General features: G+C 62.3%; 101 protein-coding genes and 1 tRNA gene (1 of these 102 only partly in view). 44 read left to right on the forward strand and 58 right to left on the reverse strand.

What is annotated here, in order from left to right:
- Window positions 1-182: 182 nt before the first annotated feature.
- A tRNA-Asp gene (locus ACILSQ_RS27890) sits at window positions 183-259 on the reverse strand.
- A 76-nt stretch (window positions 260-335) separates the two neighbouring features.
- Window positions 336-1,259: a hypothetical protein gene (locus ACILSQ_RS27895; protein ID WP_395746980.1), complete on the reverse strand. Its 924-nt coding sequence runs from the start codon at window positions 1,257-1,259 to the stop codon at window positions 336-338.
- A 164-nt stretch (window positions 1,260-1,423) separates the two neighbouring features.
- Between ACILSQ_RS27895 and ACILSQ_RS27900 the strand changes: the two genes are divergently transcribed.
- The 7 genes from ACILSQ_RS27900 to ACILSQ_RS27930 all read left to right on the forward strand — a co-directional run bounded on the left by ACILSQ_RS27900 (window position 1,424) and on the right by ACILSQ_RS27930 (window position 5,896).
- Window positions 1,424-2,179, forward strand: a complete 756-nt coding sequence (locus ACILSQ_RS27900) for a pyridoxine 5'-phosphate synthase (protein WP_395746981.1) — start codon at window positions 1,424-1,426, stop codon at window positions 2,177-2,179.
- A gap of 11 nt (window positions 2,180-2,190) precedes the next feature.
- Window positions 2,191-2,562 (forward strand): holo-ACP synthase, encoded by a 372-nt coding sequence (gene acpS / locus ACILSQ_RS27905; protein ID WP_395746982.1) that lies wholly within the window; start codon window positions 2,191-2,193, stop codon window positions 2,560-2,562.
- Window positions 2,563-2,613: 51 nt separating this feature from the next.
- Entirely contained in the window at window positions 2,614-3,096 is a 483-nt protein-coding gene (coaD, locus tag ACILSQ_RS27910; protein WP_395746983.1) for a pantetheine-phosphate adenylyltransferase, read from the forward strand.
- A 63-nt stretch (window positions 3,097-3,159) separates the two neighbouring features.
- Window positions 3,160-3,639: a YceD family protein gene (locus ACILSQ_RS27915; protein ID WP_395746984.1), complete on the forward strand. Its 480-nt coding sequence runs from the start codon at window positions 3,160-3,162 to the stop codon at window positions 3,637-3,639.
- Between the two features lie 29 nt (window positions 3,640-3,668).
- Window positions 3,669-3,857: a 50S ribosomal protein L32 gene (rpmF, locus tag ACILSQ_RS27920; RefSeq protein ID WP_322278095.1), complete on the forward strand. Its 189-nt coding sequence runs from the start codon at window positions 3,669-3,671 to the stop codon at window positions 3,855-3,857.
- Window positions 3,858-4,266: 409 nt separating this feature from the next.
- The gene (gene eno, locus ACILSQ_RS27925; RefSeq protein WP_395746985.1) at window positions 4,267-5,553 is read left to right on the forward strand and encodes a phosphopyruvate hydratase; all 1,287 of its coding nucleotides are present in this window, start codon (window positions 4,267-4,269) and stop codon (window positions 5,551-5,553) included.
- A gap of 19 nt (window positions 5,554-5,572) precedes the next feature.
- On the forward strand, window positions 5,573-5,896 hold the full coding sequence (locus ACILSQ_RS27930) for a septum formation initiator family protein (protein WP_395746986.1): 324 nt from the start codon (window positions 5,573-5,575) through the stop codon (window positions 5,894-5,896).
- Window positions 5,897-6,140: 244 nt separating this feature from the next.
- On the opposite strand, the gene ACILSQ_RS27935 is transcribed toward ACILSQ_RS27930, so the two are convergent.
- Both ACILSQ_RS27935 and ACILSQ_RS27940 read right to left on the reverse strand, forming a co-directional pair.
- Entirely contained in the window at window positions 6,141-6,380 is a 240-nt protein-coding gene (locus ACILSQ_RS27935; RefSeq protein ID WP_184337899.1) for an acyl carrier protein, read from the reverse strand.
- Window positions 6,381-6,474: 94 nt separating this feature from the next.
- Window positions 6,475-7,215: a hypothetical protein gene (locus tag ACILSQ_RS27940; protein WP_395746987.1), complete on the reverse strand. Its 741-nt coding sequence runs from the start codon at window positions 7,213-7,215 to the stop codon at window positions 6,475-6,477.
- A gap of 150 nt (window positions 7,216-7,365) precedes the next feature.
- Here ACILSQ_RS27940 and ACILSQ_RS27945 point away from each other — a divergent pair, with 150 nt between their 5' ends.
- The gene (locus ACILSQ_RS27945) at window positions 7,366-8,058 is read left to right on the forward strand and encodes a zinc metallopeptidase (RefSeq protein ID WP_395746988.1); all 693 of its coding nucleotides are present in this window, start codon (window positions 7,366-7,368) and stop codon (window positions 8,056-8,058) included.
- Between the two features lie 159 nt (window positions 8,059-8,217).
- Window positions 8,218-9,297 (forward strand): alpha/beta hydrolase family protein, encoded by a 1,080-nt coding sequence (locus ACILSQ_RS27950; protein ID WP_395746989.1) that lies wholly within the window; start codon window positions 8,218-8,220, stop codon window positions 9,295-9,297.
- Here the strand turns inward: ACILSQ_RS27950 and ACILSQ_RS27955 are convergent.
- The 33 genes from ACILSQ_RS27955 to ACILSQ_RS28115 form a co-directional block, all read right to left on the reverse strand.
- A complete protein-coding gene (locus ACILSQ_RS27955) occupies window positions 9,291-10,508 on the reverse strand; it encodes a glycosyltransferase family 4 protein (protein ID WP_395746990.1) in 1,218 nt (405 codons plus the stop codon). The two genes, ACILSQ_RS27950 and ACILSQ_RS27955, sit on opposite strands and share 7 nt — an antisense overlap.
- Window positions 10,509-10,596: 88 nt before the next feature.
- Window positions 10,597-12,111, reverse strand: a complete 1,515-nt coding sequence (locus ACILSQ_RS27960; RefSeq protein ID WP_395746991.1) for a hypothetical protein — start codon at window positions 12,109-12,111, stop codon at window positions 10,597-10,599.
- Between the two features lie 105 nt (window positions 12,112-12,216).
- Window positions 12,217-13,446 (reverse strand): glycosyltransferase family 4 protein, encoded by a 1,230-nt coding sequence (locus ACILSQ_RS27965; RefSeq protein ID WP_395746992.1) that lies wholly within the window; start codon window positions 13,444-13,446, stop codon window positions 12,217-12,219.
- Window positions 13,403-14,230, reverse strand: coding sequence for a glycosyltransferase family 2 protein (locus ACILSQ_RS27970; RefSeq protein ID WP_395746993.1), 828 nt, complete (start codon window positions 14,228-14,230; stop codon window positions 13,403-13,405). Before ACILSQ_RS27970 ends, ACILSQ_RS27965 begins: the two co-directional genes overlap by 44 nt.
- 11 nt (window positions 14,231-14,241) lie before the next feature.
- Window positions 14,242-15,102 (reverse strand): FkbM family methyltransferase, encoded by an 861-nt coding sequence (locus ACILSQ_RS27975; RefSeq protein ID WP_395746994.1) that lies wholly within the window; start codon window positions 15,100-15,102, stop codon window positions 14,242-14,244.
- 26 nt (window positions 15,103-15,128) lie between these two features.
- A complete protein-coding gene (locus tag ACILSQ_RS27980; protein ID WP_395746995.1) occupies window positions 15,129-16,253 on the reverse strand; it encodes a polyprenol monophosphomannose synthase in 1,125 nt (374 codons plus the stop codon).
- Window positions 16,250-17,521, reverse strand: a complete 1,272-nt coding sequence (locus ACILSQ_RS27985; protein ID WP_395746996.1) for a hypothetical protein — start codon at window positions 17,519-17,521, stop codon at window positions 16,250-16,252. The genes ACILSQ_RS27980 and ACILSQ_RS27985 overlap by 4 nt, the downstream gene beginning before the upstream one ends.
- Window positions 17,518-18,747: a glycosyltransferase gene (locus tag ACILSQ_RS27990; RefSeq protein WP_395746997.1), complete on the reverse strand. Its 1,230-nt coding sequence runs from the start codon at window positions 18,745-18,747 to the stop codon at window positions 17,518-17,520. Before ACILSQ_RS27990 ends, ACILSQ_RS27985 begins: the two co-directional genes overlap by 4 nt.
- A gap of 27 nt (window positions 18,748-18,774) precedes the next feature.
- Complete coding sequence (gene asnB, locus ACILSQ_RS27995; RefSeq protein WP_395746998.1) at window positions 18,775-20,562, reverse strand: asparagine synthase (glutamine-hydrolyzing); 1,788 nt, start codon at window positions 20,560-20,562, stop codon at window positions 18,775-18,777.
- 34 nt (window positions 20,563-20,596) lie between these two features.
- Window positions 20,597-21,676, reverse strand: a complete 1,080-nt coding sequence (locus ACILSQ_RS28000) for a glycosyltransferase (RefSeq protein ID WP_395746999.1) — start codon at window positions 21,674-21,676, stop codon at window positions 20,597-20,599.
- Between the two features lie 31 nt (window positions 21,677-21,707).
- The gene (locus ACILSQ_RS28005) at window positions 21,708-22,556 is read right to left on the reverse strand and encodes a glycosyltransferase family 2 protein (protein WP_395747000.1); all 849 of its coding nucleotides are present in this window, start codon (window positions 22,554-22,556) and stop codon (window positions 21,708-21,710) included.
- A 33-nt stretch (window positions 22,557-22,589) separates the two neighbouring features.
- Window positions 22,590-23,798 (reverse strand): glycosyltransferase family 4 protein, encoded by a 1,209-nt coding sequence (locus ACILSQ_RS28010; RefSeq protein ID WP_395747001.1) that lies wholly within the window; start codon window positions 23,796-23,798, stop codon window positions 22,590-22,592.
- 12 nt (window positions 23,799-23,810) lie between these two features.
- Window positions 23,811-24,497 (reverse strand): hypothetical protein, encoded by a 687-nt coding sequence (locus tag ACILSQ_RS28015; protein ID WP_395747002.1) that lies wholly within the window; start codon window positions 24,495-24,497, stop codon window positions 23,811-23,813.
- A gap of 47 nt (window positions 24,498-24,544) precedes the next feature.
- The gene (locus ACILSQ_RS28020) at window positions 24,545-26,743 is read right to left on the reverse strand and encodes a glycosyltransferase (protein WP_395747003.1); all 2,199 of its coding nucleotides are present in this window, start codon (window positions 26,741-26,743) and stop codon (window positions 24,545-24,547) included.
- Window positions 26,744-26,765: 22 nt separating this feature from the next.
- Window positions 26,766-27,335 (reverse strand): class I SAM-dependent methyltransferase, encoded by a 570-nt coding sequence (locus ACILSQ_RS28025; RefSeq protein ID WP_395747004.1) that lies wholly within the window; start codon window positions 27,333-27,335, stop codon window positions 26,766-26,768.
- A gap of 133 nt (window positions 27,336-27,468) precedes the next feature.
- Window positions 27,469-28,578 (reverse strand): glycosyltransferase family 4 protein, encoded by a 1,110-nt coding sequence (locus tag ACILSQ_RS28030; RefSeq protein WP_395747005.1) that lies wholly within the window; start codon window positions 28,576-28,578, stop codon window positions 27,469-27,471.
- Window positions 28,579-28,616: 38 nt separating this feature from the next.
- Complete coding sequence (locus tag ACILSQ_RS28035; RefSeq protein ID WP_395747006.1) at window positions 28,617-29,744, reverse strand: glycosyltransferase family 4 protein; 1,128 nt, start codon at window positions 29,742-29,744, stop codon at window positions 28,617-28,619.
- 18 nt (window positions 29,745-29,762) lie between these two features.
- On the reverse strand, window positions 29,763-30,920 hold the full coding sequence (locus ACILSQ_RS28040; protein ID WP_395747007.1) for an acyltransferase family protein: 1,158 nt from the start codon (window positions 30,918-30,920) through the stop codon (window positions 29,763-29,765).
- 133 nt (window positions 30,921-31,053) lie between these two features.
- Window positions 31,054-31,869 carry a class I SAM-dependent methyltransferase gene (locus ACILSQ_RS28045; protein ID WP_395747008.1) on the reverse strand — a complete coding sequence of 272 codons (816 nt, stop codon included), beginning with the start codon at window positions 31,867-31,869 and terminating at the stop codon, window positions 31,054-31,056.
- Window positions 31,870-31,880: 11 nt separating this feature from the next.
- Complete coding sequence (locus ACILSQ_RS28050; protein ID WP_395747009.1) at window positions 31,881-33,140, reverse strand: glycosyltransferase; 1,260 nt, start codon at window positions 33,138-33,140, stop codon at window positions 31,881-31,883.
- A 26-nt stretch (window positions 33,141-33,166) separates the two neighbouring features.
- Window positions 33,167-34,258, reverse strand: a complete 1,092-nt coding sequence (locus tag ACILSQ_RS28055) for a glycosyltransferase (RefSeq protein WP_395747010.1) — start codon at window positions 34,256-34,258, stop codon at window positions 33,167-33,169.
- A gap of 4 nt (window positions 34,259-34,262) precedes the next feature.
- The gene (locus ACILSQ_RS28060; protein WP_395747011.1) at window positions 34,263-35,087 is read right to left on the reverse strand and encodes a methyltransferase, TIGR04325 family; all 825 of its coding nucleotides are present in this window, start codon (window positions 35,085-35,087) and stop codon (window positions 34,263-34,265) included.
- A 38-nt stretch (window positions 35,088-35,125) separates the two neighbouring features.
- Window positions 35,126-36,259, reverse strand: coding sequence for a DegT/DnrJ/EryC1/StrS family aminotransferase (locus ACILSQ_RS28065; RefSeq protein ID WP_395747012.1), 1,134 nt, complete (start codon window positions 36,257-36,259; stop codon window positions 35,126-35,128).
- A 128-nt stretch (window positions 36,260-36,387) separates the two neighbouring features.
- The gene (locus ACILSQ_RS28070) at window positions 36,388-37,653 is read right to left on the reverse strand and encodes a polysaccharide ABC transporter ATP-binding protein (RefSeq protein WP_395747013.1); all 1,266 of its coding nucleotides are present in this window, start codon (window positions 37,651-37,653) and stop codon (window positions 36,388-36,390) included.
- Complete coding sequence (locus ACILSQ_RS28075) at window positions 37,643-38,470, reverse strand: ABC transporter permease (RefSeq protein WP_395747014.1); 828 nt, start codon at window positions 38,468-38,470, stop codon at window positions 37,643-37,645. The genes ACILSQ_RS28070 and ACILSQ_RS28075 overlap by 11 nt, the downstream gene beginning before the upstream one ends.
- Before the next feature lie 16 nt (window positions 38,471-38,486).
- Window positions 38,487-40,019 carry an oligosaccharide flippase family protein gene (locus ACILSQ_RS28080; protein WP_395747015.1) on the reverse strand — a complete coding sequence of 511 codons (1,533 nt, stop codon included), beginning with the start codon at window positions 40,017-40,019 and terminating at the stop codon, window positions 38,487-38,489.
- Window positions 40,016-40,906, reverse strand: a complete 891-nt coding sequence (locus tag ACILSQ_RS28085; RefSeq protein WP_395747016.1) for an FkbM family methyltransferase — start codon at window positions 40,904-40,906, stop codon at window positions 40,016-40,018. The genes ACILSQ_RS28080 and ACILSQ_RS28085 overlap by 4 nt, the downstream gene beginning before the upstream one ends.
- On the reverse strand, window positions 40,903-42,063 hold the full coding sequence (locus ACILSQ_RS28090; RefSeq protein ID WP_395747017.1) for a glycosyltransferase family 4 protein: 1,161 nt from the start codon (window positions 42,061-42,063) through the stop codon (window positions 40,903-40,905). The genes ACILSQ_RS28085 and ACILSQ_RS28090 overlap by 4 nt, the downstream gene beginning before the upstream one ends.
- A 51-nt stretch (window positions 42,064-42,114) precedes the next feature.
- Complete coding sequence (rfbB, locus tag ACILSQ_RS28095; protein WP_395747093.1) at window positions 42,115-43,152, reverse strand: dTDP-glucose 4,6-dehydratase; 1,038 nt, start codon at window positions 43,150-43,152, stop codon at window positions 42,115-42,117.
- Between the two features lie 2 nt (window positions 43,153-43,154).
- A complete protein-coding gene (locus tag ACILSQ_RS28100) occupies window positions 43,155-43,886 on the reverse strand; it encodes a class I SAM-dependent methyltransferase (RefSeq protein WP_395747018.1) in 732 nt (243 codons plus the stop codon).
- Between the two features lie 27 nt (window positions 43,887-43,913).
- Window positions 43,914-44,801, reverse strand: coding sequence for a glucose-1-phosphate thymidylyltransferase RfbA (rfbA, locus tag ACILSQ_RS28105; RefSeq protein ID WP_395747019.1), 888 nt, complete (start codon window positions 44,799-44,801; stop codon window positions 43,914-43,916).
- Window positions 44,798-45,127 carry a hypothetical protein gene (locus ACILSQ_RS28110; protein WP_395747020.1) on the reverse strand — a complete coding sequence of 110 codons (330 nt, stop codon included), beginning with the start codon at window positions 45,125-45,127 and terminating at the stop codon, window positions 44,798-44,800. The genes rfbA and ACILSQ_RS28110 overlap by 4 nt, the downstream gene beginning before the upstream one ends.
- A 2-nt stretch (window positions 45,128-45,129) precedes the next feature.
- Window positions 45,130-46,881, reverse strand: a complete 1,752-nt coding sequence (locus ACILSQ_RS28115) for a carbamoyltransferase (protein WP_395747021.1) — start codon at window positions 46,879-46,881, stop codon at window positions 45,130-45,132.
- A 287-nt stretch (window positions 46,882-47,168) separates the two neighbouring features.
- Between ACILSQ_RS28115 and ACILSQ_RS28120 the strand changes: the two genes are divergently transcribed.
- From ACILSQ_RS28120 to ACILSQ_RS28130, 3 genes are all read left to right on the forward strand, one after another.
- Window positions 47,169-48,848: a formylglycine-generating enzyme family protein gene (locus ACILSQ_RS28120; RefSeq protein WP_395747022.1), complete on the forward strand. Its 1,680-nt coding sequence runs from the start codon at window positions 47,169-47,171 to the stop codon at window positions 48,846-48,848.
- Window positions 48,849-48,862: 14 nt separating this feature from the next.
- Window positions 48,863-50,641, forward strand: a complete 1,779-nt coding sequence (locus ACILSQ_RS28125) for a hypothetical protein (protein WP_395747023.1) — start codon at window positions 48,863-48,865, stop codon at window positions 50,639-50,641.
- Window positions 50,642-50,789: 148 nt separating this feature from the next.
- Complete coding sequence (locus ACILSQ_RS28130) at window positions 50,790-54,068, forward strand: protein kinase domain-containing protein (protein ID WP_395747024.1); 3,279 nt, start codon at window positions 50,790-50,792, stop codon at window positions 54,066-54,068.
- Window positions 54,069-54,770: 702 nt separating this feature from the next.
- Here ACILSQ_RS28130 and ACILSQ_RS28135 read toward each other — a convergent pair.
- A complete protein-coding gene (locus tag ACILSQ_RS28135; RefSeq protein WP_395747025.1) occupies window positions 54,771-55,148 on the reverse strand; it encodes a RidA family protein in 378 nt (125 codons plus the stop codon).
- A 363-nt stretch (window positions 55,149-55,511) separates the two neighbouring features.
- Here ACILSQ_RS28135 and ACILSQ_RS28140 point away from each other — a divergent pair, with 363 nt between their 5' ends.
- Window positions 55,512-56,159, forward strand: coding sequence for a multicopper oxidase domain-containing protein (locus ACILSQ_RS28140; protein ID WP_395747026.1), 648 nt, complete (start codon window positions 55,512-55,514; stop codon window positions 56,157-56,159).
- Between the two features lie 158 nt (window positions 56,160-56,317).
- Window positions 56,318-57,592 (forward strand): sulfite exporter TauE/SafE family protein, encoded by a 1,275-nt coding sequence (locus ACILSQ_RS28145; RefSeq protein WP_395747027.1) that lies wholly within the window; start codon window positions 56,318-56,320, stop codon window positions 57,590-57,592.
- A 452-nt stretch (window positions 57,593-58,044) separates the two neighbouring features.
- Here ACILSQ_RS28145 and ACILSQ_RS28150 read toward each other — a convergent pair whose 3' ends face one another.
- A complete protein-coding gene (locus tag ACILSQ_RS28150) occupies window positions 58,045-58,497 on the reverse strand; it encodes a universal stress protein (RefSeq protein WP_395747028.1) in 453 nt (150 codons plus the stop codon).
- 141 nt (window positions 58,498-58,638) lie between these two features.
- Complete coding sequence (locus ACILSQ_RS28155) at window positions 58,639-59,364, reverse strand: hypothetical protein (RefSeq protein WP_395747029.1); 726 nt, start codon at window positions 59,362-59,364, stop codon at window positions 58,639-58,641.
- 180 nt (window positions 59,365-59,544) lie between these two features.
- Between ACILSQ_RS28155 and ACILSQ_RS28160 the strand changes: the two genes are divergently transcribed.
- Window positions 59,545-59,742 carry a hypothetical protein gene (locus ACILSQ_RS28160; protein WP_395747030.1) on the forward strand — a complete coding sequence of 66 codons (198 nt, stop codon included), beginning with the start codon at window positions 59,545-59,547 and terminating at the stop codon, window positions 59,740-59,742.
- A 266-nt stretch (window positions 59,743-60,008) separates the two neighbouring features.
- Here the strand turns inward: ACILSQ_RS28160 and ACILSQ_RS28165 are convergent, their stop codons facing one another.
- Both ACILSQ_RS28165 and ACILSQ_RS28170 read right to left on the reverse strand, forming a co-directional pair.
- Window positions 60,009-61,088, reverse strand: coding sequence for a WD40 repeat domain-containing protein (locus tag ACILSQ_RS28165; RefSeq protein ID WP_395747031.1), 1,080 nt, complete (start codon window positions 61,086-61,088; stop codon window positions 60,009-60,011).
- Window positions 61,089-61,129: 41 nt separating this feature from the next.
- Entirely contained in the window at window positions 61,130-62,455 is a 1,326-nt protein-coding gene (locus ACILSQ_RS28170; RefSeq protein ID WP_395747032.1) for a DUF1501 domain-containing protein, read from the reverse strand.
- Between the two features lie 44 nt (window positions 62,456-62,499).
- On the opposite strand from ACILSQ_RS28170, the gene ACILSQ_RS28175 reads away from it, so the two are divergent.
- The 3 genes from ACILSQ_RS28175 to ACILSQ_RS28185 all read left to right on the forward strand — a co-directional run bounded on the left by ACILSQ_RS28175 (window position 62,500) and on the right by ACILSQ_RS28185 (window position 65,119).
- A complete protein-coding gene (locus tag ACILSQ_RS28175; RefSeq protein ID WP_395747033.1) occupies window positions 62,500-63,873 on the forward strand; it encodes a hypothetical protein in 1,374 nt (457 codons plus the stop codon).
- Window positions 63,874-63,950: 77 nt separating this feature from the next.
- Complete coding sequence (locus ACILSQ_RS28180) at window positions 63,951-64,511, forward strand: hypothetical protein (protein WP_395747034.1); 561 nt, start codon at window positions 63,951-63,953, stop codon at window positions 64,509-64,511.
- Window positions 64,512-64,534: 23 nt separating this feature from the next.
- Window positions 64,535-65,119: a hypothetical protein gene (locus tag ACILSQ_RS28185; RefSeq protein WP_395747035.1), complete on the forward strand. Its 585-nt coding sequence runs from the start codon at window positions 64,535-64,537 to the stop codon at window positions 65,117-65,119.
- Between the two features lie 56 nt (window positions 65,120-65,175).
- Here the strand turns inward: ACILSQ_RS28185 and ACILSQ_RS28190 are convergent, their stop codons facing one another.
- From ACILSQ_RS28190 to ACILSQ_RS28200, 3 genes are all read right to left on the reverse strand, one after another.
- On the reverse strand, window positions 65,176-67,053 hold the full coding sequence (locus ACILSQ_RS28190; RefSeq protein ID WP_395747036.1) for a DUF1549 domain-containing protein: 1,878 nt from the start codon (window positions 67,051-67,053) through the stop codon (window positions 65,176-65,178).
- A 190-nt stretch (window positions 67,054-67,243) separates the two neighbouring features.
- Window positions 67,244-68,446, reverse strand: coding sequence for an FtsW/RodA/SpoVE family cell cycle protein (locus ACILSQ_RS28195; RefSeq protein WP_395747037.1), 1,203 nt, complete (start codon window positions 68,444-68,446; stop codon window positions 67,244-67,246).
- Between the two features lie 153 nt (window positions 68,447-68,599).
- Window positions 68,600-69,385: an ABC transporter ATP-binding protein gene (locus ACILSQ_RS28200; protein ID WP_395747038.1), complete on the reverse strand. Its 786-nt coding sequence runs from the start codon at window positions 69,383-69,385 to the stop codon at window positions 68,600-68,602.
- Window positions 69,386-69,471: 86 nt separating this feature from the next.
- On the opposite strand from ACILSQ_RS28200, the gene ACILSQ_RS28205 reads away from it, so the two are divergent.
- The 5 genes from ACILSQ_RS28205 to ACILSQ_RS28225 all read left to right on the forward strand — a co-directional run bounded on the left by ACILSQ_RS28205 (window position 69,472) and on the right by ACILSQ_RS28225 (window position 74,191).
- Complete coding sequence (locus ACILSQ_RS28205) at window positions 69,472-70,314, forward strand: serine/threonine-protein kinase (protein ID WP_395747039.1); 843 nt, start codon at window positions 69,472-69,474, stop codon at window positions 70,312-70,314.
- A gap of 113 nt (window positions 70,315-70,427) precedes the next feature.
- Window positions 70,428-71,123: a hypothetical protein gene (locus ACILSQ_RS28210; protein WP_395747040.1), complete on the forward strand. Its 696-nt coding sequence runs from the start codon at window positions 70,428-70,430 to the stop codon at window positions 71,121-71,123.
- Window positions 71,124-71,130: 7 nt separating this feature from the next.
- A complete protein-coding gene (locus ACILSQ_RS28215; protein ID WP_395747041.1) occupies window positions 71,131-71,607 on the forward strand; it encodes a hypothetical protein in 477 nt (158 codons plus the stop codon).
- Window positions 71,608-72,529: 922 nt separating this feature from the next.
- Window positions 72,530-73,084, forward strand: coding sequence for a crossover junction endodeoxyribonuclease RuvC (gene ruvC / locus ACILSQ_RS28220; protein WP_395747042.1), 555 nt, complete (start codon window positions 72,530-72,532; stop codon window positions 73,082-73,084).
- Window positions 73,085-73,249: 165 nt separating this feature from the next.
- Complete coding sequence (locus tag ACILSQ_RS28225; protein ID WP_395747043.1) at window positions 73,250-74,191, forward strand: hypothetical protein; 942 nt, start codon at window positions 73,250-73,252, stop codon at window positions 74,189-74,191.
- Between the two features lie 117 nt (window positions 74,192-74,308).
- Here ACILSQ_RS28225 and ACILSQ_RS28230 read toward each other — a convergent pair whose 3' ends face one another.
- A complete protein-coding gene (locus ACILSQ_RS28230; RefSeq protein WP_395747044.1) occupies window positions 74,309-74,929 on the reverse strand; it encodes a hypothetical protein in 621 nt (206 codons plus the stop codon).
- A gap of 438 nt (window positions 74,930-75,367) precedes the next feature.
- On the reverse strand, window positions 75,368-75,964 hold the full coding sequence (locus tag ACILSQ_RS28235; protein ID WP_395747045.1) for an SET domain-containing protein: 597 nt from the start codon (window positions 75,962-75,964) through the stop codon (window positions 75,368-75,370).
- A gap of 245 nt (window positions 75,965-76,209) precedes the next feature.
- Here ACILSQ_RS28235 and ACILSQ_RS28240 point away from each other — a divergent pair, with 245 nt between their 5' ends.
- The 7 genes from ACILSQ_RS28240 to ACILSQ_RS28270 all read left to right on the forward strand — a co-directional run bounded on the left by ACILSQ_RS28240 (window position 76,210) and on the right by ACILSQ_RS28270 (window position 84,417).
- Window positions 76,210-77,736, forward strand: coding sequence for a peptidylprolyl isomerase (locus ACILSQ_RS28240; protein WP_395747046.1), 1,527 nt, complete (start codon window positions 76,210-76,212; stop codon window positions 77,734-77,736).
- A gap of 32 nt (window positions 77,737-77,768) precedes the next feature.
- Window positions 77,769-78,110: a tetratricopeptide repeat protein gene (locus ACILSQ_RS28245; protein WP_395747047.1), complete on the forward strand. Its 342-nt coding sequence runs from the start codon at window positions 77,769-77,771 to the stop codon at window positions 78,108-78,110.
- Window positions 78,111-78,537: 427 nt separating this feature from the next.
- Complete coding sequence (locus tag ACILSQ_RS28250; RefSeq protein ID WP_395747048.1) at window positions 78,538-79,305, forward strand: SDR family NAD(P)-dependent oxidoreductase; 768 nt, start codon at window positions 78,538-78,540, stop codon at window positions 79,303-79,305.
- A gap of 785 nt (window positions 79,306-80,090) precedes the next feature.
- Window positions 80,091-80,933 carry a hypothetical protein gene (locus ACILSQ_RS28255; RefSeq protein WP_395747049.1) on the forward strand — a complete coding sequence of 281 codons (843 nt, stop codon included), beginning with the start codon at window positions 80,091-80,093 and terminating at the stop codon, window positions 80,931-80,933.
- A 456-nt stretch (window positions 80,934-81,389) separates the two neighbouring features.
- Window positions 81,390-82,259: an SMI1/KNR4 family protein gene (locus ACILSQ_RS28260; protein WP_395747050.1), complete on the forward strand. Its 870-nt coding sequence runs from the start codon at window positions 81,390-81,392 to the stop codon at window positions 82,257-82,259.
- 315 nt (window positions 82,260-82,574) lie between these two features.
- Complete coding sequence (locus ACILSQ_RS28265; RefSeq protein WP_395747051.1) at window positions 82,575-83,630, forward strand: transposase; 1,056 nt, start codon at window positions 82,575-82,577, stop codon at window positions 83,628-83,630.
- A gap of 208 nt (window positions 83,631-83,838) precedes the next feature.
- Window positions 83,839-84,417 (forward strand): hypothetical protein, encoded by a 579-nt coding sequence (locus ACILSQ_RS28270; protein WP_395747052.1) that lies wholly within the window; start codon window positions 83,839-83,841, stop codon window positions 84,415-84,417.
- A gap of 342 nt (window positions 84,418-84,759) precedes the next feature.
- Here the strand turns inward: ACILSQ_RS28270 and ACILSQ_RS28275 are convergent, their stop codons facing one another.
- Both ACILSQ_RS28275 and ACILSQ_RS28280 read right to left on the reverse strand, forming a co-directional pair.
- A complete protein-coding gene (locus ACILSQ_RS28275; RefSeq protein WP_395747053.1) occupies window positions 84,760-85,428 on the reverse strand; it encodes a hypothetical protein in 669 nt (222 codons plus the stop codon).
- Window positions 85,429-85,911: 483 nt separating this feature from the next.
- Window positions 85,912-86,622 (reverse strand): class I SAM-dependent methyltransferase, encoded by a 711-nt coding sequence (locus tag ACILSQ_RS28280; protein ID WP_395747054.1) that lies wholly within the window; start codon window positions 86,620-86,622, stop codon window positions 85,912-85,914.
- 254 nt (window positions 86,623-86,876) lie between these two features.
- Between ACILSQ_RS28280 and ACILSQ_RS28285 the strand changes: the two genes are divergently transcribed.
- From ACILSQ_RS28285 to ACILSQ_RS28315, 7 genes are all read left to right on the forward strand, one after another.
- A complete protein-coding gene (locus ACILSQ_RS28285) occupies window positions 86,877-87,731 on the forward strand; it encodes a hypothetical protein (protein ID WP_395747055.1) in 855 nt (284 codons plus the stop codon).
- Between the two features lie 26 nt (window positions 87,732-87,757).
- A complete protein-coding gene (locus ACILSQ_RS28290) occupies window positions 87,758-88,240 on the forward strand; it encodes a hypothetical protein (RefSeq protein WP_395747056.1) in 483 nt (160 codons plus the stop codon).
- A gap of 26 nt (window positions 88,241-88,266) precedes the next feature.
- Window positions 88,267-88,836 (forward strand): anthranilate synthase component II, encoded by a 570-nt coding sequence (locus tag ACILSQ_RS28295; protein WP_395747057.1) that lies wholly within the window; start codon window positions 88,267-88,269, stop codon window positions 88,834-88,836.
- A 231-nt stretch (window positions 88,837-89,067) separates the two neighbouring features.
- Window positions 89,068-89,586 (forward strand): hypothetical protein, encoded by a 519-nt coding sequence (locus ACILSQ_RS28300; RefSeq protein ID WP_395747058.1) that lies wholly within the window; start codon window positions 89,068-89,070, stop codon window positions 89,584-89,586.
- 115 nt (window positions 89,587-89,701) lie between these two features.
- Window positions 89,702-90,112 (forward strand): hypothetical protein, encoded by a 411-nt coding sequence (locus ACILSQ_RS28305; RefSeq protein ID WP_395747059.1) that lies wholly within the window; start codon window positions 89,702-89,704, stop codon window positions 90,110-90,112.
- Window positions 90,113-90,179: 67 nt separating this feature from the next.
- Entirely contained in the window at window positions 90,180-90,422 is a 243-nt protein-coding gene (locus tag ACILSQ_RS28310; RefSeq protein ID WP_395747060.1) for a DUF6868 family protein, read from the forward strand.
- A 90-nt stretch (window positions 90,423-90,512) separates the two neighbouring features.
- Complete coding sequence (locus ACILSQ_RS28315; protein WP_395747061.1) at window positions 90,513-91,622, forward strand: acyltransferase family protein; 1,110 nt, start codon at window positions 90,513-90,515, stop codon at window positions 91,620-91,622.
- A gap of 120 nt (window positions 91,623-91,742) precedes the next feature.
- Here the strand turns inward: ACILSQ_RS28315 and ACILSQ_RS28320 are convergent, their stop codons facing one another.
- Both ACILSQ_RS28320 and ACILSQ_RS28325 read right to left on the reverse strand, forming a co-directional pair.
- Window positions 91,743-93,563, reverse strand: coding sequence for a glycine--tRNA ligase (locus ACILSQ_RS28320; protein WP_395747062.1), 1,821 nt, complete (start codon window positions 93,561-93,563; stop codon window positions 91,743-91,745).
- A gap of 405 nt (window positions 93,564-93,968) precedes the next feature.
- Window positions 93,969-94,862: a LysR family transcriptional regulator gene (locus ACILSQ_RS28325; RefSeq protein ID WP_395747063.1), complete on the reverse strand. Its 894-nt coding sequence runs from the start codon at window positions 94,860-94,862 to the stop codon at window positions 93,969-93,971.
- A gap of 88 nt (window positions 94,863-94,950) precedes the next feature.
- Between ACILSQ_RS28325 and ACILSQ_RS28330 the strand changes: the two genes are divergently transcribed.
- A complete protein-coding gene (locus ACILSQ_RS28330) occupies window positions 94,951-96,225 on the forward strand; it encodes a cation:proton antiporter (RefSeq protein WP_395747064.1) in 1,275 nt (424 codons plus the stop codon).
- A gap of 114 nt (window positions 96,226-96,339) precedes the next feature.
- On the opposite strand, the gene ACILSQ_RS28335 is transcribed toward ACILSQ_RS28330, so the two are convergent.
- Genes ACILSQ_RS28335 through ACILSQ_RS28345 form a run of 3 tightly spaced genes read right to left on the reverse strand, consistent with a single transcriptional unit; the run spans window position 96,340 to window position 100,731 of the window.
- Window positions 96,340-97,959: an NAD(P)/FAD-dependent oxidoreductase gene (locus ACILSQ_RS28335; protein ID WP_395747065.1), complete on the reverse strand. Its 1,620-nt coding sequence runs from the start codon at window positions 97,957-97,959 to the stop codon at window positions 96,340-96,342.
- Window positions 97,960-97,979: 20 nt separating this feature from the next.
- On the reverse strand, window positions 97,980-99,431 hold the full coding sequence (locus ACILSQ_RS28340; RefSeq protein ID WP_395747066.1) for a cation:proton antiporter: 1,452 nt from the start codon (window positions 99,429-99,431) through the stop codon (window positions 97,980-97,982).
- A gap of 52 nt (window positions 99,432-99,483) precedes the next feature.
- Window positions 99,484-100,731, reverse strand: a complete 1,248-nt coding sequence (locus ACILSQ_RS28345) for an NAD(P)/FAD-dependent oxidoreductase (RefSeq protein ID WP_395747067.1) — start codon at window positions 100,729-100,731, stop codon at window positions 99,484-99,486.
- 200 nt (window positions 100,732-100,931) lie between these two features.
- Here ACILSQ_RS28345 and ACILSQ_RS28350 point away from each other — a divergent pair, with 200 nt between their 5' ends.
- The gene (locus ACILSQ_RS28350) at window positions 100,932-102,224 is read left to right on the forward strand and encodes an alginate export family protein (RefSeq protein ID WP_395747068.1); all 1,293 of its coding nucleotides are present in this window, start codon (window positions 100,932-100,934) and stop codon (window positions 102,222-102,224) included.
- Window positions 102,225-102,597: 373 nt separating this feature from the next.
- Complete coding sequence (gene hrpB, locus ACILSQ_RS28355; RefSeq protein ID WP_395747069.1) at window positions 102,598-105,141, forward strand: ATP-dependent helicase HrpB; 2,544 nt, start codon at window positions 102,598-102,600, stop codon at window positions 105,139-105,141.
- A gap of 443 nt (window positions 105,142-105,584) precedes the next feature.
- On the opposite strand, the gene ACILSQ_RS28360 is transcribed toward hrpB, so the two are convergent.
- The 4 genes from ACILSQ_RS28360 to ACILSQ_RS28375 form a co-directional block, all read right to left on the reverse strand.
- Window positions 105,585-106,661, reverse strand: coding sequence for a L,D-transpeptidase family protein (locus tag ACILSQ_RS28360; RefSeq protein WP_395747070.1), 1,077 nt, complete (start codon window positions 106,659-106,661; stop codon window positions 105,585-105,587).
- Between the two features lie 37 nt (window positions 106,662-106,698).
- Window positions 106,699-108,045: a PQQ-binding-like beta-propeller repeat protein gene (locus ACILSQ_RS28365; RefSeq protein WP_395747071.1), complete on the reverse strand. Its 1,347-nt coding sequence runs from the start codon at window positions 108,043-108,045 to the stop codon at window positions 106,699-106,701.
- Window positions 108,046-108,153: 108 nt separating this feature from the next.
- Window positions 108,154-109,176, reverse strand: coding sequence for a hypothetical protein (locus ACILSQ_RS28370; RefSeq protein ID WP_395747072.1), 1,023 nt, complete (start codon window positions 109,174-109,176; stop codon window positions 108,154-108,156).
- Between the two features lie 5 nt (window positions 109,177-109,181).
- On the reverse strand, window positions 109,182-110,456 hold the full coding sequence (locus ACILSQ_RS28375; protein ID WP_395747073.1) for an OmpA family protein: 1,275 nt from the start codon (window positions 110,454-110,456) through the stop codon (window positions 109,182-109,184).
- A gap of 142 nt (window positions 110,457-110,598) precedes the next feature.
- Here ACILSQ_RS28375 and ACILSQ_RS28380 point away from each other — a divergent pair, with 142 nt between their 5' ends.
- The 4 genes from ACILSQ_RS28380 to accC form a co-directional block, all read left to right on the forward strand.
- Window positions 110,599-111,510, forward strand: coding sequence for a PfkB family carbohydrate kinase (locus ACILSQ_RS28380; RefSeq protein ID WP_395747074.1), 912 nt, complete (start codon window positions 110,599-110,601; stop codon window positions 111,508-111,510).
- Window positions 111,511-111,648: 138 nt separating this feature from the next.
- Entirely contained in the window at window positions 111,649-112,461 is an 813-nt protein-coding gene (menB, locus tag ACILSQ_RS28385) for a 1,4-dihydroxy-2-naphthoyl-CoA synthase (protein ID WP_395747075.1), read from the forward strand.
- A 111-nt stretch (window positions 112,462-112,572) separates the two neighbouring features.
- The gene (gene accB, locus ACILSQ_RS28390; RefSeq protein WP_395747076.1) at window positions 112,573-113,142 is read left to right on the forward strand and encodes an acetyl-CoA carboxylase biotin carboxyl carrier protein; all 570 of its coding nucleotides are present in this window, start codon (window positions 112,573-112,575) and stop codon (window positions 113,140-113,142) included.
- A gap of 93 nt (window positions 113,143-113,235) precedes the next feature.
- A protein-coding gene (gene accC / locus ACILSQ_RS28395; RefSeq protein ID WP_395747077.1) for an acetyl-CoA carboxylase biotin carboxylase subunit crosses the window boundary here: on the forward strand, window positions 113,236-113,796 show its start. It continues 801 nt past the right edge of the window; 561 of the gene's 1,362 nt are visible here — the first part of the coding sequence; the start codon lies at window positions 113,236-113,238; its stop codon lies off the right edge, out of view.

The following is a 113,796-nucleotide window of genomic DNA, read 5'->3' on the forward strand; positions in this document are numbered from 1 at the left end:
TGTAGCGTTTTGCTTCTGACTTCCTTCGGACCCAGCCTCGCGGCTGACGCCCTTGTCTTTCGGCTAGCACTTCCCCTTGCCGGGTGTGCGGCGGACTTGAACCGCCAAGTGAGTGCGCCCTGCCGGGCGCACCAAAAAAAGGCCGCCTGCTGAAACGCAAGGCGGCCTGTATGAATCCAAACTGGCGGAGCGGACGGGGCTCGAACCCGCGACCTCCAACGTGACAGGCTGGCGTTCTAACCAACTGAACTACCGCTCCTTTGCCGTTTGGGGGCGCGATATTAAACGCTCCCCTCCGGCTGGCAAACGGAAACTTCAATGCATGACAAATTTCATCACGGCACCTCTTCACCCGATCCGGTGTAGTACCAGCCGGTGACCTTGCCATTCAGAACCAGAGCCTGCGCTTCCACCGGCTGCAGTCCAAAGATGGTCTTCACATTGCACTCCACTCTCACGGCCCACCCCTGCTTGCCCTGAATCATGGCGGGCTGCGGCTCCTGCCAGCGGGTGATGTTCTCCGGCAGAATCTCCGTGACCTGCCCGCGCTTCATGCTCGCGAGCAGCAGGGGGTACGCACCGGCGGCGTCCCGCACGGGCTTGCCGCTGGCATCCGCCTCGCTGCTGGAGGGTGCCGCCTCCGCCACGGGCGCCGCGGCCCTGGCCTGCGCCTTCTTCGCCGCGATGGCCTTGAGCTCCTCCGCCCGCGTGATCTTCCACTTCTCATACACGTCATTCAGCCGCGCCTTCAAATCCGTGCCATCGATGGGAAGCTGCGCACGTGCGGGCGAGGTAACTGTGGGGGCAAGGGTGAGGATGCCATTGTCCGCGCTCAGCGCATAGGCCACGCCTCCGGCCGCGATCTTGCTCGCGCCCACGCTCATTTTAAACATCGCATCCTGCAGCAGCTTCACCTCCCGCGGAAAGGCGGACACCGGGATCTTCAGCCAGTTGCCCGTCAGCGCCTCGATGGGCTCAAACTTCGGCCCAGAGGAGGCAGGCGCGGACGCCGGTGCCGCGGGTGCCACGGGCTTTTCCACCGCCTTGGGCGTGTCCACCACCGCCGGTTTCACAGGCGCGGGCATCTCCTTGACCACCGGCTTTTCCTCCACCACCACCGGCTTCACCGTGGCGGTCTTCGGCTTCACCGGCGGATTGAGACTTTTGAAAACCATTTTCTGTCCCGGAGGCGCCCCGAAGTAGTCATAGGCCAGGAAGGCGCCGGCAAGGATGAGGATCGTGAAGAAGAGTGATTTCATGGGAGGTTGGGGGATGAGGGCTGCGTCACGCACTGTCGCATGATGCAGCGATTGAGTACTTCAATTTCTTGGGCCGGCAGTTACATTTTTCTGTCAAGATTGCGTAAAGAGCCCCGGTGGACGCGATTACTTGCGGTGGCGGACGCCTGCGCTAAATACCGCTCATGCCCCAGCCCAACCTGCTCCTCGGAGTGAACATCGACCACGTCGTGACCTTGCGTCAGGCTCGTTACCGCACCCTGCCAGACTCCCCCAATGCGGAGCCTTCCGTACTGGCGGCCGCCTTGGCTGCGGAGGCCGCAGGGGCTCACTCCATCACCGTGCATCTGCGCGCCGACCGCCGGCACATTCAGGACGCGGACGTGTTTCTCCTGCGCAAAAACATCGGCACCAAGCTGAACCTGGAGATGGGCAACACCCGGGAGATTCTGGAAATCGCCCTGAAGGCCCGCCCGGACTTCGTCTGCATGGTCCCGGAAAACCGCGAAGAAGTCACCACCGAGGGCGGCCTGGACGTGGCCGGCCAGCGCGAGGCCCTGCGCAGCACCGTGAAGGCGCTCAGCGACAACGGCACCCGCGTGAGCATGTTCATCGACCCCGATCTCGATCAGGTGCGCGCCAGCGCTGAGATCGGCGCGGCCATGATCGAGCTGCACACCGGCACCTTTGCCAACCACACCGGCGCCGAACGTGCCGCCGAAGTGGCCCGCCTCCGCGCCGCGGCAGAACTCGGGCAGAGCCTCGGCCTCCAGATCAATGCCGGACATGGCCTCACCACCAAAAACCTCCCCGACCTCTGGCCCGTGCCGCATCTGGCGGAGCTGAACATCGGCCACCACATCGTCTCCCGCGCCGTCTTCATCGGCCTGCAGGAGGCCGTGCGCGAGATGCTCGCCGTCATGGCCACCTACGGCAAGTGATCCCGCCCCGCATGAAGCCCACCGGCATTGGCATCGACCTCGTGGAAGTGTCCCGCATCCGCGACATGCTGGAGCGCCATGGCCAGCGCTTCAAAGAGCGCACCTTCACCGCCGGTGAGATCGCCTACTGCGACGCCTGCGCCGAACCCGCCATGAACTACGCCGCACGTTTTGCCGCCAAGGAAGCCGTGGCCAAGGCCCTGGGCACCGGCATCTGGGCGGAAGGCGTGAACTGGACCGACATCGAAGTGCTGCGCGCCGAAAGCGGCAGGCCCTCCATCGTTCTTCACGGCGCCGCCAAAGAGCACGCCGGAGAGGCCACCTGCCTCGTCAGCCTCACGCACACCCGTGAGCTGGCCATGGCGCAGGTGCTGCTCGCGTGAGCTTTTTCTTTCCACGTCCCACCCCCGCCGCTACAGTTCGGCCATAAACACATGCGACGCGCGATCTACCCCGGCAGCTTCGACCCCATCACCAACGGCCACCTCGACGTACTGCAGCGTGCAGCAGGCATTTTTGACAACCTCATCATCGCCGTCGCCCGTGACAACGCCAAGCAGAGCCTCTTCACCGTGGAGGAGCGCGTGGAGCTCATCCGCAGCGCCGCCGCCGAGATCCCCGGTATCGAGGTCATGCCCTTTGACGGCCTGCTGGTGAATTTCGCCCGCAAGCACCAGGCCTGCGCCCTCGTCCGCGGCCTGCGCGCCGTGTCAGATTTTGAATTCGAGTTCCAGCTCGCCCTCATGAACCGTAAGTTAGAGCCGAACCTCGAAACGCTCTTTCTCATGCCGCGCGAAGAATACACCTACATCAGCAGCCGCCTCGTAAAGGAGATCTGCCGCCTGGGCGGGCACATCGAGCAGTTCGTCCCCCCCAACGTCGTCACCGCCCTGCGCAACAAGCTCCAACTGACCTGAGAGCCTTGCAAAAGCCGCCCCTCAACCCGGAACTTTAAACCTCAAACTTTAAACTCCTTCTTCATGCACCGCCCCTTTTTCATCGACCTCCGTTCCCTGCCGGATGGCGGCAAGGACATCTCCGGCCAGGAGCTGCCCTCTTTCTTTGCCCTCGACCCCACGGACACCATCAAGGCCGTCTCCCCGCTGAAATACGACCTCCACGTGGAGCGTGACGGCGGCGACCTCCTCATCAGCGGCCGTCTGGAGGCCACCTTCAGCCTGGAATGCGGTGCCTGCCTGGAGCGCTTCGAGCAGCGCGTGGAGCTGGACGACTACAGCTCCGAAATCGAGATTGGAAAGGATGACACGATCAACTTGACGGATACGCTCCGGGAAGATACTCTGCTCGCCCTTCCGAGCTACCCACGCTGCGATGCTGGCAATGTCCATCCTCGTCAGTGTCCCGCCGAAGGCAGGTTTGAACCGGCGCTGGAGACAGCGCCTGACGAACCTCAAAGTGCGGGTCCGGGTGTGTGGGAGGCATTGAACAAGCTAAACTAGACCAGAACAGACCCCACCTCGATACTCTCATGGCCAATCCCAAGCGCAGACAATCCAAGAGCCGCCAACGCATGCGTCAAGGCGCAAACCGCTGGAAAGCGCCCACCCTCAAGAGCTGCCCTGAGTGCGGCACCACCGTCCCCGGCCACGTCGCCTGCCCTTCCTGCGGCTACTACCGCGGCCGCCAGGTGATCTCCAAGGTCGCCGGCGAGAGCTGATTCCGTTCTTGTTCAGATCATTTCCAACCCCGCCCGGTTCCACCTGGCGGGGTTTTTTCGTTTTCCTCATCCCATCGGCCTGCAACCAAGATGCCGCGGCGTGAAGAACGGCTCCGCAGATTTCCTTATTCGCCCGTCCGCCTTGAGGCGGTGAAGAAGGGCGGGCCTGCCCATGAGTGCGGATGCCCCTTTATAAGCGCCGGTCAAGGTTTCTGATGTGCCGCAAGGCGGGAGCTGGCTTCCTTTTCCACCCATGCACGCAGCCGCCATGGCTCGCCTCTTGCTGCTTCGTGAAAACCTACCATTTGCGCCCCCGCTTCATCCGTGTATGAAGCCTATCCCCCGGAGATTTCTGGAAACCTTCTTGAAAAACCCGAATTAATTAGCAAAACTTAAATAATCTATCCTCATGGACGAACTCACCATCTCGCGCGTCATCGGACGCGAAATCATCGACTCTCGCGGCAATCCCACTGTTGAAGTGGATGTTTACATCGAAGGCGGTGCCATGGGCCGTGCGGCCGTCCCCTCCGGTGCATCCACCGGCGAGCACGAAGCGCTGGAACTGCGCGACGGCGACAAGAAGCGTTTCCTGGGCAAGGGCGTGCTGAAGGCCGTCGATGCCGTGAACAACGAGCTGGCGGACGCCCTCATCGGCGCTGATGCGCAGGATCAGGTGGGGATCGACAACGCCATGCGGGAAGTGGACGGCACGAAGACGAAGGCCAAGTGCGGCGCGAACGCCATCCTGGGCGTCTCCCTGGCCGTGGCCAAGGCCGCTGCCGCCACCCTGGGCCTGCCCCTTTACAAATACGTCGGCGGCCCGAACGCCAAGGTCCTTCCCGTGCCGATGATGAACATCATCAACGGCGGCGCGCATTCCGATGCCCCGATCGATTTCCAAGAGTTCATGATCATGCCCAAAGGCGCCCCGACTTTCTCTGAGTCGCTGCGTTATGGCGCTGAAGTGTTCCATTCCCTCAAGAAGATCCTGCACGATCTGGGCCTCAGCACCGCCGTGGGTGACGAAGGCGGCTTTGCCCCCACGCTGAAGAGCGCCGACCACGCCCTGGAAGTCATCGCCCAGGCGGTGGACAAGGCCGGCTACAAGCTGGGTGAAGACATCTTCATCGCGCTGGACGTGGCCTCCTCCGAGTTCTTCGACAAGGCCAAGAACAAGTATGTCTTCAAGAAGTCCGACAAGTCCGAGCGCACCGCCGCAGAGCTGGTGGCCTACTACGCCGAGCTCAAGAAGAAGTTCCCCATCATCTCCATCGAAGACGGCTGCGCCGAAAACGACTGGGCAGGCTGGGGCACCATCACGAAGGAACTGGGCGCCACCACGCAGCTCGTGGGCGACGACCTCTTCGTCACCAACGTGGAATTCCTGCAGAAGGGCATCGACCAGAAAGTCGCGAACTCCATCCTCGTGAAGGTGAACCAGATCGGCTCCCTGACCGAAACCCTCGACGCCGTGGATCTGGCCCACCGCCACGGCTACACCGCCGTCATGAGCCACCGCTCCGGCGAAACCGAAGACTACACCATCGCCGACCTCGCCGTGGCCACAAACTGCGGCCAGATCAAGACCGGCTCCATGAGCCGCAGCGACCGTATCGCGAAGTACAACCAGCTTCTGCGCATCGAGCAGGAACTGGGTGAGAACGCGATCTTCGGCGGCCGCATGAAGGTCTAATCCCTCCCCTCATCATCTCATGAACTACCGAGAAGTGCGCGCATCCGAACCCCAGACCCGCTGGGAAGGCTGGGTGCGCGCATTCCTCAAAGTCGGCCGCTTTGTACTGCTGCTCCTCGTCGTCCCCGTGGTGTATGTCCTGTGTGACAACCCCATCGACACGCAGCACGCCATGCGTACCAAGCTGGACCAGCTCAAAGAGCAGCGCGACAAGCTGCAGTCCGACCGCGACAAGCTCCTGCGCCGCATGGAGTGGATCAAGAACGACAATGCCTACCTCGAGATGGCCGCCCGTGACCGCCTGCATCTGCAGAAAGAAGGCGAGTTTGTGCTGAGGTTCTAAAGAGGTCAAGGAATCGTCAAGGAGTCAAGGCGCGCCGCCAAAGGACAATCGTCCTCGTCCTCCTACTCGAACTCAGCTTGCCCTCCTGCCCTTTCTTGTGCTGCCGTTCACGGAGAGACTTGGGGGCCCGCGAGTCGCACACCGAGTGTGCGAACCACTTCGCGCTGGATTCAGCAGCACCCCAACGCAAAAAGCCAGCCGGCGAACCGACTGGCTTTTTTGAAAGCTTTGACTGGCTCCGAGATTACTCGGCGTTTTCTTCCACGTAGCGAACGACGTCGCCCACGGACTGAAGCTTCTCAGCCTCTTCGTCAGGGACGTCGATGCCGAATTCTTCTTCGAAGGCCATCACCAGCTCGACGGTGTCGAGGGAGTCGGCACCGAGATCTTCGATGAACTTGGCTTCGGAAGTGACCTGCTCGGGATTCACGCCAAGCTGTTCAACGATGATGTCTCTGACTTTTTCTGTGATGTTCTCTGCCATAGATGGGGGTTGTTGGGATGGGGCGGAGCTTTAGCGGCTGAGTTTGCTTTGGCAAGGGGAAATTCCCGCCTTTTTCAAACTCAATGAAATGCTGCTATTTCTCTGTTTCCGGGGATACGGATTCAGCGCTCTCTGTTTCGCTGACTTTTTCAATCAATTCCCCGCTAAAACGGGACATCAGGCGGTCCAGCACACGGCCCGCACCGTCAAATTTGAGGTCATCGATCACTGCGCGCTTTTCCCTGCCGCCCTCCGTGCGGTGCCACACATACGCCAGCGCCTGGTGCTCCCACTTGCGCTTGTCCACCCGGCACACGTCCGCATAGCGGATCGTCACTCCCTCAGGCGTGACCCAATGGTCCGCCTCCGCGCGCAGCATCTTGCGCCGGTTGAGCAGGACGACGATGCCCACCACCGCGGCACCAGCAAAGCAGCCGTAGGCATAATAGAACTGCTCGGCGATCTCCCGGTCGCTGTAGAGTTTTGGATCCTCCTCCCAGCCGTTTTGCGCGGCGTAGGTGGCCCAGCGCGGGACATCGCCATCCACGCCGGTGGGCATGCCTTTGGCCCTGGCATCCTCCATCCACTGCTCCAGACGCCCCTCTTTTTTAGCCGCCTCAAAGGAGGGCAGAAACTGCTTCATGAACTGCTCCTTTTTGCGCGCCAGCTCCACCTTCTTCGGGTAGCCCCAGATGCCATCATACAGAAACATGCCGCCGAAAATCAGAAACAGCGCCGCCAGCGGCCCCATGCGCCGGTAATAGTACCAGGGCGCAATGCGGCAGATGATCGGCTCCGAAGCCGGCGGAGGAGAAGTGGGGGCGGCGGTTTCCATGCAGGGGGTGATTCAATCGCAGGCGTGAGGGGAAGCAACACGGGATTTTGTGTGACAAACTACGCGCACTTTTGGAATGTGGCAGCGCTTCCCAAGGTGGCGGCGGAGCGTAATCATTTGGAAACAAAAGTTCCTTCGAACGACACCACCATGTACTTTGACCCCCTCTATCTCCTCCTGCTCTTCGGCACGATGGCGCTTTCCATGTGGGCCTCCTGGCGCGTGAAGAGCGCCTACTCCCGCTACTCTCAGGTACCCGCGCGCTCCGGCTTTTCCGGGGCGCAGATCGCGCAGCGCATCCTGGACCTCAATGGCATCACCGACGTCATCATCCGCCCCATCCGCGGCCAGCTAAGCGACCATTACGATCCCTCCAACAAGCAGCTCATGCTGAGCGAAGAAAACTACTACGGCACCAACGTGGCCGCCCTGGGCGTGGCGGCGCATGAGTGCGGGCACGCCATCCAGCATCAGCAGCTCTATGCCCCGCTGCAGTGGCGCATGGCGGCCGTGGGCATCACCACCATCGCCGGGCAGATCATCCCCATCGCGGGCATGGGCCTGATCTACTTCATGCCCCGCGTCGCCCTGCCCATCCTGGCCGCATGCTTCGGCATTGTGATGCTCTTCCAGCTCATCACCCTGCCGGTGGAGTTTGACGCCACCGCCCGCGCCAAGCGCGTGCTGGCCAGCACCGGCGCCGTGGCCCCCGGCGAGGAAACCGCCGCCATGAGCAAGGTCCTGGACGCCGCCGCCCTGACCTACGTGGCCGCCTTCATCAGCGCCCTGGCCACCTTCCTTTACTACATCATGCTCCTGCTCGGCGGGCGCAGGGATGACTGAGCACCGGCCCAGCCCGGCGCTGCCGCACAAGGTCAGATAGGTCCTCTACGACCTATTTGACCTCCACGGCCTTTTCTCCCCCCCAGGAGCGGTGCGCCAACAACCGAGAACCACACACAACAAACCAAGAACCGGGCCCGACACCGCGTATGCCCTCCCATGCTGCGCCATGTTTTGCTCGCTCTCGCCCTTCCCTCCCTCGTCCTGGCTGAAGAGGTGCCCACGCTCCGTGGACTGAGCCGTACGAACCTCCTCGCATACCACGCCAAGGACGGCACCGTAAAGACCGCCACCACGCCCGCGGAGTGGGAATCCCGCAGAAAAGAGGCGCTGGCGGGCTTTCAGCAGGTGGCCGGTCCCCTGCCCGGCCCGGAGATGCGCTGTGCTCTGGACCCGCAGGTGCTGGAGGAGGCCGACTGCGGCAGCTACGTGCGGCGTCTCATCACCTACACCTCCCAGCCCGGCGGCAAAGTCCCCGCTTATCTCTGCATTCCCAAAACAGCGCTGGCCGGGAAGAAAGCGCCCGCCGTGCTCTGCCTGCACCCCACGGAGAACAAGATCGGCTTCAAAGTCGTGGTCGGTCTCGGCGGCAAGCCGCACCGCCAGTATGCGCAGGAGCTGGCTGAGCGCGGCTTTGTCACGCTTTCCCCCAGCTACCCGCTGCTGGCAGATTACCAGCCGGACCTCAAGGCCCTCCACATGCCCAGCGGCACCATGAAGGCCATCTGGGACAACCTCCGTGGGCTCGACTACCTGGACTCCCTGCCCTACGTGGATCGCAGCCACGGCTACGCGGCGATCGGTCACTCCCTGGGCGGACACAACGCCATCTTCACCGCGGTGTTTGACGACCGCCTCCAGGTCATCGTCTCAAGCTGCGGCTTTGACTCGCTGCTGGACTACAAAGGCGGAAACATCCAGGGCTACGTGCAGGAGCGCTACATGCTGCGCATGGCGGACTACCTTGGCCACCCGCAGGACTGCCCCTGGGACCACTACGAACTCGTCGCCTGCCTGGCCCCGCGCCACGTCTTTGTGAACGCCCCGCTGCGCGACAGCAACTTCGTCTGGCAGAGCGTGGACCGTATCGCAGCCGCAGCTCTGCCCTTGTTCAGGCTCCACCACGCCGAGCCCCGCCTGCAGGTGGCGCACCCCGATTCTGACCACGATTTCCCTGATGCAGAGCGCTATGCCAGCTACGAAGTGATCAAGCGCGTGCTGCAACCGCCTGCTCAGTGACCAGCAGCCGCCTGCTCAATAACCCCCACCAGCTTCGGGCACAGCACCGAGTGGGAAAACTCCGCTCCCAGCTCCCTCGCCGCCGTGTTCACCGGCCGCGGCCCCAGCTCCATCGCCTCGCGAATCTGCTGCACGATGGCCGGCACATCCCCGTTCCGCGCCACGCGGCCATGCGCGGGATCATTCAGCCGCCGCGCCAGGTCGGCGCCGTGGCTTTGATCCGGCCCGATGAAGAGAAACGGAATGCCCAGCGTGAGAATGTTGTAGATCTTGCAGGGGTGCACCATGCCCACAAAGGGATCCCCCATCACCACCAGATGCAGGTCCGCCGCGGAGAGCGAACCCGACAGTTTTTCCATGGGCTGATACGGCAGGCAGGTGATGTTTTTCAGCGCCTGCGCCTGAGCAAAGGCCTGCACTTTTTTGAACTCGCTGCCACCACCCACAAACAGAAAGTGCAGCCGCTCCTCTCCCTTCAACTGCTCCGCCGCCGCCAGCACGGCATCCAGCGGGTGGCAGGGGCTGTGATTGCCCGAATACATCACCACAAATTTGCCGGTGAGCCCATGCTCCGCGCGGAAGGCCTCCCGCGCAGCCACCTCGTACTGGATCGCCTGATCGTGCGACCACGGCGCATCGGTGTGGATCACCTCAGACCGCACGCCCTTGGCCGCGATGCGGTCCGCCATGAAGCGGTCCAGCGCGATGATGCGCGAGGCGCGACGGAAACTCCAGTTCTGGACAAACGTCAGCGCGCGCTCCGCGAGCCCACCCGCCTTCAGCCACCCCGCCGCCACGGCTTCATCGGGATTCAGATCCATCACCCACGGCACCACCGCGCCGCCCTTCAGCCGTGCCATGACCGTGCCAAGCGTGGAAATCAGCGGCGGCGAAGTGAGGCACACCGTGACATCCTGCCGCGGCAGGAAGAGCAGGATGCGCGTGGCATTGGCCCAGAAGATGCCGAAATCCAGCAGCCGCCGCCACTTGGCCTTCTTCCCCAGCCCCGGCGTCCAGATGCGGCGGATGTCAATACCCCGCCACATCTCCCGCACCGGGTAGCGCACATCCGGATCGTCATACCCCCGCGACGCCGCCACCACCGTGACCCGGTGGCCATCTTTGACCAGCTCATCCGCCAGATCCGTGAGATGCTGCGCCGTAGCCACATGATCCGGATGGAAACACTGGTTGAGCAGAAGGATTCTCATGACTTGTCTGCGCCGCCTGCGGGAGACACATCCCGGCTCTTCTGGTCGCAGGTTGAGACGTGCGTTCGCCTGCAAGAATAAGTCCCGGTTACTTGCGCACCTTGCTGAGCACCCACGTGGCAAACCACCAGCCCATCATGGCATAGGAGAACAAGATCACCTCCACCAACGAGCGGTAGCCCACAAAAAGGGTCATGGTCATGTAACCATAAAACATGGGTGCCATGGTCTCAGGTGCAGACCAAAAAAGCGGGCTGGGAAGCCGGGCGAGCCGCCCGTAAAACCAGCCGCCGAGGACGACCGCTATGTAGCCCCAGCTGATCCAGAATTCCCCCACGATAGTGAAGGTTAGAGAGGCCTGGGAGGCCAGCAGCTTTTGCAGCGAGAATCCGGGGTCCTCCGGTTTGTTGGGCCAGATCAGGCGGGGGATGGGCCGGACGAGAATATACAAGAGGAGCTTGTGGTACACATAGTCGAGCTTGTTGGGAATGATCTGCACGGACTGGGCCAGGCGCAGGATGTTGTCATCCACGTGGATGCCAGCCGGACCGGAGCCCATCTTGTAGCCTCGCAGCGAATACATCGCGGCGCGCCCGGCTGTCTCCATGCCGACCTCTCCCATTCCGATGGTTCGCGTGAGAATCATGACCTGCATGAGCCAGACGAGAAGGCCGATGAGAGCGGCCACCACGGTCATCTTGACCAGCTGCACCTTTCGCTGGTCAAGAATCCAGTACAAAAGAGCGGCGCCGAGGCAAACGCCGACAATGCGGCGGGAGCCTCCCTGCGCCAGGAAGAGCAGGAAGGTGGCGGCCAGCAGCATGGTGAGAACCGTGGTGGGGTGAAACCAAGACCGGCGCCGGGCCATCACGACGGCCAGCGTGGGCAGGAGATAGCCGAAATAGGACAAATGGTCGATGAAGGCATCCACCCCCCCCAGAGCGCCACGCCCCCATGGCACAGCCCAGCGGGAATTGAACACGCTGCCAAACATGAGGGCCAGGTTAAACTTGCATGGAATGGCAAATCGCAGCATGGCCAGGGTGAAGCACAGCAGGATGATGGGCATGAGGTGATCGCTGCTGAGACGGAATTTGCACACGTTCAGCAGCCCTTTGGGAAGGTCCCACGGGCGCCCCATGGTGCCCCACCAGTACGCGCAGGTGCACAATGAAATAATGCCGAAGGCCTTTGCCGCACCGGCATGATTGACGAATTCCATCTCATAACTGCCGGTCACCATGTCCAGCATCAGCCAGTAGGCCGGGGCCATGCCAATGATATTTTCCGTGCGGAGGATGTAGCGCAGATTGATGGTGGCGGCTGCAAGGGGCGCCACCGCAAAACCAGCGATCATTGCAAGCGCAGAAGAACGCAGCGCACCCGGGGTCTGCACATTCTCAGGCATCAGCCCCATGGCCAGCGCGAAGGCGATGAGATTGCTGATGATGCCAAGTCCGGGAAAGAAAGTTTGGACCTCCTGCTGGCCCGCTTGGGCTGCGCCGTAGGCGCGCCGCGTGCCGCCCATGCTGACGCTGTAGGGGATGCGCGCAGGCCTGCCCGCGGGGCCTGGCCGTGCAGGGGAAGTGGAAGAGGGATTCATGTGCCGATGCGAAAGGCGTGTGGGATTCTACCGCGAAACAGAAAAAGAAACATCGACAAGTTGGAGCGTGCGAGTGTTGGGAAAAACAACATAAAAATCGGCGCCTCAGCGCGAAGAATGCGTTGCAGCCAGCAACGTCTCGATGCGCTGGCTGATCAGCGTCTCAAACGAGCGCCAGGTCCACTCCTGCACTCTGCGCCGCCCGGCCCGGCCCATCTCCGCCAGCGCCGTCGGCTGGCTCAGGCCCCATTCGAGGGCGGAGGCCAGTGCGTCATTATCCTGGGCCGCAAAGAGGCGGGCCTGTTCGTCAGTCACGAACCCCGCCGCACCGCTGTGCAGGCTGGCCAGCACGGGCGTGCCGCAGCTCAGCGCCTCCTGAATGACGAGGGCAAACCCCTCCGCCAGCGCGGGCAGCACCAGGGCGTCTGCCTTCAGATAGATGTCCCGCAGATCCTCACGCGGCAGGCGCGGCCGGTGCTCATACAGGCCGGCGTAATCCTGCAGGAAGGAGGCGCTCAGGTGCATTTCCCCCACCAGCAGCAGCTTGTGGGTTTTATAGGCGCCTAGCTGCTTCCAAACCTGCAGGAGACGGTGGGCCCCTTTGCGCGCGGAGATGTTGCCCACAAAGACCACCGTTTTGGAAGAGGCTTCGGCGCGCGGCGCGTCCAGCCAGGTCGTTTCACTTCCAAAAGGCGTCACCGAAATCCTGGCCCCATCCACACCGGCATCCAAAAGGGTCTGTCTCACAAACTGGGAGGGGCACAGGATCACGTCTGCCAGGGCGATTTCCTCCAGCTTGTAACGCAGGCGCCGCGGCTGGAATTCAAAGGGGTCAAAGGTGGACCGGCACACGCCGGGATACTGCGCCCCCTCGCTCTGCAGGATGCGGTACAGCGTCTCATGGTGCACGGTGGGCAGGTGGTACACACAGGAGGCCCCCATGCGGCTGGCTCTGCGAAACACATGCCGGCAGCCAAATTCACGGCCGATGACGATGCGCGTCTCCGGCGACACCTGCCGCTCCGCGTGGCGGTCCACCCGCTCAAAAAAGGCGTCATGTGCCAGGATCACGGACTGATGCACTCCCAGCATCATCTCCAGGCTGCGGCGCATGTCCGGCCAAAAGTGGCGCTCCACCCAGCGGCGGCGCAGGCGCACGGGTTCTCGGCGCAGGCCGCGGCGCAGCGCGGGAATCATGCGCAGCAGCCCATGCTCGAGCGGGGTGGGTATCCAGCTCGTGACCAGGGAGCCGGGCTGTCCGGCTTTATCCAGGGCGTATTCGATGTGGTGTTCATCCACCGGCATGACCGGTGCGACGTGAAGAATTTTGGGCATTCGGGGGGGGGGATTTCATGCGTGTGATTCGAAGCTCCAGCAAGCGTAAGGACAGCATCAGCTCTGCCAGCATCCGTTGAAAGGCGTAGAACAGCCCGGCACGGCCGTCCAGAATGAGCCTCTTCCCCAGCAGTGTGTAGCCCGGCACCAGCAGCGGCGCGCACCACACCCACCGGCGGATTCTGTCCGCCTTGTTCAATTCCTGCGGCATCGCTGCGATCAGTTTTTGGGCTTCTGCGTCCGCGTATTTGAGCTGCGCCACAAACCAGCGCGAGAGCGGTTTGCGGTCGTCGTGCAGGATTTTGGCGTGCAGCCTGCGGCATTCCCCAGAGATGCTCACGCGATGCCCATGGCCATCATCGCGATAGGTGCCTGAGGCTCGGCGGTAGAGAACCGTGCGCGGCGGGTAGAGCGAGGCGCGCAGCGGCCGGCCGTACACGCAGTAGACGAACTGTGCAGTCAGCCCCATGACCTCCGGCCCCGGCTGCAGCGCGGTCACTTCGGAAATCCACGCATCCGTGAGCACGTAGTCGGCATCCAAAGAGAGCACCCACTCCGTGCGCACCTGCTCCAGCCCGAAATTGCACTGGCGGGCAAAGGTGTCGAAGGGCCGCTCCAACACTCGCACCTGCGGAAATTCGCGCACGATGTCCAACGTCGCGTCCGTGCTGCCACTGTCGATGATCACGATGTCCCGCGCCCATGCGAGGCGCTGGAGGGTGCGCCGCAGGTTGGGCTCTTCATTGAAGACAATGATCAGTGGAGTGATGTGCGTCAGGTCCATCCGCGTCGCAGTCAGAGTTTCTCCAAGGCCGTCCCCTTGGCGGCGACGATGTTGGCGTACTGGCGGTCTGGCAGGTTGGCGATCAGCGCATCAAATGCCGGTTCTGCCAGCGTGGCGAGGTGCCCGTCTTTTAACGTAAAAAGGCGGAAGCCTAGCGCCACTAGGTTGTCCAGATACGCACGGGGTGAAGCGCCGCCCGCAGCCCTCATGCCCTGCGGCCAGAATTCAGACATCATCATCACGTTTGGGGAGCGCCGCAACGTCTCCTGCGCCCCTGTCAGCACCAGCGGCTCGCAGCCCTGCACGTCGATCTTGATAAAATGGATTTCGTGTACGCCCATTTCGCCCAGCACACTGTCCAGGCAGCGCGTCTGGATCTGCAGGCTGTCGCTGGAAAGGTCGGAGGCGTAGAGGCGGTTGTCCCCCTTGTTGTCCTTGTTGAGGTGCAGCTCCGCCTGCCCGTCGCGGTCAGACAGGGCCAGCGGGTAGATCTGGCTGGCGGCGCCGCCGGCGTTTGCGGCCACGGTTTTTTCCAGAAAGGCGCGACTGTGCGGATTGGGCTCAAAGCTGATCACCCTGCCGTCTGGCGCGGCCAGGCGCAGGGCCATCGCGGTATAGATGCCCACATTGGCACCCACATCCACCACCACCATGCCAGGCCTGCAGTGGTCCTGGAAAAAGCGCAGCTCGTCCTTCTCATACACGCCCAGCGCCGACGCGCCGGACACCACGGGGTCATCCGGGTCCAGGCAGACCACTGCCTGCCCGATCTTGATGCGCTCCGGCAGCATCCACAGCAGGACGCGGTTGGCCAGCTTCTTCAGCGGTCGGGGCTTGAGCAGGACGGTATAGACAAACTCCGGGAAATTCATGAGGTCGGATGCAGATGGAAGGGGGATCAGTTTTTGACGCCGCGCACGGCGGCCTTGAGCACGCGCACATCGTGGCGCAGCTCCTTGCGCAGCATGTAACGGCAGATGGCGGTGATCAAAATGACGAGGGAGAACACTTTGACCGGCGTGGGCGCGCGGAGTTCATTTTCCAGCAGCACCACCGCACCGAAGCTGACGAGCAGTTCCGCCGCGATCATGGCCAGAAAGCCCAGCCACGGGCTGCGGACCTCCTCAGCCGCTCCTTCCGCGCTGAGATAGCGCCAGTGCAGCATCGCATGCACCCCATCACTGCACATCAGGGCGGCCGGCACCGCCAGCAGCAGCGGCCAGCGCAGCACGTTGCTCAGCCCGAGAAAGACCGGCAGCGCCACCAGCCATGTGAGTAGCCACGTCACGCAAAACTTCACTATCGGGGAGAGCCGCGGAAAGCGGAAATCGTAGAGGCGGCTCAGGTGCTCCAGATAGCGGAACTGCTCGCGCAGCGAAAGCTTGGACTCTCCCTTGACCCGCAGGCCAAAGTGGATGGGCACTTCGCTCACGCGCATGGCGGCGTTTTTGGCCAGGAACTCCAGGCCGATTTTGTAACCCAGCGGGGCGAGCCCGCGTGTCCCCTCCCATGCCATTCGTGTGAGGCCAAAGAACCCGCTCATGGGATCCCGCACACCCCGGCAAAGCGGCGCGGCCAGCAGCCGTGCGCCCCACGAATTGATGCGGCGCAACTGTCCCCAGGACACATCGGTGGATGCACCTGCCACATGGCGCGAGCCGATCACAAAATCCACGCAGCCGGACTTCAGTGGCTCCAGCAGCGCAGGCAGGCTTTCCGGCGGATGCTGAAAATCCGCATCCATCACGATGGCCATGTGCCCGCGCGCTTCCGCAAGGCCCTTGAGCACCGCGCCGCTGAGGCCGTTTTCTTTTTTCCGGCTGATCAGCCGCACTGGCAGCGCCGCCTCCATCTGCCGCACCGCCTCCGCCGTGCCGTCCGTGCTCATGTCATCGACCACGAGGATTTCGATATCGTGTTCCTTCAGCGCCTCGGTGATCGCGGGCACCAGGCGCGGGATGTTCAGCACCTCATTGAGAGTGGGAACGATGATGGAAATTTCCGGAGAAGAACTGGGGATCATGAGCGTGCACCTTCCGGGGATGAAAGTTCAGCCGCACTCTGCCGCCAGAGCCAGGCAATGCCCAGGCAGTAGAAGGTCAGTAGTGCGAAGTCTAGCAGCGCCAGAAGCAAGAAGGCCCAGACGGGGCTGCCATGCTGGATGCCATGCCAGAGATTGGAAAGCTCCTGATTGGCCAGCAGGCGGAACCACACGCTGGGCTCGCAGGCCGCCAGCGCGCAGCCGGCGGTGAAGAGGGTGCGCACCGCATTCTTTGGGGCGGCGGCGGCCAGCAGGCAGAGGGGAAAGAGCGCCATCTCCAGATAAGAGGCATACGATTTCTTGCTGATGAGCAGCGTCACCAGGGTAAGCAACGGCAGAAAGATCAGCACCTGGCGCGGCGTCCGCACGCGGCGCTGCCACATGGCGGTGAGAAACAGGCCGCTGAGCAGCAGCAGCCCTGCCAGATTGGCCAGAGAGCGCAGTCCAGGCTCGGAGAAGTCCAGGCCGGTGATACCAAGGAGAAATGGCAGATTGCCCGAGGAGCCATGCTGCGCGTGAAAGCTCATGAGCTTGGTCATGTCCGCCCCCTGCCACCAGTACCAACCGTAGGCCGGGATCAGCAGGCCAAAGAAGCCCAGCCCAAAAACCCAGCGGCGCTTTGAAGCCCAGCAGAAGGGCGGCACAAAGAGCATGGAGAGCATCTTCACCGCCAGGATGGTGAATGCCAGCATCATCCCGCACAGCAGACTGCGGTGCCGCATGAGCAGAAGCATCGCCCCGGCCAGCAACGGCGCGTACCAGATGTGGTTCTGCCCGGTGATGGGCACATTGATCAGGCTTAGCGGGCAGCACGTGTAGAGCAGCAGAGCGGCATCGCTCTGCCCGCGGGTGAAGAGCCGGTCTCCCACCCGCAGCCACAGCGGCACGGAGACGATCTCCAGCACCAGCGCAAAGAACATCAGCGTCACTGGTGTGTCCGCCACCCTCAGCAGCCACGCGCAGATGTTGGAAAACCACGGCCCGTAAACCGGCATGAAATCGCGCAGCGGCAGCAACCCGTCCAGCACCGCCCTGCCTTCGCCGTAATACCAGTTGATGTCTGACTGGGGTGTCGTCTTCAGCACAAAAAACAGCAGGCCAAAAATGCCCAGCCGGCTGGCGATGAAGACAAGCAGGCATCTTGGACGAAAGACGGCGGCGCCCACCCATGCATCCAGCCTCAGAGGCCTCCACAGGCACACCAGCAGGGTGCAAAGCATGGCAATGATGAATTTAACCGTGAGAATCATGAGACTTCTTTTTTACCGGACTGTGCCACATCGGCGGAATCTGTGGCGGCGCTGCGGCGTTCCAGAATCCGCGCATACAACTGTTTTAACGCCCGGCCAGCGGCCTCCGCCGAGTACTGCCCGCGGGCAAGCTGTGCGGCGGCAGCGCCAAGGCGCTGCCGTTCCGGTGCTGAGCCGAGCAAACCGCCCAGCGCCGCAGCGAGCGCCGGCGGCTCCGGCGCGCACAGCAGCACGGCGTTCTGCGGCGCAGCCTCCGTGGCCAGCGCCACCCCCGGGGTGCTGATGCACGGGAGCCCGGCACCCATGGCCTCCAGCAGGGCGATGCCGAAGTTTTCCGAGTGCGAGGGCAGCACATAGACGCTGGCGGCGGCCAGCAGCGAAAGCTTCAACATGCCCTCCACGTGGCCGGTCCACAGCACGCGCCGCGCCACGCCCAGAGCCTCCGCGCGGGCCTGCAGTCCGGCAAGATACGCGGGAGTTCCGCCACCTGCGACCACCAGAAGCGGCGCGGGCTCTGCCGCTGCCAGCAGCGCAAAGGCCTCCAGCAGCAGCTCCACATTCTTCTTGGGATCAAGCCGGGAGAGAAAGAGAATGACCGGCCTGCCCGCGGCGGCTGGAAACTGGGAGGTGAAAAGATCCGGCGCTGGCAGGGACTGCAGCGCCGTGAGATCCATGCCCAGCGGAATTACCACGTCAGGTGCCCGAATGCGCAGCCGCGCGGCCTCATCCGCCTCCTGCTGGCTGGTGTAATGAATGGCGGCGGCGTGATCCAGCAGCGGCTTGTCCAGCAGGCGGAAGGACAGCGCCTTGAGCCACCACCGCCGGTTGTTCATGCCCCAGTTGTTCAAGACACCCAGCGGGCGCACGACATAGGGCACACCGCGGAGCCGGCAGGCCCATGCGGCCGCAAGCGTGGCGAAGGAAAATACCGCATGCACGTGCACCACGTCATATTCCTTCACCTGCCGGAACAGCCACAACAGCAGGCCGGGGGAGATTTTGTAAAACTCCGTGAGCTTGCGGAAATAAAACACGCGGAAGCCCTCTCTCTGCTGCGCCCCCCCCTGTGGCACCTCGCGCAGTCGCCGGCCGGGTCCGTCGTCATCCGTTGTGGCCACGTCCACGCGCACGCCCTCCTCCGCCAGCGCACGCGCCATCATCGGCAGCGCCTTGCTGGGCCCGCCATGGGCGACGGAGAGGGAGGGGATGACGTGAAGGACACTCAAGGGACGGAAAGGAAAAAAGGAGCTCATTCAGACACGTTCCAACCAGCGCTCCAGCATAAAAACGCTCCAGAGCTGATACCAACTGGGCGTGGCCACGGGCAGGCGTGCGGCCACCTCCTGAAACGCCCCGCCCCATTCCGAGGCCAGCCATTTTTCATAGGGAAAGAGAAAGCCGCGCTTGGGTGCCTGGGATATCCACCTGGGAATCTCCGGAACCGCATCCACCAGCAGCCGCTTGCCGGGCTGCAGGCGCAGTGCTGCCGGGATGCGGGCGACCGCCTCAAACAGACACCGGTCCACCAGCGGCACACGCAGTTCCAGGCCGTGCGCCATGCTCATCACATCACTGTCTTTGAGCAGTTGGTTGCGCATGTAGAGGCCTAGTTCCAGCGCGCTGATCTGGTCGCGCTCATCCGCGGAGGAGATCTCCACATCGTCCGGCTTCGGGCCGGTCTCCACCGCGCCGCCGGTGTAGCGGGCGGCTAGCGCGCAGGCTTCAGGCGCGGTGAAAACACCCCGGAAAGCACGCCAGGCGCGAGTCATGGACGGGGGGTGACGCAGCAAACCTGCGGCACGGCGCCAGGGCGCGCGCGGCAGCCAGCGCTCCAACAGCGCTCCGCACAGCGGCATGCCGGGGACCGGATGCAGCCGCCGCACCAGTCGCGCCAGACGTGGCACGCGCTGAAAGCTCGGGTAGCCGCCGAAAAGCTCATCACCCCCAAGGCCGGAAAGCACGACTTTCATGCCCTGGGCTCGGGCAAATGCGGCAACAGTGAAGGTGTTGAAGCCATCAATGCTGGGCTGGTCAACGCTGGCGAGAAACGCTGGAAAGCTGGCGCTCATGGCTGCAGCATCCAGGCGCAGCTCATGGTGCCGCGTGCCAAAATGCGCCGCTGTGCGCGCTGCCGCGCTGCTTTCATCCAGCCCCGCATCATCCACGCCGATGGAAAACGTCTCCAGATCCCGCTGCCCCGCTGCAATCGACAGCGCGAGCACGGCCGTCGAGTCGATGCCACCGCTGAGAAAGACGCCCACGGGCACATCGCTGACGAAATGATGCCGCACACTGTCCAGCAGCGCGTCGCGCGTGAGGCTGACCGCCGCCTCCGCTCCCATGTCTGCCGCATCAAAGCGGAAACGCCAGAAGGGGCGCATTTCCGTATGCCCCCCCGCCCAGGTAAGCGTGTGGCCGGCAGGCAGGCTGCGCACATTTTTGAGTAGTGTCTGCGGCTCGGCCACGCTGCCGCTTTCAAAATAGCGCCTCAGGGCGCCGCCATCCAGCTCGTGTCCAGTCAGCCCGGCCTTCTGCAGCGCTCTCACTTCGGAGGCAAACGCCAGCATGCACTCCTGCTGCACGTAGTAAAGCGGCTTGATGCCCAGGGGGTCGCGCGCCAGGAAGGCTCGCTGCTCCTGCGCATCCCACACCGCCAGGGCAAACATGCCGCGCAGCCGCTCCACCATGGCCGAGCCATCGCGCTCATAGAGCCGCAGCAGCACTTCCGTGTCTGTCCGGGTTTGAAAGACCACCCCGCCGCGCTCCAGCTCCGCGCGCAGCTCCATGAAGTTGTAGATCTCTCCATTGAAGACAATGCAGTGGCGCCCGTCCGCAGTGAGCATGGGCTGGTGCCCGGCTGGTGTGAGATCCAGGATCGCCAGCCGGGTGTGGGCCAAGCGCACCCGTTTGCACTTGGAATGCCACAGCCCGGCGTCATCTGGGCCGCGCCGCCGCAGCGCCTCCTGCATTTTTGCCAGCGCTTCGTCCAGCCGGGCCTCCCCGGCCTGCCGGTGGGTGAGAATGCCTGCGATGCCACACATGGTATCAAATAAGATGAAATGCTCCCTGGAAAAATCACCACCCGGAGGCCGCGCTGACTGCGGCGCGGATGAATCCCGCCGCTCCTTTGTCCAAGCCATGTCCCGCCACCGTCGCTCGGGCGGCGGCGGACATCTCCGCCCAGCGCGCTGGTTCGAGCGAAACCGCCTCCCTCATGGCCTGATGCACGGCCTCCTCATCGTTCGCCTGGATCAGCCAGCCGTTTTTGCCAGGACGCAAAAAATCCACCGCGGCGCCGGTCTGCTCCGTGCTGATCACCGGCAGCCCGGCCGCCAGTCCCTCCGGCACCACCAGCCCCCAGCCATCGTAGCGGGAGGGCACACAAATCACGTTCGCACTGGCATACTCGTCCGGCAGCGCGGCCCAGTCCTTGAACCCGGTGAACTCTACCTGCGCCATGCAGAACCGCAGAATACGGCGCAGCTTTTTTTCCAAAGGCCCGCTGCCCATGATGCGCAGCCGCGCCTGCGGATGCGCGGCGGCGAGTCGCCGGAAGGCCCGTGCCACCAGGTCCACTCCCTTGCGGCGGATCAGCGCGCCGGAATAGAGAAAGGTGAAGACGCCCCCCGCGCGCGGCGGGCTCACTGGCAGCGCCTGAAAGCGCGAAAGATCAGAGTAATAGGGCAGGTTGACGTAATCGCGAAAGGCCCCGAACTCCTCGCGGTAGGCATTCACCGCCATGGTCCCGATGCCCCAGATTGCCGCGCGCCGGGCGTGCAACGGCGCCAGCATCCACAGGCGGCGCAGCCTGCCAAGCTGCATGTGGTAGAACCCCGGCCGTTCTCCCCAGAAGCACCAGGCCGTGTCTAGCGCCGCACGCCGGCGGATCAGTTCCAGCGCATGGCGGTCATCGTAGAAATTGAACACCGCCAGCTCCGCCGCATCCACCAGCGCGCGCGCCTTCGTCATGCCATCCACATCCCGCTCCAGCATGACGGAGCGGTGCAGTGTTTTGCGCAGGGACCACTCCCGGCCCGCACTGCGCTGGTGCAGATAAATCACATTCAACTGTCCGGGCGCCAGCTCTTCCACCGCATTGAACAATTCAATCTGGTAGGGGGAGGTAAAATCCGTCACCACCACAGTTTTGGGCATGTCACTCATATGTCATAAAATGGGGACACGCTCAGGCCGGGAGGCGGCGACGAAGTAGAATGTACGATACGATGGCGCGCCACGGCAGGACCTGACGGCTGGCACGATGTGCGGAGACGAGACCCGGCAGACTGCGCAGCCCCTCCGTGATGCCACGCCAGCCGCCCTGCCGCAACAGTTCCATGGCTTTGCGCAGGCACTGCAGCGCCCCTAGGGGCCACAGCACCAGCGGGTAGCGCAGGTACACAAGCAACAGGCTGTTCGCCATCATCGCCGCGGCCACCTGGGGGCTGAGCCGGTGCCTAAGATCGAGCTCATGCACCACGCGCAAGCCCGGATCAAACACGATGCATCCGCCCTGCGCGTGCAGGCGCAACGCCAGGTCCACTTCCTCCATGCCATAGGCGAGCGGCAGCGGCACGTAGCCGCTGGTTGCCAGAAAAGCCGCACGGCGGTACACGCAGCCGCAACCTACAAAGCTGGCCACCCGCGTGGCCTGCTTTGGCGCGGCCGTCGGCGCGCCGGTTCCATCCAGGATCACCGCTGCCATCACCGCTGCCTGCGGGTGCGCAGCCGCGGCCGCCAGCACCCGCTGGAAGAAATCACCGTCCGCCGGGTAGGAGTCATCATCAAAGCTGGCCACCAGCTCCTGCTGCGCCTCCTGCAGCAGCCGGTTGCGTCCGCCGCCAGGGCCAATGCGCGTGGCAGAGACCACGACGTGCACCGTGGGAAATCGCGCACGGATCTCCTCAGCCAGGGCCGTACCACCGTTGTCCACATGCACGCGCACCTCCGCCGGCGGCGGGCGGCAGCCCAGCAGACGCCCGATGGTCTTCAGCGTGATCTCAGGCCGTCCGCAGGCGGTCAGCACTGCAGACACGGGACATGGGAAGCAATCCGGAGTCATGAAAAATCAGTCTGGGAGATGCCGCAGCAATCCGGCGCGAAAAGAGGTCCACGAAAAGCGCTCTGCGGTGGCGCGCGCCGCCGCACGGATGGCGGCATTTCCGGGCAGCACCTGCGCCAGATCCTCCAGCCGGGCCGCGAGCGCCTCCACATCGGCCACAGGCGTGAGGAAAACGCCCCCGGCCTCCGTGCCGAGGTCGGGCAGGCAGGTGTTTGCCGTGCCCAGTACTGGGCACCCCTGCGCCAGCGCCTCCAGATAAACCTGGCCAAAGCCTTCCACGAGAGAAGGCATCACAAACAAAGTGCTGGCGGCATACAGCCTCTGCAGTTCCACGCCCCCGGCCCCGCGTACGATCTGCACGCCGGGAACGCCGGCGGCCAGGGCCTCGATACCACGATCTACCACACGGCAGACGAGCGTGAGCCCCGCTCCCGCCGGCAGCCGCGCACGCGTCCAGGCCTGCAGCAGATGGTGCAGACCTTTGCGCTGCCCACCGGAGCCGACGAACAGAGCCTGAAATCCGCCACCCTGCTGCGGCGCCCCAACCACAAGCTCGGGGACGTCGATGCCGTAGGGAACGATGCGGCAGCGGCCTTCCTCACACCCCTGCTCCATGAGCGAACGGCGCGTGAAGCTGCTCGCGCAGAAGATGAGATCGGCATGCCGCCAGCTCTCGACCTCCCGAGGGGAGGTTTCCACCGCGTGGGTGCCGCCGGAAAAAGACTCGCCAACATCGGGATAAAGCAGCGCATCCTCCTGCAGCAGCCGCCGCTCCAGCACAGCGTGCGGGTGATACTGAAAGAGCACCCTGCGCGGTGTGTGTGCATACCGTGCAGTAAAGGCCTCGTACGCATACGGGCTGTATAAGAACAGATGTGCGTGCGTCTGCCGCGCCCGCGCAGCCGCCGCCAGCGAGAATTGTGCATCGAGTTTGTGATAAGTCTGCACCGGCGCAAAACCCAGTCGATGCCGCAGATGCTCCAGAAACGTGGTGCCCCAGAGGCAGGAGACCTCCGCGTCCGGAATGCCAGGCTCATGGCGGAAGGCCACCTTCTCCTGCACGCGGTGTGGCAGCGTCGCCGCAGCCGCACGCAGCCAGGCGTAGGCCCAGGCGTCCGTGATGAAACGGTCCAGCCTCCCTGCCCCGGCCAGCGCGAGCGGCACCTGGTACGAGTCACGACGGCCGCGAAAGGCGCAGACGTATTTCCCCTCCATCAATCCGGCTTCTTAAATCCCTTCCCCGAGATCAGACACTAGCCACCAGTTTTCCCGATCCCGCACCTCCGCGCCCAGCAAGGGCAGCGGACGCTGATTGATCTGCCGCAGCTTCAGACCCCGCGTGGCAAACAGGGCATGCAGCGGCGCCAGCAGCGACTCTTGGTGCACCTCGATCACAAAGAAGTTCGTCGGGTCCAGCCAGCTCAGCGCTCCCTGCATCACCTCCACCTCCGCGCCTTCGACATCGATCTTCACCAGCGTGCCGCCACGATCTCCCCCGGTGTCGAGAGAATCCAGCGTGACAAAGCCTGGCTTCAGCTCGCTGCCCGCATAACCCTGCACCAGCGAGAAGCGCACGGCGGGGTCGGCATGACGCTCAAAGCCCTCGCGCAATTTCAGCATGTGCTGGTCTTGCACTTCGATGGAAATAATTTCGCCAGTTTTTTTCAAACGTCGGAATGCGGCAGCACAACCAAAGGTAAAGTAACCGTCGTTCGCACCAACATCGATCACGCGATGAACGCAGTGCAGCGCGGTTTCAATCCAGTTGTTCAACTCATGTTCATAGAGGCCCAGCACCTTGCGCAATGAGTGCCGCGGGTTCATTACAGGGTAGGCGCCGCGGAAAGGTCCAAACCAGACGCGCATTGGAACAGGACGGTTCGGAAGAAGACGTTTTAGGATTTCAGCAGACATGCTGTTTCGGATAATAAAGTGCAATCAAGTGAAGAGAAAACAAGGCGTCAGAAAGTTCGTCCCATTGACAGGAGACGTTTTTCCACTTCCTCCAAAATCATGGGGCCATCTTTTTTCAACTGTCGGTGAAGCCAGTAAACTTCAGAATTCACCGGCTGGCGGACCACCCTGCCGGAAAGGCATTGCCCATAGCCTTCGAAGGTCCCCATTAGCATGCGCCAAAAATGCCATGTCCTGAGGCCGGCTTTCACCCCGTTAAGCGTGGTCGCCAGCAAGTGAAGCGGGAGGCAATGCATTGGCACATTCTGCCATGCGAAATAGATATCATTGCGGCGCCCGCAGCGATTTGCCAGCGCCAGATTGCGGCGCGGTGATTCCATGTGGTAGACGGGATCCGCCCTTCCGAGCCGGGTGACATATCCGTTGGCGAGCATTCGCAAGCACAGATCCCCCTCCTCACCCATGTAGAAAAAGTGCTCCCGAAAACCTCCAACGGTAATAAAAACACTGCGACGAAGAGCATGCGACGCCCCCACAAAGGCATGAATGACATGACAGCCGCCGGGCGTTGCATCCCTCTGCATCTCCGTCCAGCCCATACGCGGATTTAGAAAGGGAATACCTACTGCCGCCACACGCGGGTGATCAAACTCGCGCAAGGTTTGCTCAACCACGCGTGGCGAGGAGAACACCGAGTCATCATCAATTGGGAACACGACCTCGGCGCTTGCCATCTGGATGCCTCGATTGCGCTGAAAGCAAGGCCCTCGTCCAGTGCCGAGCGTGTGGCACTGCACCATCGGAAACTCTCGACGTACCATCTCCACCGTTCCGTCCGTCGAACCATCATCCATCACGATCACCTCAACGGGAACAGATTGAGCAAGGGCCGAACGAATGCACTGGCCAAGCAGCTCCCCTCGATTGCGTGTGGGAATGACAATCGAAGCGACTGGAGGTCCTTTGACGACGCATGCATTTTTCGGGGGAAACGCAACCAGGCTGTCAAGCGCTTCTGCAAGCTGTGAGACCCGACGGCTCCAGTTATACTCAGCGCGAAATTGCTTCACCTCAGTCATGTCACGCCGCAGTGCACCTGAAAGAGCGCGGTGCAGCGCCCCTGTGATTTCGCGCACAGATGGCTTCACCAAAACTTCCACCCCCGAACTGCCGTAAAGCAAATGGCGGTCAGAACGGCTTGGGTTTATGCAGATCACCGGCTTGCCTGATGCCAGATATTCAAAGAGTTTCGTACTCAGCAGAAATGTCCCGCCGCGGAATTCGTCCAAAAAACTTACCAGCACGTCTGCCTGCTGCATCTCCCGCAGGGTGGCCGCATGGCTCAGGTAGCCGGGCATCTGCACCCGCTCCAGCAGCAGACCGCGCAGCAGCTCCGCACATTCAGGCACGCGGCCGATAAGGTCCATTTGCGCATCCACTCCCAGCCCCACCAGCCCTGCCAGCGCCCGCGCAAGCACCTGTTGCTCCGGCTCCGGGATCGTTCCTGCCACCAAAACCCGCAGGCGCCCCCCCTGTGCACCAGCCTCTGCGGCAGCGGGAGCGTAGGGCATGCCAGGCGGAAAAGCATTGGTAAGCGTCAGCAGCCGCCCCTGCGCTCCTTTGCGTCGGCGGCTGGCAAAGCGCGCTTGCAGCGGAATGGCGTGAATGACCAGTCGGGCATGACGATAGATGCTAGCCTTAAAACGCTCATGCGCCCACCAGCGCAGCCGCCCTAGCCCTCTTGGTTTAAAGCGGTTGTCCGTCAGGTACGGATCGCGGAAATCCGCCACCCAGGGCAGCCCCGTCTGCGCCGCCAGCCACAGACCGATGTCATGGTTGGAATGCGGCGGACTGCTGGTGAGAATGACGTCCGGCCGGATATCCCGCACGCGCCTGAGAATGTGCTGCCTCTGTTTCCGCCAGAAAAAGATGGCCGAATCCGGCACCAGCAAAGTGGCCAGGCTGCGACAGCGCAAAAACTTCTGCGCCTGAGTGCGGAGCCAGCCGCGCCATCCCCCGTCCCGCCCCGGGAGGCCGGGCACAGGCCTGTCCAGATACTCCAGCTTCACCTCAGGATGCACGGCCTCCGCAAGTTCCGCCACATCACATTCATAGCCGTAGTGGCGGCATAGCACATGCACTGCCCAGCCGTGCTCCGGCAGATGCCTCGCCCAGTTCGTCATGCGGATGGCGCCCACTTTTGGGTCTGGATAAAACGTGGTGCAGATGATCAGCAGGCGGCGCATGGAGAAATCTTCCTGTTACTCATCACCGGACGGCCTCGATGTAGAGCGACTCTGGCGCGCGCTCCGGCGCATCCAGCAGCAGGGTGGCGTCTCCACCCTGCCGAAAGGACTGGCGCACCACCTCGGAGAAGCCAGCCTTCAGAAGAAAGTGGCGGAAGGTGGCAAAATCATAAGCATAGAGATGGTCATAATCCCGGAAACAGCGGTTCACATGCATCATCGGCGTCACGAACTCCTCATTCGGATATGGAAACGCCGTGGCGGGGTCCGCCTGCGCCTGCGCATAGAGGTTTAAATACAGACCGCCGTCCGGCACAATGAGGCGCAGCCTCCCGCCAGGAGCCAGCGTACGGTGAAACTCCCGCAGGATGTGGCCGGTGACCAGTGTGAACGGTAGATGCTCCAGGCAGTGCTCCGTGTAAATGCCGCGCAGGGTGCCGTCTGCAAACGGCAGCCGCCAGTACAAGTCCCACAGCAGATTCACTCCCGGCTGCCAGGTGTAGTCCAGATTTACAAAGCCTTCGCGAGCGCGCTTGCCGCAGCCCACGTTCAAATAAGTGGCGTTGCGGATGTGCGGCGCGCTTGTCTGCATGGGATTGTGACGCCCCAGCCAGGAAAGCGCGCGCAACACTGCACCGCCTGCGGGAGCCATCCAGCGTGAACGCGTGACCAATGTCCGCGCCTCCCATAGCTTTGCTTTCAAATTCATCGTTTCGTGTGGTGAGTCAAACTCGCTGCGGTGTGCTGTTCTTGCGCCGAATGCCCGCCATTCCTGTTCGCGATTGTGCCAGTATCTGCTGGTAAACCTGCTCTGTCTGCCGCGCCACTTTCTCCCACGAAAGCGACTCCGCGCGCTGCCGCGCCCGCACTCCATAGGCGGCGCGTTCATCGGGACGGGATTGCAGGCCTATGATGGCCTCTGCCAGCTCCCTGGCAGCGCCAGGCGCGCACAGCAGCCCCGCCTCCGTCCCGGTGTACTCGGCCACCCCGCCCACATCCTCCGCCACTACTGGCAGGCCGCAGGCCATGGCCTCCAGAATCGCGTTGTTTGCCGTCGCCGCCTCCAGCGTCATCAGCAGGCAGGACGCCTGCTGATAGGCCTCCAGCAGCCCCTGGTCTGAAAGGCCGGTGGCAAACTCCACATTCGGAAGATCTGTAAACAGCTCTTTTTTGCCTGCCGGCGCGATGATGCGCACGGTGATTGCGGGGCAGGCATCGCGCAGGTGCTCGCATACCGTGCGCAGCAGTGGGAAATTGCGCCGGTAATTCCCCACCGAAAGCACGGTAAAGTGGCCCCCCGCTGGCTGCGCGGCCGGCCGGAAAAAGTCGCAGTCCACTCCATGCGGCACCACGTGCAGCCGCTCCGCCGGCACCCCGCGTTCCAGAAAAAACGCACGCTGCACGGCGCTCATGAGAATGAAACCGCCCACATGCCTGAAACGTCCCGCGAACTTCAGTGTGTGCGGCAGCGAATCCGGGCACGAATGAATCGTGGCGCATAAGACAGCCCCGCGTGGCAGCGGCAGCAGGTCCAGATACCCCATGTCCCGGTCTCCCCATAGATAATGCACCACTCCCTCAAAACCCGGAGGCATCTCCCGCCAAGCACCCAGTTCCACCCGCAGAGAACCCTGCCGGTACCAGCGTGTGAATGACAGGCGGCTCAGCAGCCAGACACAGGCGCGCTGCCAGTAGCTTCGCGGCTCCTGCCTGAGCGCGGAGATCAGCCTGGAATGGCGCAGATGCCGTGCTATAACAGAATACCCTGAGACCGCATTTCTCCGCTCATCCGTCGCCGCCAGCAGCAGCGCCTCAGAAGCGCTTTCTGCAGCCATGTTGGAGGGGGGGGCTCCGCCGGAATGGTCGCTGCTCATCATCCGTTTCTGCCCGCTGAGCGGGCGGTGTTTTGCAAAACTGAAAAGACCTCCCTCCAGCGGTCAAGATGCGAGAACCGGCTGATCACCCACTCCCGGCTCTGCCGCCCCAGCTCAGGATGTTCCTGTCGCCAGTTCACCAGTCTGGCGATGGCCGCCGCGAGGGCTGCCGCATCTCCACGGGGCACCAGATGATCTTGGAAGCGGGGGGAAAGCACTTCCGGGATGCCCCCGGTGTGGCTGGCCACCACCGGGATGCCGGAGGCCATCGCTTCAATCAGCACCCGGCCAAAGGCCTCCCGCCAGATCGAGGGAACCACCACCAGGTCGGCTCCGGCAAGTTCTTCCCGAATGTCCGCACAGTGAGGTTTGAAAAAGATGCCGTGGTCCAGAAAACGGCCCGCAAGCCGCTTCAGGTCTTCGAGGTACGCCACCTTGCCGGAAGCATCACGCACATTGCCGATCACGTGCAGCTGAACCTGACGCCCCTGCGCATCAAGCAAGGCGCAGGCCTCGATGAGCGTCTCCACGCCCTTGTCTGGTGACACGCGCCCGAAGAACTTCACGCAGAGAGGCTGCTGCACCCCCGCGCCGCTCGCCCGCTCTCGTGGTGAAAATGCCGCGACATCGATGCCATTGTAAATCACTTGAATCTTTTCCTCCGGGATGCCTGCGGCCACGTAAGTGGCCTTGGTGTCGTGGGAGATGGCGATGAGTCTGGCGCAGTGCATCAGCCCCCAGCGGTACTGGCGGGAAAGATAAGGCGGGCACTCGATGCGCAGATGGCAGACCACCGGAATCCGCGCCAGCAGGCCGAGCGCCGCCACCATGGGCGTGTCGAAGTATTGATTGGCATACAACACATCCCACCTGGCGGAGAACGACTTCACTGCCAGGCGCGCGAGATCCAGAAGGAATGGTGCCCACGGCCGGGCCAGTTGGCGGCTCCTGATGCAAAATGCCTCACGCACAAACTGCCCGTATGCCTCCAGCAGTTCGCCAGGCTGCTGATAGCACAGGCTCACCCGGCCTCCGGCTCCCGCCACAAACTGGAGCACTTCAAACAAACTCCGCTCCTGCCCTCCGGCAAAGGCTGTGGGGGTGTTTTCAAATGCGAGGACTTCCATGGCTAAAGGCACCCGGGATCAGGACCGCCCCACCTCTCCGGCACCGCGCACGTGCAGACGTTTGCGCCATTGCAGCAAAGGTTTCTCCAGTAAAAAATATGACATGCAGGCGGCCACGATGGCCCAGCCGATCCAGGTATTGACAGTGAACGGAGCTTTGCCCTGCCAGCCAAAAAGAGCAGGGTCCGTACAGAACAACTGCTGCCAGATATACAGAGAGTAGGAGAGGATCCCCAGCCAGATGACGGGTCTCCAGTTCAGCCACCGGATGACAAAAAAGTCTGACCGACGCGCGGAGAGCGAGATCAAAGCGGCCATGCCAAGGCCCTGAAACGTCGGTCCCAAAGGAACCGTTAAAATACCGAACCGATGGGTGCTTGAGAGCCACAGCGGCACCAGGATGGCGGCCGCTGCCACCAGGGCCAAATGTATCCGCTGGGCGGAGGCAAGCCTCTCAGAAAGCGCCGGATGGAAATATGCAAGCAGGCATCCGATTGCGAGGCTGTCCTGGTAGTTCAGCAGTGAAAACATCCCAAACAAGACGTTACCTGGAAAGACTTCGAGATAGGTCGCCACACGGCAGAGAGGTGCCAGGAGAATAGGGGCCGCGACCACCAGCCCCACCCTGCCTCCCCATGAAGTCAGCCGCAGGAATATCATGAGGCTTGGCCACAAAAGATAGAACTGTTCTTCGCACGCCAGGCTCCAGGTATGGCCCGTCGGCCAGTTTCCCCGAGCGGTGAAATTTGTCGTGAACGTGAGCAGGTGCACCCATTGAACCGCCGGCTGATCAAACACTGTGAACCACTCCAGAAGAGCGACGACTCCCAGAAAGGCAAAATAGACAGGAAATATCCTCAGGACACGCCGCAAATAGAAGCCCCGCAAATCAATGGCCCCGGTGGCATGAAATTCCCTCAGCAGCAGTGTGGTGATGAGAAACCCGCTGATGATGAAGAAGCAGCGCACCCCGAGATTACCGTCAAAGACCAAGGTGACCGCATCCTTCCATTCTGCCGGAAACCCCGCCACCCGGACCGCATGGCTGCCCAGCACCAGAATGATGCACAAAGCCCGCCATCCATCCAGCGAAGGGATGTAATTCGACCCCACGAATTCGTTCCTTGGCCGTTCAAACATTTTTTCGCGCCTGGCTGCCCAGAATTGCCTAAACATGCTCGCCTGAGCCACCGCCCACATCAGTGCTTTCGAAATAAAATTTCAACGTTTGATGCAATAAAGTTTTAAACTGCTTCGACCTCCCCACCCAGCTTCATGCGGCGGCGCCAGCCAATGCTGAGCTCCAGTTTCAGACGACGGACGATTCGTTCAAGCAGACGCATGGCTGCTTCGCTAGTTGTGCAGTTCCTTGGAGGGGGGGGCACTGCGGCAGCTCGCAAAAGAACAAGGGTTCATGCGGATCGAGGACGCACCTTTCCAAATCTCCGGGGATGATCTCCCCGGCGGAGAACAGCGACACTGAAAATCCTGCAGCCTTCAGGCGGTCCGTGTAATCCCGCCCGTAAATTCGGACATGGTCGTTCTGACCGAACGCCCGGGTCCTCTCTTCCGGTGTGACGATCGAAGCATCTTCGTAGGTGGTCTCTCTGTCCATCTCGAGAGGCACCTGAAGCACCGCCCATCCTCCAGGCCGCAGCACCCGCATGAATTCACGCATCGCACCAAGATCATCGAGCACATGCTCCAGAACATGGCAGCAAAGGACAACGTCAAAGGTCGCGTCCTCAAATGGCAGGCGGGTGATGTCCGCCTGGATGCGGGTGCCCGCGCCGTCATAAGACGACGACCAGTAGTCCACCCCAGGCAGGCGCTCCAGGTTTGCGCGCAGGCAAGGCTCCGGCGCCACATGCAGCACGGCCGGTCTTGCAATCTTTGCCAGCCTGGGCTCCATGAAAGCCCACACCATCCGGTGGCGCTCCAGGGAATTGCACACTGGGCAGCGGGCCTCCGGCCGCGGAGGGTCTCCGAACGGCAAAAACTTCCGGACATTGCTCCCGCAAACCGGGCAATGGCGATGGATGCCAAAATGCCTGACGCGCCGATAGACGGGGGAAAAGCGGTGACGCAGCGTCTTGAGAATGGAGGATACCAGGTCGGTGGCCATGAAAGTTTAGATTAACGACGCATGTTTGCAGCAGACAGAATTACTGCCCCGTACATCTCGGTCATCTGCTGGTTGAGTTTGTTAAGGTCAAATTTTTCCTCCACATAGGCTCTGCCTGCGCGGCCCATTTTTCCCCAGTCATCTGGATGTTCGGCTATGTGCATCACCGCCTCTGCGATGGCCCCGGGATCTCTCGCTGGCACGAGACGTCCAGACTCGCCGTCCCGCATGCTCTCAGACACACCGCCGATGTCGCTCGCGATGACCGGAAGTCCCGTAGCCTGCGCTTCCGCGAGTACGACGGGCTGATTCTCCTCCTCGCCCGTCTGTGTCACAATGCTGGGCAGCAGGAAGGCGTGGGCCGTCTCATACAGTCCGATGGCCTCGTCCGCTGAAACCGCTCCCAAAAACTCCACCGTATCGCCGAGATGAAGTTCCGCAGCCAGCCGCTCAAGGCTGCCGCGAAGCGGCCCATCACCGGCGATCTGATAGCGAAACGAGGGAAGCTTTGCCTTCACCAGAGCGGCAGCACGCAGGGAAAACTCAATCCCTTTGACTTCAACAAGACGTGCCACGGTCAGCAGCCTGAACGGCTCGTCCTGCTCCTTTTTTTTGCGCTCATTGAACTGGTACCGGGCAAGATCGACCCCCATCGGCATCTTCACGATTTTGTCCTCAGGTGCGCCTAGCCTGAGGATGCGGCGGCGCATAAATTCCGATCCCACGGTGAAAAGATCTCCATGGCGAAACAGCCTGCGGTAAAGATGCGGTCCAAAAACCCGCGGCAGCAGGTTCGCGTCATAGCCATGAAACGTCGTGATGACAGGCCCTTTGAAGGCACGCAGCTGCCGCAAGGCCACGGCACGCTCGCCATTAGGCCCGTAGTGGCAGTGGATGACGTCATACTCCCCGGAAACCCGCTGGTCCGGCAGCAGGTTGTTGAGGCGGTTTAAATTCCAGGCGTGCCGGCCATGGCGGAAGCCGTTCAAGGCGTCAACGATGACCACCGGATTGCGCCAGCCCCAGATCATGAGGCGTGAGACGGCACCCTTCAGCCGCTCCAGCCTCCCGCGCGGCACGGCCGGCCAGTACCGCGTGTGCTGCAAAAGCCCCAGCCGCCGCACATCCTCATGCACTACCGGCGGCTCCGGCACCGGACGCTCTGCGTAAATATCCACGCTATGCCCCTGCTGGATCAAATAAACGATCTGCCGCAGAATGAACGTCTCCGACACAGCCGGAAATCCATTGATGACGAAAGCGATGCGCATCTTTGGCAAGCCCTGACACAGCCACTTCACGCCATCAGCACAGACAACAGCCGGTCAAAACACATCTGCCGGGTGAACTGGGAGCGGATGGTCTCCAGCCCCTGCCGTGCCAGCTCCTGCCTTTGCGCTTGATTCTCAACCAGTCCGCGCAGCTTCTCCAGCCAGTCATCGGCCGAGCCGGCGAGGACACCGTTGACGCCGTGCTGGATCAGCCGTGGCAACTCTCCCCAGTTCTGGCATGCGGCGGCAATGGCTGCGCTCATGTAAATCCGCGCCTTCAACGTGCCACGCACCTGGGCGTCTTCAGTCCGATACAAGGGGAACAGTCCGACGTGCATCTGTAGTGCCTCCTGGATCATCTCCGGGTTGGTATAGCTGGCCTTGCAGGAATACCGGACCTTTTCAAAACGCGGCAGATTGGCCGCAGTGGCCCCGAGAATGCGCAGGTGCAGCCGGGGGTTTTGGGCAAACAGTTCTTCGAGTGGCTCGAAGATGACGTGCAGGTTGTCCGCCGTGCTCGGCGAACCTATCCACCCCAGTATCACACGATCACCGGAGGGCATGAACTGGCCCCTCACCTTGTCAAACTCCTCCACCTGCGGCGCATCAGGCACCAGATGGGCGTTTGTATTGTATTTTCTTGCGTAGGCCAGGAGATATTCATTTTCACAGGCCACGGCATGGCTGGACTGCAGCATCTCGTGAAAGTTTTCAAAGCCGCCTCCCGGCCGTTGTGAAAACGGCAGCCAGAGCCCGTCGTTCAAATCCATCACGACTTTCGCCCGCTGCTCCCGCCACAGCGCACGGTGCAGCCGGATGGATGGAATCCTCAGCATGTAAACGCAGTCATGTCGGCGCGACTGCGCGACGATGGCCCTTTCCCGGCCCTGCGTGACGCTGTTCTCGATTTTTGCGAGCACACTGCCCAGCGGCCGGCTCCACCAGCGGCTTTTCAGTCGCGAGCAAAGGCGGTGATACCGCGGAGACCGGCGGGAGACAAAAGTCGCCCTGATCTGCGGATGCTGCGCAAACAGGCCGGTGTACTGAAAGGCGCGCACCACGGCGGTAGCCCCGTAGAGCTCCGTGCCACATTCGAGAATCACCAGGACTGAACGCATTTTTCTATTCGGCCTGGCCTTTGGTTCGGGCAAACAGCAGGTGCCGCATTCTTTCCTGCCGGTGAGTTTCGGGAAAGTTGCTCATGTCGTAACTGCGGTCCGAAAGGCGCTCCATCGCCAGCGCGTAGCCAGCATCCCGCAGAGTCGCGACGATCTCATCCCTGTTGAAAAACCAGTAGGGCAGCACCTGGCCGGGCAGGTTGAGCTGTCGCGTGGCAAAGGTGGGGAAATCCCCCGCCGCAGTGCGCACCAGCAACACCCAGGGCGCCTGCAGCGCTGCCAGTTCGCGCAGCTTGGCGGCGTAGTCTTCGATGTACTGAAGCACGCTGTTTACATACACAATGTCCGGCCGCTCGCCGTCATGAAGCTGTGTGGTGTGAAAGCGTAGACGCTTTTCGTTCACGAACAAGGCGCGCCCGGCGGCGCACATTTGCTCCATCTCGATGACATCGTACTCAATCCGCGCCGTCTCCGGCAGCGTCGAAATCAAATGCATGAAACCCGTCCCCATGCCTCCGCCGAAATCCAGCACCCGGACCCCGCCGCGCTCTGCCGCGACCACTGCAGCCACGGTCGCCATCATTTCATGCCACAGCACCGGCTTTTTCCCCTCCTGGATCTGGGCAAGCAGGATGCCAGCGTGCGCGCTCATCTCACCTACCCTCCTGGCGTCATCATACGTGCCATCCACCACGGGCACGTCGCCGAGGGCGGGGTAGATGCCGGCCCAAGTGGGCTGCTGCTGTCGCGGCTGCGCGGCTTTTTTCACCAGCGCCAGCACCAGCGGCGGCACCAGGCCTTTTAACAGCGCCTTCCATTTCCTGCCCATGAATGTGTCTGCCAGAGCCGTTGGTCGTCGCAGCCTCTTCACCACCCTTCGCGCAGCGTGGCGCACACGCGCTGCACGTCTCCCACGGTCATCTTCGTATGCAGGGGCAGCACGAGATATTTGTCTTCAAGGGCGTCCATATTGACATGGCCGCTCTGCCGGCCGCCAAATATCGAGTAGCGGTCGTTACGGTAGTGCACCTGCGCGGATTCGATGTTGTGCTCGCGCAGCTTTGCCTGCAGCGCTTCACGGCGCTCCACCACCACCGTGCACATCCAAGCGGCGTGCACGCGGTCTGTGTAGCCTGCGCCGATGACGGTGACGTCCCGGCAGTTGGCAAGACCCTTTTCATATTCGGCCAGCAGGGCCTTGCGCAGATCCAGCACGGCATCGATTTCCTCCAGTGCGGCAAGTCCCATCGCCGCGGCGATGTCGGTCATCTGGTATTTGTAACCGATCTCGGTGATGTCGTTCTGCCAGATGCCGCCCTGCTTGGCGCGGCGGTCGATGCCAAACCAGCGCACGCGGCGGGCCTTGTCGGCCAGGGCCTCGTCTTTCAGCACCAGCATGCCGCCGTCACCGGTGGTGATGTGCTTGATGGCTTGAAAGGAAAACATGGTGAAGTCGGAAATCTCTCCCACCCCCCGGCCTTTGTAGCTCGCGCCCACGGCATGAGCGGCGTCTTCAATGATCTTGAGATTGTGCTCGTCCGCGATGGCCTGGAGTTCATCCATGTCGCAAGGGAGACCGCCGTAGTGCACGCAGACGATGGCGCGGGTCTTGGACGTGACCTTGCGACGAACGTCCTCGGGGTCGATATTCAGCGTGTGCGCCTGCACGTCTGCAAACACGGGCTTCACCCCCATGTAGAGGAAGGGGATGTTGGTCGCGGTGCAGGTGAAGAGCGGCGTGATCACTTCGTCGCCGGGCTGAAGGTCGGCGAGGATGTAGGCAAGATGCAGCGCATCCGTGCCGGAGCCGATGGAAATGCAGGTGCGGCCGCCGCCAAAGCGCTTGGAGAACTCCTCCTCAAATTTTTCCACCTTCGGCCCCTGCCCGATCCAGCGCGTGCCCATCACTTCAGTGACCATGGCGGCGGCTTTGGCAGGCATGTGCGGATGAAACAGCACGATGTTTTCCTTGGAGGTCTCCATCAGAGGAAACTCGTTCATGGGTTTTTCAGTGGCCGCAGGCTGGGTCATAGTGGTGTGTGCCGGAAGTGAGATCGGCAGGTTGGTTGGTGTGTTGAAAACTTGCGGCGGCTTTTGCCGGTCGGAAGGATGCCTGTAATCCCAGTAAATCAGTCTTGGCGGGTGTGCCACTCAATCAGCGGGGCCAGTTTGCCAGGAGTGTCATAGCCGGCATAAGCGCGGTTCACCAGCCCGGCATTATGTACGTGGAGGCTGACTGACGGGGGGCGTTTGAAGAAAGCGCGCACGCTCTGAATCGCGGCCTGGATCTGCAGTTCGTAACTTCGGCCAGCAAGAAAATCCGCGGGGATGATGGCGGTGGAGACGTAGCTGCCTTTTTCCACCAGTGGAAGAGATTCGGCGTCTGTACCGTTGTGGAGGCTTTCAAAGAGAAGGGTGCCGTCCATGTCACACAAAAGGAAATAGACATGCAGACCGCGGGCGTCTTGCAGCACATCATAGCTGAGGATGATCTCCACTGGTTTACCGGAAAGCAATTCTGTGGCGCTTCGTCCATTCTGGCGGACATCCACGGTTTTGAGGCGGAATCCGGGATCCGCCGGGGCCTGGGCGATTTCTTCGTTCAATGCACGGAGTGTATCCGTACGCATCTCCGCCATAAGATAGTTGTTGATGGTCTCATCGCTGGGGCCGATGGCTTTCATCCGCCCTTTCTCAAGCCATACGACTTTGGAACAAAGCTGCCGGACGGCCTGCATGTTGTGGCTGACAAACAGGATGGTGCGTCCAGAGCCACAGACGTCTCCCATTTTGCCGAGGCATTTACGCTGAAAGGCGGCATCGCCAACGGCAAGCACTTCATCGACGACGAGGATTTCGGGATCGAGATGCGAGGCAACGGCGAAGGCAAGCCGGACATACATCCCGCTGCTATAGCGTTTCACCGGGGTGTCCAGAAATTTTTCGATTTCAGCAAAGGCGACGATTTCGTCGAACTTGCTCTTAATCTCGGCCTTCGTCATGCCAAGAATGGCGCCGTTGAGGTAGATGTTTTCGCGCCCCGTAAGCTCGGGATGGAAGCCCGTGCCGACTTCGAGGAGACTGGCGACGCGGCCACGAAGGGTGATGCGCCCCTGGGAAGGCTCGGTGATGCGGCTGAGAATCTTGAGGAGCGTGGATTTGCCGGCTCCGTTCCGGCCGATGATGCCGACAACTTCCCCCTGCTTGACATCAAAGCTCACATCGCGCAGCGCCCAGAACTCCTCCTCACCGGCGGCGCGGTCACCGTGCTTGAAGAACCCTTTCACTTTGCTGGCGATCACATCGCGCAGCGCCGTGTAGCGCTCCCGCTGCTCGTGGTGGAGGCGGTAGCACTTGCCGAGGTTTTCGACCTGGATGATGGACTCAGATGACATCGGCAAAGGTCTTTTCGGTATTGCGGAAGTAGCGGATGCCCAGCCAGAGCAGCACCAGGCTGAAAACGGCTGAAATGACAAAGGAGGCCGGGTGGAAGGCGGTGGCGTCGCCGATGCACCAGCGGAAGCCGTCGATCACTCCCACCATCGGGTTCAGCGCGTAGAGCATGCGGGCGTTTTCACCGAACCTCTGGGCGATCACCTCCGAACTGAACCCCACCGGCGAGACGTAGAGGCCGAACTGAACCACAAAAGGAATGATGTAGCGGAAGTCGCGGAACTTGACGTTGAGTGCGGTGATGAGCAGACCAGGGCCGAGAGCGGCGACGAGGGAGAGCAGGATGAAGGCGGGCAGGAAGACGATGCGCCAGGAGGGCACGTACTGATGCCAGAGCATGAGCGCGGCGAGGAGGCCGAGAGTGATGGCAAAATCCACCAGCGCGACGATGACGGAGCTGGCCGGCAGGATGATGCGCGGAAAGTAGATCTTGGTGATGAGATTTGAGTTGGTAACGAGACTTGAGCCTGCTTCGGAGAGGGCGGTGGCGAAGAACTGCCAGGGCAGCATGCCTGCCAGCACCATGATGGAGTAAGGCATGGCGGTGGAGGCCAGCCCGGCCACGCGGCTGAAAATGGCCACGAAGACCAGCATGGTCAGAAACGGCCGTAGCACGGCCCAGGCCACGCCCACGGCAGTCTGCTTGTAGCGCACCAGGATGTCGCGCCAGGCCAGAAAGCCAAACAGCTCGCGGAACCTCCACAGGTCGCGCCAGTAGTTGGCCTCAGTGCGGCCGGGTTCGATGATGATCTCGTTCATGAAAACGGTGGCAAAGTCACAGCATCTGCACCGGCAGCTCCGCACGGGCGGGTGGTGTTCCATGCGGCAGCAGCCAGAAGACGAAGGCCCCCGCGGCGGCCAGGCCGGTGAGCAGCGCCTGGGCGGGGGTGAAAAAATGCCACGATCCTTCGCAGACAAGCACCAGCGCCAGCACCAGCGCGGTCATGCGGCCCCAGCGGACTTCGCGCAGCAGGCCGGGAAAGTTTTTTTTAAGCAGCAGCACGGAGGGCACATTGGCGAGCATGAGGGAGACGGCGGCGGCCAGGGCCAGCCCGGCGGCACCTTGGCGCGGGATCAGCCACCAGGCCAGGCCGCAGATGAGCGCATTGTGCAGCGTGCCGACGAGCAGCGCAAACCAGATGCGCCCCATGCTGATGAAGATGTTTCCCATGGGCCAGAGCAGCGCGTAGGTGAGCGTGGTCAGCATGATCCACAGCACCAGGGGCTCCCCGCTGCGGTATTCCGCGCCGAAGGGCAGCAGAGTGAGCCAGGGCGCGGAGATCTGCACCAGGGCGGCGGGGATGATGACAAGGCCTGCGACGGTGTAGGAAACGCGCAGCGTGCGGCCGTACGCCGCCATGTCCTTCCGCGCAAAGGTCTCGCTGAGCACCGGCAGCATGGGTGCCAGCAGCATGGCGGCCATGTTTTCCGGCACCAGCTTCATTCGCTGCACCGCATTGTAAATCCCCAGGCCGCCGAAGCTGCTGCTGTGCCGGACCAGCATGGCTCCCACCGCCCAGACCGCCGCCGCACTGAGCAGGGTGTTGAGCATGCCGGGCAGGTTGAAGTCCCAGAAGACGCGCGCCTCCGAAAGGCAGCCGCGAATGCCTATCACGATGTGCTGTGCCCTGGCATGCCGCCGCAGGTGGATGAAGTTCAGCAGGCAGTTCAGCAGCGCCGCAGCGATCAGCGCCCACAGCGCGCCCAGCACCCCGCCCCAGTGCGCGCCCAGCAGCAGCAGCGGAAAGGAAACGAGCCCGGTGGCGATGCTTATGACAGCGATGGACTTGAAGGCTTCAAATCCGGCCAGCACCCCCTGCTGCGCGCCGGCCACTCCGGAGAAAAACAGCAGCAGGGAGGACAATGCCAGCCAGGACGCCAGATGCGGCGCACCCAGCGTCTCCCGCGCCAGCCAGGGGGCCAGCAGCCAGAGCGCGAGTGCCAGCACACCGGAGGTGATCCAGGTGGCCGCGCCAGCCAGGCCAATGAAGCGCCCGGCGCGCGCGGGATCGGTGCGGCGGTATTCGGCCACGTATTTGGCGGCGGCCATGCCCATGCCCAGCCCAGCAGCGGCACCGAACAGACCCACCGTGTTTTGCACCATGTTCAGCTCACCAAAACTTTCTTTTCCCAGCATGCGCCCGGCGATGATCCAGGAAAGCGTCGCTAAGCCTTTTGAGAGGCTGGTGCCCAGCAGCGACCAGAAGGCGCCGCGCGCCAGCCTCCCGCCGAGGGGTGTGGCCAGCACCCGCGCCAGTGGCCGCCGGAGGAAGCCAGGGCAGCGGGAGACCCAGGAGGAAATGTTCATGCTGCGCTCAAACAATGCCAGCCCTGGACCTCCAGCCGTGGCAACAGCTCCGGATCCAAGGTGGCGAGGTAATTAGGCGACTCCTGACGCTGCGCCGGGTCTTCGGCATCTGCCGCCAGCAGGCGCGGGCCGCTCAGCGTCCAGACCAGGCGGCGCAGGTGGTAGCCGGTTGCTGTGAGCAGCTCACACACCGCGCTGTGCGCCCCGGTATGGTCTTCAAAAACGATGCTGGTGATGCGCCTTTCCGCAAGCGTCCTGGCTGCGCCCTGCAGCACGGCCAGCTCATGCCCTTCCACATCCAGTTTCATCACATCCACGTGCGCCGGACCCAGCACATCATCCAGCCGCGCCAGCTCGATCTCCACGCAGCGCCCGCCGGCCGCCGGCGTGCCCACATAGGGTGTGCCTTCATTCACCTGCACGTCCACGTCTCTGGCGGCGTCTTCAAACACGAGGCTAGCGCTGCCGGCATGATCGCTCAGCCCCAGGCGGCGCACGGTCACCGGGGCGAGACTTTTTCCATCCTGTGCGGCCAGCCGCAGATTGTGCAGCAGCAGGGCGTGGTTGGGATCAAACGGCTCAAAAGCCTGCACACTGCCGCTCGCGCCCGCGCGCAGAGCCAGCAGACCGGTGAGGCAGCCGATGTTTGCCCCCACATCCAGGCAGACCGCGCCAGGGTGGACCAGACGGTACAGCGCCTCCGTGACCGCCAGATCGTACACGCCCGTGTGCCAGATCGCGCGGCCGATGGCCCTGCGCGGTGAGATGCTCAGGTGCAGCCCCCAGGGCAGCCGCACCACCGCCCGCTCCGGCTGGTGAAACTGGCGCAGCACCCTCAGCAGAAGCTGTCGGGGGCGGTGAAGAAACCATGGCTTCAGCGGGCTCATCCCTTCCGTGCGTTGCTGGATGCTCCTTCGGCCAGACGGCGGTAGATACGCGCGTGGCCTTCCACCATCTGCACCTGGCTGAAGACTTCTGCCGCACGCCTCAGGGCCGCCGCCGCTAGCCGCGCACGCAGTTTGTGATCCTTCAGCATGGCGGAAAGCTTCGCCGCGAGATCCACGGCATCGCCCGTTTGAAAAGTGACACCTCCCTCGCCTATCACTTCGGCGAAAGCACCTATGTCTGAAGCGAGCACAGGCAGACCCTGCGCCATGTTTTCCAACACGACCATTCCGAAGACTTCGCCGCCGAGAGAGGGGACCACCACCACGCAGACCTGTCGGCGCAGCGCATCCAGTTTCTCCTCGGGCAGCCCGCCAAAAAATTTCACCTCGGCCGCGCCGCCGCCCGCGCCGGCCTCCAGCAAAGGGCGCTCCGGGCCGCTCCCCACGATCCAGGTCTGGAAGCGCAGCCCCTGCGCATGGAGGCTCTGCACGGCCTCCAGCAGCAGATGCACCCCTTTGGGCCGCACCAGCCTGCCGATGAAAAGAATGCGCGACGCGTCCGGTTCGCGCGCCGCCTGCGGCTCCGGCAGCGCCACACCGTGCAGCACCGTTTCTGTGCGCGGGAGCTTGATCTGGCGTCCCAGCCAGCTCGTGGGTACCACATTCACGTCCACCCGGCGGCACATCCAGCGGCGCGCAAAGGTGAGCAGCCAGAGGCGGAAGGTCATCCACGGAGCAGGCTGCGGACTGCAGCGCAGGCATTCGCCATGCCGGCCCGCCATGAAGTGCCCGGGGCACGGCTGGCTCCGCGGCTCCTGCACAAGCTGCCCATTGGGGCAGATCGACTGGAAGCCGTGATGCTCCACCACAAGCGGCCGGCGCGCCAGCAGGCCCAGCAGTACGGGACCTAAAGCAGTACCCGCCACATGCACCACGTCTGCCTGGCGGATCAGCCGCCACAGCGCCCAGGCGGAAGGCCGGCGCACCACACGATAGCGCAGGGCCTCATCATCATGCACGCCACGCAGAGTCTGCGTGACCACGGTCACTTCATGACCATGCTCCGGTGCGCTGAGCCCTGCCGCCAGCGCGAGCACCACAGTCTCAACCCCGCCCACACTGGGCGCAAAATAATGGGCGTAAATCAGCAGGCGCACGTGTGGTTTTTCCGGGGGGGGCAAGGAGCGGCGGCAGCTCTCCTGCGCGGCTTAGCTTCGTGGCATGAGCACCCTCTGGCACCAGCTTTGGCTGGCCAGGTACCACGCCACCGTCTCGCGCAGGCCGGCGGCGAAGGTGTGCGCGGGCCGCCAGCCCAGCTCGGCCATGATCTTGCGGTTGTCGATCGCGTAGCGTCGGTCATGGCCGGGGCGGTCGGTCACAAAGGTGATGAGGCTGCGCGAATTCCCGCACAGCCCGGGCTGCAGTTCGTCAATCACATCGCAGATCTGCTGGACCATGGAAAGGTTTGCCTGCTCGTTCTGCCCGCCGATGTTGTAGGTCTCTCCCGTCCTGCCAGCCTGCAGCACGGCCCACAACGCCTGGCAGTGGTCGCCCACGTAGAGCCAGTCGCGCACGTTCATCCCGTCGCCATACACGGGGATCGGCTGCCGGCTGAGCACTTTTTGAATCACCACTGGGATGAGCTTTTCGGGAAACTGATACGGCCCGTAGTTGTTCGAGCAGTTGGTGATGAGCGTCGGCAGCCCGTAGGTGTGCTGGTAGCTGCGCACCAGCATGTCGCTGGCGGCCTTGCTGGCGGAGTAGGGTGAATTCGGCGCATACGGTGTCGTTTCGCTGAAGGCGGGGTCTGCCGGGCCCAGCGAGCCAAAGACTTCGTCCGTGGAGACGTGCAGAAACCGCGTGGCTGCCGGCCGGGTGCCCGCCGCCGGCCGGAGCCAGTGCACGCGGCACGCCTCCAGAAGATGAAAGGTGCCGTTGACGTTCGTGGTGATGAAATCCGCCGGGGCCGTGATGCTGCGGTCCACATGGGACTCCGCCGCCAGATGCATCACGTGTGTGATGTCATGCTCGCGGACCACGCGCAGCACCTCCTCCTTGTCGCGCAGATCCACCCGCTCAAAGACGTACCGCGGATGCACATCGTGAATGCCCTCGAGGTTTTCCAGATTCCCGGCATACGTGAGACAGTCCAGATTGACCAGCCTTGCGATCTCCGGCCGGTCAATGACCTGGCGGATGAGATTGGAGCCAATGAAACCCGCCCCGCCGGTGATGAGGAGGTTCATCGTCATGCCTTCACCCCTGCGTATTCGCTGAAGATGTTCATGCAGGCGATGCGCCGCGCGTCCTTGAACCCGGCGGCCTGCAGCGCGGCCACCACGGCCTCCGGGCGCACGCAGGTGTCCATGGTCTCCCAGAAGTACACCATCATCTCCTCGGCCTTGCGGCTGCGGGTGAGCAGCCGGGCAAAGAAGGGGTAGATGATGCCAAAGTAGAGCTTGAAAAGCGCCGAGCCGATCCTGCCCGCGGGCCGCGTCGCCTCCATGATCAGCACGCGTCCGCCGGGCTTGAGCACGCGGTGGAATTCGCGGAAGGTCGCCTCCAGATCGGCAAAGTGGCGCAGCGCGTAGCCCACCGTGAGAAAATCATACGCTTCATCCTCCAGCGGCATGCTCTCCGCGCGGCTCTGCACAAAGCGTGCGTTGGGCAGCTTCTTCTTCGCCTCGGCCAGCATGCCGTCGCTCGGCTCCACGCAGGTGATCGTGCTGTCTCCGCCCAGCACCTGGCTCGCCGCCACGGCCACCAGGCCCGTCCCGCAGGCCACGTCCAGGTGCTGCATTCCCGGCCGCAGTCCATGGCGGCTCTGCGCCGTCCTCCGGTAGAGATTTCCCGAGCCGAGAAAGCCCCAGCCCACCACCGGGTCGTAATGCACGGCTCCTTGGTCAAAGAGTTCTTTGACGTAGCCCTGCCTCTCTTCGGGCTGGGAGTAGCGGTGGGAAAGTACCGGGTGGGGAACCATGAATGGGTGGAGGGTGGGGTGAAAAAATCAGGCGCCGATGAGGCCGACGCGGCGCACCTCCGCGGCCACATCCGTCAGATAGTCGCGGTATTCGCAGCGCGGCATGCGTCCCACCAGGGCCTCAAACTGCTCCAGCGTGAGAAAGCCGCGGTACAGCGCCGCCTCCTCCGGGCAGCCGAGCTTCATGCCCTGGCGTTTTTCGATGGTCTGCACGTACGCGGAGGCCTCGTGCAGGCTGCTGCTGGTGCCCGCGTCCAGCCACGCGGTGCCGCGGCTGAGGCGCTGCACCCGCAGCGTGCCGCGGCGCAGGTACTCCTTGTTCACATCGGTGATCTCCAGCTCACCGCGCGCGGAAGGCTGCAGCGCGCGGGAGATGCCCACCACGTCGTTGTCATACAGATACACTCCAGGCACGGCGTAGTTGCTGCGCGGCTGCGCCGGCTTTTCCTCCAGCGAGACCGCGTGGCCCTCGGCGTCAAATTCCACCACGCCATACCGCTCCGGATCCTTCACATGGTAGGCAAAGATCGTCGCTCCGGACTTGAACTCCGCAAACGCGCGCGGAAAGGCGTCGCCGCCAAAAAAGATGTTGTCCCCCAGGATGAGCGTCACCGCGTCCTGACCGATGAACGACGCGGCGATCACAAAGGCCTGCGCGATCCCCTCCGGCCGCGGCTGCTCACGGTACTCGATCACCACGCCCCACTGCGAGCCATCTCCCAGAAGCTGCTGAAAGCGCGGCAGGTCCTGCGGCGTGGAGATCAGGCAGATCTCCCGGATGCCCGAAGCGATGAGCACCGTCAGCGGGTAATACACCATCGGCTTGTCATACACCGGCTGCAGTTGCTTCGAGGCCACCTGCGTCAGCGGATACAAGCGCGAACCCGCGCCCCCTGCGAGAATGAGGCCTTTCATCCGGCGTTACCTTTTTGTTTTTCCATGGCTTGCTCGAAGCTGATCAGGCGCCGCACCAGCGCATTGTAGCGTGAGTAGGCATCCCCCTTTTCAGCGCACAAAAGAGCATACAACTGCATTTCAGGCTCAGGAAAACGAGCCGGCGAGCTGACGGGCATCGGCAGCCCGCTTCGCTGCAAACGGCTCCACCCCACGGCCAGCAGGCATGACTCGGGTGTGATCCGGCCTTCCGAGTAATCCGCAAGGCCGCGCCGAATCAGATCCTCGCCAGGAAGTTGATCCAAAGTGATCATGTGAGGATTGAGCTGATCTTCCGAAGTGCTCATGCTCATCGCGTCACCATCCAGTCATTCAGCACCAGCACGTCCATCTTTGTCCGCAGAAAGCAGTCCAGCGCCTGCTGCGGCGTGCACACCACCGGCTCGTTTTCATTGAAGCTGGTGTTTAATACCATCGGCACCCCGGTGATCTCGCGGTAGGCGCTGATCAGGCGGTGGTAGCGCGGGTTCGTCTCCTTGTGCACCGTCTGCAGCCGGCCGGAGCCGTCCACATGCGTCGTCGCGGGAATCTGCGCGCGCTTCTCGGCCCGCACCTGGAAGACCTCCATCATGAAGGGCACATCGTCATCCTGCTCAAACCACTCGCTCACCTGCTCGCGCAGGATGCTCGGCGCAAAGGGGCGGAAGGACTCGCGCCGCTTGATCTTCAAATTCAAAATGTCCTTCATGTCCGCACGCCGCGGATCTCCGAGAATGGAGCGGTTCCCCAGCGCGCGCGGTCCCCACTCCATGCGGCCTTGAAACCAGCCGATCACCTTCCCTTCCGTGATCGCCGCGGCCGTCAGGCGGCACAGCTCGCCCTCATCATCCACGCGCCGCACCGTGCACTGCTCGGCCATGATCTCCGCCTTGCGCTCATCAAGCAGCGCCTGGATCTCACCATCACCCGCCTGCGGCCCTACATAGGCGTGGTCCATCACATAGCGCTCACGGTTCGCAGCCGCCCCCTCCTGCCGTGCCACCACAAAGGCGGAGCCGATCGCGCCGCCGGCATCTCCCGCGGAGGCAGGCAGGTACATGCGCTTGAAGGGAGAGTTCAGGTACACCTTGCCGTTCGCCACCGAGTTCATCGCGCAGCCACCGGAGAGGGCCAGATTATCGCACTTATAGCGCGCGTGCAGCGCCTGCAGCATCGCAAAGAAGGCCTCCTCATACATCGCCTGCGCACTGCGGGCCAGGTCCCGGTGCTTCTGCTCCAGCGCCGCGCCCTTCTCACGCTGCGGTCCCAGCAGCGCCTCCATCGGCTCCTTCTTGTACAGCGTTCCCACTTCCGGGGAGCAGTTGTCCCACGTGTAGTGCACATCCTCCGTGTGGTGCCGGAAGTATTTCAAGTTCAGGCGGAAGGTTCCATCGCTCTGCACCTGCACCAGTTCGCGCATCTCCTTCAGGTACTTCGGCTCGCCATACGGCGCCAGGCCCATCACCTTGTACTCATCGCCAAAGTAGGGAAATCCGATGAACTGCGTGATCACCGAATAGAAAATCCCCAGCGAGTGCGGGAAGTACACGCGCCCGTCGATCTGGATGTCATTCCCCTTCCCCATGCCCCAGGCCGAGCTGGCAAAATCGCCAAACCCGTCCACCGAGAGGCACACCGCCTCCTCGAAATCCGACACCAGGAATCCCGAGGCCAGATGCGCCAGGTGGTGCTCCACGCGGTGCACCTGCGCGCGCAGCTTCTCGCCAGGAAACGCCGCCTGCACCGAGTCTTCAAAACTCCCCGCGCGCCGGATGTTGCCCAGGCGCTTCAGCATCAGGCTCAGGCTCGGCCGCTTGCGCAGCACATACAGCGCCCGCCTCAGGTTGTTCACCTTCGGATTGCGGTTGATGGCGATGTGATCCACATCCCCCAGCTTCAGCCCCGCATCCGCCAGGCACCACTTCATCGCCTCGGTAGGCAGCCCGGACCAGTGCTTGATGCGGCGGAAGCGCTCCTCCTCGGCCGCGGCCACCAGCCTGCCATCTTTCACCAGCGCCGCCGCGGAGTCGCCGTGGTACGCATTAAGTCCGAGTACGATCATTCAGAAAAAAGGATCCGGTCAAGCTGCCGCCAATGGTCGCCTGGCTGGGCGGCCTCTTGATGTTGCCGGGGTTGGAACGGCATTTTCAGAAAAAAGGTGGTGACTGTACCATGCTGATCCCCAGCGCAAAGGATAAAGTGCCCTTATCTGTTAACAGTTTGACACCATCCCTTGCTGGCGACCGTTCCCCTTCTCTGACAGAATACGAGGCGCCGTGTTGTCCCGTGGTTCTTTTTTTTGGATGAACCCGGCCTTTTTCTCTTTCTCTTTCACAGCTCACCACTTCCATGCTCCGTCTCCCCTCCCTTCTGCCTGTCCTTTCACTGGCCGCATGCCTGGCCGCCCAGGCGCAGACCAGCCCTCAGCCAGGTGCAGGCAGTCCGCAGTCGCCGCACGTCAGCAGCCTCGGCGCACGCTTTGCCAGCGTGCCGGGCACCACCGTCCTCTTTGCCGTCTGGGAGACGCGCGTCTCGGAGTGGAATGAGTTTCTGCGCCAGAAAAAGTACCCCTGGACCTTCCAGCCCCACTTCCAGCAGACCCCGGAGCATCCCGTGGTCGGCGTCAACATGCAGGACGCCGTCGCCTTCTGCAACTGGCTCACCGAGACCGAGCGTGAGAAGCGCCTCATCGACAGCTCACAGACCTACCGCCTTCCCACTCCGGACGAGTGGGACGCCGCCGTCGGTCTGGCCCGCGGCCGCAAGAAAAACAACCTCACCGCCGAAGACCGCCTCCTGGACGACCGCATCTATCCCTGGGGGCAGGACTGGCCCCCTTCCGCAAAGACCGCCAATCTCGCCGACGGCGAGATCCCCGGCTATCCCAATGACGGCTACACTTACACCGCCCCCGTGGGCAGTTTCACCCCCACCAAAGAGGGCCTCTACGATCTCTCCGGCAATGTCTGGGAGTGGACCCAGCCCGTGGAGGTGCGCGCGCAGCCCATGGGCATTCTGCGCGGCGGCTCCTGGGCCTATTTCCGCGCCGAGTGCCTCACCTCCTCCTACCAGTATGTGGTGCCCGTGGATCTCCGCGCCCCCACCATCGGCTTCCGCTGCGTCTTTGATGACAAACGCCGCACCGCCTCCCTCCTCGCCGCTTCAGACGCCGAGAAGCGGCAGGCCCTCGATGAACGCATGAAGGCCATGACGGAAAACCGCAAGGTGGACGCCTCCGCCGTGGAGGCCCTGCGCAAAAAGATGCAGGGCAAAGGCGACGACGACAGCCTCCCCGACCCCGCCACCCTCAAGCCTGCCGTGGCGGATGGCACCCCCTTCATCAATGCCCTCGGCATGCGCTTTGTCCCCCTCCAGGAAAAAGGCGGCCCTCTCATCTGCGTCACCGAGACCAGCGTCCGTGACTACGAAACCTGGATGCGCGACTCCGGCCGCGCCTGGACTCAGAAGCCCTCCTTCCTCCTCGGCGGGAACCACCCCGCCGCAGGCGTTTCCTGGGAGGACGCCACCGCCTTCTGCGCCTGGCTCACGGAGCGTGACCGCGCCTCCAAGCTCATCCCCGCCAACGCCTTCTACCGCCTCCCCACCGATGTCGAGTGGAGCCTCGCCGCCGGCCTCAAAAATGAAACCGGCGCCGACCCCGCCGCCCGCAACCTCGCGGACAAAACCCACTTCCCCTGGACTCCCAAGGCCGACGACTGGAAGCCCCCGCCCCTCACCGCCAATCTGGACGCCACCAAAATCCCCGGCACCACGGACCCCTACTCCTACACCGCCCCGGTGGACAGCGCGCGCGGCAATGCCCTGGGCCTCTATGAAATGGGCGGCAACGTCTCCGAATGGTGCGCCGATCCCTGGCCCGGTGCGCCGGAGGAGCGCGTCATCCGCGGCGGTAGCTGGCTTGGCTACGAAAAGGACTCGCTGCTCACCTCCGCCCGTTTTCACGCCCCGAAAAATGCCACCCGCGCAGACCTCGGCTTCCGCTGCGTGCTCGATCTCGGCGCCCCCTGAGCGCCCTCCCGCCCATGACCCCGCCGTCAGACCCCACTCCGGATGCCATCGCCCCCCATGCGGCGCGCACCCGGCGGGAAAGGCGCCTGCTCCTCCTCTTTGCCATCTTCCTGCTGGCCTTCGGCGCTGCCACTTGGTTCGCCTATCCCCACGCCTCTCCACTCGCCCGCCAGTGGCTCGCCCGCCGCCACCTCCCGGAGTTCCGCCAGCATCTTGAAAAAGGGGACCTCCAGGCCGCCGCCGCTCTCCTGCGGGATGCCAGACGCTGGGCGTCAGATGATCCCGAAGTGCTGCATGCCAGCCTTGACTTCAACAACCGCCCCGGTGGAGATCCCCGCACCACTCTAAGCCTCGTCCGCCGCCTTCAGGAGCTCGGTGCCGCCACTCCCGCAGACCTCATCATCATGGGCCAGGTTCACGTCCGGCTGGGAGAGACCGCCAAGGCCCAGGACATCTACGACCACCTCCCCGCCGCCGCCAGGCAGCAGCAGCACGGCCTGGAACTCCACGCCGTTCTCCTTCAGGCCGCTGGCCAGGGCACCGCAGCCGCCGAAGCCCGCCGCGCCGCCCTGCAAAGCGCCCCGCACGATCCCGACAGCCTCCAGAAGCTCGCCACCCTCGATCTCAACAGCAGCGATCCCGGCCGCCGCAGCGCCATGCGCGCACGCCTCTGGCAGGTGGCCCGCACCACCACCGGCCCCACCGCCCTCGCGGCCATCGAAAACCTCTCTCTCACCAAGGAGCTCACAGTCCCCCAGCTCGGCGAGCTCCTCCGGCTCACCGAGGCCGCAGCCCCTCCTCCCGCCACCACCGACAGCCGCTACGAGACCGTGCGCCTCAGCGTCATCTCCGCCCACCTGCGCCTCCTTCCCCACCTTCGCTCAGACCTCGTCAGCGCGGAAGTCCTGCGCTGGAAGGACCGCCCCCTGGCCCACACCACGCTCCTCCTGAACTGGCTCCGCGCCGAGCATGAATACGCCCGCATCCTGCGCATGCTGCCCGCCCAGACTGCCGCGCGCCACACCGATCTCCTTCCCGCCTACGTGGACGCCCTCCGCGGCACCAGCCAGTGGCAGCCCCTCCACACCTTCCTCACCTCCGGCGGTATCGATCCCGCTTTCTCCTCGCAAAAAATCCTCCTCTGGCAGGCAGAGGCCCAGTTCCACCTCCACACAGAACCCTCCCAGCCACGCCAGACCCTCCTGCGCATTTATGAAGAAGCCGGCCGTGGTGAGGACCCCGCCACCACCCTCCAGGCCGCCGCCCTCGCGGAGCGGTACTCCCAGTGGGACCTCGCGGAAAAGTGCTACGAAGCCCTCGCCTCCAGGCACCCCGCCACCCGCCCTGCCATGCTCGCAAAAGTGTACCAGATGGCCGGCCATCAGCACGATGGCCCCCGCATGCTCCACGCCTGCCAGCGCCTCCGGGACCTTCAGCCCGAAAACCCCGCCTTCCTCACCCAGCAGCTCTACCTCCAGCTCGTCCTCGGCACCCAGCTCGAGCTCGCCCAGCAGCAGTTGCAAGACCTCCTCGACACCAGCATCACCCCCACGGACCGCATCTGCCTTCTGCAGGCCCTGGCCGCCTACCGCACCGGCCGGCTCCCTGAAGTCAGCAGATTCCTCACACCCATCGCCAAACCCGAAGACCTCTCCTCCGGCGAGCGCTCCATTTACGCCTTCTTGTTAAAAGCCGCCGGTGGAGATGCCGGCAAAGCCTTCCGCCTCGTCGAGCGCATCTCCCCCGTCCTGCTTCTGCCGGAGGAAAAGCTCTTCCTCCAGCGCGCCTTGTAAAAAAAGCGGACAGAGGCAGGCACTCAGCCTATAGAGCCATGGGTTCCACCTAGCCTCACACGGCCCAATCCTCAGAAAAAATGGCACGAAATTCGCTGATTCCGCATGGAATTTCCTCACGTCCGCGCTACTGAGGGCGGCAAGACGCATGCATTCCGACGCTTCTGATCCTACCCTGCGCCTCTCCGATGCAGACAGGCCCTCCTCCAGCCGCACCGGCAAAGGATGGCAGCCTCCCAGCCCCGGGGACCTGCAGCACCTTCTTCCCCAGTACGACATCACCGTGCTGCTCGGTCGCGGTGGCATGGGCGCGGTTTACAAAGGCGTGCAGCGGAATCTGGACCGCCCCGTCGCCATCAAGATCCTGCCGCCCGGCATCGATGAATCAGACGATGGCGCCAACTTCACCGAACGCTTCAAGAACGAAGCGCGCGCCATGGCCAGGCTCAGCCATCCGGGCATCGTCGCCGTTTATGATTTCGGCGAGACCTCGGACGGCCTGCTCTACATCGTGATGGAGTTCATTGAGGGAACCGACGTTCAGCGCATGCTCTCCGAGCAGGGCCGCCTCCACTCCGCGCATGCCCTCGCCATCACCGCCCATGTGTGCGATGCCCTCAAGTACGCCCACGAGCGCGGCATCGTCCATCGTGACATCAAGCCCGCCAACATCATGGTCGGCTTCGACGGCGTGGTGAAGGTGGCGGACTTCGGCCTGGCCAAGATGAACCGCGCCGGAGAGTCCGGCCTCACCCGCAGCGGCATGGCCATGGGCACGCTGCACTACATGGCGCCTGAGGCTCTCATGCTGGGCTCCAGTGTGGACCACCGGGCGGACATCTACGCCGTGGGCGTCATGCTCTACTGCATGCTCACCGGAAAGCTGCCCCAGGGCATGTTTGAGCTGCCCAGCCTGCAGGTGCCAGGGCTCGACCCACGCTTTGATGGCATCATCGCCAAGTCGTTGCGGGACGACCGCGAAATCCGCTTCCAGACCACCGCCGAGCTCCGCCACGAGCTCGATGGCATCCTCACCCAGCCAGTCGTCAAAGTGGAGCCGGCTCAGACTCCCCCTCCCCCGGCGCTGCCCACGGATGCGCGTCCCCAGCCCGCCCGAAACACCCCGCGTCTCCCCCAGACGCAGGTCGTCACCCGCGTCGTGGAAAAACGCAGCTCTCCCTTCGCCTGGCTGGCCGTGCTCGCTCTGACGGGGGCGGTGATCTGGCTGTGGCAAACCCGTACCGCAGACCCACCCGCCGCCGCCGCCGCACCGATGGCGGACACTCCTTCCGCCTCCTCATCTTCCTCGTCCTCACCCGCGCCGGTCCCACCAGTCCCCGGCCCGGTGCACCCGACACCCGCGCCTGCCACCCCTGCACCCGTGGCGCAGACTCCTCCATCATCTGCCACCAGCGCCACCTCGCCACCTTCCCTGCCGCCCAAGCCACCGGTGGCTCAGGAGACCTTGACCGTCACTCCAGGCCTCCAGCCCGGCGTTTGGCTGGACGTCCTCGCCCGCGGCCTGCGAGGCGCCAGTGGCCTGAGCAAACGTCCGGGCGAGCCCGCCACCTTCATCGCCACCTCAGGCGTCACGTGCAGTTCCAATATCGTGCTGCGCGACTGCATTGTACGCGCACGGTTCAGCGGTGCCTGGACCGCTCCTCCCGCCCTGATCGTCCGCTACCAGGACAATCCCAACTACCGCTACGTTTCCGCCGCCTTCGCCGGCGACCTGGCCCAGCTCCGCTACCATCTTCCGAACAACTGGACTCCCTTTGTCATGCGTGGCATGGCCGCCCAGGTCTCTCCCGGCGAGCCCCTGGACGTGGAACTGAAAGCCGTCGGGGATCGCTTCACGTTCAGCAGAAACGGCGTCGTCGTCGCTGACGGGCCCCTCTCTGGCTACCCTCTGGGCCGCGTGGGCCTCAGTGTCAGCACAGGCACCATCATTGAGAAGCTCGAAGTCATGCCTCTGGAATCCACGGGCGCACCCGCCACTCCCGCCGCCATCAGCACCACTGCGGATGGCTGGCGCCCTCTGCTGGAAGAGAAGCCGGAACTCGTAAACAAGCTCCGCATCAGTGACTCCGCCACTCCCGGCTGGAAAATCATGCAGCAAGGCTTCGCTCCAGTTCTGGAGACCAACAACGTCGCTCTGCGCCTGAAGTTGCGAAATCATCAGCACTTCCGTGTGGTGACGCACTTGCACAACACCACCACGGATGACGGGCGCTTCGGTTACACCCTGATGCTCGGTCCGGATGTGACGGGCAACATTCGCTTTGCCAGCGGCTGGATCAACCAGGTCAGCGCCTTAGGCGGAATGCTCCAGCCCACCGGCTACATACCCTTCGGGCAGCGGCCGCTCTTGGGCGTCCCACCGGGCCAGGAGTGCGAGGTCGTGCTGAAGATTTACGACAAAGAAATCATCGTGGAGGTGGATGGCAGGCAGATCCTGCAGACTCCCGTACCCCTGCCTGGTCGTGTCACCGGCTTGCACCCGGCGGGCCCTTTTGAATTCAAAGACCTGGCCTGGCGCCCCCTGGCCCCGAAAACGTCCAGCCTGCCTGCATCAGCGCCAGCCACGCCCTCCCCTCCTGCTCCCGCCCCTTCCGCCCCTTCCGCACCGGCTCCCACCCCACAGGACACCCGCTCCATGAAGCTGCTGGTGGACGCCGACTTCAAGCGCTCCCAGCCTGACTTCAGGGACGTGAGCATGCCTGAGCTGGTGGCCTTTTGGCAAGGGGGCAGCTACCAGCTCAGCAGCAGGAGCAGAACGCAGTGGTCGCCCCCTCTGTCTGTACTTCACGATTTGGAACTGAAGGACTTTGTTTACGAAGCCGAGTTTCGCGTGACAAAGGAGGACGCTGGCTTTTGGGGAGTCGCTCTCGCCCCGCAAAGACGCCCCGCTATCGAGGTCCGCATGGACAGCTTCAGCCGGCCTGAGATCTACCGCCCGCAGATCGGTTTCATCCTCAACCGGACCGGCGTCTCCATCCCGCCCGGCGGAAAGACATGGCATCAGATGCGCATCGAAGGCCAGGGCTCCACCCTCCGCCTTTTCATCAACAACCGCCACGTGGCGGATGTCAGCCGCAGCGACGTCGAGCAGCCTCACGGCCTCACCATGTTCATCACCTGCACCGGCGAACTCTTCGAAGTCTGGTTCCACCGCATTCGGGTGTGGGATTCATCCCCCGACGCCAGCCTTGCGGCGGCCAAAGCCCCGTCACCTCCCCCGCCCGCCGTGCCTCGCCAATGGGTGGACAATCAAGGCCGCAAGATCACCGCCTCCTTCGTGCGCGCAGACCAGACCACCCTCACCGTCCGCACCGCCGGCGGCCAGGAATGGCAGCTCCCGATGAGCAAACTCTCGGCCGAAAGCCAGCGCCTCGCCGAACAACTCGCCGCTGGCAAGGCTCCGTAAGCACTGGTGTCGGTCGCTCCTCTGTGTCCAATCGAGAATGGCGTCACAGACTGACTGCGGCCTTCCGTCATGCACGCATCACCGGCGGCAGGCTGCGCATAGACCGCACCGGCTTTGTCTTGAACGCTATAGCGTTTTCCAAAACTCATTTCCGGAATGTGCGTGCTAATGCTGAGCGGCGTGTTGTAGCGCGGCATTCCGATACCGCGTCGGCACCGAATCGGTATCGGAATACCGATCGACATCGAACTCCGCCGCCCCAGTCCTGACTATTCCGGAAATGAGTTTTGCGATTTGCTATAACGGCCTTCCGTCATGCACGCATCACCGGCGGCGGGCTGCGCATAGACCGCACCGGCTTTGCCTTGAAGGCCAACGGCCTTCCGTCATGCACGCATCACCGGCGGCGGGCTGCGCATTGCCCGCACTGGCTTTGCCTTGAAGGCCAACGGCCTTCCGTCATGTAGCCCAGGGGTGCCGAGCTTTAGCGAGTGCTCCCCTGGGTTGTGCCAGCCAAATCCGGGAAGCGAACCCATCGTCTTCTCCGCTCACCCAGCCTTCCAGAAGCGTCTCCCGGCCATTTCGCCGCGGAGGACCGCTGTCTCCGCCACGCAGCCTCCCCTGCTCCTGACCGCACAGGCAACCCCAATCCGTAGAGTTGATGGAGCGAGCAAGCCTCAATATGCCGGCCCACAGCTCTCCTCAAAGCTCCGCGATCACCTCGATCTCCACCAGCGCCCCCAGCGGCAGCCCCGCCACCGCCACCGTCGAGCGCGCCGGCTTGTGCCCCTCAAACGCCGCCTCATACAGCGGGTTCACCTTCGGGAAATCCGCCATGCTTTGCAAAAACACCGTTGCCTTCACCACCGCGCTCATCCCCAGCCCCTGCGCCTCCAGCAGCGCGCGGATGTTCGCCAGCACCTGCTTCGTCTGCCCCTCCACATCCGTCGCCACGATCTTCCCCGCCGCCGGATCAATCGGGATCTGCCCCGAGCAAAACAGCAGCCCTCCCTGCTTCACCGCCTGCGAATAAGGACCGACCGCCGCCGGGACATGGGGAGTGTTGTTGATGAGTTCCATGCCCGTTTTCATAACCACGCGTGGCCGACGTTCAAGCGCTGACATTCACAGACTCTATGCAGGTCATGTCTAGGACACCCTATTGAGGATTGCATAATAGACTGACTGCTTTGCCTTGAAGGCCAACGGCCTTCCGCAATACAGCCCAGGGGTGCCGAGCGTTAGCGAGTGCTCCCCTGGGTTCTGGCAGCCAGTCCGGGAAGCGAACCCATCATCTGCTTCACGCGCCCCGTCTTCCAGAAGCGTCTCCCGGCTGTTTCGCCGCGGGAGAGCTTGTGCCTCCGCCACACATCACGCCCCGGCTCCAGCCGGAGCAGCCTCACCATTCGCGTCAGCCTGTTGAGCAAGCCTCAATAAAGGACATTGAGTAACGGAGACTGGTTCTTCCACTGCCATCTGCTCTACCACCTGGAAAGCGGCATGGCGCGTGTGGTGCACTACAACGGCTTCTACCCCGCGCCGGACACCGCGCCCCTGCGACACAAGCTTTACCACGACCCGTGGTTCTTCTGGGGCGTGGCGGATGGCCTCACCAACATGACGCAGGGCTACCTCCAATACTCCAACACCCGCAACATCTTCAATCTGGAGTGGGAGGCCGGCTGGGCGCAGGTGCCAGGCACCCAGTGGGAGACCACCGCTCTTTATCAGCGCTACTACAACCGCTTCTTCCGCCTGCTCGCGGGTCTCGACACCCAGGGCACGCTGACCGGCAGTTCTTTTCACAACGACCTCGACTACAACCGCGGCGTCTTCGGCCTCATGTATCGCCTTCCGCTGAATCTCTGGCTCACCGCCTGGGCGGACACAGATGGCGGCGGCCGTTTCAAGCTCGCCCACAGCCTCATGCTCACCCCGCGCCTGATGCTCGGCTCCCAGGTGGAGTACGACACCCACGACCGCTGGGAGGGCCGCGTGAGCCTTTCCTACATGCTCAGCCGCAGCACCTCCCTCCTCGGCCAGTGGCACTCCGACTACGGCTGGGGCATGGGCGTGCGTGTCCGCTTTTAAAGCGTCATCACCTACACCCCCGTTCGTTGAGACACCAGCGGCCCGCACCTTTCGCGGCGATGAATCGCTCATGGCCCTCTCTCAGCTTTCATAACGCCCGGAAGCAAATACTGTGAAGAGCGGTCGCCCGCCCGCTTCTCTCCTCGCGCCTTCCCCCCATGAACCAGTTCACCGACTACCTCAGCAACGGCCATGCCTGGCTCTACGTGCCGGTGGCCATTCTCCTCGGCGCGCTGCACGGGCTGGAGCCGGGCCACTCGAAGACCATGATGGCAGCCTTCATCATCGCCATCCGCGGCACCATCTGGCAGGCGGTGCTCCTGGGCCTCTCCGCCGCCATTTCACATTCACTCCTCATCTGGGTGCTCGCCGCTGTGGCGCTGCACTACGGCGGCCACTGGAATGCCGAAACCGTGGAGCCCTGGCTCCAGCTCGGCTCCGCCGTGATGATCCTGGCGCTGGCAGTGTGGATGTTCCTCCGCACTCGCCGCGAGGTGGCGGAGGCCCACGCCCATGGCCTCGCGCACGCTCACGCTCACGCGCGGCCGCATTCACACACACCCGACGCCCCCCACGCGTTCGAGCACGAGATCGCCCTGCCCGCAGGGTTCAAGCCCCCCAGCCTCCGCCCTGAGGCCCTGGCCGCACGCCGCACCCAGGGGCCGCATGGCGGCATGCTGCTGGACACCGGCCACGGCTGGCTGGAGATCGCCATCGTTGCCGAAGGTTCGCCGCCGCGCTTCCGCATTTATCCCTGCACCGCCGCCGGCCTGCCAGTGCCGCTCCCCGCTGGAAACCGCCTCACCCTGGAAACCGCGCGCCTGGACGGCAGCACTCAGCTCTTCAAATTCGAACCCGCCTCCGCCTGCTGGGAAGCCACCGCCACCCTGCCCGAGCCGCACGAGTTCACCGCCACGCTCACCCTCGGCCACGCGGACCACGCGCACACCTACCGCCTCAAATTCACCGCGCCATCGCAGGCTGGCGGCCAGCAACACCACGCCCCCATCGCCGAAGAGATCCGGCCGGAGGGAGACGTGTATCAGGACGCCCACGAGCGCGCCCATGCGGAGGACATCGCCCGTCGTTTTGGCAACCGCAGCGTCACCACCCCGCAGATCGTCATGTTTGGCATCACCGGCGGCCTCATGCCCTGCCCCGCCGCCTTCACCATCCTCCTCGTCTGCCTGCAGTTGAAAAAAGTCGCCCTCGGCTTCGCCATCGTCGGCGCCTTCAGCTTCGGCCTCGCCCTCACCATGGTCACCGTCGGCGCAGCCGCTGCCTGGAGCGTGCAGCGCGCGGTCAAACGCTTCACCGGCTTCGGCGAATGGATGCGCCGCGCCCCCTATATCTCCTGCGTCCTCCTCGTCGCCCTCGCCGCCTTCATGGCCTGGTCCGGCTGGCAACACCTCTCCCACGGCCACACTCATTGAGCGCAGACAAACCTCCGCCCAAGTTCAAATCTGCGGCCATTCCCTTGCCAAAAAATTCCTTTGCCAAAAACAGCATCCTCTTTTGCCCGATCGTCAGCTCTCCTCCGGCAGCTCGTCTGCGTAAGTAGTTCGGGGTTCGCTTCGCGGCTGCACAGCAGCCCGTTCCGCCTCCCCGTTCGTAGTTCGGGCTTCAGCCCGTTCCGCCTCCCCGTTCGTAGTTCGGGCTTCAGCCCGTTCTGGAAGCCCCGCATCACCCCAAATCCAAAACCACCCAGCGCAAGTATTGCAGTACCAGCTTTCTCGTCCTCCGTAGCTCGAAGAGCGAAGGAGGAAGCCGGAATCTGGAAGCTTTCTTCGTGCAAGCGGCTCCCAAATAAGCTCCCCCAAGTGACTCCCCGATCCACAACCGAGCCGCCTCGAGTTCAGGTGCTCTGCGCCTTCCGCCGCCCGCCTCAGGCCGCCGCGTCTTCGTCGCTCGGCACCACCAGCACCGGGCAGTGCGCCCGCTTCAAAACATCATTCGCCACGCTGCCGACCAGCATGTGGTAGATCGTGCTGTGATGGTGCGAGCCCAGGATGATCAGGTCCGCATTCAGCCGCTTCGTTTCCGCCAGCACCGACGCCACCTTCGGGTCCGCGAGCTGCACCACGCTCGCGCGCACGCCGAATTTGATCAGCGAATCTCGTATTTCCAGAAGCTGCTCCACCTGCTCCTCCGCCACCGTCTCCGGCGGGTCTTCCGACAGCACAGGAGAGGCGATCCCCAGGTCCACCACCACCGGCGCCTTGCCCAGCACATGCACAATGATCACCTCGCTGTTAAAGGCGCTGGCAAGCGCGTGGGCGTGCTTGAGTACTTTGAAGGTAAGATCGGACAGATCGACCAGGGCGACGATGGTTTTCATAATGTGTAAGAGTGGAACACCGGAGGACGAAACGAGTTCTTCACCCGCTGTACTTTCGCACCCTGCGCCCGTTTCGGCCTGCCCAAAACTCACCCCCCAGTCTTCCACCCTCGCGCCCGCTCTCCCCTCCGCCGCGTTTCATCATCTGCCAAACAACGGCCAGCGCCAGAACTCCCACCACCGCGCCTGCACACGCCGCCCGGTTTGATCCCGGCTGCTTTCCAGATCCCGGAACCACTCCCGCTGCCCCTCCACCCCCGTGTCCGGCTGGATGGGATGATTCGCCGTTCGTTTTTCCACATACACCACGATGCCGTCGCGCCCTTCGAACACCGTCATGGACCGCGCCCACAGGCCCCTCTGCCGCCTCACGCTGTCCGCGATCACCCCATCCCGCACCGGCGCCGGCAAAAGCGTGCACTGATACACCCGGCGCCCCTTCCAGACCGTCTCATAGGCCCACTTCACGCCCTCCAGCCTCTGGTTCTTCATCAGGTCCGTCGCAAAGGCGCACGGCGTGCCTCGATTAAACAACGGCCAGCGCGACATCAGCACCCAGTAGTCCCGCGTCTGCCGGGTTTTAAAGCCGCAGTCATCGCTGTAGTCCCGCTCCACCGCATCCACCCCGCAGCGCGCCGCGCTTACCTGCGGCCGCGTCATGATGTCCGCGGGCGGCAGGATCGCCTTCAGCAAAATCACATCCCACTGCGCGGCCGAATGCGCCGCCTTCTCAAAGCCCCTGGAGTCCTCCTGCTTTTTCCCGCCCCCCTTCTCCTGCAGCAGCGCCTCCACCACCGCGTAGTTCGGCGTCGCCGCAAAGCCCGCCGCCGCATGCCCCGCCAGAAGAAGACAAAGGAAAACTTTCATGAGATATACTTCGCAGCTTCCGCCCAAAATAGTCACCTAAAAACACCAGACCCGCGCGACTTTTAACTTTCATGACCCAGCTCCTCATCCCCTCCATGAAAGCCCCCTCAGGCATCCCCTGACCTCCAAAGCAGGGGCCGCCGGGGTTGCACCGGCCCGGCCCGCTCCTACCCTGAGCCCATGAAAACGTTACCTTCGACGCTAATGAGGAGCCTCGCTGGTCTGCCTCACGACGCCCGACCTCCCACCCACAACGGCACCGTCGGAATCGATGAACCCGACGCCGCCACCATCCCCCACGGCCGCGAAGACCAAACCGCCGGCGATGAAGGCATCGACGACGAAGAAGCCGACGACACCGGCGAGTTGCCGGAGTGAGCAATATTTCGAACCCTCTCCGGTCCGGCGTAAGCGCATACCGTTGACGCGAGATCATCCCCCAGTTCTCCGAAAGCCCGTAGGGCTGGCATAACCGTAGCCGTGGGTGACAACCCACGGAATCGCATCATCCCTTCTCGCTCAAATGCCGTGGAACCGCGTAGCGGTGACACAAACCTCCGCCACGCCGCATCGCAGCCCCTTCCGCACGCCCTGCAATGCGCATTGCTCCAAAACAGAGAACAGAGAACAGAGAACAGAGAACCTCAAACTTCAACACTATACATCTGCACCCGCCCCATCGCCGCCCACGGCTGCCCAGCCTTCACCTTCCCCGGGCCCACGATCACAGACGCCACCAGCCCCTTCCCATCCGCCGTAAAGCGCGCCCGCGTCAGACGCGACTTCGAATCCAGCGACGTGACAAGGCTCCCGTCCGCCGCGCTGAAGACCGCCACATTCCACGTCCCCTGCGCCTGCCGCCCGCCCATCAGAAAATGCTTCCCCTCCGGGTGCCACGCCAGCGTCTCCATCAGCCCGGAGCCATGCTGCCCGTCCTTGATCTGGTCCAGCTTCTTCCCCGCGCGCCAGTCCCAGCGCTGCCACGTCATCTTCCCATTGCCCGCCATCGGGTCGCCCATCGGCCCCATGCCGCAACCCACCAGCACGTTGCCATCCGGTGAAAAAGCCAGGCTGTAAATGCCTCCCGAAAAATGGTGCGACTTCGTCGTGCCCCAGGAAGTAAAATCCGGCGAAGTCCACTGCGCCACCGGCTTGCCGCTCTCCGCACCCTGCGCCGCCTGCGTGTCCCACACCCGCACCTCGCCCATCATGTTCGCCGCCGCCAGATGCCGGCTGTCCGGGCTGAAGGCGCAGCTCAGCACCGGCGGCGTGTGGCCATAGCTCGCTACCAGCGCGCCCGTGGCCGTGTCATAGACTTTCACGCTCGGCTCCGTCTCCGCCGCAGGCTCATACTTCCACCCGCCCGGCAGGTACTGCCCCGTCACACTCGCCACGCGTTTCCCATCCGGAGACAGCGCCATCTGCCAGCTCCAGAACGCATGCGCCTTCACCTCGCGCACACACTTCCGCGTCGCCACATCATGCCACAGCAGCACCCCGTCATACCCCGCGGAAATGAGCGTCCTCCCATCCGGCAGCAGCACGCAGCCGCTGCCATACGCGTCGTGCTTCTTCTCAAACACCTCCGTCTTCCCCGTCGCCATCTCCACCGCATGCACGCTGCCATCCATGCAGGCCGCATACACCTGCGACCCATCCGGCGTCGCCGCCAGCCCCATCACCCCAAAGGGCAGTTCATATTGCTTCGTGCGTGTCAGCTTCATGGCATCAAGTCAGTCAAACATTCTGGTTTCGTCATTCCGCCTCACGCCAGGATGTCGCGGATCGGCTCCGTCCTGTTCTCCACCCGGTGAAACGTCGGCATCCCCGGCAGATCATACTCCGCATACGGATCAATCCCCAGCGCCGTGAAGATCGTCGCAAACAGATTCTGCTCGCTGTACGGCTTCTCGATCACATCCACGCCGTCCACATCCGTCGCCCCCGTCACCACGCCGCGCTTCAGGCCGCAGCCCGTCATCATCAGGCTCCACGCATTCGGGTAGTGCTCGCGACCGCGCGCCGCATTCATCCACGGACTGCGGCCAAATTCCCCCATCGCGATCACCAGCGTGGAGTCCAGCAGCCCGCGCTCCTCCAGGTCCGTGATCAGGTTGTAAAGCACCCGGTCCAGCTCCGGCACCAGCATCTGGTGGATCTCATGGTTGAACACATGGTTGTCCCAGTTCATCCCGTTCGCCACCATCACAAACGGCGCGCCCTGCTCCACCAGATGGCGCGACATCAGCGCATGCTGCGCGAAACTCCCCGGCCCGTAGCGCTCCCGGTCCTTCGCCGGCAGTTTATTGACATCAAACAAGTCCGCGCTCGCCGTCAGCCCCTTCATCCGTTCAAACGCCGCATTCTGGCTCCGCGCCACCGCGCTGCCCCGGTCCCGCTCATACTTCGCCGTCAGAAACTTCCGCAGCGTCTCGCGCGACTCCCGGTCATGCTGCGGGATGCTCGCCCCCTCCGTGTTCAGAAACTGCGTGTAGTCCCCGCCCAGCCGCACCGGCGCATGCTCCGCGCCCAGCCAGCCCGCCCAGTTCCCCGCCTTGAATCCCTCAAACTCATTCCCGCCCGGAATCGGATCCAGAAAAATAAAGTTCGGCAGCTTCGCATCCATCTGCCCCATCGCCTGCGCCAGGCTGCTCCCCAGCGTCGGCCGCACAAACCCCGCCCGCTCCGGTGCCCCGCGCTGCAGCAGGTTGATCGCCTGCAGGTGCTCCGGCTGCGTCGTCTTCATGCTCCGCACCACGTTCAGCTTGTCCGCGATGCTCGCGCACTTCGGCATCAGCCCCGAAAAGTGAATCCCCGGAATCTTCGTCGGCATACTGCCAAACGGCCCGTTCCCCGGACTCCCCGGCTTCGGGTACCACGTCTCAAACTGGCTCGGCGCCCCGCACAGCCACAGCAGGATGCAGTGCTTCTGCGCCCTCTTCGTCTCCTCCGCAAACACCGGATTGTGAAACAACCCCGTAAAACTCCCCACACTCGCCAGCGCCCCGCCGGTGAGACCTTTCAAAAACAAACGCCGGTGCAGACCATGCTCATGCGTCGGGCATCGTGGGTGGGGATCGCGAAGATTCATCAGGGAAAAAAAGGCCCCTTGGGGCGCTCAGAGGTTACACGCATTTGCGGCGGTTTTTAGCAGGAATTTTGGCCTGCCGTATTGCCCGTCTCTCTTTCTCCTTCATACTCCTGCCGCCTGCTCGTTTCTTCCTCACAGGGCCGCTCCGAAGCTTCTCCACCATGAAACTCTTTGTCATGCTCTCGGCAGGCCTCCTCATCCTGCACGCACCCCTGGGATGGTCCCCGGCTGCCGAGGCGCGCGCCAGCCATCCTGCCCCGGCTGAAATTCGGGAGACTTCCGAATGGCTGAAGGCCAGACGGCGTCAGTATGAAACCACCACGTCGGATTTGAGCGCAGCCGATTTGAAAAAGATCGATGATCTGTCCGCAAAACCTAGCCTGGCTCTCGCGGTGATCGATGAATTGATCGCCCTGGCAGAGGTGCGCGAAGCCCCCCACGCAGGGACTGAGCTTTTTGCGGCGCACAGTTTCTCTCCCGTGGCGCGGGTTTTGGCCGCCATCGGCAGACCGGCGCTGCCGAAGATCAATTCGGCTCTGTCCGCTGCGAACCTGCCCATCTGGTCGGATCTCGTCCTCAAAGATGCACGCCGGGTGATCCGTGAGGACAAGATGGACTTCGATGAGCTGCTTGGTGCAGAAGGCCTTCTCCTCAGATCGCGCCCGGAGCGGGAGGCACAGCTCGCTGCGTTTGAACGCTCAAAAACAACCTCCTGGATGGATGAAAACAAAAGCGCCAGACGTGCGCTCCACCGGGCCTTGGAATCCAACAAACTTCCGGCCTCCAGGGACGACCTGTCCGGCAGAGTGGCGGGTGAATTGTTTGAAAGACATGATGCCGGGCTGCTGCTCCGCCTTCTGGCAGAAAGGATCAGCGCAAACTGGTGCGCGGAACACACTCAGGCGTTGCGCGGCATCCGCGTCGATGAGACGGATCCAATGCAGTGGCGACCAGCAGGAGATTCCATCCACAGCATCATCCTTGGCTTTGTCACTCCAATCTCCAATCCCACCCCTTTTGTTGACCTCTCGGGCGGCGGTGATCCGCGCGATTCAGCAGCCATCTGCAGTTTGATCGGCTGTGCGAATCCATTTCCACGACGGTTGCTCATGGAGCAGTTGAGGTACAACCCCAGCGCTCCTGTGAGACTCATTTTTATGCGCGCGCTGAGCCGGCACGAACCCGGGAACGATACCGAAATCGAAGCGCTGCTGGCGCAGATGCTGAACGATAAAAGAGACGGAGGCGGCCATGGAGACCGAGTCTGCGACATGGCTTTTCAGGAGTTGATCCACCGCGTGGGCGGCGAAAGTCCGCCCATGAGTGATCCCGCGTTTTTCGCCCTTCCGGCAAGCGAACGAGACAGGATGATTCTGGCCCTTAAGCGCAGGCTGGCCGCACGGAAAGAGAAGCGCTGATGCCGCAGGTCTCGTGATTTGTTTGTTTGCATCCGCCGCACCCACCCCGTTAAAGTTTCGCCCGTTCACCGCATTCCATGCACCGCCTCCTTCTCATACTTCTCATGGGCTTGTTTTCCTTCCTCTTCGGCTCGCGCACCTCGGCTGAACCCCCGGCTGCCAAATCCAAGGCTGAAGAAGCGGGCCGTGGTTTGCGGCAGATGATGCTGACCATGCCCCCGGCCGAGATGGGTGGGAAACCCGCGAAGGATTTCCCCCATGTATATGGTGTCCTCCTGGACTGGCCGGTCAGTGATTCCACAGCCACCATCTTCGCCGCTTCCGACGGCTCGGCCAGCTTGTACACCACGCGCGCCTTCGGCATTCTCGGCGGCATCGGCCATGAGAACGTGCGCACGGCGGCGGTGAAGTTCACCCGCGCGGCCGGTGAGTTTTTTGAAACCGCAAAACCCGTCACCGAATTCCCCTACCCCGCTCCTGGCCAGGTGCACTTTTACCTGCTCACCTTCGACGGCGTGCGCTGCATTGAAGCTGACCTCGCCGCCATCGAAAACGGCACCAGCAGGCACACGGCCCTTTTTGTCCTCGGCCAGAACGTGCTCACCGAGCTGCGGATCATCACGGAGAAGAAGCAGTGACAAGGTCATGTTGAGGTTGCGCCATGAAATCATTTCGTTTTACCAGCAAACACGCAGCCATTTTATCGCTCGCCGTTGCTGCCGCAATTTCCATCCGTTGCTGTTGCTCAAACTCCATGCGTTGGACAGAAGCAACTCCAGACAGGTTTGTGAAGGAGCTGGCTGAAGATTACCGGATCAAGCTGCCGCCCGCCTCGAAGGGTTTGGTCACATACCATGCGGCGGTTCATGATGTAAGGGAAGAGTTTGTCGTCTTAAAGGTCGATGGGCCCACTGATTCGATTCTGCAGGTCGAGGCAATGCTCGAACCAGAACGAAAATTCCGCCTGCCGACTCAGGACATGACGACAGCCATTCAGCTTATAAGAGTGAGTGATAACATTCAGTGGATGCCAAGGGAAACAAATATCAAAGGGAGACTCTACTCATTAAAACCTTTGGGAGAAGAGGTGTTTAGGATGACCTCCTTTGTTTTACCGGGCGATGAGCGCTCCAGCATCATCTTTTATTTCAGTCATATGGAAGACTCGTCCTCCACCAAAAAAACGCCATCGCCCGAAGAAGCAAAGCCGCATGCCAGTCGTAACGCGAAAGCGGGCGGAGAATGATTCAAAACAGAGGCAGGCTCAACTCCTCGCTATCTGCGGCTCTTCCTCCACCTCCCTCACGGCATCGCCAGAAACTCCGCGCTCGTCATCAGCGCCCACAGCAGATCCCTCATCGTCTCCGCAGTCCTCCCCGCCCCCGCTTTCACAAACGCCTCCGCCTGCGCCATCTCATCCGCCCCCGGCGTTCTTCCATACACCGCCTGGAACGCCTCACGCACCCGGCTGGTAGCCTCTGGTAGCGCCGCCAGCCGCGCGATCAGCCCCGGCTGCGCCGCCTGCAGCAGCGCGTTCATCGTCGGAGATCCCGAAAGAAACTGCGCCTGCTGAAACGTCGCATTGTACTCCTTGGGCAGCACCTCCGGCATCGCCGTGATCACCTGCCGGCGAAACTCCTCCTCATCCGGCGGCAGCTCCAGCGCGATGCGCCACGACCTCGCCAGCTGCTCCGCGCTCAGCGGCCGCTCCAGCATGCCGGTAAACAGCTCCGGTGTGGACGCCGCGCTGGCGGGCGGCGCGCCCAGCGCATATACCCGGCTGCGCACGATCTCCCGCACCACGCGCCGCGTGTCATACTTGTGCGCCGCAAAATCCTGCGCCAGCCACTCCAGCAGCTCCGGATGGCTCGGCGTGTTGCGCTCATTGATCTCATCCGGCGGATTCACAATCCCCCGTCCCGTCAGCGCCGCCCACATGCGGTTCACAAACGCGCGCGCCAGCAGCGGATTCTCCTCCGTGGCCGCCTCCGCAAACGCCTCGCGCCGCGAGTACTTCGGCACCCGCACCGCCGCCTTCGGATCTTCATACAGCTCCGGCATGTCCTTCTCCTGCGCATCTCCACCACCGCCCGGCCACACCTCCGGCAGCGTCCGCCCCGTCAGCAGCGTCACCACCGCCGGCTGCGATTCCTTCTTCAGGTTCGTGAAGTTCATGAAGCCCCCCACCGCAGACTCCGCCACCGCCGTGCTGCCGTCCACGTTCTTGCCGCGGTTGAAGGCCGCCACCAGCCCCCAGTAGTGCGCCTGCTTGATCTCCCGCGCCAGCGGATGGTCATGGCACTGCGCGCAGTCGATCTTCGTCCCATACACCACCGGCGCCACCGCCTCGGCGATCTTCTGAAAATCATTCTTCCGCTCAAACAAAAACCACGAGGCCCCGCGCCGGTCTGGCGTCTTGTCCGGCCGCGCGCAAAGAATATCATAGACCACCTCGTTCCACGGGCGGCTCTCCTTGAAGGCCTTCTCCAGGAAAACCCACCAGCCCGAGCCCTTGCGCCGCCCGTCCGGATTCCCGCGAATCAGGCGGCCCATCAGAAACGTGTCCCACAGCTCCCGCATCCGCACCGCATACTCCGGCGCAGCCAGCAGTTTGTCGATCAGCGCCTCCCGCTGCGGTGCCGCCAGAAACGCCGCCAGCTCCGCCGCCGTGGGAATCCGTCCCGCCAGATCCAGATACACCCGCCGGCACCACGCCGCATCTCCCAGCGGCTCGGCCGGCTTCACCCCCGCGCGCTCCCAGCCCTCCGCCAGCAGCGTGTTGATCGCCTCCTCTCCCGAAGCAAACTGCCGCGCCACCTTCACCGGCGCCTTCTCCGCAGCCACTGCACCCTTCCCCGCCGAAGCGGCGCTCAGCACGGAGATCCACTCCTTCACCGCCGCACGCTCCGCATCCGAGAGAAACTTCTTCGGCGGCATGTGCGGGTCCGCCCCCTTCTCCAGGCTCGTGTATAGCGCGCTCTCCTCCGGCTTCCCCGCCACCACCACCGCCCCGTTTTCACCGCCTTTGAGCACCATCTCCGGCGTGTCCAGCTCCAGCCCGCCCTTCTGCTCCAGCACCCCGTGGCACTTCACACAGTTCACATCCAGAATCTGCCTCACCTTCCCCGCCCACAGCGCCCCCGCGTCCGCCGCGGCAGACCGAGTCGGGAATGAAGCCATCAAAAGAGAAAAAACAAAAACGCAGCGCAGCATGCAGAAAACAAAAAGGGGGTCCTGAAACTACACCGCCACGCCCGGTTTCTTGCGTGGGAAAAAATGGAAAGTTTCCGCCCGCCCCAGGGGGCTCAAAGCGGCCGGACTCTCAGCACCAGACGACTACTCACCATGCCGCATGCCCCCCCGCCTCATCCTACTCCTCATCCTCTTCACGCGGCCCGTTCACAGACCGCTTCTTCTTCACTGCGGAGATGTTCCGGTGCACCCACACGCTCTGCACCATGCCCATCAGGAACAGCGTCACCACCACAAACGTCCCCCCGTAGCTGATGAAAGGCATCGGCAGACCGATGACCGGCAGCATCACCAGGCTCATCCCCGCGTTCTGGAACGTATGCACAAAAAACATCGCCACCACCCCGATGACAATCAGCCGCCCGAGCTGATCCCGCGCGAAGAAAGCCACAAACACACATTGGACCAGCAGCAGCGCCATGAGTCCGAGAACCAGGAGCGAACCGCGGAAGCCAAACTCCTCGGAGATCACGCCGAAGATGAAGTCATTGATGGCCTCATTCGTGGGGAAGAAGGTGTTGTGGACGGAGGCCTGGTCCGGCACCTTCTTCGAAAGCGGCCCCTTGCCCTCCAGCCCGCCCGTGGCCACGGCAATCTGCAGATGCCTCGGCACCCAGCCTTCATCCTGCAGGTTCACCTTGTCCATCTGGTTGGTCAGCATGTACAGCGTGGTGTTGATGCGCGCCTGCTGGTAGGGCTTCAGCGCAAACACATACACCAGGGGCACCACGCTCACCACGCCAAGCACCAGCGTGATCATGTAGCGCAGCGGGATGCTGCCCACCAGCATCATGGAGAGAAACACCGGCCCCCAGACCAGGCCCGAGCCAAGGTCCTCCTTGATCACCATCACCGCGGGCACTCCCGCGATCATCGCTGCGGCGACAATGCGCAGCCACGGTCGGCGAAACACCGGCATCAGACGCGGCAGTTCGCCAAAGATCACCGCCAGAATCAGGATGCCCGACATGATGGCAAACTGGGACGGCTGGACCGTCTGGCTCCCGATGCGGATCCACGCACGGTTCCCGTTGATCAGGATGCCGAAAAAGAACAGCGACACCAGCCCCCCGATGCCCGCCAGGTACATGGGAAAACACGCCCAGCGGATCCACTTGTAGTCAATCAGTGATGCCGCGAAGAAGAAGGGCAGCCCCAGCAAAAGCCAGCGGATCTGGTCACGCCACTTGATGGCGAGGTCAGCCTGATCGGAAAGCGCCGAGGCATTGTAGATCGCGTACACGCCGATGACGGCAATCGCCACAATGTTCAGCACGATAAACCAGTTCATGCCGAGAAATTTTTTAAAGAGCGGTGTCATGGGTTCCGAAAAGAAAGTTTTGAAAAAAGGACCTGTGGCCGATGCCGGATGACGAGTTCAAAATGCCGGACGTCCGGACCATTCACACCGGCCCTTCATCCTCACTTCGCTCATTGGAATTTCATTCATCATTCGTCATTCGGGTTTCGTCATTCACAGCACCGGCACCGCGTCCAGCAGCTTCTGCGTGTAGTCATGGCGCGGGTTCTCGCAGATCTCCTCCGCATCCCCCTGTTCCACGATCTTCCCATGGTGCATCACCACGATGTGGTCGCTCATGTGCCGCACCACCGCCAGATCATGCGCGATGAACAGCAGCGTCAGGTCCAGCTCCGCCTGGATGTCCTTCAGCAGGTTTAAAATCTGCGCCTGCACGCTCACGTCCAGCGCGCTCACCGGCTCGTCGCAGATCAGAAAGCGCGGCTTCACCGCCAGCGCCCGCGCAATGCCGATTCGCTGCCTCTGCCCGCCGCTGAATTCATGCGGGTAGCGCTGCAGCGCGTTCTCTGGCAGCCCCACCTTCTTCAGCAGTTCCGCGGACACCTCCCGCCGCTCCTCCCTGGACTTCTCCTTGAAGTGAATCTGCAGCGGCTCGCCCAGGATCGCCTCCACCGTCATCCGCGGATTCAGCGAGCCGATCGGATCCTGAAACACCATCTGCATCTCCCTCCGCAGCGGGCGAAATTCACTCTCCGGCATCGGCAGAATGTCAAAGCCCCGGTAGTTCACACTCCCGGAGGTCACCGGCATCAGCTTGAGCAGGGCGCGCGCCACCGTGGATTTCCCGCTGCCGCTCTCCCCCACCAGCCCCACCGTGCTGCCTTCCGCCACCTCAAAGCTCACATTGTCCACAGCCTTGATCACGTCTTTCCCATGGCCCGGCCAGCCCCCCCTCACAGGGAAGTGAATTTTGAGGTTTTGAACGCTGAGAAGCTGCATCGTGAAAGCACTCAGTTTAGCACACCCGCTCAAACGTGCGAAAGTTTCATTGCGTGAAAGCATGAAAGTGTCAGCATCCCCCCCGGATGAACGCACGCTACCAATTGCTCGCCCCCATCGCCCAGGGCGGCCTGGGTGCCGTTTTCAGGGCGCGCGATCTCCAGATGGGGCGCGAGGTCGCCGTCAAACGCGTCCTCGCCGCAAAGACCGGCGGCTGCGGCGCCGCCGCGGACGCCCTCATCCGCGAGGCCCGCCAGCAGTCCCTCCTCCACCACCCAAACATCGCCGCCGTGTACGATTTCGGCGTGGATGCCGAGGGGGCCTTCATCGTCATGGAGCTCATCTCCGGCGAGACCTTGGAAGACACCGTCGCCCGCGCCCCCCTGCCCATCCCAGACTTCGATGCCCTCGTTCGCCAGACCCTCGCCGGCGTCGCCGCCGCCCACGCCCAGGGCATCCTCCACCTCGATTTAAAGCCGGGAAATCTCATGCTCCACCGCCTCCCGGACGGCGGTCTGGAAATCAAGATCCTCGACTTCGGCCTCGCCAGAAACACCCGTCAGCCGGCGCGCCGCGCCGCCCCCGCCCGCAGGGAGCTGCCCGGCTCCATCCATTTCATGGCGCCCGAGCAGTTTGAGCAGCACGCCCCTGTCGATGTCCGCACGGACATCTACGCCCTCGGCTGCATCTTTTACTACGCGCTCACCCGGCGCCATCCCTTCGAGGGCGAGCTCACCCCCCAGGTCATCGTCGCCCATCTTCACCACCGCACCCAGCCCCTGGCCTCCCTCCGCCCCGGCCTGCCCGCGCACACCCTGCAGTGGGTCGAGTGGCTCATCCGCCGCCTGCCCGCCGGCCGTCCCGCATCCGTGGCAGAGGCTCTGCAGGTTTATGAATCAGGCGCCCCCGTGCCTGGCGCCACGGCGTGAGTCCTGCCGCTCAAAACCATCGCGCTGGACAACAACTATCCATCCCGAACACGAAAGCCTCTTGCCATCCCATCACCCGCCGCCATCATGGCGGCTCCTGTCTCCTGCTTCCCATGATGCGTGTTCCCCCAGCCCTCCTTCTTGCCACCACCAGCCTCGTGCTTTGCTCCTGTGGTATGATGAAGCGCCTCGTGCCGCCCATGCCCAAGCTGCCAAAAATCGGCATGCCCAGCCTCCCCAGCAGAAACACCGTCGCCAAGTTCGTTCCCGGCATGTCGGAGACGGACAAAGTGGACTCCGAAGACCCGGACGTCCCCTTCACCTCCCGCGGCACCCTCGGCTTCGGCCACACCGTCCGCCTCGAAGTCTATGAAGGCACCCGCAGCCCGGACCGCATCTACCGCGGCATCGTCATGGTCAATACCCAGGGCCTCCTCCCCCTCGGAGACGTCGGCACCGCCCGCGTCGGCGGCCTTCACCTGCCAAAGGCGGCCGACGCCATCGCCACCGTCTTCCGCCTCGCCGGCCGCAACACCCGCGAGATCACCGTCCAGATCATCTCCGTGGAAAACACCCCCCTCCTCTCGCTCAATGGCGACATTCAGGAGCCCGAGTTCATCCCCATCTTTGACCGCATGAGCGTCCGGCAGGCCGTCACCGTCGCCGGTGGCCGCCGCGCCGGCTCCACCTCCCGCGGCGTTTACATCTCCCGTCAGGGCCAGCGCCATTTCTTCACCTCCCTCGAAGGGGCGGACAGAAACTGGAAACCGCAGGCCGGCGACATCATCACCCTTTCTCCAGACATCTGACCCCACCATGCTCGAATACACCGGCGGCGCCCCTGCCGCCACCCAGGCCTCCCTCAGCTCCCTGTTTCAAACCGCTGTCATCCTTCGCATCGGCACCGGCCTCCTGCTCATGACCCGCTACGGCATCGGCGCCGTGCAAAACGCCTGGCACTTCTTCTTCCAGGAAAAGCCCTGGGCCTGGGTCCCCGCCTTCCACGAGGCCGGCATGCCCTACGCCCACCTCCTCGCCCCCGTCGTCGCCGTCATCATCGTGCTCGTCGCCCTCAGTTGGATCATCGGCTTCCTCACCCGCCTCTTCGCCTTCATCTTCCTCCCCATCGTCATCACCACCCTCGTCGTGCTCCATCACGCCGGCTCCCCCCGCGTCGAGGCCGCCTGGCTCTACCTCATCATCACCGTCACCCTCCTCCTCTTCGGCTCCGGCTCCGTCTCCGTCGATCAACTCTTCCGCCTCGGCCAGTCCGGCCCCAAAAAACGCCGCTGAGAAACCGCCGGACGATTCACCACCGCAGAAAATCAAAACCGCAAAGACCCGAAAACAAAATCTCTGCGTGAATGGCACTCGGTTAAGACCCCTGATCGCAATTTTTGCCGTTTCTTCGCGTCGCGTCATGAACCGCGGAATCACCTTTGCTAATATCGCTCTCGCCTCTCACACCAGCCCTGAAGGGGCTGCGGAGTACAGCCCAGGGTCAGCCGAGCCTCGGCGAGGCGACCCTGGGTTGTCACAAGTAAAGCGGGAAGCAAACCGGGCGCTCCTGACACATCCAGCATTTGCCAGCAGCGTCTGCAACATGCCCCGCCGCACGCCTGCCGCCCAGCACCACCTTCAACCACGGTCAACCGCCTTAGCCGAGTGCCATTCATCTCTGCGTGTATCAAGTCTCTGCCTCCCCTCCGTAGCTTTAGCGAAGGATGGGCGGTGCAAATCCCCGGCCATTCCCTTGCCAGTTCATTCCTTTGCCAAAAAGCGACGCCCCCCTTTTGCCGCACAGCTCCCGCAGTGGCTCCCCGCCCCACAATCAAGCCGTCTTGAATTCAGTCACTCCGCGGTCTTCTAATCTCTCCCGTTGTTAATCCGTGTCCCCCTCAGCCCATGGCCCCCATCCTCCGCAGCTCTGTGTACGTAGTTCGGGCTTTAGCCCGTTCTGGGAGCCCCGCATCACCCCAAACCTGAAACCAGCCAGCGCGAGTATTGTAGTACCGGGTTCGCTTCGCGGCTTCGCAGCAGCCGGAATCCGGAATCTTTCTTCCCGCAAACGGCTCCCAAACATCCTCCGGTTGCCCCCCGTCCCACCGTCAGGCCGCCTTCAGTTCAGGCCCCCTGCCGTCTTCTCATCTCTCAGCCTCCCCTCTGTAGCTTTTAGCGAAGAGGGGCGTTGTTAAATCAGTGCCTCCCTAATCCCATGGCCCGCATCATCCGCAGTTCTGACCCAGCTCCGGCCTCAACCACTATCGAGCGCGTCCTCGCCATCGACCCCGCCCTCCGCAAAACCGGCTGGGCCGTCGTGGAAAGCACCGCCGGCCAGCTTCGCGCCCTCGAGTGGGGCGTCATCCACAACAAGCCCGCCCTCCTCCCCTCCGGCTGCCTCGTCGCCATCCGCACCGGCTTGCAGGACGTCATCGCCCGCCACGCACCCACCGTCTGCGCCATCGAGTCCACCATCTTCGTCCAGAGCTACAAGACCGCCATCGTCCTCGGCACCGCACGCGGTGCCTGCCTCATCGCCGCCGCCGAGCACGGCCTCCCCATCTACGAATACGCCCCGCGCGAGATCAAGCAGGCCGCCGTCGGTCGTGGTGCCGCCCAGAAGGAGCAGGTCGCCTTCATGATCCGCGCCCAGCTTCGCCTCCGCGAAACCCCCGAAGCCGACGCCGCCGACGCCCTCGCCACCGCCATCACCCACTTCCAAAACACCGCCGCCGCCCGCGCCACCGAACGCGAAACCCGCCGCGTCTAAAGCCGCGCCACCGACCGCCAAACCCGCCGCGCCTCAAACCCGCCGCGCCTCAAACCCCGCGCCAGCGTCCCCCACGCCAGCACACTAGGCTAAACACCTGTCCAACACCAATTGACACCCTTAGCCATCGGCTAAGAATAAAGCATGAAACGGCTCACCCCACCAGTGGCCTGCCTGCTCCTCACTCTCAGCCTCGGCTGCGCCACCACCGCGCTCTCCCAGATCGGCGCCACCGCTGAAAGCATCACCATCCACCCCGGGAAGGTCAATGCCTTCACCTACCACCACTGCCGCCTCCTCAAAGTCGAGCACGACGGCGCGCACATCGCCTACGACCACGGGACCGCCAAAATTCCTTATGCCTCCATGCCCGCGGAGTGGCAGGCAGCTCTAAGGGGGGGCCAGTCTCAGGGCGCATCGCCCCAGCCGCAGGCATCCTCCAGCCAAACCGCTCAGCCTGCGGTTGGGGAAAACCCCGGAGAGTTGGAGACTCCCACCCCGGCCACTCCCACATTGCTGTTCGTGACACCTGTTGGCCCGGGGTGGCTGTCTGAATTGAAAATCGAACAGCCCGCGGAGTTTCGCAACGCGGTGAAGCTTGTCGATGGCGTGGCGCAAGTTCCCGTCCCCGTCTTTGATACCCCTCCAGAGCGAGAATTCGCCAGCGGATGGATCGGAACCCGCCGTTTCGGTCCAATGGCCCCTGACCAGGTGGCATTGCTGATCCAGGCGGAGAGATTCAAGATCAGACGAGCCCAGTACTTGTCTCTTCTTTCTTCCAATAGGGTCAATGCTGGCCAGGCCACCACGGAACAGGTGGCTGAATGGTCAAAGCTCGCGAATGACAGCAGGATATGCGTCGGCATGCCCGCCGATTTTGCCCATCTGGTCGTTGGGGCGCGTGCGCTGCGCCAGAAACGCAGTGACGGTGCGGAAGTCTGGGTGCAGGGCAACGACGAGAAGAGCTACATCTATTTTCGCGATCACAAAGTCACAGGCTGGAATCGCATAAATGAGCGGTCCCCAAACGCAAATGCCCCGCCACCTCCGCTCAATGCCCCCCCTGGCTTGCCCACGCAAGCACCCCAGGCCAGGGGATCCCGCTAGTGAAACAGCCACCCTGGAAGCACGACGCCTCCAGAGTGGCCGCCACACCATTCATCCTATCAACGCCGGGGCTGGCAGAAAAAACCGCCGCACCCTCGGCGAAATGAATCAAAGCCCTCAGCGCCCCTCTTTGTGAGCGGGGGCCTTGCCGCGATCCCGGTCGCGGTCACGATCCCGATCCGCATCGTGGTCACCGTCGCGCGCAGTACCGGTTTTCTCGCTGTCCCGTTTCATCTGCTGGCCGGGGGCATGCTCCCGGCCCTTCGGGGCATCAGCATCACCGCGGCCCGGCGTGTAACCGCTCGCCCCCGGCGTCGTGGTCGTGCTCGAGTTGCCGCTCTGGTTCGTGGCGCTCCCCGAAGCCGAGGAATTGCCGCTGCCAGAGACCTTGCCACCCGTGCCCGCTCCGCCAGTCCCCGTGGCCGTGCCTCCCGTGCCTGCTCCGCCCGTGGCATTGCCCCCGGTCGTGCTTCCGCCCGTCGTGGCGCCTCCGGTCGTGTTGGAGTTGATCGTCGCATGTGGCATGATCTTGGACTTGCCATCCAGTTCGATGGAACTTCCCGTGGTGGCGCCACCTGTGGTGGAGCCGCCGGTGGTCGTGCTGCTCGCAGAGCCGCCGGTGCCACTGCTGGTGGCAGAGCCAGAGCCCCCCGTGCCAGAGCTCGTGGCGCCGCCTGTGGAGGTGCCGCTGCCGCTGGTCGTGGGAGGAGTCGTGGTGCCGGAGGTTTGAGCATTCACGGAGAAAGCCATGAGTGCTGCTGCGAGAGTAGTGAGTATCGGTTGGGTTTTCATAGCACCCGAAATTCGGATGGCTGTCATCGCTCACTCGTCATGCAGACGCCCTAGCTCCGCGTCAGGAAGACGAAGCCCGCAAATTCAACCCCCACCCTTCGCACTCATGTACGCACACGTGGCCTTCACAGCGGACACCGCGTGAAAACTCTCTGCGCACACGGCCCTGACGCCGCAATAAGGCTCTCCCCCTTGTCGCAGCGTTCACTCACTCAGCTCTCGCCGGCAAAGCTCACACCGCCTCTCCCCAGCCCCCTCCTCCCGCGCCAGCGTCCCCGGACCGCGGCGCTTCAGCGCCGCTTTCGAGCATCCCTTTCCACCGCGCTATCCCCGCCGTTCCCGCGAGAAGAAAATCATCCTCTTCCCACGGCAGCCCCCTCAGCCTCACGCCGCTTTCTTCTTCTTTTTCTTCACCACACTCTTCCGCTTCCCCTCGCCCTCACCATGGCCGCTCCCGTTGAGCTTCAGCTTCCCGCTCTTCGCGTCGCGCTCCACCTTCTCCAGCTTGCGCAGCAGCTTCGGCCACTGCTTCTCCTCCACGATGAATCCCACGCAGCGCTCCGTCCCGCAGCGGCACGGGTGCTCGTCCCACGTGTCCACGTCAAACCCGTAGTTGTACGTCAGCTCCTCCCCCGCCTTGATCTCCCGCAGCGAGTAAATCCAGATCCGCCCGCGGATGATGTACGCCTCGCAGTTCGGATCACACGAATGGTTGATGTACCTCGCCGGGTTGCTCCCCTTCGCGCCATCAATGTCATACCGCTGGTTCAGCGTGAACACGTACACCGCCGCGCACCCCGTCTTCTTGGACTTGTTGATCAGCGCGTCCCCGCGCCGGGAAGACTCCGCCTTGGTGATCTTCTCCCCCACGTATTCAATGATCGGCACATCGTTGGGAATATCACACCGCGCGAAAATGCCGCGGTTGTGGATGGAGGAGGAGCGAACGGTCCAGTAGCGTTTCGTGGGGGCTTGGGGCATGAGGGCAGACGATCAACAGGAAAAACGGAGCGCATGAAGTGTGCCGGGTCCCTCCATTGTCAAGGAATCACCACGAATGTTTCCCTCACCAACCCCATCTCCCATCTCCCATCTCCCATCTCCCCATCTCCTCGTCTGCCCGTCTCATTGCCTCATTGCCTCATTCCCCCACCGCCTCCACTTTCCGGTTGCCGCCGCAGTGCCGTGCGCCTTATTGCGCGCCCCTTCAACCGCCCCGAACTCCCATGCTCGATTTTTTCCGCCGCCACCGTGGTGCCTTCCTCATCACCCTGACGATCGCCATCATCATCTCCATGTCCTGGTATGGCATCTCCCAGACCCTCAGCGCCAAAGAGAAAAAAATCCTCCCCACCGATGTCGCCCTCACCGTCTTTGGCAAGGACTACTCCGTCGTCGATGTCCAGCGCGCCCAGCGCTACATGCAGTTCGGCAGCCAGTACTTGCGTCCCTACGATCTCCCCATGATGCTCATGATGCTCTCCTCAGATCGCGGCATGGGCGGCGGCGAACTCCACATCTTTGCCAATCTCTTCGTCCTCCGCCACCTCATGGAAGAAATGGGCATCCGCCCCAGCGACGCCGAAGCTCGCGCCGCCTTGGAAAAACTCCCCATCCTCCAAAACAACGGCAAGTTCGATGTCTCCCGCGGGCAGTTGCTCGAGCAAGCCGCCGGCTCCCAGGGCCTTGAGTCCGAAGACCTCCTCAGCATCATGAAAGACTCCATCGGTCTTCAGAAGCTCCAGGAAGTCGTCACCAAAACCTACACCGCCTCCCCCCTCGCCGCTGAGAAGCAGTACGCCAGCAGCTACCACGCCTTCAAAGGCTCCAAGATCGTCTTCGAAACCGACACCTTCAAAAAAGCCGCCACCGTCACCGATGACGAGGTCAAAAAGTACTACGAGGAAAACAAAGACCAGTACAAGACCTCCGAAAAACGCGCCGTCAGCTACGTCTTCTTTGAAAACCCCAAGGACCTCGACAAAAAGCCCCTCGAAGAACGCCAGAAAGCCCAGAACGCCGTCGTCGAGCGCGTCAATGCCTTCAATGCCCTCACCGGCAGCAGGGAAAAGCCCAAAACCTTCGCCCAGGCCGCAGAGCAGACCAAGGAAAAAGTCATCGCCCTCCCACCCTTCTCCCAGGACGAGCCCCCCGCCGCCCTCAAAGAGGAAGGCAATCTCCTCGACCTCATCTTCTCCCGTCCCAAGGACGCCGCCGCACCCGCGGAAGCCATCGAGGGCTCCAACGGCTGGTACGTCTTCGACATCACCAAGATCGAAGAGCCCAAGCAGCAGCCCCTCGCCGAAGTCAGCGCCAAGATCAAAGAAGTCCTCCTCGGGCAAAAAGCCGCTGAAGCCCGCTCCAAGGCCGTCAACGAAGCCCGCCTCGCCATCAGCGAAGGCCTCAAGGCCGGCAAAAAAATCGAGGACATCGTCAAAGACAAAAAGCTCACCCTCCAGCCCCTCCCCACCATCGACCTCGCCGATCCTCCCCAGGACGTCCCCAACGCCTTCGCCATCGCCAAGGAAGCCGCCAAAACCCCCGTCGGCGGCATCTCCCACGGCGTCGACTTCGACAAAGGCACCCTCCTCATCTACGTCAGCTCCAAGGAGCTCTGGAAACGCCCAGACTCCGCCGAACTCCGCAAAAATCAGGTGGAATCCCTCTCCAATCAGGAGCGCATGGTCCTCTTCCAGGCCTGGTTCAAAAAGCAGCACGACGCCGCCCGCGTCTCCTTCGCCAAGTTCGGCTGAGCCATCACCTCCCCTCCTCGCACTCGACGCGCATGAGCCTCACGCCATCCACCGTCGAAGAACTCTACGACGAAGCCAGCGGCCATGTCGCCCTCGGGGAGCTCCCCGAGGCCATCGCCCTCTACCGCCGCTGCGTCGCCCTCCAGCCAGATCATTTCGAAAGCTGGCACGCCCTCGGCATGGCCCTCCTCCGCAATGGCGAGGTCAAAGAAGCCATCGGCGCCGGCCTCATGGCCACCACCCTCCAGCCCAACGATCTCCTCGCCTGGACCGCCCTCTCCCAGATGTACGTCACCAACAAGCAGATCGCCGAAGCCGAAGACGCCAAAGGCAAAGCCCGCATCCTCTCCCTCGGCGGCAAAGTCGTGAAGTAATCACCACTTCAAAAATCAAAAGCCGATTGCTCATCCACGTATTCTCCGAAGCTCGCAGAGCGAAGGATGAATCGTCAATCACGCCCGCCCATGATCCCCATGCCCGGCAAAAAGATTGACGATCATCGAGCCATCGATTTTTGATTGCCGAAGTCAAAACTCCGGTCCGTCCCACCGTTCTGGAAGTACGATGGGCACTCCTGCCCGTCGCCCAGCGCCCCCGCCATCCCACCACCACCCTCAGCACGCCCCATCACGCTGCGCCCACCACTCCCCGCATCCCCCCCGCTCCGTTCCTTTCCCCAAATCATAAATCATAAATCGTAAATCATAAATCCCCCCTCCCCTCCGGCAACCATTGCCAACAATCGCAAACAATCGCAAACAATCGCCAACCACCGCCAACCACCGCCAACTCCCCCTCCCCATGTCCCCCCTCTTCACCCTCACCGGCAAATCCGCCCTCATCACCGGCGGCAGCAAAGGCCTCGGCAAGGCCATGGCCCGCGGCTTCGCCGAAGCCGGCGCAGACATCTTCATCTCCTCCCGCAGCGCCGAAGAACTCACCGCCGCCGCCGCTGAAATCAGCGCCGGCCTCAGCGTCAAAGTCCACTGGATGGTCGCAGACATGGCAGACCGCGCCGCCGTCAAAGCCCTCGCCCTCGAAGCCGAAAAACGCCTCGGCAAGATCGACATCCTCGTCAACAACGCCGGCATCAACAACCCCCAGGCCATCGACGAAATCACCGACGAAGTCTGGGACCGCAACGTCGAAGTCGATCTCACCGCCGTCATGTCCCTCACCCGCGCCGTCGTCCCCGGCATGAAGTCCCGCAACTGGGGCCGCATCATCCACATCTCCAGCGTCCTCGGCGTCGGCGGCCGCCTCAAGCGCAACGTTTACTGCGCCTGCAAAGCCGCCCTCATCGGCCTCGCCCGCGCCAGCGCCCTCGACCTCGGCCCCCACGGCATCACCGTCAACTGCCTCTGCCCCGGCCCCTTCCTCACAGACATGCCCGGCAAGCTCCTCAACGACGAAGAAAAAAAATACTTCGCCGACCGCACCGCCCTCAAACGCTGGGCCGCCCCCCGCGAACTCGCCGGCCCCGCCCTCCTCCTCGCCAGTGAAGCCGGCGCCTACATCACCGGCCAGGGCATTGTAGTGGACGGCGGCGCAGCAGTAAACGTCCTGTAAATCGTCCTCGTCCTCCTACTCGAACTCGTCCTCGATTACGGAGCATCATTCCAGTTTAACAGATACAGACCCTCCAAGTCGGCTCCGCTTGTTGCGTCAGCCTCTTCGCTCGTATCTCGGCGCTTTGCATCACCACATCCCACACAAGCGAAACCACCGTCCAAAGCCTCGTCGTCGATGGCGCCGCCGCCATAAACATCCTCTAACCATCCTCCCGAGCGCAGCGAGCCCTTCGTAGCTCGCAGAGCGAAGAACGGGTCCCCCTCTTCCTCCTACTCCTCCTCCCTTCTTCTGGGATCTCGTCCTCGTCCTCGACCACGGAACGTCATTTCCAGTTGAGCAGGTCCAAAAACGTCAGCCAGCTCCGCTTCGTGCGTCAGCCTCTTCCTTCGTATTTTCGGAGCTTCCTCATCGCAGCCTCCCGCCCAAGTGCAGCGGCCGTCTAAAGGACAGTACCACCCCCATAAACATCCTCTAACCATCCTCCCGAGCGCAGCGAGCCCTTCGTAGCTCGCAGAGCGAAGAACGGGTCCTCCTACTCCTCCTCCCTCTTTCTGGCATCTCGTCCTCGTCCTCGTCCTCGATCCTCACGCACCGCCATCACACGCCCGCTCGGTGCATTCCTACTCCTCCTCTTCCTCCTACTCCTCCTCCCTTCGTCTGGCCCCCACCCTCCGCCTCTTCCTCATCCCCCCGTTCATCCGGATTGAGGTCGGGTCCGCCTTGCCCATCCTATCGCCACGCTGCAAAAGAAGCAAAGCCGCGAGAACCAGCTCTTTGGCCCCATGAAAAAAACCACGCCGCTGTCGCCGCTCTGCGCGCTGCTCGTGCTGCTCCCCGCCGCCATCTCGCCCTCCCAGCGCCTGCATGCAGACGCCGCCACAGATCTCGCCCAGGCCATGGAGCAAAAAGCCCCGCACCGCCAGGTGGATTTCCACGCACGTCTCGCAGACGTCCCCCGCGTGCACAGCCCCTTGCCTGGAGATGCCCCTGCATTTCCCCCAGCCATTCGCCAGCAGGTTTTCCATCTGGACGCCGCCCGCATACAAAAACTCGCGCTGAATGACCCCCTGCTGCAGGCGGCCTACGCCCAGATGTTCACCACTTGGTTTTGTGGCAATACAGACACAATCCCCGCCCGGCACACCGCGGTCAGGGAAGATTTGCAGCGCCGCGGAGACGCCGCCACCCCGCTCCTTCTTCAGCTCCTCGGGAGCTTCCCCTGGTCGCAGTATGGTGAAAATCTCTTTTTCCAGATCGAAGCCTTCTCCTCCATCTCCCTCGCCCCCTACCAGACTGCGGCCCGCGAGTGCTGCCAGATGGGTCGCCCCGACACCACCAACCGCACCTGGCGTGCCCTCTCGTGGTTCCTCAGCCGGCGCGGCACAGCCCAGGATCTGGAGCTCCTGCTCAATTTGAAAAAGCACCTCCCCGCAGAGCAGCGCGCCTCCATCAGCGACTCGGACATCGCCCGCATGAAAAAGCGCCTGAACGGCACGCTCAAACCCACGGAGTGGTACGGTCGTCCACCCGTCGGCTACCACTGGCCCGCTCCCGCCCAGCAGCCACTCCCGAAAGCCCAGGCACGCCCCTCCCCCACATCCTTCCTTTTCTCTCAAAGGTGTTAAATCAGGGGCTCCTTTGTCACATGGTTCCCTTGGCCTATGCGCCCGTCCGGAATGCCTGGCGATTACACGGAAAATAGAATATCGTAAATAAGTCATTTGTCCAATCTTTGGTCAGCGTAATTCCAAAAAATGAGAAACGGCCCATTTTTATTGCCAAGGCGTGTCCGAAAAAGGTAAAACGTCAATACGAGCCTCTCAGGTCGTTCTCATCCACCAAAGGGCCTCATTCATAGCTGCTGACAAACGGCCTCCTGCATGCGCCGAAAAACTCCTCCCGGCTGGATTCATCAGTTGTTTTCACACCCACAATTTTGGCTCCATGGCCACGGTCAATAACCCCGGTTCCCTAAAACGCACTCTCCTAACAGCAGGCAAATTCCAGCTGAGTTTGGTAATGCGACACCCAATGAGAAACGACCTTTCATCCCGTCTCAATATCTTGCCACCAAGAAAATTATGCCGCTAACCCCGCTGTCGACATCGGAATTAGATGTGCTCCGCACTCGGTTTTCGAGTTTGCCGGGCGACTATTTTCAGTTTCTCTCCTTGCAAGGGCATGGTGAAGTAGTGGAAGGGTTGAACCTTTATTCCGCCCCCGTCGAAGGAAAGGATAAGGACGCCCTGTGGGTCGAAAAATACCCGCGGATGGTATTCTTTGCGGAGGATGATGCCGGAATGCATTACGCTTTCGATCTTAGCGCTCCATCGATTATTACCGCGATTGATTCTTATGACATGCGTGCCACTGCGGTGGAGGAAACGTTCAGCGCATTCATCGACCGATTCAAAGAGAGTCGCAAGAAACTGGCTCTAAAAGATCAGATGGCAGCGAAAAGCAATGAGCAACTGAAGAAGTTCTTAGCCAATTCCCCTGAACATTCATCAGATGAAGTATTGGCGGCTCAAAACACACTGGCTCAGCGGGATGCGCACGTTAAGAGTGTTTTGGAAAAACAGGAAACGAAGCGTCTATCTGAGAGGAATCGTATAAGGGGATTCGCTGGCGTTGGAATTCTTGCTGGATTTTTAATGACGAGCTTTGACTTGGGGCACAGATGGTTTGATTGGTTTCATATCCCCAATACAAGTCAGAGTGGGTATGAGTTGTTGTATATTGGATTATTTACATTGGCGCAGGCCATCTTGTTGGCAATGGTGCCGACATTTGATCTGCTGCGTATAAATGGCATCATGCTGTTAATTAATGGGTATCTTTTTTTCGGCATGGGGCTAACGCTGCACAATTACTTCCCACAAATTATCGCTGTTTTGCTGCTTGTGCAGGGGGGTAATGCGTTGCGCTTCAAGAAGACTCCGAAAGATTAGAGGTCATTGAATTAAATGCGTATTGCTCGGGTATGAACCGGGAACATGGGTAACAGATTGACGGTATGAACCGGGTATAGGTAACAGGGAAAGGAAATGGGAGGAAATGGGGTCAGGGTGCAAATTCTTGACAAAATGACGGTCTTCTGGATACATGCTGGGCATGGCTCGCAGCATTCGCATTCAATCCGCCGGGGCGTATTACCATGTCATGGCTCGGGGCAATCGGCGGGAGGCCATTTTTCAGGAAATGAGGAAATGGGGTCAGGGTGCAAATTCTTGACAAAATGACGGTCTTCTGGATACATGCTGGGCATGGCTCGCAGCATTCGCATTCAATCCGCCGGGGCGTATTACCATGTCATGGCCCGGGGCAATCGGCGGGAGGCCATTTTTCATGATGATGATGACCGACGCTTTTTTCTCCACACGCTGGCGCAGGCCTGTGAAATGACCGGCTGGCGCGTGCATGCGTGGGTGCTGATGGGCAACCACTATCACCTCTTTCTCCAGACGCCGGAGGCCAATCTGGTGGCCGGAATGTCCTGGCTGCAAAACACCCTGACGCGCCGCTACAACGTGCGGCACCGCAAATGGGGCCGGTTGTTTGGAGACCGCTACAAGGCCGTGGTCGTGGAGGGCGAGGATCGCTACCATTACCAGACCCTGATGGACTACATCCACCTGAACCCAGTGAGGGCAAAGATCATCCAGCCCCGGGCAAAGCAGAGTGTGCTGGACTACCCATGGTCCAGCATCGCGGGCGGCTATGCGCTGCCGCCCAGGAAGCGCTCCAGATGGCTGGCTGCCGACAGCGGCCTGAAGGCTTTTGAACTCCCTGACACCACGGCCGGCCGGCGCAGGATGATCGAGCGGCTGGACCGCCGTGCGCTGAGTGAGGAGCTCAAGCAGTGTGGCGTGCCGCCGCAGAACGCCGGGGCGGATGCGCGTGGCAGCCATCTCCGGCGTGGCTGGTTCTGGGGCACTCAGGCGTTTGGCGAGGCGATGCGAAAGCTGGCCGGGAACATCATCAAAAAGCGTCAGCCCAGATCACGCAACTATCAGGGAGATCCCCATGTGGCGGCCCACGGCATGCAGCAGGCTGAGGCATGGCTGGAGCAGGGGCTTGGGGCGGCAGGATTGACAAGGTCCGGTCTTGCAGAACTGAAAGGCTCGGACATCCGAAAGCTGCTGCTGGCGGACCTTCTGTGGCGGCGAACCACCGTCTCGCAAGCCTGGCTGGCGGAGCGCCTGGCGATGAAATCCGCAGCCAATGTCTGCCAGCAACTGCGGCGGCTGAACCGGAACAAGGCACTCACACAGGCCCCTCCAGCCCTCCAAACCTTTTTCAAAATTTGTGCCTCAAGCTAGCATCTATAGGGGGTCAATTCTTTGCACCCTGCCCCCATTTTCCCTGAACTTGATTTCTTGGCAAACTCTCACAGTGAAGCCCTCCGCAAGTTGTTGTATGGTGAAAGATGAACACCCGCAGATAAGCCGGAAAATCGGGCCAGGGCCCAGATGATTGACAAGTCCGCCGCGATCGAACTTCCAGAAAACAAAAAAACAATCAGATCGTATGTCGAAACTTTGCCTTGTATTTCTGGTGCTGTTTCTTGGCGTTGCCAGTTCACTGGCACAAACGCAGGCTGCTCTTGATTGCTGGGATGCGTCTGACGAGGAGGTTTTCATGGTTTTGAGCAGCACGGACCCCAAATTGCTCAAAGCATGGGTGGATATTTTAAGCCGTTCCCAAAATGCTGCCAAACGAGCTACATGTGCGTGGGCTTTGGCGTACGACGATTGCTTCGTGTATGCGACTGAAACATTTGAGGAAAATTATCGCGTCAATAAGCTGCTCATGCTTCTCGAAGACAAAGATTTGATGGTACAACTTTCAGCAATCCTGGCTTGTCATTCCATAAATGCATCTGAGGCACGGGCCGTGTTAGGGGTAATCGAAAAAATAAGTGCCAAAAATAAATTCAAAGAAAGCGATCAAAAGGAGATTTTGAAGGTTTTAAAATCGGTGAAAGAAAAGAGTTTGAAGAAAACATCCCACGCTGAGCAATGCGAAGGAGTGAGGGCAGGGTGCAAATTCTTTTCACCGTCAAAAAGCGTAGTCAGGGATATGAACAATCCGCAGCCACAAGTGTGAGAGTGCTGGCTGTGGGGAACTCATGGAACTGCTTCCACATGCGAAGGTTCAAAACCGAGCATCTGGCTTGATTTCAAATTTTCAAACAGGCTGGCACGTCCCGCGCTATTGGTTAGACGCTCGTGGGTTCATTAAATGAACCCGCAAAACATCCACGATAGCCCGTCAACGATTGCACCCGCCCCATTTCACATGTTCTCCGCGAACTCCCTGCAGGCTGCCGCAATAGCCCATCCTGAAATCATCTGCTGAAATGACGCACGGTGCGCTGTGACCTCCTGAAGCATCGATGCCCGGTATATGTAAGTAGGAAAGTGAACCCATGGCAGACCTTCGGCGGCCTCAGTCCTGCTTGAGCTCCTTGACATTGTAGGCCGGCTGTGACGACGCAGGAACCACCTTCGAGACGACGGGAAGCACGCATGGCAGCCCCTCTTTGAGGATTTTGCCTTCCTTGTCCGTGCTCACCACGGGCGAGAGCGACCAGTAGTTGCCCTTCAGGTGTTCGCAGAGAAAGCACATGAGCTCGCCGAGTTTTTGGGACGGAACTTCCTCTTCGATGTGGAAGGTCCTCCCCATCAACTGCCCGCCAAATCCTCCCCGGGAGAGCGTCAGCACACCGCTGGCGGCCTCGGTCAGGAAATCAAAGCCCGTGTAATCGCCTTTTTTCACAGGCCGGGTCATGAGGTCGTTGAGCCGGACCGCATTTTGATCTGCAAGCAGTACGGTGCCGCCCCCCTCTTGCAGGGCTTTGCCACCGAGCTTTGAAAGCACTTCATCATTGAGAGTGCGCTGCCAGTAGGCGCTGTCTGCCGCCCGTTGGGGGTCGCCCCAGTTCAGGGCGCTGCTCAAAACCAGGTTCTGTTTTCCATCCGCCGGATAGATCAGGCCTTTGACGGAAGTCGTGCGAATCCGGGATAGCATTTCATACCATCCAACCTCCTCCGCTTTGATATGCAGGGAGGCCGCGACGACCACGAGGGAGGCGATGATGGTTGCGGGCAGTTTCATGCGGAGGAGTCTAGGCAGCGGCGCAAAACATGCCAGTCGGGAATGGCCAGCCATTCCTTCACACCCTCCCCAGCTTGAACCCATTCGCGTTCATCAAAACCATTTCAAAAACTCTCCATCAGCGTCATCTCAGCGTCTCATCAGCGGTTAAAAAAACCGTCCCGCCCTCCCTTCATAGCCCCAATCAAGGCCGCTTCTCAAGCAGATCTCAGCACGCCCCTCCACCTCAAGCACCCCAAATCTGACACTCCCCGCAAAGTCCTCACACCACGCCCACCGCCCCACCGCCCCACCGCCCCACCGACGCACCGACGCACCGACGCACCGACGCACCGACCACTGCCCACTGCCCACTGCCCACTGCCCACTGCCCACTGCCCACTGCCCACTGCCCACTGCCCACTGCCCACTGCCCACTGCCCACTGCCCACTGCCCACTGACGCACTGCCCACTGACGCACCCCGCTAAGAACCGCCCCCCCTCTACGGCTTCCCCGCCTTCCCAAAAAACATCAAATGCTGCCACGGCAGCCCGTCATACTCCCGCACCAGCTTGAACCCGTTCGCGTTCATCTCCTTGGTGATCTGAGCCTTGCTCATCTTGTGCTCAGGCTTGATCGGCACCGTGTCATCCTCCGCGCGGAACTCGCACAGCACCAGCTGCCCCTCCGGCTTCAGCGCCGCCCGCATCGCCGCCAGCATCTGCACCGGATGCGAAAACTCATGGTACACATCCACCATCAAAATCATGTCGCAGGTGTTCGGCGGCAGCTTCGGGTCATGGTACAGCCCGTTGATCGGCACGATATTTTTGACCCCGTTGCGCTCCATGTTCAGCTTCAGCATCTCGATCATCTGCGGCTGCACATCCACCGCATACACCTTTCCCTTCTCCCCCACCATCTGCGCCAGCGGCAGCGTGTGGTACCCGTTCCCGCAGCCCATGTCGCACACCGTCATTCCCGGCTTCACCTGGAGCTGCTCCCGCATCTTCGTCGGCCCCTCCTCCTCCTCTCTCACGCGCCGCATCAGCCACTCCGCCCCCTTCCAGTGCATCGTCTTCGCAATCGTCCGCCCCTCATACACCGTCAGCCCCGGCGGTGCCGCCGCCTCCTCCTGCCCGGACAGGTTCAAAACAGCAAGAAGCAAAAAAGGAAGGAGCAGCCGCATCATCATGAAAACAATCAACGGCACAATTTGAAAAATCTCCCCGTTTTTCTCCCCCGCCTGCCCCTCCATCGCCCCGGCGTGCCCCGCTCGCTCCGGTGGCTCATCTGACTCCCATCTCAGTGATGAAGAACCCTCCGGTGTTCATCCTTGGTCCGGTTTTCCGTGTCTTCCGCGTATTCCGTAGGCCGCCATCTCCGCTCCAGCCGTTCACCAGCCCCCAAAAGACTTTTCCAGACTCGCACTGGAAATCCGGGGGCGGCTCCGTATCCTCCCCACCCATGACTCGCCGCTTCATCGCCCGCCTGCTGCTGACCCTCCTCGGATCCGCCGGCATCGCCGTGGTCAGCGCCCAGGAGCCCCCCGCTCCCCCCACGCCCAAAAATCCCATTCCCGAGGATGTGATTGGAGACGAGCACGTGCGCGAAGAGTTCGGTGTGAACCAGTTCACCACCCCCTCCATCCGCAAGCTCTTCGACATGCTCAACAACGTCGGCAAGCTCCGCTTCGACGACCTCAAGCGCTCCTTCACCGACAAAACCCCCGCCGACCGCGTCATCGTCGCCATGGGCCTCGGCACCCTCATCGCAGACGGCTTCCTCATCGTCCAGTGCGAGCGCGTCGAAGAGATGGAGTCCGTCGGCCGCGCCATGATCAAATACGGCAAGGCCCTCGGCGCCGGCAACCGCCTCAACAAGCACACCGGCAGCCTCTTCGAATACAGCGGCAAGGGCAACTGGCAGGAGCTCCGCGTCGAACTCGCCAAAACCCAGGCCGACGTCGAGGCCGAGATGGTCCAGCTCCGCGATGTGGACATCGCCCACCTCATCAGCCTCGGCGGCTGGCTCCGCGCCCTCGAAATCTCCACCAAAAGCATCAGCGACAACTACTCCGAAGAAAAAACCCGCCAGCTCACCCGCCGCGACATCGCCGAGTACTACATGATGAGCCTCGACAGCCTGCACCCCAGCATCATGAAAAACCCCGCCCTCGTCCAGATCCGCAAAGGCCTCGAAGAAATGCTCCCCCTCCTCGACGTCCCCGAGGGCAAGTCCCTGACCTTGGAAGAAGTGAAGGCCCTGTATCAAAAAGCCTCCACCCTCGCCCACATCGTCACCGACAAGATGAACGGCTGAAGCCGCTCCCGCCTCGTATCCTTCCCATGGCCAATCTCACCCCGCAACAGCGTCAACTCGTCGAACAATGGGCCGCTGAAGGCGCCACTCTCAATCAGATCCAGGACCGCCTGCGCAACGAATGCGCCACCACCCTCACCTACATGGAGACCCGCCTCCTCATCATGGAGCTCGGCGTCAAAATCCAGGACAAGCCCCGCGAAGCCCCGCCCGAGCCCCAGGCCGAGCCTCCCATCGCCGAATCCGACACACAAGTCGACGAAATCCCCCATTCAAACGACGCTCCAGCAGACGCCTCCTTGAAGGTCTCCGTCGATGAAGTCCCGCCCCCCGGAGCCGTCATCAGCGGCCGCGCCACCTTCTCCGATGGCGTTACCGTTCAATGGTTTATGGACCAAATGGGCCGCTTCGGCATGCGTGGCCCCGCCCCCGGCTACCAGCCCCCCCCCGCCGACATCCCCGCCTTCCAGGCCGAACTCGACAACATCCTCCAGCTCCGCGGCTTCTAAATCGCTGAAATTCAGCCATTTACCCCATGCTTCTCATCATCGACAACTACGACTCCTTCACCTACAACCTCGTCCAATACTTCGGCGAGATGGGAGCCGTCATGGAAATCCGCCGCAACGACCAAGTCACTCTGGATGAGATAACTAAGCTCAATCCAGACCACATCTGCATCTCCCCCGGCCCCTGCACCCCCAAGGAAGCCGGCATCAGCTGCGCCGTCATCGAACGCTTCGGCAAATCCACCCCCCTCCTAGGCGTCTGCCTCGGTCACCAGGCCATCGGCCACGTCTTCGGCGGCGAAGTCGTCCGCGCCGGACGCCTCATGCACGGCAAAACCTCCCTCATCAATCACCAGGGAGAATCCGTCTTCAAAGGCCTCCCCATGCCCTTCGAAGCCACCCGTTACCACTCCCTGCTCGTCAAGCGCGACACCCTCCCCGACTGCCTCGCCATCACCGCCACCTCCAGCGATGATGAGTCAGAGATCATGGGCCTGCGCCACAAAGAGCTCCCCATCCACGGCGTGCAGTTTCACCCCGAATCCATCCTCACCCAGGAAGGTAAGAAGCTGCTGAAGAACTTCTTGGAGATGTGAGGCAGAGCTGTCTCAAGGGGGATGTCCTGTCGCCTTCTGGAGCGCATAGCCATCCCGTACTCCGTCTATTTACGAGATCTCCCGAAGCGTTCTGGTGTTGAGCCCGGTCTAACGACCATGAAATAAATCTTGCGTGATCGGGAACCTTTCATGTACGATACACCCGGCTGGTCATAAAACTCAGGTTTAAAGACTTATGCCGTACCCGATGGCTTGTTAGCTTGTTTCACTATGAAAAAATACGCAGCTCTGACACTTATCATCGTCTCAGCCTCATGCCTTTTGCATGCCGTTGAATCCGACGGCTTCACCGAGCACATGGGAATGCTAATGGAGCGGGGTGGTTCACCCAGAAAGCTCAAAGGAAATGAGACCGCCACCACCAAGGCGACTTTCAAGCCACCGGTTGAGATCATCATTGAAGCCAAGACTGATTCCACCAACCTCCGCCTGAGCTATGCGGCTAACGAAGTGATCTTTAACTGGGAGGGAGGGAAGACCCAGCTTCGCATAGGTGGTGGCCCGGCCAATGGCCAGCATAAAGCGGGCGCGGGACTCATCCCAAACAACAAATACGTGACCATCCGGTGGGTCGTCCTGCCAAATCAGCAGTCCATCTATGTCGATGGCAAACTTCGGTTTGAGCACACAGGTGACTACTCCAAAATCGACAATCCGGTGAGTGTCTTCCCCTCGCATGGTTCCGAAGTGACCGTCAAGACCATCAAGGTCAAACAACTTGAAAAATGATTTGGGCGGCGGGGCTTTTCCTGCCGCCACGATGTCCCGTTCAATTGTCCCCAGGAAGACAGAAGGCTGCTGAAAAGCTTCCTGGGGAGCCGGGAGTCAGAGCAGGTGCGGAGCCATGAACGACGCAGAACATCTCCGCCGTTTCGAGGATCAATCCCTGCTGCGGGAGCAGTGGAACCACCGTGCGCACCTGAAGGTGGCCTATCTCTACCTGCTGCGGCTTCCTTTCCCAGAAGCGCTGGAGCGCCTGCGCAGCGGCATCCAGGCGTACAACGCGGCGCATAGCATCGTGAACACGCCCACGGGTGGTTACCACGAAACGCTGACGCAGGTGTGGCTGCGGCTGGTGGATGCGGCGCTGCGCCAGTTTGGGCCAGCGGAGAGTGCCGATGCCTTCTTTGATGCGCAGACGCAGCTCTGTGACAAGCGCACGCCGCTGCTGTTTTATTCGCGGGAGCGGCTGATGTCTGAGGAGGCGAAACGTGGGTTTGTGGGGCCCGATTTGACAGCGTTGCCCGGGGGATAAGGCTTGCGAACAGGCTCCGAAGTCACAAAGCGCCTGACAAAGCAGCAGGCAGGTGATTGTTTTTCCCATGACCATTGAAACGCTCCGCTCATTCCTTTTGTGGTGCCTCGGCATCAACTACGTCATCCTCGTGCTGTGGTTCCTTGCCTTCGTTCTGGCGCACGATTTCCTTCACGGGCTGCATGCGCGGTGGTTTCGTCTGTCAGCGGCACAATTCGACGCCATTCACTATGGAGGCATCGGGTTTTATAAGATCGCGATCGTCATGCTGAATCTGGTCCCATATCTGGCGCTGAGGATGATGGCGTGAGGAACAGGGATTTGGTTTCTGCAATTCCCAGGCCGACGACTCCCTTCCTGCGTTTCGTTGACCTCACTCGAAAACTTCCTCACGGAAACAATGCATCCCCCCATCCCAAGTCGCTTTCCGCAGATCGACATTCTTAGAAGCGTGGCAGTGCTGCTCGTGCTGGGACGCCATATGACGGAATGTCCAGAGACCACCAGCACATGGCTGCACGACATCACACACGTCTGGTGGCAGGGCGGGTGGGCAGGTGTGGATCTTTTCTTTGTGCTCAGTGGTTTTCTTGTCTCAGGACTTTTGTTCAGCGAATACGAAAAATACCGTCAGCTTCGCATCGGCCGCTTCTTGATCCGACGTGGCTTCAAAATCTACCCGCCCTTCTGGCTGCTTATCGGCGTGACTTTTGTTGGGAGGTTCGTTCGCCACAGCAGTGAACCGCTCTGGGCGGAACTCCTCTCCGAACTCGCTTTCGTGCAAAACTATGGCCCGTCGCTATGGAACTACACCTGGTCGCTTGCGGTTGAGGAGCATTTCTACCTGCTGCTGGCCTTCGGATTTTTCCTGCTGTGCAAACGCCGCGCCGGGCACGCCTTTTCTTCGATTCCCGCAGCCTTCCTTGTCGCCGCCATGGTCTGCCTGACTCTGCGCCTTTTAGGTACGCATGCCGCGTACGACAATAAAACCCATTTGTTCCCCACCCATCTTCGACTGGACAGCCTGTTCTTTGGTGTCCTTCTATCCTTCTTATTTCATCGTCATCCAGCGAGCTTCCTTGCGTTCGCAAAAAGGTTCCGTCACGGGCTGCTTGGGGCCGGCGTACTGCTGCTTTCACCGGCGTTCTGCCTGCCGCTGGAGACGACGCCGTTCATCTACACTTATGGTCTGACGTTGTTTTACATCGGCGGCGGCTGCCTTCTCGTCTCTGCACTAGGTTCTCCGGCATCCGTTTCAGGCTTTGGCCGGGCCATGGCCTGCATCGGCTCGCATTCATACTCCATCTATTTGTGGCATATGCCGGTGGCCATCCTCGGCGCCTCCCCTCTTGCCAGACGTTTTCAGGAGGACCTTCGCTGGCCAGTTTATGCCATCCTGTATTTGGGAGGCGCCATCCTGTTTGGCATGACCATGTCCATTCTCATCGAGTCACCTGTTCTCCGTCTTCGGAATCGCCTGTTTCCATCGCGCAGCGGAGCTCCAGGTTGAAACGGAAGGACTCCATCTTGCCCTGCCACGCAGGACATTTTTGGTTTGAGACCGATGATTGAAAAATCAGTACACGCGTCAATGACTGGCAGACCAAGCCATTGACGCGCCAATCTGCTGTCACGAGACCAGCGGCAGCAGTTTGCCGAGAAGGTCGGTGATCTTCACGCGCTCCTGCTCGCCGCTGTCGCGGTGGCGGAGGGTGACGGTGTCGGCGAGTTCGGGGCCTTTTTCGCCGCAGGTTTCGAAGTCGATGGTGACGCCGAAGGGGGTGCCGGCTTCGTCCTGGCGGGCGTAGCGGCGGCCGATGGAGGCGGTCTCGTCGTAGAAGCAGTTCATGTGCTTCTTGAGGAGGGCATAGACTTCGCGGGCCTTGGCGACGAGTTCGGGCTTGTTCTTGAGCAGCGGGAAGACGCCGACTTTGATGGGAGCGACGCGCGGATGCAGGCGCAGGACGGTGATGATCTCCTTCTTGCCTTTCTCATCCACCTTCTCGGTTTCAGAGAAGGCCTTGGCGATGACGGCGAGGGCCATGCGGTCGAGGCCGGCGGAGGGCTCGATGACGTGGGGGACGTAGTTGCCTGCGAACAAACGATCGCAGAAATAGTTCATCGACTTCTCCATTGCAGCGAAGTCATCCGCCGTCGGCTCACGACGCTCCTTCTCAGCCTTCTTCTTGACGGTGTTACGGCCTTCTTCCTGCTTGCGAGCACGCAGGGCATCTTTTTGTTCGGCTGTGAGCTTCGCAGCGGCGGTCTTGAGTTCTTCGTCGAAGATTTCCTGGGACTTGGTGCTGGCGGTCTGGTGGGCGGAGAGGTCGAAGTCGCCGCGGGCGGCGATGCCTTCGAGTTCTTCGGTGCCAAAGGGGAACTCGCACAAGATGTCCACGCAGGCGCGGGCGTAGTGGGCGAGGTCTTCGGGGGTCTGCCAGTAGTACTCCAGCACGTCGCCGAGGCCGATGCCTTCGTAGAATTTGGTGCGCTGATCGACCCAGTAGCGGTGCCACATCTGCCAGCCCCAGTTGGGCTTGGGCTCGCTGAGGTCGGCACCTTCGCTCCAGGTGTCAACTTTGCCGGAGATGATCTCCACGGCTTCGTCGGGCTTGATGAAGAATTCGAGCTCCATCTGCTCAAACTCGCGGCTGCGGAAGGTGAAGTTTTTCGGTGTGACTTCGTTGCGGAAGGCCTTGCCGATCTGGCCGATGCCGAAGGGCACCTTCATGCGGCTGGAGTCATACACGTTTTTGAACTGCGCGAAGATGGCCTGCGCGGTTTCGGGGCGCAGGTAGGTGACGTCCGCCTCGGTCGCGGTGGGGCCGAGGTAGGTCTTGAGCATGAGATTGAAGGGGCGTGCATCGCCGAGAGCACCGCCGGTTTCGGGGTGGAAGTCGATGGTGCGCTCCAGGGTGTCTCCCTTGGCTTCGTCGAGGAGTTCGATCTCCTCCACCTTGCCCGCGGCCTCGCCAGCATTGGAGGCGATGAGGGTGCGCACGCGCTTGCGGAGACTCTCGATGTGCTCGCCTTTTTTCATGAGCACAGAAATGGGGCGGGCGAGCTTCCAGCCCGTGGGGGACTTGGCTCCGCTGTAGTTCATGACGACGCCGTCCTGCGGCTCCACATGGTCCGCACGGACGCGCTTGTTGGTCAGGGAGCACTCGCGCATGAGGTCGGCGAAGGTGTCCACGTGGCCGCTGGCTTTCCAGATGGCCGGGTTCATGAGGATGCTGGCGTCCAGGCCCAGTACGTCTTCACGCTCGCGGGTCATGGTGTTCCACCAGACGTTGCGCAGGTTGCGCTTCAGCTCGGCGCCCAGAGGGCCGTAGTCCCAGACACCGCCGCAGCCGCCGTAGATCTCGCTGCTTTGAAAGATGAAACCGCGGCGCTTGCAGAGGGAAACGATTTTCTCCATTTGAGCGATGGCGTTTTTGGCGTCGGTGGACATAGGGGGGATGACGAAATCAGAATGAGGAATGACGAATGCCAGAAGGCAAAGGGTCTTCTGGCGGGGTGCGAAAGGAGCACCGGCGGGGCGTGGGCGCAACGGTTTTCAGGGGCGGAGGTCCCTACGCCTGAGGCCGTTGAATGTCGTAGCGCTGCCTTTGGTGCTGGCCTGGACGTTCTGAAATCAAAAATCGATTGTTCATCAATCGTCAATCGTGCATGGCCTGGACGCTTGTGGGCCGGAGGATTGACGATTGTCGAGCAATCGATTTTTGATTTTAGAGGGCCGGAGGATGTCCCTTTTCGGTGCTTTGGTGGAGTTTGGGAATTCGCTCGGATTGCGAAGGCGGTTTGAGCGAGGACGAGTTCGAGTAGGAGGACGAGGACGATTCCGGACTTTGTTCCTTCACGCCCACAGCCGCCCATCCTTCAGCCACTCGCGCACGAGATCGCGAAATCCTGCTACGGCGGGATCATCTCCTTCCTTCGCCCAGACCATCACCAGCGGGATGGTCTGCTGGGGCTTGAGGGGAATGAGCACGAGATTTTTGCTGGCGGTGCTCTCCGGCACCACGCCGATGCCGGCACCGGCCTCGACGTATTGCAAGATGGTGCCGATGAGGCTGGGGGTGTGTTTTACACGAGGCGCAAAGCCGGCGGCATGGCAGGCGGATTGGATGGCATCGTGCGAGCCGGCCCCCTCCCGCCGGGCGAGAATGATGAGAGGCTCTCCGGCGAGTTTTTTCCACGGCAGCGAGGCCAGCTTTGCCCAGGGATGATCCTGCGGCACGGCGGCGCAGAATTTCTCCTCCCGCAGCAGCAGCGTCTGCAAGCCGAGAGCATCATGCGCGAGCACCGGACGCGTGAGGCCGATGGACAGGCGGCCCTTGGACACCATCTCCCAAACACGCTCGGGGGTGCGTTCCTCCAGGATCACCGTCACGCGTGGGAAACGCCTGGCGTACTCCTTGAGCAGCCGTGCCAGAAACATGCGGGTGGGGGGGCCGATGTAACCGAGCCGCAGTTCGCCCTCCTCCCCCTTCGCGGTGCGGCGCACGCGGCGCAGGGCGTCGTCCAGCCGCTCAAGCAAGAGGCCTGTTTCGTGCAGGAGCACGGCCCCGGCGGGGGTGAGGCGAGGTGAGCGCCGCTCCCGCTCGATGAGCTGGGCGCCCAGCTCCCGCTCGAGCTCCTGCACCGCGCGGCTCAGCGCCGGCTGGGCGATGCGCAGCCGGCGTGCCGCTCGTGAGAAGCTGAGATCCTCGGCCACGGCCTGAAAATAACGGAGATGACGGAGTTCCATGATGGCTGTTTTCTATACCGGATCGGCATTGAAGTCATAGCAAAAGTCTATTTCCGCTACCGTGGGCCCGGCGCATGAATCACGCTGCATGAATCCTGCCAAAATCGAAGACACACTCAAGCTGGTACTGGTCAGTTGGATCGTCATCATCGCCGCCTCGTGGCTGGTGGGCCGCCTGTGCCGCCGCATCGGTCAACCGCTCGCTGTGGGTGAAATCGCGGCCGGATTGCTGCTGGGGCCATCGTTCATCGGATTGTTTGCACCCGAGTTTGTCAGTTTCATCTTCCCGGAAGAGGTGAAGGGGCCGCTGGCGCTTCTGGCAAAGATCGGCCTGCTGCTCATGCTGTTCCAGGTTGGAATGGAATTCGATTTCTCGCATCTGCGGTCCAAGTCCAAGGTCGTCGTTGCATCGTCGTTCATGGGAATGCTCGCGCCATTGCTCGGGGGGCTGGCGATCGCCCCCTGGCTGCACCGCACCTTCGCACCGGAGCTGCCCATGTTTGGCTTCCAGATGTTTGTCTGCATTGCGCTGTCCATCTCCGCGCTGCCGATCATGGGACGCATCCTGCTTGAGATGAAACTGGAGCGCACCGCGCTGGGAGCCACATCCATCAGTGCCGCCGCCATCGACGATGCCGTGGGCTGGGTCTTCCTTGGCGTCGCCACGGCGATCATCAAAAGAGGCGACAATTTTTCCTGGCTTCCCTTCCTCGGGCAGGTGGCGCTCATTCTCCTCTACTTTGTCGTTTTGATGAAAGTCGTCGGCCCTCTGCTCATCAAAGCCTGGCGCAAGCAGTGCGCGACCCACAAGACGGAGACTTTCACGCCCGGCTATTTTGCGGTGCTGCTCTGCACCTTGTTTGTCTCCGCCCTCATCACCAGCAAGCTGGGCATCTTCGCCATCTTTGGAGCCTTCGCGCTCGGTGTGGCGCTGCACTCGGAGGCGTCGCTCGTCAAAGCGTGGCGTGAGCGTTTTGCGGACTTCGTCATCATCGCCCTCGTGCCCATCTTTTTTACCAACACGGGACTGAACACCAAAATCGGATCCTTCGACAATGCGACCGCCTGGATAGGCTGCGCGCTGGTGTCCATCATGGCTGTCGTCGGCAAGCTCGGAGGATGCACGATCGGTGCGCGCTGGGCCGGGGCCACCTGGCGCGACAGCCTGTCCATCGGCGCATTGATGAACACGCGGGCGCTGATGGGCCTGATCGCCATCAGCGTGGGCAAGGATCTGGGCCTGCTCAATGACAAGCTCTTCACCATGTTCATCATCATGTGCCTGGTCACCACGGCGACCACGGGGCCCATGCTGCGCGCCTGGCTGCCGGAGGATTTGAAGAAGCTGGTGCCCAAGGGGTAGCGGGACTCGCGTGAAGCGTGCCGCGTGACCTTGAGGAGCGCGGGAATCGTGGTGTCTGCCACACACACCCGCAGACAGGCGGGCTGTCGCCACACCTGTCCTACATTCGCCATGTCACGCCATGGCGGGAGCGGGCTCGGGGGCGGCTTTGGTTTTTTCGGGGAGGTGGGAGGCGGTGACGTCTGCGGCGGTTTCTCCCCAACTGCGCCAGCCTTCGCGGATTTCCAGCAGGGCCCACTCGGCGAGCATGCCGAAGAGCTTGATGGCGTCGTTGCGGTGAATCTTGAAGCCGGTGATGAGGCTGCGGTTGTTGCGGTTTGTTTTTCCCAGCTCCTTGTCACGGCGGCGGCGGCGGGCGATCTGAGCGAAGCGCCGGTTGTAGGTGCTCATGATCTTGTAAACGAAGCCTTCTCCGGTGGCGAAGGGCGGCACGTAGAGGGCTTTGTCGCCCTGCTCAAAGGGATGGCGCGCCACGCCCCAGTAGTAGAGGCCGAGATCGAGGCGGTAGGCGAGGTCCATGAGATCGAACTCGCCCATGTATTCATACTTGTCCTTGTAGAGGGCGCGGAACCAGCAGCGGTGGCTGGTGGAGAAGGTGTGATTGTACTGAGGCACGAGCTCGCCCATGGAGGCGCCTTTGCGCTGCTGTGTGATGAGATTTGCCGCGCTGCTGGTGGTGTAGGAGATCCAGTCCATGCCGGGGCTGTAGAAGGGGTCCATGAAGGCGGCGGCGTCCCCCACGAGCACGAAGCCGTCTCCGGCGAAGGTGGTGCTGTAGTAGGCGAGGTTCTTGCGCCAGTGGACATCGCTCTCATCGAACTGCGCGTTCTCCAGGAGATCGCGCGCGACGGGGTGCTTCATGAGGAAGGTCTTCAGGCGCTCGGCCACCTTGCCGCCATCCTGCGGGAAATCGACGACGCGCTGGTCAAAGACCACGCCCACGCTCATGTCTCCGCCTTTGAGGGGAATCCACCAGCTCCACCAGCCATCGCCAATGACGTGATTGGTGGCGGTGCCGCGCACGCAGTAGAGGGCGCCGGACCATTCGGGGTATTTTTCCGCGAGCTCGCGGCCGTCCCAGTCGCGCACGCCTTTCCAGCGCGACCATGCGGCGGTGGTGGGGTGCTCGAAGTTGGACTTCCACCAGCCGTTCTTGCGGGCGATGAGCGCGGCCACGCCGGAGGCATCCACGATCCAGCGTGCCTTCACGGTGTGGGTGGTATCTCCCTGTTTATAGGTGACGGTCTGCAGGCCGCCGTTTTCAAGCTGCACGCTGCTGATGGTGACCGGGCGCAGCAGTGTGGCACCGGCGGCGCAGGCGCGGCGCAGCACTTCTTCATCAAAGGTGGAGCGGTCGAGCTGATAGGAGGGCAGCTTCACCTGGTACTTGGAGCCGAGCTCGCTGGCCTCGGCGATGGAGGCGGTGTCCTTGTTGGCAAACCAGAAGCGCAGGCCCTGCTTGCAGATGTGATTCTCGTTCAGGTACTGCGTGAGGCCGAGGACCTTGCCCATGAAGTAGGCGCTGACCTCCACGGTGGCCTCGCCGACACGGCGGCCGAGCTTTTCGTTCTTTTCGAGAATGACGACGCGGATGCCGGGATTGTGGCGCAGCAGCAGGGTGGCGGTGGCGGCGCCGGAGAGAGCGCCGCCCATGACGATGACGTCATAGGTGCTCACGTTCTCAGGCTGCGTTACGTTGGCGGGTGGTGGCAGAGAGGAGTCCGGCGCGTTCATAGGGGAAATGGGGATTTCCCTCACGAAGGAGACGGCGAGGGCAGTTTGTCCAGCACCATCTGCCTGCTGCCAAACAATGTGAGCAGCGGACCTGTGAGCATGGTGGTGGCCAGGGCCATGATGACGAGCATGGTGAAGATGCGGGGCGAGAGGATGCCCATGTCATAGCCGATGTTCAACGCGATGAGCTCCATCAGCCCGCGGGTGTTCATGAGCGCACCGAGCTGCAGGGACTCGCTCCAGCGCATGCCGCTCCAGCGGGCGGCGATGGCGCTGCCGCCCAGCTTGCCCACGGTGGCGACGGCAATGATGCCGAGGCAGAGGAGCCAGCCCTGAACGTCATTGAGCAGGCCGACCTGCGTGCGCAGGCCGGTGAAGGCAAAGAACAGCGGCAGCAGGAGCACGGAGCTGAAGTTTTCAATGCGCACGGTCAGCTTGTGCCGGAAGCCGCCAGTCTCCGGCATGATGGCGCCGGCGAGGAAGGCGCCGAAGAGGGCGTGAATGCCGATGATTTCGGTGGCCAGCGCCGCCCCCACGACCACGCAGATGACGGTGGCGAGCACGCCTTTGGAGGGCTCCGAGCCTTCTTGCATGGCCTTGCCAAACCAGCGCGGCAGGGCCGGGCGGACGCCCCAGATCATGAGGGCGATGAACACGAAGACGAGCATGAGGCAAAACGCGGAAGCGCCCACACTCGTGGCACGCGCAATGGCGACCACGAAGGCGAGGATGCTCCAGGCCGTGACGTCATCCACGGCGGCGCAGGTGATGGCGGTGCTGCCGAGAAAGGTCCTGGTGAGGCCGCGCTCCTGCAGAATGCGCGCCAGCACCGGGAAGGCGGTGATGCTCATGGAGATGCCCATGAAGAGCGCGAAGGCCGTGAAGCTGGCCCCCGGCTGCGCGAGATGGCTGTAGGTGAAGTAGGCCAGCAGCACGCCGAGGAAATACGGCAGCACAATGCTGGCATGGCTGACGACCACGGCCACGTCCGCCTTTTTGCGCACATGCCCGGTGTCCAGCTCCATGCCCACGACGAACATGAACAGGCAGACGCCGATCTGGCTGAGCATTTTGAGCACGGCGAGGGAGGTCGCGGGAAACACAAACTGAAACGCGTCCGGCGCCAGCATGCCGAACAACGAAGGCCCCAGCAGAATGCCGGCCGCCATCTCCCCCACCACAGAGGGCTGTCCGCAGCGCGCGAACAGCGTGCCGGCCAGCCGCGACGCGGCGATGATGACGAGCAACTGCACGAAGAGATGGCTCAGGGGCTCGTTCAAGTTTTCCCTGAGCGCCGAGAACATCGAGGCCGCAGCGGGATCTCCGGCGGGCTTGGCCTTGGCAGCGGTGCTGTGCAGCAGCTCTGCTCCGGCCTGCGGGGCCGGCAGGCCGGCCCCCAGATGCAGCACGGCAAAGATGCCGAGACCTACGAGGGCAATGGTAACGATGTAGAAGGTGGCGGTGCGTTTCATCAGCGGATCAGTTTGGGGGGACAGGCCATGAATTAAACAAACCGGCCGCCGATCACGCAGCGAGAGGCTCGCCGTAGGGCAGGTCTTCCGGCAGCGGCACGAACTCGCGGATCTGATTCCACAGCACGGTGAAGTCTTTGTTCACATCGCCGGAGAGGCAGTCGGTGATGGCGCCCGCGGCATCGGGGAAGCGCTTGATGACTTCGCGGAAGGAGAAGGCGGGATTATAGAAGGCGTAAACGAGCTTGCGCATGTTCTCCACACCCTCACGAATGGCGGCGCCGTAGCCCGCGAAACGCGCGGGAGACAGATCGTTTTCCAGCAGGCCCTGATGAATCGTTTCAGCGGAGAGCACGCCGCACTTCAGCGCGAGCATGACGCCGCTGCTGAAGACGGGATCCAGGAAGGCAAAGGCATCTCCGACCAGGAGAAGGCCGGGGCTGGCGCAGTGGCGGGCGTGGTGCGAGTACTCGCTGATGATGCGGTATTCGCCATTGGAGACCCCGGTGCCGAGATGCTCCTTGATCCAGAGGTTTTCCTCCACCTCGCGGTTGAAGATCTCCTTCGGATCTTTCACGCCGCCGCGGGTGAGGTACTTGCCTTCCGCCACCACGCCCACACTGACCATGTCGTCATGCTGCGGGATGTGCCAGAACCAGCCTTTGTCCGGGATGTAGGCCACCATGGTCTGGCCTTCATCGATGCCGGGCTCGCGGGTGGAGCCTTTGTAGTAGGTCCAGACGGCGACTTTGTTGAGGTAAGGGTCGCGCATGCGCCAGCCGTTGCGGGTGGCGGTGAAGGCCTCCTTGCCGGTGCAGTCGAGGGTGATCTTGGCGCGGTATTCGGAGACGTTGCCGTCTTTGTCCTTGGCACGGGCGCCGACGACTTTGCCGTCTTCACGCAGGAGCTCCAGCACGGTCGTTTCTTCCTTCACCTCCGCGCCCTTTTCGCGGGCATTGTCGAGCAGCATCTGGTCAAACTCCGAGCGCAGCACCTGCCAGGTCTGCGCCACGCTCTCGCGGTCATAGCGGTTGAAAAAGTAGAAGGGCTGCGAAGCCTTGCCGCTGGGCTGCACGAAGGCCACGCTGTACTTTTTCACAAAGTGGGACTTCTTCATCTTCGGGATCATCCCCAGCCGTTCCAAAGGACCGTAGGTGAAGGGAATGAGCGACTCGCCGATGTGATAGCGCGGAAATTTTTCGCGCTCCAGAATGAGCACCTTGTGGCCGTATTCAGCCAGGATGGCCGCAGCCGAGGAGCCCGAGGGGCCTGCACCGATGATGAGCGCGTCGTAGGTCATGAGAGGAAGAGAGGTTGGTTGGCAGAGATCAATACGTAGCAGACCGGCATAACTAAAATCTCATTTCGCTATCGTTTCCATGCCGGCGCGGCATCGCCACAGTCTCGTCTTTTTCATTTTTGCGTCGATAACAATCCGGCATCAAAACCATGTCGAAATTCTACTTTAATTACCAAAGCGAATGCAGAACCATCGGCGGCATGCGACTCCCGATTCTGCTCCTCAGCCTATGCGCCGCCGTTTCCGCCATGGGCGAAGGCATCGCAGATCAGCTCAAATGGAACTTCCAGGCCCGCACCCGTGCGGAGACGCGCAACAACACCTTTGACTTTGACTCCAGCCGCAATGCGGTGACGGACGACACCTTTCTGCTGATGCGGGTGCGCCTGGGCGTGGAGTGGCAGCCGGAGGACTGGATCAAGATCGCGGTGCAGGGACAGGATACGCGGGAGGCCTTTTCGAAGCGCGCCAATGTGCCGCTGCAAAACGGCGCGGAAGGAGACGACACCTTTGACCTGCGGCTGGCCAGCATTGAACTCGGACGTGCGAAAGGGCTGAGCGTGAAGATGGGCCGGCAGGTGCTGAGCTACGGCGATGAGCGGCTGGTGGGGCCGCTGGAGTGGCAGAACTTCAGCCGCACCTTTGACGCGGTGAAGCTGCACTACCAGGCGCCGACGTGGTGGCTGGATGCCTTCACCTCCAGCGTGGTGGCCATCCGGCGCTCGCAGCTCAATCTGTCCGACTGGATCAATGACAGCAGCACGCGCAACCAGTTCTTCAGCGGCCTGTATTTCAGCAGCCAGTTTCTGCCCTTTCAGGCGACGGATCTTTACGCCTTTCATCTGCATGAGGAGAACGCGACGGGGGTGTCCAACTTCGTCACGCTGGGCACGCGGCACAAAGGCGATCCCACCAAACTGGGAGGCTGGGACTACACGGTGGAGCTGGTGGGCCAGGCGGGGCAGCTCAGCGGCAAATCCCTCACGGCCTATGCCTACCATCTGGAGGGTGGCTACAACTGGCTCAAACACTCGTGGAAGCCACGCCTCGCCCTGGAGTACAGCGCAGGCAGCGGCGACAGCGACCCGAATGACGGCCATGTGCACACGTTTCAAAACCTCTTTCCCACGAACCATCCGCCGTATGGATTCATGGACACCTTCTCGTGGCAGAACATGCAGAATCTCGTGCTGCGCATGGCCGCGCAGCCGCACCCGAAGGTGAAGACGACGCTGGATTTTCACTCCTTCTGGCTGACCACCACGGGCGATGCGTGGTACCGCGCCAATGGGACGACACGGGTGCGTGCGATCAATCCGAATGCGAACAGCCACGCCGGGTGCGAGCTGGACTTCACTGTGAGCGCGAAGCTGACGCCGCATTTGGACATGCTTTTTGGGTATTCGCACTTTTTTGCGGGGGCGTATCTGGCGGCGACGGGGCCGAGTGATGATGCGGACTTTGCGTACTGGATGCTGACGCTGAATTATTGAGGCGTAGAGCGAACTTCTGAGATCACTATTGATGTCCGTGGAGCTGAGACAGCCACAGCTCAGAAAGGCTCCGTTCCACCCCTCACCCGACCTCTCCCCGAAGGATGCCCAGAGCTATGAAGCCAGGGGCGGGGAGAGGAGGTTCGCGTTGCCACTCCGACTGAGTTCTAAATCGCCCAAAAGCGATTCTCCTCTCCCCGCCCTAAGCGTGATTGGTGAGTGTTTGCTTCGGGGAGAGGCTGGGTGAGGGGCGGCATTGCGCTTTGTGGAAGACGCGGCCGCACCAGGAGAACGAACTTCGAAGTTCGTTCTACAATTCCGCCGCTGAAATCGCTATATTTCAGGGGCAAGATGGGGCACTCCCTTGGTGTCCATGTCCAGCCCTGCCACGCTTCCCATCTTTGAACTCCGCCAGTCCTTCACCGCCGCGCTGCTGGATCCGGCGCTGCCGAATCTTTTGATCAAGGCGCCGACGGGGTCGGGCAAGTCCACGCAGATCCCGCAGTTTGTGCTGGACTCCGGGCTGCTGCCGGAGGGGAAGCGCTGCATCGTGCTGCAGCCACGGCGCATTGCCGCGCGCATGCTGGCGCAGCGGGTGGCGCGGGAGAGGAATGCACGGCTGGGCGGCGAGGTGGGCTATCAGGTGCGGTTTGAAAACATCACCAGCAAGGAGACGCGGCTGAGCTATGTGACCGAAGGGGTGATGCTGCGGCAGATGCTGGAGGACCCGCAACTGGAGCGCGTGGGTTGCATTGTGATCGATGAATTTCATGAGCGGCATCTGGATGGGGATCTGGTGCTGGCCTTTGCGCGGCAGCTTCAGCGCACGCGGCGGCCGGATTTGAAGATCGTGGTCATGTCTGCCACGCTGGTGCCGGGGCCGCTGGTGGACTTCATGCAGCCTTCGAAGCTGCTGGAGTCGGCGGGCCGCACGTTTCCGGTGGAGGTGCATTATCAGGCGCCGTTGCAGCTCAAGACGGGGTATCCCGAACCGATCTGGGATCAGGCGGCGCGTGCGTGTGAGGATTTGGCGAATTCCCCGGGATTCAGCGGAGACATGCTGGTCTTCATGCCGGGTGGGCATGAGATCCGCAAGACCATCGCGGCGATTCAGGGGCGCAGCTTTGCTCGTGGTCGCCGCGTGGTGCCTCTTCATGGGGAGCTGACGCCGCAGGATCAGGATGCGGCGGTGACGCCGGGTGAGCAGCCGAAGATCATTGTGAGTACGAACGTGGCGGAAACATCGCTGACGATTGAAGGCGTGCGCGCCGTGGTGGATGGCGGCCTGGCGCGAACGGCATCTTATGATCCGCGGCGCGGCATCAACACGCTGACGGTGCAGAAGATCAGCCGCGCCTCTGCGGAGCAGCGTGCGGGACGCGCGGGGCGACTGGGGCCCGGCATCGCGGTGCGGCTGTGGACGCAGCGGGAGCATCTGCTGCGGCCTGAGAGCGAACTGCCTGAGGTGCAGCGTCTGGATTTGAGCGAGGCCCTGCTGGCGCTGCGTGTGCTGGCGCGCGAGCCGTTTGACTGGTTTGAAGCGCCCACGCCGGCCTCGCAGGCGCGTGCGGAGAACATGCTGCATGATCTGGGTGCGCTGGATAACGAAGGGCGCATCACGGCGCTGGGAAAACAGATGAGCCGGTTTCCGCTGCATCCGCGCTTTTCACGCATGCTGCTGGCGGCGGCGCAGTTTGGCTGCCTGCGGGAGGCCACGCTGTGCGCCGCCGCGGCGCAGGGGCGCGACATTTTGCTGGTGGGCAAAAACAATGCCTCGCACAAAAACGAGGATCTATGGGAGCATGACGACATCACCGAGTTTCAGGCGATCCTGCGCGCCTTTGCGCGGGCGGATGCGCTGAACTTCAATGCCGACGAGTGCGCGCGCTACGGCATCCACGCCAACGCTTCGCGCGAGGCGGCGCGCAGTGCGGATCAGTTTCTGCAACTGGCGAAGCGCTCGGGGCTGCCGATCAATGATGAGGTGGCCGATCCGGTGGCGCTCGCGAAAACCTTGCTCGCGGCATTTAGCGATCATCTTGGAGTGGAGACCAGCACTGGGAGCCGCATCTACCGCCTCGCGGGTGGTTACAGCGGGCATTTGGGCAAGGATGCGCACATCCGGCCGCCGCGGCTGATCGTGGCCTCTGAAATCGTGGAGGTGCAGGGCAAGGCGCTGACGGTGCAGCTCAACAACTGCACGCGCATTGAGGAAGAGTGGCTGCGCGAGCTTTTCCCCGAGGATTTCACCACCGGGAACCGCGCCGCGTATGATGCGGTGAACCGCCGTGTCATGAATCTGGAGGAGGTGCGCTTCCGCAGCCTCGTGCTCAGCAGCCGCGAGCGCGGCGAACCGGATGAATCGACGGCTGCGAGTTTGCTGGCTGCTGAGGTGATCGCGGGGCGGCTGCAGCTCACGAATTGGAATGAGAAAGTGGAGCAGTGGATCACGCGCGTGAACTGCCTTTCCAAGTGGATGCCTGATTTGGAGATCCCGGCCATCGGTGAGGAGGACCGGCATTTGATCATCGAGCAGGTGTGCACCGGTGCCATCGCTTACCGTCAGCTCAAGGACAAAGACATCTTCCCTGCCCTGCACCAGTGGCTGAGTCACTCGCAGCGCGAGATGCTAGACAAGTATGCGCCTGAACGCTACCCGCTCAAAAATGGCAAGACGGCCCGAATCGTTTATGATGAAAAGCAGCCGCCGAGCGTGAGCGTGGTGCTGCAGCAGATGTATGACGTGAACGAAAATCCCAAGGTGGCTGCGGGGCGCATCAGCGTGACGGTACACCTGCTATCGCCGGCACAGAGGCCGATCCAGACAACGGGGGATCTCGGGAGGTTCTGGAGAGAGGGGTATCCGGCGGTGAAGGCGCAGTTGCGGGGGAGGTATCCGAAGCATGAGTGGCGGTGAGGCGCTTCTTGACCTCGATGGATCGAGTGGGACAATTGTGGATATGATTAAGAGTCGGACCCATCCTCCAAGGAAGCTGTTTCGAGTTCGTCCAGAACCAAGTCCAAAAGCTTGGACGCCTCCCACTTCTAGCAAAGTTGGTTGGAAGGGATTGGGTGCCCCGAAGGTGCGCGACGCCACCTTTGCCGATGCTGATCCAAGGCTTGAGTGATGGCTCAGAGGTTGGAGCATGCATGTGCATTGATTTCACGCTGCTCTTTCATCGCTGCGACATCGGCAGAGTTTCGATAGACGCCAAACAACCCGGGGCGTTCTCTGTCTGCGGAGTGCTGCGGGCTCGGAGGCCCGCGCTCCCCAGGCGGCGGGTGTTCATGGAGCGCCATTTGCAGAAAACAGTTTTCTCGCTGTTTGCGCCTAGTGGTTGAAAAGAGGCCTGATGATTTTTACGGCACGATCAAAACCCGAGTGCCGTTGCGGACGAGGTCGTGGAGCTGGAGGAGGTCGGCTTTGCGGAGGCTGATGCAGCCCCAGGTGAGGTGGTTGGGGCCGTCGGGCCAGTCGCTGATCCAGCCGTGGATGCCGATGCCGTCTCCCAGCGGAGTGCCGCGGGGTGACATGGCGCCCTGCTTCGCGGCGGCGGCGATCTGGTCGTGCTGCTTTTGGGTGATGCGCTCCTCACTGAGGGCGGTGCGCGCGTCGTAGGCGTTGGGGTAGTTCAGGCGCAGCCATGCGGCGCCGAGATAGGCACCGAAGCCGCCATCAAAGGGGCCTTTGGATTTTTGAGTGATGCGGTATTCGCCCACGGGTGTGCCGTTGTCGCCATCCATGGTTTTCCGTTCCCAGCCACGCTGCCCCAGGGCGATGGGCAGGGTGTGCTTCACCTGCCCTTTCTCACAGACATGAAGCTGGTAGGCATGCTTGATCGCGATGACCACGCGCTCTTCTTTCGCCGGCACCAGCAGGCGTGCATGGCTGCGGATGAACTTTGAAACACTCATCGGCCAGGTGGCTGCTTCGGCGAAAAGACGATGACGCAATGTGACAACGAGCTGCGCGTGACCGCCATCTTTTCCGGGTGCGATCTGGGCGATGCGCTGGCGCCGCTTCACGGTATCGCCAGGCTTGAGATCACAGTGATGAATGCCTGCATAGCCGGTCAGCACACGCTGCGGCTGGCCGTTTTCGAGAAACCGGTGCTCAACCCAGACCTCGCCGTCCTTCACCTCCGTCACGGTCCCGCCTGCCATGGCATGCACCGGCTGGTTGGCATCTGTCTCGCCGCCTCCGCTGCCATTCCATGTTTCACGCGCTTCCAGAGCGAGGGCGTCTATGACCGTCTCATCCACTTTCCAGCTTTTGTACCATCGGCGGGTGGCGAGGTCCTTGTAGCCTGCCGTGCCATCAGCTCCGCCCACGGGAAAGTCGAAGCCATCCGCAAGATCAGGCGCCAGGAACGGAGTGAGATCCTGAGCCGAAAGCGCAGAGGTGCAAAGAAGCCAAAACAGAATGAGCCGGTTCATTCACGAGTTCACAAAGACCCGCGAATTATGAGCCTCCTCACTCCCCGATGCAATACAGCGTCTTTGCGGAACGCAGAAACAACTGGCCGTTGCTGATGGCGGGGGTGGCGCTGTGGTCGGAGGTGTCGCCTTCGATCTTGTTGCGGGAGATGAGTTCGAACTTGGGGCCGAGCTTGATGACGAGGACTTCACCGCGACGACCGACGTGGTAGAGGTGTCCGTTTGCGGCGACGGGCGAGGCGTAATCTCCGCCGCCCATGCCGCCACCACCGCCGCGACGTCCGCCGCCGCCACCGAAGCCTTGATTGCCGCCGCCTTGAGTGGCGTCACCGCCGGTGGAAGCGATGCGCTCGGTATAAACTTCAGCACCGGTTTTGGCATCCCGGCAGTTGGCGACGGAGCCGCTGATCCAGAAGAGGCGGTCCTCCCACAGGATGGGCGTGGAAATGCGGGCGCCATTGGAGCCGGTCCACAGGGTGTGGGTGGCGCTGACGTCCCCCTTCCCTCCGGCCTTGATGGCCACGGAGCCGCCGCCGCGCTCGCTCATGGCAAAGATGGTTTTGCCATCGGTCACGACGCTGTTGCAGACGGAGTCGCTTTGCAGGCCCTGGGCATACCAGCGCAGCTTGCCGGTGTCGGGATTGAAGCCCCATACCTCTCCGGGCACCGCGAGGGCGAGATCGGCGCGGCCTTCCACCTCCACCACGACCGGTGTGCCCCAGGTGCTGGCGAAGCCTTCGGAGGGCGCTTTCCAGAGTTGTTTGCCGCTGTTTTTGTCGAAGCCATACAGGGCCTGGCTTTCCACCAACGCGGGAACGATCAGCACATCTCCATGCAGGATGGGGCTGGAGGCGCTGCCCCAGCCCCGGCGGTCGTCCCAGTCTCCCACATCCGCCTGCCAGAGAGGTTTGCCCTCCATGTCGAAGGCATGGACGCCGGATTTACCGAAGAAGGCGAAGACGCTCTTGCCATCGGAGACGGGTGTATGGCTGGCATAACCGTTCTGCGCAAACATGCCGCCGTAGCGCTCCTCCGGCTGCTTGGCTGGCACGGTGCGGTCCCACAAGATTTTGCCTGTGCCGCGGTCCACACAGATGAGATGCCGCACCAGGGCGGTGATGTCTCCTGCAGACTGCTGGCCCTCCGTGGCATAGCCGCTCCAGCAGGTGACAAAAACGCGGTCTCCCACCACGATGGGGCTGGAGGAACCTGGGCCAGGCAGGGCGGTCTTCCACTTGAGATTCTTCGTGGCGCTCCATTCCACCGGCACCGGCTTGTCATCTGCAGCGATGCCGCTGCCATTGGGCCCGCGAAAGCGCGGCCAGTCAGCGGCTTGGATGACCAGGGGAAACAAACAAACCGAGAGGAGAAGGCGCGTGCTCATGACCGCTTCCAACCCAGGGCAGCCGCCGCGGTTGCGCATGCAGGCGCAAAAGACCTTCGAACACCGCAAACGGAATGTGCGAACCACCTTATGCCCGACACCAGACGCTCAGGCTGAGGGAGCCGTCTGTTGCGCCGCCAGCTCACGGGCCTGCTCCACCCAGTGTTCGCGCTGGATGCGGTCCTTGAAGGCAAGGCGGGTGGAAAACTCCTTCACCTGGTCTTCGTTCCACGCGGCGATCTGCGCGTAGGTGTAGATGCCAAATTCATGCAGGCGCTGCTCCAGCACCTTCGCGATGCCTTTCAGCGCGGTGAGGTCGTCCGTCTTCACGGGCCTGTTTTTGTAAATGAGGCCCAGGCGGGGATCGACCACCGGCTTGATCTCCACCGCAGGGAGCGGTGTGATGGGAGGAAGATCGGTCAGCGCAGGAATGGTGTCGGCGGGCACCAGTCCTTCGGGAGGCTGCGGTGCCTCCGCCGCCGCGCCCTCGGATTCCTCTTTGTCGTGTGGCGTGGCGATGATGGCAGCCAGCGGCGAGGCATGCCGGGCAGGCGGCGGGGGGACAGAGGCGGATGCAGCGATGGGTGCGGTGGCGACTTCTGGCGGAGTCGCGCCCGGTTCCGAGGCGGGCGGCGGTGCTTCTGCTTTCGCTACGTGCTGCGGAGCGCTCGTGGCCGCTGAAGGCTCGGGCGGCCTGGGAACCTTGGCCTTGATGACATTTGCCTGAGGCTTCGGCGGCAGCTTTGTGACGGGCGCCTCGGCGGGCGGCTCCTCTGGCAGGCGAAGGTCGCTGGTGGTGATGGTTTCCGCCGTGATGGCGGGGACGGCCCCGGCGGCAGCCGAGCTCTCCTGCTTCGGCATGTGAATGGTTTCGGTGGCCATGGCGACTGCGGGCCCGGATTTGACGGAGTGGTCGCCGATCTTGCGCTTAAGGCCGGCGATTTCGTCCTTCATGCCCTCAGCCTCGCGGAGCAACTGGCGCGTCTGCCGCTTGTAGCGCCCCCAGGTGGCATAGCCAAACAGCAGGCCGACGATGAAGAAGACGGCCCCCAGCACCCCGACAAAGGCACCGCTGTGCATGAGCATGTAAAACAGCGGCTCGGAAGAGAGGGATTCAAAGTCGAATTTCATGAAGGCTATTTGATGAGAAGTTCGACACAGCGCGGGCTGGCAGGAGCCGCGGGAGAAGTCGCTGGCACGGCGTCAAATACGATGGCGCGAATGTCCGTGGCGGTCACCCCCTGCTCCACGAGGAAAGACATCACCGCATCAGCACGGGCTTTGCCGAGATCCTTTTCGGCTTTTTCCGGCGCCGCCGGGTCTGGGTGCGCGCCGATGACCAGCCCCAGCGCCGGTCCGGCCGCGAGCAATGTGGGCGCGAGGATGGCGAGCTTTGTCTGCTCCGCGGGTGTGAGGCGGGCGGAGCCGGGATCAAACACAATCACACAGCTCCGCAGGGCCTCGCGCACGGATGCGATGACCTCCGGTGGCAGCTTTGACTGCACCTGGTAGCCGGGAAAATGGTAGATCGATGGCACCAGGGTGAAATGAGCGTCCACCTTGGCCGCGCCGGTGACAGGCCTGAGCAGGGCCAGCCAGCGGCTCTCCATCTGCCGTGTGGCGACTCCTTCGAGGTGTGGGATGCCATCGCTCTGAATGTCGAAGGAGCGGGGCGGAGGCACGGCGAAAAAGCTTTTCACAAAGGCGGTGAGCAGGTCCGGCTTTGCAAAGGCGGCGGGCAGCACATGCGGACTGGCCTTCAGCGCGGCGGGGTCCACCACGCGGGCACCGGCTACTTCCGCGAGCGTGGCGACGAGGTCTTCTTTCAGCGCTGTGTCCTGCAGCAGGCCGCTGAGCACGATGGCATCGTCTTTCGCATGGATGTGGAGCTCGGCGGGTACGCGGAGGGTGTCGATGATCGGCTTCAGCAGAGGGCTGGCAGCCGTGAGCGGCGGTTTGAGGCCCTCCGGCCAGCGCACTTCGGGGGAGGTGTGCAGACCGTCCGCATTGATCACCAGGTCGGGACGCAGTTCCGCGAGCAGGCGGCCTGCATTGGCGGCCTCATCTCCTTCCGGGAACCAGCCGCTGAGACGAAGGGTGTTTTGGTCCAGTCGGGCGCTGAGGCTGGCCAGAACATGAATGCGCTCCGCGCTGGGCTGCAGCCTGAGGGGGCCGAGGGAACGGATGGCAGCCAGCGCCCGCTGGCGGGAGTCCGGGTCTGGCGCCTCCCCGGTGACAGCGAGGTCATAAAAGCGCACGTCCACCCCGGCATTGCGCACGCCGGCAGCCTTCAGCCGGGCCATGGCCTCCTGCTTCAGCACAGGCACGTTGTGCTCGCAAAACAACCATGCGTGCACCCCTGTCGCCACGGGCAGGAGGATGAGCATGAAAAAGCAGAGACTGAGGCGCATGAAAGAGTGTGCGGAGTGGCAATTGACACCGAGGAGGTGGAACCGATAATCCGCGGCCCCCGCTGGCAGGTGTACCGTTAAAAGTTCGCCGCCCGCGAGGCAAGGATTAACTGTTACACCTTACCTAACCAAATACACGCTCATGTCAGTCGTCATCGCCGGAACCGTCGCCCTCGACAATGTCAAAACGCCGCAGGATTCGCAGGAAAACCTGCTCGGAGGTTCCGCCAGCTACGCGGCGCTGGCCGCCAGCATCTTCTGCCAGCCCATTCATCTGGTGGGCGTGATCGGCCATGATTTCCCCAAGCCCCACCTGGACATGCTGGCCTCCCGCGGCATCACGCTGGACGGCCTGGAGCGCAGCGACGGCGAGTCCTTCACCTGGACCGGCGAATACCATGAGGACATGAACAGCCGCACCACGCACAAGGTGGGCATCAACGTACTGGAGCAGTGGCAGCCCAAGCTCCCCGCCCCTGCCAGGGCCGCCAAGGTGGCCGTGGCCGCCAACATGAGCCCGGACAACCAGATGCAGATGCTGGATCAAATCGAGGCTGATTTCGTCACCGCCGACACGATGGACCTGTGGATCAGCATCGCCAATGAGCGCCTGCACGAAGTGCTCAAGCGCATCGATCTCCTCGTCATCAATGACGGCGAGGCCAAGGAATTTGCCGGAACGACCAATCTGGTGGAGGCCGGGCGCAAGCTGCAGGCCAAGGGCCCGCGCTTCGTGATCGTGAAGCGTGGCGAGCACGGCAGCTTCCTCTTTGGGGAAAAGCCGTCCGAGTTTTTTGCCTGCTCCGCCTACCCGCTGCACAGTGTGTTTGACCCCACCGGCGCCGGCGACTCCTTTCTGGGCGGCCTTTCCGGCTGGCTGGCCGCGAATGGCAAGACCAAGCCCACCTTTGAAGACCTCAAGACCGCCGTGGTCCACGGCAGCGTGACCGCCAGCTACACCTGCGAAGCCTTCAGCACGCACAAGCTGCAGACGGTGACGAAGGAAGACATCGCCGCGCGTATCGCCGAGCTGCGGTCGTTCACGAACTTCTGAGTTTGCGATGGCTGGCCATTGTTTGCAGTGGTTTGCAATTGTTTCCAAACCACTGCCAACGTCCCTCTTCTGGAGGCTCGGCCAACCACTGCAAACCATCGCCAACCACCGCCAACAACTGCAAACTTCCCCCTCCCCATGTGGACTTCCATCAAGACCTTCAAAGACATCAAGCTGGAAAAGACCAGCGATGGCATCGCCAAGATCACCATCAACCGGCCCAAGGTGCGGAATGCCTTCCGGCCGCTGACGGTGAAGGAGATGCTGGAAGCGTTTGAGATTGTGCATGAGGACCGGGACGTGGGGGTGATCATCCTCTGTGGCGAGGGGCCCCGGGCCTTCTGCTCCGGGGGCGACCAGAAAGTGCGCGGAGACGCCGGCTACATTGGTGACGACGGCGTGCCGCGCCTGAACATTCTGGATGTGCAGCGGAAAATCCGCACGCTGCCCAAGCCCGTGGTGGCCATGGTGGCCGGCTACGCCATCGGCGGCGGGCATGTGCTGCATGTGGTGTGTGACCTGACCATCGCTGCGGACAACGCCCGTTTTGGCCAGACCGGGCCGAAGGTGGGCAGTTTTGACGGGGGGCTGGGCTCCAGCTACCTGGCACGCATTGTGGGGCAGAAAAAAGCCCGCGAGATCTGGTACCTCTGCCGCCAGTATGACGCCAAGCAGGCCCTGGAGATGGGGCTGGTGAACACCGTCGTGCCGCTGGACCAGCTCGAAGAGGAGACGCTCAAGTGGTGCCGTGAGATGCTGCAGCACTCCCCCCTGGCCCTGCGCTGCCTCAAATCCGCCCTCAACGCGGACTGCGACGGCCAGATGGGCCTGCTGGATCTGGCCGGCAACGCCACGCTGCTCTACTACATGAGCGAAGAGGCGAAGGAGGGCAAAAACGCGTATGTGGAGAAGCGGAAGCCCAATTTTAGCAAATTTCCCCGTCTGCCCTAAGGGATGCACGAGCGGAGGGCAGGCGGCTTGAAAGTCAAGAATGCCTTTATGGTTGCCACATCTGGCGGAGTTTGTATGATCGGCGCCATTCGTTGACACACTCTCCCTGACATGGCCAAACGCACCAAATCCAAACCTGCCTCCCCCGCCCCTTCCGCATCGTCCTCCTCCAACGATCTCAGTCAGATACGTGAGATCGTCCAGTTGATGGCAGGAAACGATGTTTCCTATTTCTACAGTGAGCGCAACGGAGCCAAGCTCGAGCTTCGCCGTGGCTCTGACCTGGAAGCCGTCAAAGAGCTCCTCAAGAGCCTGCCAGCCGCCTCCGGCGCTCCCATGACCTACGCCGCCCCGGCGCACATGCCCGCCCCCATGCCGGTGGCGCCTGCGCCCGCGGCCGCCTCCGCTTCCCCGGCAGCAGCGGCCTCCGCTCCTGAGGCCATGGGGCCGACCATCAATTCCCCCATGGTGGGCACCTTCTACCGCAGCCCCGCTCCGGGCGAGAAGCCCATCGTGAACGTGGGTGACATCGTGGATGAAAACAGCAATGTCTGCATCATCGAGGCCATGAAGGTCATGAACGAGATCAAGGCGGATGCCCGCGGCACCATCGCCCGCGTCCTCGTGGAGGACGGCAAGCCCGTCCAGTATGGCCAGCCCTTGTTCGAGTTGAAAGCCTGATCTCCCACCACCCTGCCCCTGTCTTGACGCCCTGGCCGTGCCGGATCCGGCCGCCAGCGGTCAAGCAGACTTCCCCCACCTTCCGCGCCTCTCATGTTTAAAAAAGTCCTCGTTGCCAACCGTGGTGAAATCGCCCTCCGCGTCATTCGTGCCTGCAAAGAACTCGACGTCAAAACCGTCGCCGTTTATTCCGAAGCTGATGTGGATTCGATGCACGTTCACCTCGCCGATGAAGCCATCTGCATCGGCCCCGGCCCCAGCACCGAGAGCTACCTGAAGATGAGCCGCATCATCAGTGCGGCGGAGATTGCCAACGTGGACGCCATCCACCCCGGCTACGGCTTCCTCTCTGAGAAGGCTGAATTCGCCGAAGTCTGCGCGCAGTGCAAAATCAAGTTCATCGGCCCCTCTGCCCGAGTCATCAGCATGATGGGGGACAAGAACGTGGCGCGTGAAACGGCGCTGAAGGCCGGCATGCCCATCACTCCCGGTTCCGACGGCATCATTCACACCGAAGAAGAGGCCCTCGAGTGGGCGCGCAAGATCGGCTACCCTGTCATGGTCAAGGCCAGCGCCGGCGGCGGTGGCCGCGGCATGCGCCCCGTGCTCAATGAAGCGACCCTGGGCTCCAGCTTCCAGGCGGCCTCTCTGGAG

The sequence above is a fragment of the Prosthecobacter sp. genome (assembly GCF_044227185.1).
Taxonomy (GTDB): Bacteria; Verrucomicrobiota; Verrucomicrobiia; order Verrucomicrobiales; family Verrucomicrobiaceae; genus Prosthecobacter.

Excerpts from the sequence above, each read along its gene's own strand:
- ACILSQ_RS28270 (WP_395747052.1), top strand. The coding sequence starts at position 83,839 with ATGTCGAAACTTTGCCTTGTATTTCTGGTGCTGTTTCTTGGCGTTGCC.
- ACILSQ_RS28010 (WP_395747001.1), bottom strand. The coding sequence starts at position 23,798 with ATGGAGGGGAAATACGTCTGCGCCTTTCGCGGCCGTCGTGACTCGTAC.
- ACILSQ_RS28015 (WP_395747002.1), bottom strand. The coding sequence starts at position 24,497 with ATGTCTGCTGAAATCCTAAAACGTCTTCTTCCGAACCGTCCTGTTCCA.
- ACILSQ_RS28245 (WP_395747047.1), top strand. The coding sequence starts at position 77,769 with ATGAGCCTCACGCCATCCACCGTCGAAGAACTCTACGACGAAGCCAGC.
- ACILSQ_RS28030 (WP_395747005.1), bottom strand. The coding sequence starts at position 28,578 with ATGGCTGCAGAAAGCGCTTCTGAGGCGCTGCTGCTGGCGGCGACGGAT.
- ACILSQ_RS28000 (WP_395746999.1), bottom strand. The coding sequence starts at position 21,676 with ATGCCCAAAACTGTGGTGGTGACGGATTTTACCTCCCCCTACCAGATT.
- ACILSQ_RS28180 (WP_395747034.1), top strand. The coding sequence starts at position 63,951 with ATGCACCGCCTCCTTCTCATACTTCTCATGGGCTTGTTTTCCTTCCTC.
- ACILSQ_RS28035 (WP_395747006.1), bottom strand. The coding sequence starts at position 29,744 with ATGGAAGTCCTCGCATTTGAAAACACCCCCACAGCCTTTGCCGGAGGG.
- ACILSQ_RS28160 (WP_395747030.1), top strand. The coding sequence starts at position 59,545 with ATGAAAACGTTACCTTCGACGCTAATGAGGAGCCTCGCTGGTCTGCCT.
- ACILSQ_RS28075 (WP_395747014.1), bottom strand. The coding sequence starts at position 38,470 with ATGAACGAGATCATCATCGAACCCGGCCGCACTGAGGCCAACTACTGG.
- ACILSQ_RS28320 (WP_395747062.1), bottom strand. The coding sequence starts at position 93,563 with ATGTCCACCGACGCCAAAAACGCCATCGCTCAAATGGAGAAAATCGTT.
- ACILSQ_RS27915 (WP_395746984.1), top strand. The coding sequence starts at position 3,160 with ATGCACCGCCCCTTTTTCATCGACCTCCGTTCCCTGCCGGATGGCGGC.
- ACILSQ_RS28370 (WP_395747072.1), bottom strand. The coding sequence starts at position 109,176 with ATGAAATTCGACTTTGAATCCCTCTCTTCCGAGCCGCTGTTTTACATG.
- ACILSQ_RS28125 (WP_395747023.1), top strand. The coding sequence starts at position 48,863 with ATGACCCCGCCGTCAGACCCCACTCCGGATGCCATCGCCCCCCATGCG.
- ACILSQ_RS28340 (WP_395747066.1), bottom strand. The coding sequence starts at position 99,431 with ATGAAACGCACCGCCACCTTCTACATCGTTACCATTGCCCTCGTAGGT.
- ACILSQ_RS28335 (WP_395747065.1), bottom strand. The coding sequence starts at position 97,959 with ATGAACGCGCCGGACTCCTCTCTGCCACCACCCGCCAACGTAACGCAG.
- ACILSQ_RS27980 (WP_395746995.1), bottom strand. The coding sequence starts at position 16,253 with ATGATCCCCAGTTCTTCTCCGGAAATTTCCATCATCGTTCCCACTCTC.
- coaD (WP_395746983.1), top strand. The coding sequence starts at position 2,614 with ATGCGACGCGCGATCTACCCCGGCAGCTTCGACCCCATCACCAACGGC.
- ACILSQ_RS28325 (WP_395747063.1), bottom strand. The coding sequence starts at position 94,862 with ATGGAACTCCGTCATCTCCGTTATTTTCAGGCCGTGGCCGAGGATCTC.
- acpS (WP_395746982.1), top strand. The coding sequence starts at position 2,191 with ATGAAGCCCACCGGCATTGGCATCGACCTCGTGGAAGTGTCCCGCATC.
- ACILSQ_RS27950 (WP_395746989.1), top strand. The coding sequence starts at position 8,218 with ATGCTGCGCCATGTTTTGCTCGCTCTCGCCCTTCCCTCCCTCGTCCTG.
- ACILSQ_RS27960 (WP_395746991.1), bottom strand. The coding sequence starts at position 12,111 with ATGAATCCCTCTTCCACTTCCCCTGCACGGCCAGGCCCCGCGGGCAGG.
- accB (WP_395747076.1), top strand. The coding sequence starts at position 112,573 with ATGGCCAAACGCACCAAATCCAAACCTGCCTCCCCCGCCCCTTCCGCA.
- ACILSQ_RS28150 (WP_395747028.1), bottom strand. The coding sequence starts at position 58,497 with ATGAAAACCATCGTCGCCCTGGTCGATCTGTCCGATCTTACCTTCAAA.
- ACILSQ_RS28295 (WP_395747057.1), top strand. The coding sequence starts at position 88,267 with ATGCTTCTCATCATCGACAACTACGACTCCTTCACCTACAACCTCGTC.
- ACILSQ_RS28130 (WP_395747024.1), top strand. The coding sequence starts at position 50,790 with ATGCATTCCGACGCTTCTGATCCTACCCTGCGCCTCTCCGATGCAGAC.
- ACILSQ_RS28215 (WP_395747041.1), top strand. The coding sequence starts at position 71,131 with ATGCTCGAATACACCGGCGGCGCCCCTGCCGCCACCCAGGCCTCCCTC.
- ACILSQ_RS28310 (WP_395747060.1), top strand. The coding sequence starts at position 90,180 with ATGACCATTGAAACGCTCCGCTCATTCCTTTTGTGGTGCCTCGGCATC.
- ACILSQ_RS28330 (WP_395747064.1), top strand. The coding sequence starts at position 94,951 with ATGAATCCTGCCAAAATCGAAGACACACTCAAGCTGGTACTGGTCAGT.
- ACILSQ_RS28315 (WP_395747061.1), top strand. The coding sequence starts at position 90,513 with ATGCATCCCCCCATCCCAAGTCGCTTTCCGCAGATCGACATTCTTAGA.
- eno (WP_395746985.1), top strand. The coding sequence starts at position 4,267 with ATGGACGAACTCACCATCTCGCGCGTCATCGGACGCGAAATCATCGAC.
- ACILSQ_RS28275 (WP_395747053.1), bottom strand. The coding sequence starts at position 85,428 with ATGAAACTGCCCGCAACCATCATCGCCTCCCTCGTGGTCGTCGCGGCC.
- ACILSQ_RS28300 (WP_395747058.1), top strand. The coding sequence starts at position 89,068 with ATGAAAAAATACGCAGCTCTGACACTTATCATCGTCTCAGCCTCATGC.
- ACILSQ_RS28205 (WP_395747039.1), top strand. The coding sequence starts at position 69,472 with ATGAACGCACGCTACCAATTGCTCGCCCCCATCGCCCAGGGCGGCCTG.
- ACILSQ_RS27940 (WP_395746987.1), bottom strand. The coding sequence starts at position 7,215 with ATGGAAACCGCCGCCCCCACTTCTCCTCCGCCGGCTTCGGAGCCGATC.
- ACILSQ_RS28250 (WP_395747048.1), top strand. The coding sequence starts at position 78,538 with ATGTCCCCCCTCTTCACCCTCACCGGCAAATCCGCCCTCATCACCGGC.
- ACILSQ_RS27970 (WP_395746993.1), bottom strand. The coding sequence starts at position 14,230 with ATGGACCTGACGCACATCACTCCACTGATCATTGTCTTCAATGAAGAG.
- ACILSQ_RS28345 (WP_395747067.1), bottom strand. The coding sequence starts at position 100,731 with ATGACCTACGACGCGCTCATCATCGGTGCAGGCCCCTCGGGCTCCTCG.
- ACILSQ_RS27900 (WP_395746981.1), top strand. The coding sequence starts at position 1,424 with ATGCCCCAGCCCAACCTGCTCCTCGGAGTGAACATCGACCACGTCGTG.
- ACILSQ_RS28265 (WP_395747051.1), top strand. The coding sequence starts at position 82,575 with ATGGCTCGCAGCATTCGCATTCAATCCGCCGGGGCGTATTACCATGTC.
- ACILSQ_RS27975 (WP_395746994.1), bottom strand. The coding sequence starts at position 15,102 with ATGAATTTCCCGGAGTTTGTCTATACCGTCCTGCTCAAGCCCCGACCG.
- ACILSQ_RS28085 (WP_395747016.1), bottom strand. The coding sequence starts at position 40,906 with ATGAGCCCGCTGAAGCCATGGTTTCTTCACCGCCCCCGACAGCTTCTG.
- ruvC (WP_395747042.1), top strand. The coding sequence starts at position 72,530 with ATGGCCCGCATCATCCGCAGTTCTGACCCAGCTCCGGCCTCAACCACT.
- ACILSQ_RS28025 (WP_395747004.1), bottom strand. The coding sequence starts at position 27,335 with ATGCAGACAAGCGCGCCGCACATCCGCAACGCCACTTATTTGAACGTG.
- ACILSQ_RS28110 (WP_395747020.1), bottom strand. The coding sequence starts at position 45,127 with ATGAGCACTTCGGAAGATCAGCTCAATCCTCACATGATCACTTTGGAT.
- ACILSQ_RS28235 (WP_395747045.1), bottom strand. The coding sequence starts at position 75,964 with ATGCCCCAAGCCCCCACGAAACGCTACTGGACCGTTCGCTCCTCCTCC.
- ACILSQ_RS28255 (WP_395747049.1), top strand. The coding sequence starts at position 80,091 with ATGAAAAAAACCACGCCGCTGTCGCCGCTCTGCGCGCTGCTCGTGCTG.
- ACILSQ_RS28285 (WP_395747055.1), top strand. The coding sequence starts at position 86,877 with ATGACTCGCCGCTTCATCGCCCGCCTGCTGCTGACCCTCCTCGGATCC.
- rfbB (WP_395747093.1), bottom strand. The coding sequence starts at position 43,152 with ATGAACCTCCTCATCACCGGCGGGGCGGGTTTCATTGGCTCCAATCTC.
- ACILSQ_RS28350 (WP_395747068.1), top strand. The coding sequence starts at position 100,932 with ATGCGACTCCCGATTCTGCTCCTCAGCCTATGCGCCGCCGTTTCCGCC.
- ACILSQ_RS27955 (WP_395746990.1), bottom strand. The coding sequence starts at position 10,508 with ATGAGAATCCTTCTGCTCAACCAGTGTTTCCATCCGGATCATGTGGCT.
- ACILSQ_RS28305 (WP_395747059.1), top strand. The coding sequence starts at position 89,702 with ATGAACGACGCAGAACATCTCCGCCGTTTCGAGGATCAATCCCTGCTG.
- ACILSQ_RS28080 (WP_395747015.1), bottom strand. The coding sequence starts at position 40,019 with ATGAACATTTCCTCCTGGGTCTCCCGCTGCCCTGGCTTCCTCCGGCGG.
- ACILSQ_RS28100 (WP_395747018.1), bottom strand. The coding sequence starts at position 43,886 with ATGGTTCCCCACCCGGTACTTTCCCACCGCTACTCCCAGCCCGAAGAG.
- ACILSQ_RS28165 (WP_395747031.1), bottom strand. The coding sequence starts at position 61,088 with ATGAAGCTGACACGCACGAAGCAATATGAACTGCCCTTTGGGGTGATG.
- ACILSQ_RS28195 (WP_395747037.1), bottom strand. The coding sequence starts at position 68,446 with ATGACACCGCTCTTTAAAAAATTTCTCGGCATGAACTGGTTTATCGTG.
- ACILSQ_RS28135 (WP_395747025.1), bottom strand. The coding sequence starts at position 55,148 with ATGGAACTCATCAACAACACTCCCCATGTCCCGGCGGCGGTCGGTCCT.
- ACILSQ_RS28120 (WP_395747022.1), top strand. The coding sequence starts at position 47,169 with ATGCTCCGTCTCCCCTCCCTTCTGCCTGTCCTTTCACTGGCCGCATGC.
- ACILSQ_RS27895 (WP_395746980.1), bottom strand. The coding sequence starts at position 1,259 with ATGAAATCACTCTTCTTCACGATCCTCATCCTTGCCGGCGCCTTCCTG.
- ACILSQ_RS28020 (WP_395747003.1), bottom strand. The coding sequence starts at position 26,743 with ATGCGCCGCCTGCTGATCATCTGCACCACGTTTTATCCAGACCCAAAA.
- asnB (WP_395746998.1), bottom strand. The coding sequence starts at position 20,562 with ATGTGTGGCATCGCAGGCATTCTCACCCACCGGCAGGCCGGGGAGGCC.
- ACILSQ_RS28290 (WP_395747056.1), top strand. The coding sequence starts at position 87,758 with ATGGCCAATCTCACCCCGCAACAGCGTCAACTCGTCGAACAATGGGCC.
- ACILSQ_RS28185 (WP_395747035.1), top strand. The coding sequence starts at position 64,535 with ATGAAATCATTTCGTTTTACCAGCAAACACGCAGCCATTTTATCGCTC.
- ACILSQ_RS28365 (WP_395747071.1), bottom strand. The coding sequence starts at position 108,045 with ATGAGCACGCGCCTTCTCCTCTCGGTTTGTTTGTTTCCCCTGGTCATC.
- hrpB (WP_395747069.1), top strand. The coding sequence starts at position 102,598 with ATGTCCAGCCCTGCCACGCTTCCCATCTTTGAACTCCGCCAGTCCTTC.
- ACILSQ_RS28260 (WP_395747050.1), top strand. The coding sequence starts at position 81,390 with ATGCCGCTAACCCCGCTGTCGACATCGGAATTAGATGTGCTCCGCACT.
- ACILSQ_RS28200 (WP_395747038.1), bottom strand. The coding sequence starts at position 69,385 with ATGCAGCTTCTCAGCGTTCAAAACCTCAAAATTCACTTCCCTGTGAGG.
- rfbA (WP_395747019.1), bottom strand. The coding sequence starts at position 44,801 with ATGAAAGGCCTCATTCTCGCAGGGGGCGCGGGTTCGCGCTTGTATCCG.
- ACILSQ_RS28360 (WP_395747070.1), bottom strand. The coding sequence starts at position 106,661 with ATGAACCGGCTCATTCTGTTTTGGCTTCTTTGCACCTCTGCGCTTTCG.
- ACILSQ_RS27965 (WP_395746992.1), bottom strand. The coding sequence starts at position 13,446 with ATGCCCAAAATTCTTCACGTCGCACCGGTCATGCCGGTGGATGAACAC.
- ACILSQ_RS27930 (WP_395746986.1), top strand. The coding sequence starts at position 5,573 with ATGAACTACCGAGAAGTGCGCGCATCCGAACCCCAGACCCGCTGGGAA.
- ACILSQ_RS28145 (WP_395747027.1), top strand. The coding sequence starts at position 56,318 with ATGAACCAGTTCACCGACTACCTCAGCAACGGCCATGCCTGGCTCTAC.
- ACILSQ_RS28060 (WP_395747011.1), bottom strand. The coding sequence starts at position 35,087 with ATGGGCAGGAAATGGAAGGCGCTGTTAAAAGGCCTGGTGCCGCCGCTG.
- ACILSQ_RS28380 (WP_395747074.1), top strand. The coding sequence starts at position 110,599 with ATGTCAGTCGTCATCGCCGGAACCGTCGCCCTCGACAATGTCAAAACG.
- ACILSQ_RS27945 (WP_395746988.1), top strand. The coding sequence starts at position 7,366 with ATGTACTTTGACCCCCTCTATCTCCTCCTGCTCTTCGGCACGATGGCG.
- ACILSQ_RS28240 (WP_395747046.1), top strand. The coding sequence starts at position 76,210 with ATGCTCGATTTTTTCCGCCGCCACCGTGGTGCCTTCCTCATCACCCTG.
- ACILSQ_RS28190 (WP_395747036.1), bottom strand. The coding sequence starts at position 67,053 with ATGGCTTCATTCCCGACTCGGTCTGCCGCGGCGGACGCGGGGGCGCTG.
- rpmF (WP_322278095.1), top strand. The coding sequence starts at position 3,669 with ATGGCCAATCCCAAGCGCAGACAATCCAAGAGCCGCCAACGCATGCGT.
- ACILSQ_RS28170 (WP_395747032.1), bottom strand. The coding sequence starts at position 62,455 with ATGAATCTTCGCGATCCCCACCCACGATGCCCGACGCATGAGCATGGT.
- ACILSQ_RS28050 (WP_395747009.1), bottom strand. The coding sequence starts at position 33,140 with ATGCGCATCGCTTTCGTCATCAATGGATTTCCGGCTGTGTCGGAGACG.
- ACILSQ_RS28210 (WP_395747040.1), top strand. The coding sequence starts at position 70,428 with ATGATGCGTGTTCCCCCAGCCCTCCTTCTTGCCACCACCAGCCTCGTG.
- ACILSQ_RS28070 (WP_395747013.1), bottom strand. The coding sequence starts at position 37,653 with ATGTCATCTGAGTCCATCATCCAGGTCGAAAACCTCGGCAAGTGCTAC.
- ACILSQ_RS28115 (WP_395747021.1), bottom strand. The coding sequence starts at position 46,881 with ATGATCGTACTCGGACTTAATGCGTACCACGGCGACTCCGCGGCGGCG.
- ACILSQ_RS28155 (WP_395747029.1), bottom strand. The coding sequence starts at position 59,364 with ATGAAAGTTTTCCTTTGTCTTCTTCTGGCGGGGCATGCGGCGGCGGGC.
- ACILSQ_RS28055 (WP_395747010.1), bottom strand. The coding sequence starts at position 34,258 with ATGCGTTCAGTCCTGGTGATTCTCGAATGTGGCACGGAGCTCTACGGG.
- ACILSQ_RS28065 (WP_395747012.1), bottom strand. The coding sequence starts at position 36,259 with ATGAACGAGTTTCCTCTGATGGAGACCTCCAAGGAAAACATCGTGCTG.
- menB (WP_395747075.1), top strand. The coding sequence starts at position 111,649 with ATGTGGACTTCCATCAAGACCTTCAAAGACATCAAGCTGGAAAAGACC.
- ACILSQ_RS28375 (WP_395747073.1), bottom strand. The coding sequence starts at position 110,456 with ATGCGCCTCAGTCTCTGCTTTTTCATGCTCATCCTCCTGCCCGTGGCG.
- ACILSQ_RS27985 (WP_395746996.1), bottom strand. The coding sequence starts at position 17,521 with ATGATTCTCACGGTTAAATTCATCATTGCCATGCTTTGCACCCTGCTG.
- ACILSQ_RS27935 (WP_184337899.1), bottom strand. The coding sequence starts at position 6,380 with ATGGCAGAGAACATCACAGAAAAAGTCAGAGACATCATCGTTGAACAG.
- ACILSQ_RS28040 (WP_395747007.1), bottom strand. The coding sequence starts at position 30,920 with ATGTTTAGGCAATTCTGGGCAGCCAGGCGCGAAAAAATGTTTGAACGG.
- ACILSQ_RS28045 (WP_395747008.1), bottom strand. The coding sequence starts at position 31,869 with ATGGCCACCGACCTGGTATCCTCCATTCTCAAGACGCTGCGTCACCGC.